The organism is Aquirufa avitistagni, from assembly GCF_042715545.1.
GTDB lineage: Bacteria > Bacteroidota > Bacteroidia > Cytophagales > Spirosomataceae > Aquirufa > Aquirufa avitistagni.
In genome coordinates this window covers 230,686-346,028 of record NZ_JBBKXZ010000002.1, presented here as the reverse complement: position 1 = coordinate 346,028, position 115,343 = coordinate 230,686, and the positions used below count along the sequence as shown (strand labels likewise).

General features: G+C 44.3%; 84 protein-coding genes, 2 tRNA genes and 1 pseudogene (2 of these 87 only partly in view). 54 read left to right on the top strand and 33 right to left on the bottom strand.

Annotated elements, in window-relative coordinates:
* Both U0R10_RS07265 and U0R10_RS07260 read left to right on the top strand, forming a co-directional pair.
* Window positions 1-21,995, top strand: the 3' portion of a protein-coding gene (locus tag U0R10_RS07265) for a tandem-95 repeat protein (RefSeq protein WP_377983296.1). Its footprint begins 2,833 nt before the window's first position; the window shows 21,995 of its 24,828 coding nt (coding positions 2,834-24,828); the start codon falls outside the window, past its left edge; it ends in the stop codon at window positions 21,993-21,995.
* Between the two features lie 125 nt (window positions 21,996-22,120).
* Window positions 22,121-23,113, top strand: coding sequence for a PorP/SprF family type IX secretion system membrane protein (locus U0R10_RS07260; protein ID WP_377983295.1), 993 nt, complete (start codon window positions 22,121-22,123; stop codon window positions 23,111-23,113).
* A gap of 328 nt (window positions 23,114-23,441) precedes the next feature.
* On the opposite strand, the gene U0R10_RS07255 is transcribed toward U0R10_RS07260, so the two are convergent.
* Window positions 23,442-24,401, bottom strand: coding sequence for a zinc-binding alcohol dehydrogenase family protein (locus U0R10_RS07255; RefSeq protein ID WP_377983294.1), 960 nt, complete (start codon window positions 24,399-24,401; stop codon window positions 23,442-23,444).
* A gap of 71 nt (window positions 24,402-24,472) precedes the next feature.
* Here U0R10_RS07255 and U0R10_RS07250 point away from each other — a divergent pair, with 71 nt between their 5' ends.
* Complete coding sequence (locus tag U0R10_RS07250) at window positions 24,473-25,864, top strand: alpha-L-fucosidase (protein WP_377983293.1); 1,392 nt, start codon at window positions 24,473-24,475, stop codon at window positions 25,862-25,864.
* 359 nt (window positions 25,865-26,223) lie between these two features.
* Here U0R10_RS07250 and U0R10_RS07245 read toward each other — a convergent pair whose 3' ends face one another.
* Both U0R10_RS07245 and U0R10_RS07240 read right to left on the bottom strand, forming a co-directional pair.
* Complete coding sequence (locus tag U0R10_RS07245; protein ID WP_377983292.1) at window positions 26,224-27,036, bottom strand: nucleotidyl transferase AbiEii/AbiGii toxin family protein; 813 nt, start codon at window positions 27,034-27,036, stop codon at window positions 26,224-26,226.
* 4 nt (window positions 27,037-27,040) lie between these two features.
* Complete coding sequence (locus U0R10_RS07240) at window positions 27,041-27,640, bottom strand: DUF6088 family protein (RefSeq protein ID WP_377983291.1); 600 nt, start codon at window positions 27,638-27,640, stop codon at window positions 27,041-27,043.
* Between the two features lie 179 nt (window positions 27,641-27,819).
* On the opposite strand from U0R10_RS07240, the gene uxuA reads away from it, so the two are divergent.
* From uxuA to U0R10_RS07195, 9 genes are all read left to right on the top strand, one after another.
* Window positions 27,820-31,086: a mannonate dehydratase gene (gene uxuA, locus U0R10_RS07235; RefSeq protein ID WP_377983290.1), complete on the top strand. Its 3,267-nt coding sequence runs from the start codon at window positions 27,820-27,822 to the stop codon at window positions 31,084-31,086.
* 1 nt (window position 31,087) lies between these two features.
* A complete protein-coding gene (locus tag U0R10_RS07230) occupies window positions 31,088-31,846 on the top strand; it encodes an SDR family NAD(P)-dependent oxidoreductase (protein WP_377983289.1) in 759 nt (252 codons plus the stop codon).
* Entirely contained in the window at window positions 31,846-33,114 is a 1,269-nt protein-coding gene (locus tag U0R10_RS07225; RefSeq protein WP_377983288.1) for an MFS transporter, read from the top strand. Before U0R10_RS07230 ends, U0R10_RS07225 begins: the two co-directional genes overlap by 1 nt.
* A gap of 4 nt (window positions 33,115-33,118) precedes the next feature.
* Window positions 33,119-34,051, top strand: a complete 933-nt coding sequence (locus U0R10_RS07220; protein ID WP_377983287.1) for a 3-keto-disaccharide hydrolase — start codon at window positions 33,119-33,121, stop codon at window positions 34,049-34,051.
* The gene (locus U0R10_RS07215; RefSeq protein WP_377983286.1) at window positions 34,051-35,298 is read left to right on the top strand and encodes a YeiH family protein; all 1,248 of its coding nucleotides are present in this window, start codon (window positions 34,051-34,053) and stop codon (window positions 35,296-35,298) included. The genes U0R10_RS07220 and U0R10_RS07215 overlap by 1 nt, the downstream gene beginning before the upstream one ends.
* A complete protein-coding gene (locus U0R10_RS07210; protein WP_377983285.1) occupies window positions 35,282-36,343 on the top strand; it encodes a formylglycine-generating enzyme family protein in 1,062 nt (353 codons plus the stop codon). Before U0R10_RS07215 ends, U0R10_RS07210 begins: the two co-directional genes overlap by 17 nt.
* A 49-nt stretch (window positions 36,344-36,392) precedes the next feature.
* Window positions 36,393-37,100 (top strand): DUF2490 domain-containing protein, encoded by a 708-nt coding sequence (locus U0R10_RS07205; RefSeq protein ID WP_377983284.1) that lies wholly within the window; start codon window positions 36,393-36,395, stop codon window positions 37,098-37,100.
* 75 nt (window positions 37,101-37,175) lie between these two features.
* A complete protein-coding gene (locus tag U0R10_RS07200) occupies window positions 37,176-37,658 on the top strand; it encodes an asparaginase domain-containing protein (RefSeq protein WP_377983283.1) in 483 nt (160 codons plus the stop codon).
* A gap of 97 nt (window positions 37,659-37,755) precedes the next feature.
* On the top strand, window positions 37,756-40,044 hold the full coding sequence (locus U0R10_RS07195) for an NADP-dependent malic enzyme (protein WP_377983282.1): 2,289 nt from the start codon (window positions 37,756-37,758) through the stop codon (window positions 40,042-40,044).
* Window positions 40,045-40,075: 31 nt separating this feature from the next.
* Here U0R10_RS07195 and U0R10_RS07190 read toward each other — a convergent pair whose 3' ends face one another.
* From U0R10_RS07190 to U0R10_RS07170, 5 genes are all read right to left on the bottom strand, one after another.
* Window positions 40,076-41,566 carry a DUF1593 domain-containing protein gene (locus tag U0R10_RS07190; protein ID WP_377983281.1) on the bottom strand — a complete coding sequence of 497 codons (1,491 nt, stop codon included), beginning with the start codon at window positions 41,564-41,566 and terminating at the stop codon, window positions 40,076-40,078.
* Between the two features lie 188 nt (window positions 41,567-41,754).
* Entirely contained in the window at window positions 41,755-41,985 is a 231-nt protein-coding gene (locus tag U0R10_RS07185) for a hypothetical protein (protein WP_377983280.1), read from the bottom strand.
* 35 nt (window positions 41,986-42,020) lie between these two features.
* Window positions 42,021-42,740: a pirin family protein gene (locus U0R10_RS07180; protein WP_377983279.1), complete on the bottom strand. Its 720-nt coding sequence runs from the start codon at window positions 42,738-42,740 to the stop codon at window positions 42,021-42,023.
* A gap of 1 nt (window position 42,741) precedes the next feature.
* Window positions 42,742-43,227: a DUF4442 domain-containing protein gene (locus tag U0R10_RS07175; RefSeq protein ID WP_377983278.1), complete on the bottom strand. Its 486-nt coding sequence runs from the start codon at window positions 43,225-43,227 to the stop codon at window positions 42,742-42,744.
* A 1-nt stretch (window position 43,228) separates the two neighbouring features.
* On the bottom strand, window positions 43,229-43,798 hold the full coding sequence (locus U0R10_RS07170; protein ID WP_377983277.1) for a methyltransferase family protein: 570 nt from the start codon (window positions 43,796-43,798) through the stop codon (window positions 43,229-43,231).
* Between U0R10_RS07170 and U0R10_RS07165 the strand changes: the two genes are divergently transcribed.
* Window positions 43,797-44,249, top strand: a complete 453-nt coding sequence (locus U0R10_RS07165; RefSeq protein ID WP_377983276.1) for a GNAT family N-acetyltransferase — start codon at window positions 43,797-43,799, stop codon at window positions 44,247-44,249. The two genes, U0R10_RS07170 and U0R10_RS07165, sit on opposite strands and share 2 nt — an antisense overlap.
* Window positions 44,250-44,418: 169 nt before the next feature.
* Here U0R10_RS07165 and U0R10_RS07160 read toward each other — a convergent pair whose 3' ends face one another.
* Window positions 44,419-44,931: a gamma carbonic anhydrase family protein gene (locus tag U0R10_RS07160; protein WP_377983275.1), complete on the bottom strand. Its 513-nt coding sequence runs from the start codon at window positions 44,929-44,931 to the stop codon at window positions 44,419-44,421.
* Window positions 44,922-45,431 (bottom strand): KdsC family phosphatase, encoded by a 510-nt coding sequence (locus U0R10_RS07155; RefSeq protein ID WP_377983274.1) that lies wholly within the window; start codon window positions 45,429-45,431, stop codon window positions 44,922-44,924. The genes U0R10_RS07160 and U0R10_RS07155 overlap by 10 nt, the downstream gene beginning before the upstream one ends.
* Before the next feature lie 96 nt (window positions 45,432-45,527).
* Here U0R10_RS07155 and U0R10_RS07150 point away from each other — a divergent pair, with 96 nt between their 5' ends.
* From U0R10_RS07150 to U0R10_RS07105, 10 genes and pseudogenes are all read left to right on the top strand, one after another.
* A complete protein-coding gene (locus U0R10_RS07150) occupies window positions 45,528-49,955 on the top strand; it encodes a hypothetical protein (RefSeq protein WP_377983273.1) in 4,428 nt (1,475 codons plus the stop codon).
* Between the two features lies 1 nt (window position 49,956).
* Complete coding sequence (locus U0R10_RS07145; RefSeq protein ID WP_377983272.1) at window positions 49,957-50,736, top strand: lysophospholipid acyltransferase family protein; 780 nt, start codon at window positions 49,957-49,959, stop codon at window positions 50,734-50,736.
* Window positions 50,730-51,416 (top strand): DNA repair protein RecO, encoded by a 687-nt coding sequence (gene recO, locus U0R10_RS07140; protein ID WP_377983271.1) that lies wholly within the window; start codon window positions 50,730-50,732, stop codon window positions 51,414-51,416. The genes U0R10_RS07145 and recO overlap by 7 nt, the downstream gene beginning before the upstream one ends.
* Window positions 51,413-52,825 carry a M61 family metallopeptidase gene (locus tag U0R10_RS07135; RefSeq protein ID WP_377983270.1) on the top strand — a complete coding sequence of 471 codons (1,413 nt, stop codon included), beginning with the start codon at window positions 51,413-51,415 and terminating at the stop codon, window positions 52,823-52,825. Before recO ends, U0R10_RS07135 begins: the two co-directional genes overlap by 4 nt.
* Before the next feature lie 31 nt (window positions 52,826-52,856).
* Window positions 52,857-53,228: a helix-turn-helix domain-containing protein gene (locus U0R10_RS07130; RefSeq protein ID WP_377983269.1), complete on the top strand. Its 372-nt coding sequence runs from the start codon at window positions 52,857-52,859 to the stop codon at window positions 53,226-53,228.
* 31 nt (window positions 53,229-53,259) lie between these two features.
* Window positions 53,260-54,231 (top strand): porphobilinogen synthase, encoded by a 972-nt coding sequence (hemB, locus tag U0R10_RS07125; protein ID WP_377983268.1) that lies wholly within the window; start codon window positions 53,260-53,262, stop codon window positions 54,229-54,231.
* Window position 54,232: 1 nt separating this feature from the next.
* Window positions 54,233-55,402, top strand: a complete 1,170-nt coding sequence (locus tag U0R10_RS07120) for an AIR synthase related protein (protein ID WP_377983267.1) — start codon at window positions 54,233-54,235, stop codon at window positions 55,400-55,402.
* A gap of 107 nt (window positions 55,403-55,509) precedes the next feature.
* Window positions 55,510-55,824 carry a 50S ribosomal protein L21 gene (gene rplU / locus U0R10_RS07115; protein WP_377983266.1) on the top strand — a complete coding sequence of 105 codons (315 nt, stop codon included), beginning with the start codon at window positions 55,510-55,512 and terminating at the stop codon, window positions 55,822-55,824.
* 38 nt (window positions 55,825-55,862) lie between these two features.
* Window positions 55,863-56,120 (top strand): annotated as a pseudogene (gene rpmA / locus U0R10_RS07110) (50S ribosomal protein L27); the annotation flags it as partial.
* A 256-nt stretch (window positions 56,121-56,376) separates the two neighbouring features.
* Complete coding sequence (locus tag U0R10_RS07105) at window positions 56,377-56,967, top strand: NifU family protein (protein ID WP_377983265.1); 591 nt, start codon at window positions 56,377-56,379, stop codon at window positions 56,965-56,967.
* A gap of 19 nt (window positions 56,968-56,986) precedes the next feature.
* Here the strand turns inward: U0R10_RS07105 and U0R10_RS07100 are convergent, their stop codons facing one another.
* Both U0R10_RS07100 and tpiA read right to left on the bottom strand, forming a co-directional pair.
* Entirely contained in the window at window positions 56,987-57,664 is a 678-nt protein-coding gene (locus tag U0R10_RS07100) for an HAD family hydrolase (protein WP_377983264.1), read from the bottom strand.
* Window positions 57,665-57,709: 45 nt separating this feature from the next.
* Window positions 57,710-58,471, bottom strand: a complete 762-nt coding sequence (gene tpiA, locus U0R10_RS07095) for a triose-phosphate isomerase (protein ID WP_377983263.1) — start codon at window positions 58,469-58,471, stop codon at window positions 57,710-57,712.
* Between the two features lie 105 nt (window positions 58,472-58,576).
* Between tpiA and U0R10_RS07090 the strand changes: the two genes are divergently transcribed.
* From U0R10_RS07090 to U0R10_RS07075, 4 genes are read left to right on the top strand one after another with little or no spacing between them, the layout of a single operon-like run.
* Window positions 58,577-61,687: a glycoside hydrolase family 3 N-terminal domain-containing protein gene (locus U0R10_RS07090; RefSeq protein ID WP_377983262.1), complete on the top strand. Its 3,111-nt coding sequence runs from the start codon at window positions 58,577-58,579 to the stop codon at window positions 61,685-61,687.
* Window positions 61,687-62,562, top strand: a complete 876-nt coding sequence (locus U0R10_RS07085; protein WP_377983261.1) for a TIGR01777 family oxidoreductase — start codon at window positions 61,687-61,689, stop codon at window positions 62,560-62,562. The genes U0R10_RS07090 and U0R10_RS07085 overlap by 1 nt, the downstream gene beginning before the upstream one ends.
* Window positions 62,555-63,136 carry an LOG family protein gene (locus U0R10_RS07080; protein WP_377983260.1) on the top strand — a complete coding sequence of 194 codons (582 nt, stop codon included), beginning with the start codon at window positions 62,555-62,557 and terminating at the stop codon, window positions 63,134-63,136. Before U0R10_RS07085 ends, U0R10_RS07080 begins: the two co-directional genes overlap by 8 nt.
* The gene (locus tag U0R10_RS07075) at window positions 63,118-64,728 is read left to right on the top strand and encodes an OmpA family protein (RefSeq protein ID WP_377983259.1); all 1,611 of its coding nucleotides are present in this window, start codon (window positions 63,118-63,120) and stop codon (window positions 64,726-64,728) included. Before U0R10_RS07080 ends, U0R10_RS07075 begins: the two co-directional genes overlap by 19 nt.
* Here the strand turns inward: U0R10_RS07075 and U0R10_RS07070 are convergent.
* The 4 genes from U0R10_RS07070 to U0R10_RS07055 all read right to left on the bottom strand — a co-directional run bounded on the left by U0R10_RS07070 (window position 64,723) and on the right by U0R10_RS07055 (window position 67,575).
* Window positions 64,723-65,724 (bottom strand): glycosyl transferase, encoded by a 1,002-nt coding sequence (locus U0R10_RS07070; RefSeq protein ID WP_377983258.1) that lies wholly within the window; start codon window positions 65,722-65,724, stop codon window positions 64,723-64,725. The genes U0R10_RS07075 and U0R10_RS07070 overlap by 6 nt on opposite strands.
* Window positions 65,725-65,858: 134 nt before the next feature.
* Complete coding sequence (locus U0R10_RS07065; RefSeq protein ID WP_377983257.1) at window positions 65,859-67,115, bottom strand: serine hydrolase domain-containing protein; 1,257 nt, start codon at window positions 67,113-67,115, stop codon at window positions 65,859-65,861.
* Between the two features lie 256 nt (window positions 67,116-67,371).
* A tRNA-Leu gene (locus tag U0R10_RS07060) sits at window positions 67,372-67,457 on the bottom strand.
* Window positions 67,458-67,502: 45 nt separating this feature from the next.
* Window positions 67,503-67,575: transfer RNA gene (locus U0R10_RS07055), tRNA-Gly, on the bottom strand.
* A gap of 99 nt (window positions 67,576-67,674) precedes the next feature.
* On the opposite strand from U0R10_RS07055, the gene U0R10_RS07050 reads away from it, so the two are divergent.
* Complete coding sequence (locus U0R10_RS07050; protein ID WP_377983256.1) at window positions 67,675-68,145, top strand: Lrp/AsnC family transcriptional regulator; 471 nt, start codon at window positions 67,675-67,677, stop codon at window positions 68,143-68,145.
* Here U0R10_RS07050 and tgt read toward each other — a convergent pair whose 3' ends face one another.
* Window positions 68,146-69,279, bottom strand: coding sequence for a tRNA guanosine(34) transglycosylase Tgt (gene tgt, locus U0R10_RS07045; RefSeq protein ID WP_377983255.1), 1,134 nt, complete (start codon window positions 69,277-69,279; stop codon window positions 68,146-68,148).
* A 237-nt stretch (window positions 69,280-69,516) separates the two neighbouring features.
* Here tgt and U0R10_RS07040 point away from each other — a divergent pair, with 237 nt between their 5' ends.
* Window positions 69,517-71,202 (top strand): hypothetical protein, encoded by a 1,686-nt coding sequence (locus U0R10_RS07040; RefSeq protein WP_377983254.1) that lies wholly within the window; start codon window positions 69,517-69,519, stop codon window positions 71,200-71,202.
* Between the two features lie 110 nt (window positions 71,203-71,312).
* On the opposite strand, the gene U0R10_RS07035 is transcribed toward U0R10_RS07040, so the two are convergent.
* The 6 genes from U0R10_RS07035 to U0R10_RS07010 all read right to left on the bottom strand — a co-directional run bounded on the left by U0R10_RS07035 (window position 71,313) and on the right by U0R10_RS07010 (window position 79,444).
* A complete protein-coding gene (locus tag U0R10_RS07035) occupies window positions 71,313-74,918 on the bottom strand; it encodes a PVC-type heme-binding CxxCH protein (protein ID WP_377983253.1) in 3,606 nt (1,201 codons plus the stop codon).
* 3 nt (window positions 74,919-74,921) lie between these two features.
* Window positions 74,922-76,034, bottom strand: coding sequence for a Gfo/Idh/MocA family protein (locus U0R10_RS07030; RefSeq protein WP_377983252.1), 1,113 nt, complete (start codon window positions 76,032-76,034; stop codon window positions 74,922-74,924).
* A 157-nt stretch (window positions 76,035-76,191) separates the two neighbouring features.
* The gene (locus U0R10_RS07025; RefSeq protein WP_377983251.1) at window positions 76,192-77,022 is read right to left on the bottom strand and encodes a sugar phosphate isomerase/epimerase family protein; all 831 of its coding nucleotides are present in this window, start codon (window positions 77,020-77,022) and stop codon (window positions 76,192-76,194) included.
* A 98-nt stretch (window positions 77,023-77,120) separates the two neighbouring features.
* A complete protein-coding gene (locus U0R10_RS07020; RefSeq protein WP_377983250.1) occupies window positions 77,121-77,993 on the bottom strand; it encodes a DMT family transporter in 873 nt (290 codons plus the stop codon).
* Window positions 77,994-79,070, bottom strand: coding sequence for an LptF/LptG family permease (locus U0R10_RS07015; RefSeq protein WP_377983249.1), 1,077 nt, complete (start codon window positions 79,068-79,070; stop codon window positions 77,994-77,996).
* A complete protein-coding gene (locus U0R10_RS07010) occupies window positions 79,067-79,444 on the bottom strand; it encodes a DUF983 domain-containing protein (RefSeq protein ID WP_377983248.1) in 378 nt (125 codons plus the stop codon). Before U0R10_RS07010 ends, U0R10_RS07015 begins: the two co-directional genes overlap by 4 nt.
* A gap of 114 nt (window positions 79,445-79,558) precedes the next feature.
* Here U0R10_RS07010 and U0R10_RS07005 point away from each other — a divergent pair, with 114 nt between their 5' ends.
* From U0R10_RS07005 to U0R10_RS06995, 3 genes are read left to right on the top strand one after another with little or no spacing between them, the layout of a single operon-like run.
* Window positions 79,559-79,996: a hypothetical protein gene (locus U0R10_RS07005; RefSeq protein ID WP_377983247.1), complete on the top strand. Its 438-nt coding sequence runs from the start codon at window positions 79,559-79,561 to the stop codon at window positions 79,994-79,996.
* 4 nt (window positions 79,997-80,000) lie between these two features.
* The gene (locus U0R10_RS07000) at window positions 80,001-80,513 is read left to right on the top strand and encodes a D-glycero-alpha-D-manno-heptose-1,7-bisphosphate 7-phosphatase (protein ID WP_377983246.1); all 513 of its coding nucleotides are present in this window, start codon (window positions 80,001-80,003) and stop codon (window positions 80,511-80,513) included.
* Complete coding sequence (locus U0R10_RS06995) at window positions 80,510-81,391, top strand: aldo/keto reductase (RefSeq protein WP_377983245.1); 882 nt, start codon at window positions 80,510-80,512, stop codon at window positions 81,389-81,391. Before U0R10_RS07000 ends, U0R10_RS06995 begins: the two co-directional genes overlap by 4 nt.
* 153 nt (window positions 81,392-81,544) lie before the next feature.
* Here U0R10_RS06995 and U0R10_RS06990 read toward each other — a convergent pair whose 3' ends face one another.
* Complete coding sequence (locus U0R10_RS06990; RefSeq protein WP_377983244.1) at window positions 81,545-82,927, bottom strand: peroxiredoxin family protein; 1,383 nt, start codon at window positions 82,925-82,927, stop codon at window positions 81,545-81,547.
* A 290-nt stretch (window positions 82,928-83,217) separates the two neighbouring features.
* The gene (gene rnr / locus U0R10_RS06985; protein ID WP_377983243.1) at window positions 83,218-85,464 is read right to left on the bottom strand and encodes a ribonuclease R; all 2,247 of its coding nucleotides are present in this window, start codon (window positions 85,462-85,464) and stop codon (window positions 83,218-83,220) included.
* A 79-nt stretch (window positions 85,465-85,543) separates the two neighbouring features.
* On the opposite strand from rnr, the gene U0R10_RS06980 reads away from it, so the two are divergent.
* From U0R10_RS06980 to thrC, 4 genes are read left to right on the top strand one after another with little or no spacing between them, the layout of a single operon-like run.
* A complete protein-coding gene (locus U0R10_RS06980; protein ID WP_377983242.1) occupies window positions 85,544-86,545 on the top strand; it encodes a M28 family peptidase in 1,002 nt (333 codons plus the stop codon).
* Entirely contained in the window at window positions 86,545-87,624 is a 1,080-nt protein-coding gene (gene gcvT / locus U0R10_RS06975; protein WP_377983241.1) for a glycine cleavage system aminomethyltransferase GcvT, read from the top strand. Before U0R10_RS06980 ends, gcvT begins: the two co-directional genes overlap by 1 nt.
* Entirely contained in the window at window positions 87,624-88,337 is a 714-nt protein-coding gene (locus U0R10_RS06970; protein ID WP_377983240.1) for a 2-phosphosulfolactate phosphatase, read from the top strand. Before gcvT ends, U0R10_RS06970 begins: the two co-directional genes overlap by 1 nt.
* Entirely contained in the window at window positions 88,324-89,628 is a 1,305-nt protein-coding gene (gene thrC, locus U0R10_RS06965; protein WP_377983239.1) for a threonine synthase, read from the top strand. Before U0R10_RS06970 ends, thrC begins: the two co-directional genes overlap by 14 nt.
* Before the next feature lie 59 nt (window positions 89,629-89,687).
* Here the strand turns inward: thrC and U0R10_RS06960 are convergent, their stop codons facing one another.
* The 8 genes from U0R10_RS06960 to lptB form a co-directional block, all read right to left on the bottom strand.
* A complete protein-coding gene (locus tag U0R10_RS06960) occupies window positions 89,688-90,050 on the bottom strand; it encodes a hypothetical protein (RefSeq protein WP_377983238.1) in 363 nt (120 codons plus the stop codon).
* Between the two features lie 111 nt (window positions 90,051-90,161).
* Complete coding sequence (locus U0R10_RS06955) at window positions 90,162-90,902, bottom strand: glycosyltransferase family 2 protein (RefSeq protein ID WP_377983237.1); 741 nt, start codon at window positions 90,900-90,902, stop codon at window positions 90,162-90,164.
* Window positions 90,902-91,966 carry an NAD-dependent epimerase/dehydratase family protein gene (locus U0R10_RS06950; protein WP_377983236.1) on the bottom strand — a complete coding sequence of 355 codons (1,065 nt, stop codon included), beginning with the start codon at window positions 91,964-91,966 and terminating at the stop codon, window positions 90,902-90,904. The genes U0R10_RS06955 and U0R10_RS06950 overlap by 1 nt, the downstream gene beginning before the upstream one ends.
* Entirely contained in the window at window positions 91,963-93,015 is a 1,053-nt protein-coding gene (locus tag U0R10_RS06945) for an NAD-dependent epimerase/dehydratase family protein (RefSeq protein ID WP_377983235.1), read from the bottom strand. Before U0R10_RS06945 ends, U0R10_RS06950 begins: the two co-directional genes overlap by 4 nt.
* 54 nt (window positions 93,016-93,069) lie before the next feature.
* On the bottom strand, window positions 93,070-94,785 hold the full coding sequence (gene recJ / locus U0R10_RS06940) for a single-stranded-DNA-specific exonuclease RecJ (RefSeq protein ID WP_377983234.1): 1,716 nt from the start codon (window positions 94,783-94,785) through the stop codon (window positions 93,070-93,072).
* Between the two features lie 221 nt (window positions 94,786-95,006).
* On the bottom strand, window positions 95,007-95,567 hold the full coding sequence (locus U0R10_RS06935) for a sugar transferase (protein ID WP_377983233.1): 561 nt from the start codon (window positions 95,565-95,567) through the stop codon (window positions 95,007-95,009).
* Window positions 95,564-96,709 (bottom strand): trans-sulfuration enzyme family protein, encoded by a 1,146-nt coding sequence (locus U0R10_RS06930; protein ID WP_377983232.1) that lies wholly within the window; start codon window positions 96,707-96,709, stop codon window positions 95,564-95,566. The genes U0R10_RS06935 and U0R10_RS06930 overlap by 4 nt, the downstream gene beginning before the upstream one ends.
* Window positions 96,710-96,850: 141 nt before the next feature.
* Entirely contained in the window at window positions 96,851-97,624 is a 774-nt protein-coding gene (lptB, locus tag U0R10_RS06925) for an LPS export ABC transporter ATP-binding protein (RefSeq protein ID WP_377983231.1), read from the bottom strand.
* A 234-nt stretch (window positions 97,625-97,858) separates the two neighbouring features.
* On the opposite strand from lptB, the gene U0R10_RS06920 reads away from it, so the two are divergent.
* The 18 genes in view from U0R10_RS06920 to U0R10_RS06835 are tightly spaced (at most 39 nt apart) and all read left to right on the top strand, a layout consistent with a single transcriptional unit that may run on beyond the window.
* Window positions 97,859-98,353, top strand: a complete 495-nt coding sequence (locus U0R10_RS06920; protein ID WP_377983230.1) for a hypothetical protein — start codon at window positions 97,859-97,861, stop codon at window positions 98,351-98,353.
* A 13-nt stretch (window positions 98,354-98,366) separates the two neighbouring features.
* Entirely contained in the window at window positions 98,367-99,380 is a 1,014-nt protein-coding gene (locus U0R10_RS06915) for a Gfo/Idh/MocA family protein (RefSeq protein WP_377983229.1), read from the top strand.
* A complete protein-coding gene (locus tag U0R10_RS06910) occupies window positions 99,367-99,834 on the top strand; it encodes an acyltransferase (RefSeq protein ID WP_377983228.1) in 468 nt (155 codons plus the stop codon). Before U0R10_RS06915 ends, U0R10_RS06910 begins: the two co-directional genes overlap by 14 nt.
* A gap of 3 nt (window positions 99,835-99,837) precedes the next feature.
* Window positions 99,838-100,947, top strand: a complete 1,110-nt coding sequence (locus tag U0R10_RS06905) for a DegT/DnrJ/EryC1/StrS family aminotransferase (RefSeq protein ID WP_377983227.1) — start codon at window positions 99,838-99,840, stop codon at window positions 100,945-100,947.
* A 12-nt stretch (window positions 100,948-100,959) separates the two neighbouring features.
* The gene (locus tag U0R10_RS06900) at window positions 100,960-102,717 is read left to right on the top strand and encodes an ABC transporter ATP-binding protein (protein ID WP_377983226.1); all 1,758 of its coding nucleotides are present in this window, start codon (window positions 100,960-100,962) and stop codon (window positions 102,715-102,717) included.
* Window positions 102,718-102,730: 13 nt separating this feature from the next.
* Window positions 102,731-103,438 carry a hypothetical protein gene (locus tag U0R10_RS06895; RefSeq protein ID WP_377983225.1) on the top strand — a complete coding sequence of 236 codons (708 nt, stop codon included), beginning with the start codon at window positions 102,731-102,733 and terminating at the stop codon, window positions 103,436-103,438.
* 39 nt (window positions 103,439-103,477) lie between these two features.
* Window positions 103,478-104,713 (top strand): class I SAM-dependent methyltransferase, encoded by a 1,236-nt coding sequence (locus tag U0R10_RS06890; protein WP_377983224.1) that lies wholly within the window; start codon window positions 103,478-103,480, stop codon window positions 104,711-104,713.
* Complete coding sequence (locus U0R10_RS06885; RefSeq protein ID WP_377983223.1) at window positions 104,706-105,665, top strand: GDP-mannose 4,6-dehydratase; 960 nt, start codon at window positions 104,706-104,708, stop codon at window positions 105,663-105,665. The genes U0R10_RS06890 and U0R10_RS06885 overlap by 8 nt, the downstream gene beginning before the upstream one ends.
* The gene (locus U0R10_RS06880; protein WP_377983222.1) at window positions 105,662-106,672 is read left to right on the top strand and encodes a glycosyltransferase family 2 protein; all 1,011 of its coding nucleotides are present in this window, start codon (window positions 105,662-105,664) and stop codon (window positions 106,670-106,672) included. Before U0R10_RS06885 ends, U0R10_RS06880 begins: the two co-directional genes overlap by 4 nt.
* A gap of 2 nt (window positions 106,673-106,674) precedes the next feature.
* Window positions 106,675-107,901 (top strand): hypothetical protein, encoded by a 1,227-nt coding sequence (locus U0R10_RS06875; protein WP_377983221.1) that lies wholly within the window; start codon window positions 106,675-106,677, stop codon window positions 107,899-107,901.
* A 6-nt stretch (window positions 107,902-107,907) separates the two neighbouring features.
* The gene (locus U0R10_RS06870; RefSeq protein WP_377983220.1) at window positions 107,908-108,921 is read left to right on the top strand and encodes a Gfo/Idh/MocA family protein; all 1,014 of its coding nucleotides are present in this window, start codon (window positions 107,908-107,910) and stop codon (window positions 108,919-108,921) included.
* A gap of 8 nt (window positions 108,922-108,929) precedes the next feature.
* Complete coding sequence (locus U0R10_RS06865) at window positions 108,930-109,883, top strand: Gfo/Idh/MocA family protein (RefSeq protein WP_377983219.1); 954 nt, start codon at window positions 108,930-108,932, stop codon at window positions 109,881-109,883.
* A gap of 1 nt (window position 109,884) precedes the next feature.
* Window positions 109,885-110,874 carry an NAD-dependent 4,6-dehydratase LegB gene (locus U0R10_RS06860; RefSeq protein ID WP_377983218.1) on the top strand — a complete coding sequence of 330 codons (990 nt, stop codon included), beginning with the start codon at window positions 109,885-109,887 and terminating at the stop codon, window positions 110,872-110,874.
* A 2-nt stretch (window positions 110,875-110,876) separates the two neighbouring features.
* On the top strand, window positions 110,877-112,022 hold the full coding sequence (locus tag U0R10_RS06855) for a LegC family aminotransferase (RefSeq protein WP_377983217.1): 1,146 nt from the start codon (window positions 110,877-110,879) through the stop codon (window positions 112,020-112,022).
* Entirely contained in the window at window positions 112,012-112,638 is a 627-nt protein-coding gene (locus U0R10_RS06850) for an acetyltransferase (protein WP_377983216.1), read from the top strand. The genes U0R10_RS06855 and U0R10_RS06850 overlap by 11 nt, the downstream gene beginning before the upstream one ends.
* The gene (neuB, locus tag U0R10_RS06845; protein WP_377983215.1) at window positions 112,635-113,663 is read left to right on the top strand and encodes an N-acetylneuraminate synthase; all 1,029 of its coding nucleotides are present in this window, start codon (window positions 112,635-112,637) and stop codon (window positions 113,661-113,663) included. Before U0R10_RS06850 ends, neuB begins: the two co-directional genes overlap by 4 nt.
* Entirely contained in the window at window positions 113,660-114,766 is a 1,107-nt protein-coding gene (neuC, locus tag U0R10_RS06840; RefSeq protein WP_377983214.1) for a UDP-N-acetylglucosamine 2-epimerase, read from the top strand. The genes neuB and neuC overlap by 4 nt, the downstream gene beginning before the upstream one ends.
* Window positions 114,753-115,343 carry the 5' portion of a nucleotidyltransferase family protein gene (locus U0R10_RS06835; protein ID WP_377983213.1) on the top strand. 459 nt of this gene lie beyond the right edge of the window, so 591 of the gene's 1,050 nt are visible here — the first part of the coding sequence; its start codon is at window positions 114,753-114,755; its stop codon lies off the right edge, out of view. Before neuC ends, U0R10_RS06835 begins: the two co-directional genes overlap by 14 nt.

The following is a 115,343-nucleotide window of genomic DNA, read 5'->3' as shown; positions in this document are numbered from 1 at the left end:
GATTAATTGATTCAAAAGAAGGAGCAACTGCAGGAACAATTAATTATGCGTCAACTTATGGGTCCTTTGCAGTAGATGCGGCGCTTAACGGATGTTTGGATTCGGATAGCGATGGCGTGGGCGATGTTAATGACATGGATGATGATAATGATGGAATATTAGATTCGGCTGAATCTCAGGATTGTGGGAGTTCAGTTTTAATTACACCTGCCTCTGCCACCTCAAGTCCGGTATATGGTGGAAATACAGCAAGTTATACCATTGATGGTTCTGGTTTTTTTGGTTCTGGACTTTCAGCGACAGTTACCGCCCCCTCAACATTAGCTGATTCATGGTTATTGAAGGAGCCGTTGACGTCTGGTTTTATTGAATATACATTGGCTTCCCGTGCCAACTTAGGCGGGGTTGTATTATGGGCGCCAGATGCAAATAACTATGGCGGGGGCGATGCGCCACCTAAAGATTTCACCGTCGAAATAACCTTTAATAATGGTCAAGTATTTACGACAGGAGTTTATACAACTTCGCAACCCAACGGCAGTGGATCACTACCCGGTGCGCAGGTATTTTATTTCCCACGTACCTTTAAAAATGTAACCAAGTTAAAATTAAATATACTTAATGGCTGGTATGATATTAGCGAGAATAGCCTTAACCAAGTTAGCACGGTTGGCCAAACAGTAAATGCGGCCTATAATATGTTCCTGGGAGAATTTAGAGCCTTATGTGGCGCCATAGACATGGATACCGATGGGGACGGAGTTCCGAATCGCCTGGATTTAGACTCGGATGGCGACGGTTGCGCTGATGCATTAGAAGCTGGCATATCTACTGCTTTATTAACCTCAGGGCAGGCCGTAAATTTAGTTGGCGCAACGATCACTTCTGGAACAACCACAACGACCCTTCAGAACGCGGTTATTAATACGATTACTTCTGCCTCGGCCACTTTTGGCCCTAATGGATTTGGTAATTCTGTGGAAACATCATCGGAAAGTGGTGTATACACGGGAAGCTATAACTATATATTTGCTACATCTAAAAACTATGCAGCCTGCGCCGATTTAGACCAGGATAACATCCCAGATGTGGTGGACATAGACGATGACAACGACGGCGTATTAGATGCTTTTGAGTCTCCAAGTTGTTTTTACGAGGCAAGCGAATGGTTATCGGGTGCCCGCAACGACGTTGAGGTTTCCACAGGTCTATCCATGAGTGCGACCTATAAAAGCCCGAATAAATTAGTTGATGGAGACAATGGGACCGGCGGCGGAAGTTATGCCGTAAATTTCAACGCCTCCACTACTGCAGCTAGAACGGTATATGCATTTAAAATGCCAATGCCCGTTGAACTGAAAACCATTTATCTCGGATATGTAAACGCGAATACACATTTTAACACAGGAACGACCATTGAATTGCAAGGGTCGAATGACAATGCGGCGTGGACCAATTTAGGCTCAGGATATGCAGCAGTTACGTCAGTTCCCGGTGTTGCTGGTACGATTAATGCGAATACATTTTCAGTCACGTCAAATAGTGGAAAATACCTGTATTACCGAATTTATTGGGCTTCTGGAGGTGGAGTAAATGCAAATGGATATTCCAATGAAGTGTATTTTGAAACCTTGCCGACCTATCAACCTAGCGCAAATCCCAAATCTGTTTGTACAAATGATACCGATTCAGATGGTAGGCTGAACCACCAAGATTTGGATTCCGACGGAGATGGGTGTAGTGACGCCGCTGAGGCCGGAGCGACGACTAGCACCACAGCGAATTTTCAGTTTCAGTTTGTGAGCCCAACGAATGATGCCAATTCGAATGGACTAAGTGATACGGTGGAAGGAGCATCTGCGGGAACTATCAATTATGCGCTAAAGTATGCTGTTTACGCAGTAGATGGTTTAGTTAATGCGTGTTCGGATTCGGATGGCGATGGTGTAAAAGATGTCATTGATATTGATGACGACAATGACGGAGTTTTAGACGGCCTAGAAATTAATTGCTCTTTGAGCATCATGCCTAAAACAGGTGTCACGGTTTCTTCAACAGTTAGTTGGCTATTTAATGGTGCCGTCACCCTAGCTAATTTATTGGATGATTCGGAAAGCGTAATTGCCTACTCCAATTCTAATGCAAGTGGTGAATTTTTAAATCAAACGATTTTTCAATTTAATCTTCCGGCGCCTAAAATTTTAAGCCTCATTGAGCTTACAGCTCAAGCTAATACAACCCCATTAGGATCAGGCAGATATAGTATTCAAGGTTGGGATGGTTATGCTTGGAACGACCTAGCTACAAATCAAACTTTCGCCACTTCTACTCCTAAAAGTGGATCCACCAATTCATATAAATTTAATTTAGCAAGTAACTTTAACGCGTATTCGCGGTACCGAATTTTTGGCACCACAAATAAAGGCACTGTTTCAGGCTGGATTCAAGAAGCCTATTTTACCGAAAGGAGTTGTATCGATTCAGATACGGATGGAGATGGTATACCTAACAGATTAGATTTAGATAGCGATGGCGACGGATGTACCGATGCCAGAGAATCGGGGGTGGCTGGAACTCTAACGACGGGGGATGTCATCAATCGGGTGAATGGATCGAATGTTACAACTGCCGGAGTCGCTAATGCCATAGCAGCAGGTAATTACGGCACGAATGGTTTTGCCGATAACCTAGAGACTGTTGCCGATAATGGAATTTATGGTACTGCGGTCAATTTTACCAATGCGCGCTTGGCAAGTATCAATGCTTGTGCAGATACCGATGGAGACACTGTTACAGATTTGGTGGATTTAGACGATGACAATGACGGAATTTTAGATACCCAAGAATGTGCGCCATTTGATATCAATAGGTTAATCTATGATGCGCGAAGTTTTACTGTGAGCAATGGGTCATCGGCCCAACAAACATTCCCGGCAGCTCCGGATGGCTTGGTTGTTAATATTTGGTCATTGGACAATTCGTTCAACGTACGTATCAATGGCAATCACATTGTTAATCCATCAGAGTTAGAATTCTTTGCACCCAATTATTCGAATTCGCTCGTTGAGTTTTTGGATGGTACCACCTACGGTGCCGTTTGGGATATTGCAGGAAATCAGGCCTCGCCTTTGGCCAGACTTTATATCGATAGAAATGGCGCGGTGACGCTTTATGGAAAAAGAACGTCTAATGGTGTTCTGGAAGAAATGCGTTTACGCAATGGTTTCTTTAATACGGTTAATTTAAATACAAATTCGACTAATACGTTCCAAATAGGACAGGCGGTAATCGGACAAACCTTTGTTTCGGGCGATTATGGCGTAGTAAATCCTGTTAATTGCGATTTAGATGGAGATGGTATTCCAAACGGGCTAGATTTAGAAAGTGATGGAGATGGATGTCCTGATGCCAGAGAATCGGGCGTAACAGGAACGCTTAATGCCGGGACCATTCGAAATCTAGTTAATGGCACTTTGACAAGCACTCCATCTGTCAATTTTGCCCAAGCGAATGGACCATACGGAGCTAACGGTTTAGCGGATGGATTAGAAGCCACTTCTGAAAGCGGGCTTACTTCTTATACTTCTTCCTATGTAAATTATGCCCTTAATCCAGCGGTTAATGCATGTACCGATTCTGATAGTGACGGCATTACAGATGTATTTGATATAGACGACGATAATGATGGTGTGCTGGATACTGTCGAGCAAGCAGATTGTGTTTACACGGGCAAAAGTATTACCACCATACCATTTTCAGGAACCGCTGTTACTGGGCGTACTGCTACTACCATTACTTCGTCCAATACGAACAGCTGGCTATCCTCCTATTCGAATGAGAATTTTTCTTTACCTATTTCACTAAAGTTCAAACGCCCCGTTTCTGGCAATACTGCCATGATAGGTTTAGTTCCATCAAACGCAACCTTAACTCCGAGTAGTTGGTCTGATACAGGATATAAATTTTACTTTCTGGGCGCAGATGTGAATGGGTACTTTGGTGCCTCTTGGAATTTCACGCAAGCCACTTCGCCAAGTGACGAATACAGCATCGATATTTCGTCAACCGGTTTTGTGACGGTTCGAATTAATGGGATACAAGTTCGTGCTTTTCAAGGTGCTTTTGCCTCATACAAATTTGCAGTTTCGGGATTGACAACCATGCAGTTTACGGATGTCAGATTAACTAACCCGGCCAATCCAGAAATCACGACCTGTCCAGATATGGATAATGATGGCAAACCGAACTATTTAGATTTAGATTCCGATGGTGATGGTTGTAGCGATGCGATAGAAGCTGGAAGTTCAATCACAGCAACGAGTACCTCTATTTTTCCAACAGGAACAGATGCCAATCAAAATGGCTTGTTGAATGACTATGAAAGGTCCTCTACAGGAACAGTAAATTATTCTTCTACTTATTTAAGTTATGCTATAAATAGGAATATCAACGCATGTGCAGACTCAGATGGGGATAGTGTACGCGACATTTTGGATTTAGATGATGATAACGACGGTGTATTAGATGCGATTGAATCTCCAACATGTTTTAGTACCGCGACCGAAGCAAGTTCCGTTACTGTTTTAAGCACTGAAATTGCTATTTACAATGGTAATGTGATCACCAGAGCATCAGATAACGATCTCACCACTTATTCTGCATTTAATCCATCTATAAATTGGGTGAATAAAGAGCTGTTTAGATTTAAACCTAATGTGCTAGGTAATATCGCCATTAGTGGCGTGAAGTTGGATTTATTCAATTGGGCGCTTTCTAGTTCAACAGCCAATACGTTTAAATTACAAGGTAGTGGAGATAATGGGGCGACCTGGACTGATTTATCTGGCGCAGTAGCTTCGACTGGAACGTCTACATTTACCATTACCAATAACCTAAATCCAACGGTAAAATATGGTTTATTCCGTATCATCGGTGTAGCTGGGGTATCCTTTTATGGTGGCGTGCATGAAATGAGTCTAGTGATGCCTGCCAATTACCAAGCGAGTCTTAACCAAAAGGTCAGCTGTACCGTTGATACCGATGGGGACGGAATCCCGAATCACTTAGATCTAGATTCGGATGGCGATGGTTGTCCAGATGCTAATGAAGCCAGCGTTACCGGTACGTTAAATTCAGGAAGCATTATCAATAAAGTAGGTAGTTCAAATACGACAACGACTGGCGTGGCGAATACAATTGCCAATGGCGACTATGGTGCCAATGGTTTTGCAGATGCACTTGAAACTTCAGAAAATGGGCAATATACAGGTGTTTATACATACTATTATGCGAATAACGCTGTATTCAATACCTGTACCGATACGGATACTGACGGCGTAAAAGACATCTTTGATGTGGATGATGATAACGATGGAATTTTGGATGCTATCGAATCGCCTACTTGTTTTACTTCTACCCTTGAGGCTAATATTCCGGCCAGTCTGACTACGGACTTAGATATTTATAATAACAACATACCTAGCCGGGCATTAGATAATAATTCTAGCACCTTTTCAGCATTCAATCCAAGTATCAACTGGGTAAATAAAGACATTTTTAGAATCACCCCAAATGTCGTAGGTCCGATTGCCATTAGCGGCGTGAAAATGGATTTGGAGAACTGGGCCATTTCGAATGGCGCAAGTAATACCTTTAAATTACAAGGAAGCTTAGATAATGGAGCTACTTGGGTGGATTTATCTGGTCCTGTAAGTTCAACTGCGGCAGCAGGATCCTTTACTGTTTCCAATACCCTGAACCCGACCGTTAAGTATGGCCTTTTCCGCATCACCGGAGTCGCGGGTGTTTCCTTTTATGGAGGGGTGACCGAGTTGAGTCTTGTTTTGCCAACAAACTATCAGGCAAGCATGTATCCCAAAGCGACTTGCGTAAGTGATCCCGACACGGATGGCAAACTCAATCACCTGGATTTAGATTCCGATGGGGATGGATGTTCCGATGCCAAAGAAGCAGGAACGTCCTCGAACACCACAACGGCACCAGGAGTTGTGGCAAGTCCATACGGTTTAAATGGATTTGCCGATGCGCTAGAAACGGTTACCGATAATGGTATTTACAACGGAACCTATGTCTATAGATTTGCGATATCGTCTACGCTAAACGCATGTTTAGATTCGGATAATGACGGCTTAGGGGATTTATTGGATATCGATGATGATAACGACGGAATTTTAGACATATCCGAGCAAGCAAATTGCCAAAGTGTCGGAATGGATATTTCCAGAATCACATTTGGTGGCAGCGCAGTTACGGCAAGAACAACGAATTCCTTAACTTCAGCTACTTCGGGATCTTGGATTTCATCGTATTCCGATCAAAATTTCACCTTACCGATTTCGATGTCGTTCAGGCGCCTAAGCCCAACAACCGGTACCGCGATGTTTGGTCTTATTCCTGTTAATGCAGCCAGAACACCAACGAACTGGAATGACGGATCATATAAATTCTACCCAGCCGGGGCAACTGATTACGGATATTTCCCGAGTGCCTGGACATTTAGTAATTCGTCCGCTGCCAATGATGAATACCGTATTGATATCTCCGCGACGGGGTATGTAACGGCAAGCATAAATGGTGCACAAATGGCAGGATTCCAAGGTGTAAACTCAGCCTATAAATTAGTCGTTTCAGCCGTTTCGCCGATTACCTTCACGAATCTAGTGCTATCTGATGGCAATAATACGGCTTCATTAGTTTGTCAAGACCTAGATACTGACGGCGATGGAATTCCGAATCGCTTAGATTTAGATTCGGATGGAGATAATTGCCCTGATGCAAAAGACGCCGGAGTTATCGGCACATTGAACGCTGGCTCGGTGACAAATAAAGTAAATGGTGTAAATGTAACTACCAGTGTTGCCAATGCGGTTGCAGCCGGCCCTTATGGTGATAATGGTTTTGCGAATCCGATTGAAAGCCCTTCTGAAAGCGGTATCTATTCGGGGACCTATTCCTACTCATTTGCGACCGATGCGACCGTAAGTGCTTGTCGAGATACCGATTCAGATGGGGTTCCAGATTTAGTAGACCTAGATGATGATAATGACGGAGTACTCGATTTAGTAGAATGCCCGTCTAACGTTACGAATATTTTAGTAAACGGTACATTCGACACAAATAAAACGGGTTGGACGGGGAGTGCTAACTGGGTGCATTATGCTCCTGGATTTCTATGGAATTCTGCTGAAAATGTATCGAACGATTTGCTTACGCAAACTTTTGGTAGGCCTGTTATCAATGCAGAAGTAAGTACGGTAGATGTAAGTTTTGATTTTAACACCAATGGATATGGTTGGGATATAACAAGTGCAACTACCGCATCCATGGATGTGATTTTAAACAACACGATTTATGCTACCATAAGCAATCCGAGTGGAGGAACGACTGCAAGTGTAGTGGCTAAAAATGGCGCATCAGTCAATGTTTCAAGTGTAAACATTGTGTCCAATAATGTGCCTACCACAAAACTTATTGTTAAGGTTCCAAAATCAGTGCTAAGTAATTCGAATACCTTAAGTTTTGGTTTCTCGGCTACGAGTGATGATTTCGGGGTTGACAATGTATTTATTGGCACGCAATCGTCTACTACGTGTGATACAGATGGAGATGGAATTATAAATAGTCGGGATTTGGATTCAGATGGCGACGGATGTAGTGATGCCGTGGAGGCAGGGACAACGGCGGTTTCTACCTCTGGAGTAGCAAGTGGTGATAAACTGACAGCCACAACTATTCCAGCATCTTGGGGCGCGAATGGCTTTGCGGATGGATTGGAAACCACAGCAGGATCTGGCGTTTACAAAAGTACCTATAGTTACGAATTTGCCTTAAATGCGAACGTAAAAGCATGTATAGATACAGATTCAGACGGCGTTGCTGATGTGTATGATCTAGATGATGATAACGATGGCGTGTTGGATACCGTAGAATGCGCTTCTCCTGCGTATACCTTGTATACCTATAATTACCCTTCCGGGTATATTGCTTCAAATGTTCCTGTGAATATTACTGGCTTAAGCAGTCAAGATGTCCTGTTAGACCAACGAACAAATGGGGTGGCTCCGAATGCCTTTTCGTTCAACTCCATTTCAAATTGGAAATTAGTTGCGACCAACATTCAACCAAGCACAGCAAACACCGTTACTGTTCGAATTGCGCCTACGGCATCAACGTCCGCAACCTATGTATTTGCGGATGCCATGCTACTAACAAATGGGGTCAACACTTATGTGATAGATAATAATTCAACCAATACGGGTGGTTTTATGTTGACTGGCAGATGGGATCAGCAGAACGTTTCCAGTGCGTATAATACGACTAATTCGTATTTAACATCTCCAGCTTATGCGGGAAATACAGCCACGTGGACGTTCTCAAATTTACCTCTTGCTCCCGTATGTGATACCGATGGCGATGGCGTTCCTAACATACGCGATTTAGATTCCGACGGCGATGGCTGTTTCGATGCTGTGGAGGCAAAAACCGTTTCAACACTGACAGAATCGACCGTTTCAGGCTCTTATGGTACGAATGGTTTTGCCGATGCCATTGAAACAACGCCTGGAAGTGGGCTTTATGCGCGAACATACCAATATGCACGGGCAATCGATGCCGCAAGTAAAGCATGTTTAGATTCAGATTTTGATGGTGTGGCAGATGTGGATGACGTAGATGATGATAACGATGGTATTTTAGATACCGCTGAATGCCCTGTAAACCAGTTGAACATCAATGAATCGAATGGTACGTTTGGAACGGCAGCAGCCCCAAGAAACACAGCAAATACCACAGTTACTGGAGGATATGTATACTCGGGGTCTAATTCTGGCGCTGCCCAATATGCGATTGTCAATCAAGGAACGGCATACCATCCGGCTGCAAACTTTTGGAGATATCCTGGCCATACAACTGGAACATCGACGGATGCTTATTTAGCTGTAAATGGAAGTACAACAATTGGTACTTTTTATCGGGAAAACATTGATTTGCTCAGAGGGGCAAAATATAGGATTTCGTTCTGGCATCAAGCGGCTTCCGCAGCCAATGATTATCAATTAGCTGCTGAGGTGGTTTCTTCTGGAAACGTAGTTTTAGCATCGGCCAATACAGGCCCACAAAATTCATTAGGCTGGAAATTGACCACGGTGGATTATACGTCAACAAGCAATCAAACGGTATCATTTATTTTAAAGAATGTTTCCGTTAATGCCAGTGGCAATGATTTCTCCATTGATGATATTTCAATAACGCCGATTGGCTGCCCAGACTTCGATGGCGACGGAATACCAAACAGCCTCGACCTAGACTCCGACGGGGATGGTTGCGCGGATGCCAACGAAGCCTATGCCTCTTCAACTGCATCCGGAACTGACGGAAATGGCTATTTTGGAAACGGCAATCCAGCTACGGTGGATGGCACAGGAAAAGTGACGGGGGCCAACTACACCAGCACAAGTCCAAATGTATTGAGTGCTGGACGCGCAACCGTCATTACCACCCAACCAATCGATATTACGACTAGTCCTAGTGCGGTTAATTTAAGCTATTCGGCTACCGTAACTCCAGGATCCGGAACGACGACATATCAATGGCAACTAAGTACCAATGGTGGTGGAACATGGACCAATATCACCAATAATGCCACGTATTCAGGTGCGACTACCACGACATTGACGCTTAGTGCTGCGACGATTTTGATGCGCGAATATCGGTATCGATTGAATATTATCCAGTCCGACTATGTCTGCGGGAATTTGACCTCAGCCGTGGCGCGATTGATCATGAATAATACGCCAACAGTCGCTGATGACATCGCCTCCACGACCGAAGATACACCGATCAACGGATCCGTGTTGACCAATGACTCCGGCTCTGGCGGATCAGCGATCACGGTGACGAATTTCACCGTGGGCGGCACGCAATATGCGCCAGGCGCAACGGCGACCATTGCCAATGTGGGTACGATTGTGGTTCGGGCCAACGGAACCTATACGTTTACACCGGCGGCCAATTACTTTGGTACAGTTCCTACCATTGCTTACACAGCAACCGATGGAAACGGCGGTACGGATACAGGAGATTTGTTTATTACAGTAACAGGGGTGAACGATGCGCCCGTTGTTGCGAATGAAACCCAAACGGTCAATCAAGGTTCGAACGCCACCGGTAACGTCCTCACAAATGACAGCGATCCCGACGGAAATACACTATCCATTACCCAATTTACCATCGGCGGAGTTAGCTACAACCCAGGCGACCTAGTGACCATTCCAGGCAAAGGAACCATGGTTGTGAATGCGGATGGTACCTACACTTTCACCCCAATCGCCAGCTATTCCGGCGCCGTGCCTGTTGTCACGTATAGCGTGTCTGACGGCAATGGCTCGTCGGTGAGCGGAACGCTAACCGTCACCGTTGCTGATGTCAACGAGGCCCCGCTGGCGACTGATGATATTGCTACGACCCAACAAGACAGCCCGATTTCAGGTAACGTATTAACCAACGACTCAGATCCCGAAAATAATGCCCTCAGCGTTGTAAAATACACCATTTCCGGGGTTGACTACCCTGCCGGAACATCGCACTTGATTCCAAGTGTGGGGACGATCGTGGTGAATGCAGATGGTACGTTCACGTTCACCCCCGTGAGCGGATATTTCGGCGCCGTGCCGGATGTGATCTACACCGTTTCCGATGGAACGCTGACAGATACCGGTTTGATAGACATTAACGTCACCCCAATTCCGAACGAAAATCCAGATGCGGTGGCTGATTTGAAAACGACTAATGAAGATACACCGGCAACCGGAAGTGTATTGACAAACGACACCGATGCAGATACGCCTTTGGCGAATTTAGTCGTGACGCAATTCAGCTTTGTCGTAGGCGGAACCACCTATACCTACCCAGCCGGTGCGACCGCGCAAACGATTCCAGGCGTGGGGACTTTAACCTTGAACGCTGACGGAACCTATACCTTTACGCCACTCGCGAATTACGCAGGTGCCGTTCCAGTCATCACGTATACCATTTCCGATGGCGAAGGAGGAAGTGATACCGGAACATTGACGATTTCAATTACCCCAGTCAACGACGCGCCGGCTGCTGTAAACGATGCCTTCTCCGGTCCAGAAGATGCGGCGATTACTGGTAATGTTTTAACCAACGACAGCGATGTGGAAGGAACTACGTTGACCGTTTCGCAGTTCGTCGTAGCAGGCGTTTCGGGCACATTTACAGCCGGGAGTACCGCCACCATTCCAGGAAAAGGAACGCTACGCATCAATGCGGACGGAACATTTACGTTCACGCCGGATGCCAATTATACCGGTGCCGTTCCAGTTGCCACCTATATCGTTTCGGATGGAACGACGACGGCCACGGCAGATTTGGCCTTGACGATTACGGCGGTGAATGATGCGCCAACAGCCGCAAATGATACCGACACGACACCTGAGTTTACGCCTAAAAACGGAACGGTACTCGGAAATGACACCGATGTGGACGGCGACGCATTAACGGTGACGCAATTCACAGTGAACGGCGTCAGCTATGCGGCAAGCACAACGGCCCAAACCATCCCAGGAGTGGGAACAATTATCCTGCGCGCAGACGGCACCTATACCTTCTCGCCGATCGATAATTATGTAGGCACCGCTCCGCCGATTACCTACACCGCCAAAGACCCAAATGGCCTAACCACCACCGCTACGTTAACGATTTCGGTGACGAATGTCAACGATGCGCCGGAAGCAGCAAATGATGAAATTACAGTTCTTCAAGGGGTAACAGCAACTGGCGGACTCTTACCAAACGACACCGATGTTGACGTTGACGCGCTCACGATTTCAGGCTTTACCATTGCCGGACAAACTGGACCATTTGTGGTGGGCACACCTTTTGTAATCGCCGGAACTGGAACCTATACGATTAATGCCAACGGCACCTATACCTTCGTTCCAGATGCCGCTTTCCGCGGAACAGCACCAGTTGTAACCTATACACTAAGCGACGGAAACGGCGGTACGGATACCGCGACACTTACTATTTATGTGGCACCAGTGGACCAACCGCCTGTTGCGACAGATGATACAGGGACCGCCAATGAGGACAATCCCGTTAACGGAAACGTATTGTCAAATGATAGCGATGTTGATGCAGGCTCTGTGCTATCAGTAACCCAATTTACCGTGGGCGGAGCAACCTATCCAGCCGGAACTACCGCCACCATTCCGAATGTAGGAACAATTATTGTACGTGCGGACGGAACTTATACCTTCACGCCTTTGGCGAATTACAACGGCACGGTGCCAACCATCTCGTATATGGTTACAGATACGGCGGGTTATACGGACACCGGAGATTTAGTGATTACGATTGCCGCAGTAAACGATGCACCTTTGGCCGTGAACGATGTGAAGTCGGGCCCCGAAGATGCCGCGATTTCAGGTAACGTGAAAACCAACGATACCGATCCGGAAGGAACAGCACTTAGCATTTCGCAATTCACGGTTACGGGGGTTAGCGGAACGTTCAATCCAGGCCAAACAGCCACTATTTCAGGGGTGGGTACCCTGGTGATAAATTCTGATGGAACGTATACATTCACGCCTGACGCCAATTATAACGGAACGGTACCAGTCGCGACGTATACCCTGAGCGATGGATCAGCAACCAGCACGGCCACCTTAAGCCTAACGGTGACGCCAGTCAATGACGCGCCAGTAGCCAGCAACGATACCGATACGACGCCACAAGGCAGCGCAAAATCAGGCGATATCCTGACGGGTGCGGATACGGATGCCGACGGGAATACATTGACCTTAACGCAATTCGCCATCAACGGCGTGACCTATCCAGCCGGCACGACGGCCAATCTTCCGGGCATTGGAACCTTGGTGGTCAATGCAGATGGAACGTATACGTTTACGCCGATTGCGAGTTATGTGGGTACGGTCCCAACGGTCACGTATACGCTTTCGGATGGCAACGGGGCAACCGCCACCGGAACATTCATCATGACGGTGACGGATGTGAACGAAGCGCCTGTGGCGACGGATGATTTGAATACCATTTCGAAAAATGCGATTGCGTCTGGCAACCTAATTTCAAACGATTCCGACCCAGACAGTAATACGACGCTAAGCATTACCAACTTCACGGTTAATGGAACCACCTATTCAGCAGGGTCGACCGTACAAACGATTACGGGCGTAGGAACTATCGTTATCAATACCAACGGAACCTATACCTTCACGCCATTGTCTACCTATTCCGGTTCAGTCCCAGCGATTGATTATACCCTGAGCGATGGAACATTGACCGATGTAGGTCAGCTCCTGATCACTGTGGAACCAGGTAATGCGAATCCAGTAGCTACTGACGATTCGGTGACCTTGAACGAAGACACCCCGTCGACCGGCTCTGTTTTAACGAATGATTCAGATGTCAACCAAGCCGATATCATCACGGTCGTTTCATTTAAAATTGGCACCACCTCATACCCAGCAGGAAGCACAGCGACTATCCCGAATGTGGGAACACTCCGATTAAATGCTGATGGAACGTATACGTTTACGCCGTTTGCCAACTATAACGGAACGGTTCCTTCGATCGAATATACCATCACCGACGGTGCCGGAGGAACGGATGTAGGCGCCTTGAACTTTACGGTAACTGCCGTCAATGATGGCCCGATTGCCGTGAACGACGACAACATCAGCACACCTGAAGACACCCCAATTACAGGCAACGTCTTGAGTAATGACTCCGATCCAGACGGCAATCCGATCACCGTGACGCAGTTTAGCGTTGCAGGAGTGACCGGTCCATTTACGCTGGGTCAAGCGAATGAGATTCCAGGAAAGGGAAGTTTACTCATGAATGCCGACGGAACATTTACGTTCACGCCAGCCTTGAATTACAACGGTCCTGTTCCTACGATAACCTACACCGCAGCAGATGCGAGCGGAGCAACGGATACGGCTGAATTGAATTTGGCCGTAACACCAGTCAATGACCCGCCGATCTTAGTAGCCGATACGAAAACGGTTGCGGAATCTACGACTGAAACGGGTAACGTATTGACCAATGATTCCGACCCAGAAGCAGGCACATTAACGGTGACGCAATTCACGATTAGTGGAACCACATATACGCCAGGATCGATTGTGATTATTCCAGGTAAAGGAACCATTGTCTTAAACGCGGACGGTTCATATTCATTTACAGGTGCAACAGGTTACAGTGGCTCAATTCCAGTGATTACTTATACGGCGACGGATGGGACGGGTGGTACGTCCACAAGTACCTTGACCATCACGATGCAAAGTACGAACGACGCTCCAGTCGTGGTGAACGAAACCGTGACAACGCCGGAAGACACGCCGATAAGTGGAAATGTATTGGCGAATGACTCAGATCCGGAAAGTGATCCGATCAGCATCACGAGCTTTAAGGTGGGTGGTGTCAGCTACAATGCGGGCCAAACAGCGACAATGTCAGGGGTAGGGACTATCCGTGTGAATGACAACGGAACCTTTACATTTACTCCTGCGGCAAATTACAATGGCATCGTTCCGCCTATTTTCTATACCGTTTCGGATGGCACAGTTACGACCGATGGATCAATTGATTTGGTTGTTACAGCAGTTAACGATGCGCCGGTGGCAACTGATGATACCGTTACCTCTGAGGTGAATGAAACCAAAACGGGATCCGTCATTTTGAATGATACCGATGTCGAAAATGCCACGTTAAGCATCACGAATTTTACCATTAGTGGAACCGTGTATCCAGCCGGAACCACCGCTACCTTAGCGAATATCGGTACGGTTGTGATCAATGCAGATGGTACCTATTCGTTTACTCCGGTACTCGATTACGCAGGAACCTTACCTGCAATCGATTATACTGTAAGTGATGGGGTTGGCGGCACGGATGTTGGCCGACTAACCTTAACCGTAACCTTCGATACAGACGTCGACGGCATTCCAGACGCGATTGAAAAAGGTAGTGGCGCAGCCCCAGATACGGATGTCGATGGTATTCCAGATTACAAAGATCTGGATTCTGATAATGACGGAATTTTAGACTCCGTAGAAAATGCGGTTTGTGGCGGATCTACCACCTTGTGTGATACAGATGGTGACGGAACAGCAAACTACCTAGATTTGGATTCCGATGGCGACGGAATTTTTGATGCTGAGGAAGCTGGAGGAACACATACTAGTGGAAAAATTACGGGTGGCGTGAATGCCCAAGGTATTCCAGTGGCAGCAAATGGCGGACTAACCCCACCTAATACCGATGGAACCGGTGCATCGAATCCATATGATACGGATTCAGATGGTGACGGTATTGCTGATTCTGTAGAAGGAACTTCGGACATCGACGGGGATGGCATTCCAAATTACCGCGATTTAGATTCAGACGGTGATGGGATTCTAGATGCTACTGAAGGGACTGTGGATACCGATGGGGACGGAACGCCAAACTACCGAGATTTAGATTCAGATGGAGACGGCATTGATGACGCGACCGAAGGTACCCGTAATACGGATAGCGATATCATTCCTGATTATTTAGATTTGGATTCCGATGCCGATGGTATTTCTGATGCCATTGAAGGGGCAGCTAATCCTGATGGCGATGGCTTGCCAAATTACCGTGATTTAGATTCAGATGGCGATGGCATTTCAGACGCAATCGAAGGAACCATAGATACGGATGGCGATGGCACGCCAAACTACCTAGATTTGGACTCCGATGGCGACGGTATTTCTGACGCAATCGAAGGAACCGTTGACACAGATCGCGATGGCACACCTGATTACAAGGATTTAGACTCGGACGGCGACGGACTTCCTGATAGCGTGGAAGGAAACATCGACACAGACGGCGACACGATTCCAAATTTCCGTGACCTCGATTCCGACGCTGACGGCATTCCGGATGCGACAGAAAAAGGTATTGACCCAAGCCGCCCACTAGATTCCGATGGCGATGGCACCCCGGATTACAGAGATACAGATTCCGACAATGATGGTATTTCCGACGTAATCGAAGGTACCGTGGATACGGATGGCGATGGCGTGCCAGATTACCGCGATTTAGACTCGGATAATGATGGCATTCCAGATATCACGGAAGGAAATATCGACACGGATGGCGATACGATTCCAAACTTCCGCGACCTCGATTCCGACGGCGACGGGAAACCAGATGCTGCAGAAGGTACGGCAGATACCGATGGCGATGGATCGGCAAATTATTTAGACTTAGACAGCGATGGCGACGGCGTTCTCGACGCCACCGATCAATGTCCGCTGGTGGTGGGAGCTAGCCCGACGGGTTGTCCGGCCGACTTTGATGCGGATAGCTACGATGACGTAAATGACTTGGATGACGATAATGACGGTATTTTAGATAGCATTGAAAATGCGGCTTGTAATCCGGTATCTACCACGTGTGATACCGATGGCGATGGCATTCCAAATCGACTTGACCGCGACTCAGATAACGATGGTATTTCAGACGTGATTGAAGCTGGAGGAACGGATGCAAATTCGGATGGAGAAGCAGATGGAGCGGTGGATACCAGTGGTATTCCAGCAACTGCAGGTACCGGATTAACACCACCTAATACAGATAATACCGGCGGATCAAATCCTTACGATACGGACTCAGACGGCGACGGAATTTCTGATCGTATCGAAGGCTTGACCGACAGCGATGGCGACGGAACGCCGAACTACTTAGATCTGGATTCAGACGGCGATGGCTTACCTGATTCCGTAGAAGGAACCCGCGATTCGGATGGAGACGGAACGGCAGATTACCTTGATTTGGATTCAGACGGCGACGGTATAAAAGATGTCATTGAAGCCAATGGTACCGATGCAAATGACGACGGCAAAGTAGATTCCGCAACCGTGCTCAGCGCAGTGGATACGGATGGAGATACCATCCCAGATTACCGCGATGTAGATTCCGATAACGATGGAATTTTAGATCGGATTGAAGGGACAACGAACTCAGATGCTGATGCGTTGCCAAACTACCGCGATCCAGATTCCGACGGTGACGGCATCTCCGATTTAATCGAAGGAACGCGCGATACAGATGGTGATGCGGTTCCGGATTACTTAGATCTTGATTCCGACGCAGACGGCATTCCAGATGCGACGGAAGGTAGTGCCGATGCAGATGGCGATGGGATTGCAAATTTCCGCGACCTTGATTCGGATGGCGACGGCATTACTGACGCGATTGAAGGGACCGTAAATACGGATAATGACGCATTACCAGATTACCTAGATCCAGATTCGGATGGCGACGGTATTCCAGACCGTACCGAGGGAACCATTGATACCGATAATGACAACACGCCAGATTATAAAGATCTAGATTCCGACGGTGATGGTATTACAGATGCGATTGAAGGAACGGTAGATACCGATGGCGATGGCATTCCAAACTTCCGTGATCTCGATTCTGACGCAGACGGTATACCTGACGCAACCGAATTGCGCGGTGATCCAGACGGAGACACCATTCCAAATTACCTGGATCCAGATTCCGATGGGGATGGCATTTCCGATTTGATCGAAGGGGTAACGAATACAGACGGCGACGCGAATCCAGACTACCTTGATGTAGATTCCGATGGGGATGGCGTGACGGATGCCAATGAAAAAGGATCGGGCGCAACGCCAGTAGATACAGACGGTGATGGAAATGCAGATTTCCGTGATACGGATTCGGATGAGGATAGCGTATTGGATGGCGCCGATGTTTGTCGACTAACGCCTGGTTCTGTCACCCTAGCTGGTTGTCCGTTAGACTTTGATATCGATGGTGTTATAGACAGTTCAGACTTAGATGTAGATAATGATGGTATTTTAGATAGCGTTGAAAATGCAGCTTGTTCACCTTCTTCGGTTAGTTGCGATACCGACGGCGATGGGACACCGAACCGCTATGACTTAGACTCTGATGGCGACGGCATCAAAGATGTCCGGGAAGCAAATGGACTAGATTTCAATGGCGACGGGATCGTCGATGGAGCTGTAGATGCTAACGGGGTGCCTGTTGATGCAAACGGCGGATATACCGCACCGAACACCGACGGCACCGGCGGCCTAGATCCATACGATACAGATTCCGATGGTGATGGTCTTTTGGATAGCGTTGAAAGAGGACCAAACGGCAATGTACCGCGCGACACGGATGGAGATAACATCCCAGATTACCGCGAAACAGATTCTGACAACGACGGCATTCCAGATAGTGTGGAAGGGGTTATTGATACAGATGGCGATGGTACTCCAAATTACCGCGATACGGATTCTGACGGCGATGGTATTCCAGATTCCGTGGAAGGTACGCGCGATACGGATGGCGATAGCACACCGGATTATAGAGATCTTGATTCCGATAATGACGGATTGCGTGACGCGATCGAAGGAACCGCAGATACGGACCGCGATGGCCTACCAGATTACCGCGATGTAGATTCAGATGGGGATGGAATTTTGGATGCCAACGAACAGGGTGCCGGATCAACTGTGACCGATGCGGATGGAGACGGAATTCCTGATTTCCGTGATTTAGATTCCGATGGAGATGGCGTATCCGATGCGATGGAACGTGCAGATGGGACAAGCCCAACGGATCCTTGTGCGTTTGTGATCGCCCATCAGACATTGACACCTTCCGCAGCGTGGCTCGCCGCAGACTGTGACGGAGACGGTAATCCAAATGCGACCGACCCAAATAAATTAACGCCTGTCGCGACAAATGACATGTTGCAGTCGGGCCCGACCGGAATCATCTCAGGCAACATCCTGACCAACGATGATTTCCTACCTGGTGCATCGATTAGCATCACGCGCGCAGCAGGTGGAACGGCAACCGGTACCGCCACGTTTAATGCACTCACAGGTGTGATGACCTATGTGCCAGCAGCCAATGAAGGCGGACGGGTAACCTTGATCTATCAAGTGTGTAACACGGCGACCAACGTATGTGCGACGGCGACTGTGACCATTGAGGTTTGCGATCCATCAAACCCTGCAGCCGATTGCGATGGCGACGGCGTGAGCAATGGCCAAGAAGCAATTGATGGCACCGATCCTGCAGATGCATGTAGCTTGAATGCAGCGAATCAAAGACTCGTTCCTTCTGCAGCGTGGTTGGCAAATGATTGCGACGGCGACGGCGTGACCAATGCCGTAGAGCGCACGGATGGCACGGATCCAACGAGCGGATGTAGTTATAATCCGGCCAGTCAAGTGATCGCGAACGCAACGTCTGTTTGGACTACATACGATTGCGATGGCGATGGCAATCCAAATGGAACGGATCCAAGTCCATTGGATTTCTGCGTGGGTGGTATCGTCGGAGCGGTGCCAGCTATAGGAACCCCGCAATACAAATTCTTCCAAAATGCGGATTGCGACTCCGATGGTATCTCGAATAGCTTCGAGTGTTTCGGTGGTGGTCCGACATGTCAAGATTTTGATGGGGATGGTATTCCAAACTACTTGGATGAAGATTCAGATGGCGACGGTATTAATGATAGCTACGAGAAAAATCGCGATTCAGATGGCGATGGCGATGCGGATTATTTAGACTTAGATTCCGATAATGACGGTATACCAGATAAAATCGAGTACATCGGCGATATGGATGGCGATGGTATTCCAAACTACCTCGATAAAGATTCCGACGGCGACGGTATTTTAGATAGCGCCGAAGGAAATGCCAAATTCCGCGCCGCTACCGATGCGAATGCAGACGGAATTGTGGATTGTGCAATGATCGATACGAATGGAAACGGAATCGGCGATTGTGTTGAGGGAACAGGTGCGTTGGAAATACCTGATACAGATAAAGATGGCACCCCAGACTTCCTAGATTTAGATGCAGACGGCGACGGCATTCCAGATTCAGTTGAATTGACCAATGATCCCGATGGAGATAAGTTGCCAAATTACCGCGATCTAGATTCGGACGGCGACTGGTTAGCTGACGGCATCGAAGGGTTGGCAGATAAGGATAAAGATGGCACACCAAACTACCTAGATCTTGACTCCGACGGTGATACAATTCCGGATAGTTGGGAAGGTGCGGATCGCTGCCCAAGCTGCACCAACTTGCAAGATGATCAAGGAGATGGTTTCGATGACCGTAAGCAATTTGCAAATCCATTACCGATCGATACAGACGCTGACGGCACCCCAGATTACTTGGATTTAGATTCAGATAATGACGGCATTCCAGATCGCGTTGAATTAGGCGCTGATCCAGATAGCGATGGCCGACCAAACTTCCGGGATATTGACTCAGATAATGACGGCATTCCAGATAGCGTGGAGGCAGGCAAAGACCCAAGTAATCCAGTGGATACTGATGGGGATGGCAAGCCGGATTACCAAGACACGGATTCAGATAATGACGGATTGCCAGATAGCTTAGAGGCGGGCAAAGATCCATCGAAACCAGTGGATACGGACGGCGATGGCAAACCGGATTACTTGGATACAGACTCCGATAATGACGGTATTCCAGATGCGGTGGAAGCAGGTAAAGATCCGTTGAAACCAGTGGACACAGATGGCGATGGCAAACCAGATTATTTGGATACAGACTCCGATAATGATGGTATTCCAGACAGCGTGGAAGCGGGTAAAGATCCGTCGAAACCAGTGGACACAGACGGGGATGGCAAGCCGGATTACCAAGATAGCGACTCGGATAATGATGGTCTTCCAGATTTTGTGGAGGCAGGGAAGGACCCAACGAAACCCGTTGACACAGACGGTGACGGCAAGCCAGATTACCTAGATACCGACTCGGATAATGATGGCATCCCGGATACCCTCGAGGCTGGAAGCGATCCGTTAAAGCCTGTGGACACCGACGGCGACGGCAAGCCAGATTATCAAGATACCGATTCCGACAATGATGGAATTCCAGATGCTGTGGAGGCGGGTAAAGATCCGCTAAATCCGGTTGATACCGACAAAGATGGCAAGCCAGATTACTTGGATACCGACTCGGATAATGATGGCATTCCAGATGCGGTAGAAGCGGGTAAAGATCCAGCGATTCCGGTGGATACGGATGGCGATGGCAAGCCGGATTATTTGGATACCGACTCGGATAATGATGGTATTTCAGATACGGTTGAGGCAGGCAAAGACCCAACCAAACCAGTGGACACGGATGGTGATGGCAAGCCGGATTATATCGATTTGGATTCCGATAATGACGGCATTCCAGATGCGGTGGAGGCAGGACCAAATCCAAACAAACCGATTGATACCGATGGTGATGGAAAGCCGGATTACCAAGATACGGACTCCGATAATGATGGCATTCCAGACGCTGTGGAGGCGGGTATAGATCCGTCGAAACCAGTGGACACCGACGGCGATGGCCTACCGGATTACCGTGATTTGGATTCCGATAATGATGGATATAGTGATGCGTACGAGGCGGGTCCGGACAAGACGAATCCGGTGGATACTGATAAAGATGGCAAGCCAGATTATCAAGATATTGATTCAGATGGTGATGGCATTGAGGATAAGTTGGAGGATGACGTGAATTACGGCGCGCTACCTGATTGCGATAAAGATGGTATTGAAAACCGCTTGGATACGGATGATTGCGCGGATTTCGCACCGCAAGGTATTTCGCCAAACGGGGATGGGCTGAACGACGTCTTAATCATTCCGGGAATCCTGCGGCGTCAGCCAAACAGGTTGACCATCTTTAACCGCTGGGGCAATGTGGTTTATGAAACCGAGAACTATAAAAATGACTGGGGCGGTAAAACGGACCGTGCATTTAGCCTCTTGGAAGATGACCAATTATTGCCTGATGGAACGTATTACTATGTGATTGATTACCGCGGAAAATGGCCGGATATCGGGCAGTATGTGTATATCAATCGGTTAGCAAAATAGTTAGTCACTAGTCGCTAGTCGTCAGTCGCAAATTGGACGATAGGCGCTAGACGTTAGACGGAAGTTCAAGAATTCTCCGTGCTAGTGACTAGCGACTGATGACTAGCGACTTTAAATTTATTTAAATGAAAAACATTACCCAACTCGCCTTAGGCATCCTATTTTTGCTGATTTGTTCAGTGGAAATTGCGCATGCCCAAATAGAGCCGCAGTACAATTTGTATCGCTTAAATCCGCAGGTCTATAATCCGATGACGGCGGGAAGTCGGGGCGATACCAGTGAGGTTTTTGTCATGTATCGCCAGCAGTGGTTGGGGATTCAGGGCGCGCCCCAAACCTTCTTTTTTAATGGAAATTTTAAGTGGAAGGAGCGTCGCGGGATTGGAGTCAATGCAATGTTGGACCAGTTGGGCCCTGTCAAAATGACGACCTTTTCTGGCGATTTTGCGTACCATACGCGCCTATCCGAGAAGTGGATTTTGTCTGGGGGTATCCGTTTGGGTTTGGCTAATGTGGCATTGAATTTTACCGGTTTGGCATTAACTAATCAAGGGGATCCGCTCTTTAATGCGGATCGGTCAACGGGCCTGAAATTCAATACGGGCTGGGGTGTTAAGATCAGTAAGCAGGATGGATTTTTTGTGAGTTTTGCGATGCCAAGGATTATTAAATATGATTTTGGTGAGCTTTCGGGAGGTTATAAGGATGCGACTTACATGTATACGATGGTTGGCACAAAGCTTGAACTTAGCGATGATCTTACCTTATATCCGAATGCCATGGCGCGCCTTGCGACCGACGTTCCATTGAGCTGGGATGTTCAATTAATGGCAAATCTTCGCGGAAAGTTAGATGCGGGATTAAACTACCGTCACCAGGAAAGTATCGGTATTCGGTTGGGCATTCAGGCGAGCAAGAAGTTTTATTTGGGCTATGTGTATGAAATGCCAACGGGCGTAGTGTCCAAAATTAGTAACCAAACGCACGAATTTGCCTTGCGCTTTTTCATCTTGAAAGACAAATCGCAGCGCACGACACAGCGCGATATCGACCCACAACGCGGTCCGCGCCAAGCACCTAAAGTTCAGTCGACGCTACAAGAAATTCAACCGAGGTAGGGGGCAGTGGTTAGTTGTCAGTAGTCAGTGGTCAGTCCGAAGGGAATTAGTCCGTAGTCCGGAGAAATTGATAGCCCCATGCTTTAGCGTGGGGTTTTTAGTTCGGAGGGAAATAGTCCGTATTCCAAAATGAAGAGACGCAATACTTCGCGTCTTTTTTCTTTGGCAAACCTTTCAGGATTGCCAAAGTTTGAGGCGTTTTCACGCCGATTCTTGCGTCTTGTCTAACGTTCAAAATCTAATAGATGCGAGGCATCGCGTCTCAACAAAGTCCTTCGGACTCTTTCCCTCCGGACTAATTCCCTTCGGACTGACCACTGACCACTGACTACTGACTACTGACGACTGCTTTTATCACCCCCATCTCCGGCAAGTGAATCTTCGGAAATACCTCAGCGATTGCCGACCAAGCCACGTGGTGGCTGATGAAATCATGAGCATTTATCTGCTGAGTTCGAAGTAAATCCATGACATAAAGGAAGTCTTCAGTGGTAGCGTTACGGCTACTCATGAGCGTCGCTTCGCGTTTATGGAATTCGGGGTGGATGAAGGAAATAGCCTCTTTTTGAAGCCCAATGAGGATATATTGGCCGCCGTGGGCGATTTTGGCAAAACCAGATTCGATGGCGTTGCGGTTTCCGGTGGCGTCGATGACCGTTTGATAACTTGTTTGAGAAGCCGCTCGTACGCCTAATTTTTCCGTACAAAATGTCAAACGCGCCGCATTCGGTTCAGCCACTTCGACCTGTGCTCCTTGAATTTTTGCCAGTAATATGGTAAACAATCCGATGGGCCCGGCACCCATGACAAGCACCTTTTCGCCCGCCTGAATTTTTCCGCGACGCAGTCCATGGGCGGCGATGGATAAGGGTTCTACCAGGGCTAGTTCGTCTGCCGAAAGCCCGTTCCCGGCTAAGATAAATCGGTCCTCCACGGCGATGTATTCGCGCATGCCGCCATCGGTGTGCACACCAAAAACCTGGATATTTTCACAACAATTCGGTTTGGCTTGTTGGCACGTGGAGCAAGTCTCACAATTAAAATAAGGGATAATCGTCACCAATTCACCAGTTGAAAATTGCTCGGATTCTACGACTTCGGCCGCCAATTCATGCCCTAAAATTCGGGGATATTGAAAGAAGGGTTGGTTTCCAGCAAACGCGTGTATGTCGGTGCCACAAATGCCTATCGCGCGGACACGCAACAGCGAATATCCGGCTGGACGATGAGGTATTTCTGTTTCTTGTAATTCAAAAGTTCCCGGTTGGGCGCACGACCAAGTTTGCATTCGGATTAAATCGGTTTAGGTTTCTGAAATTAGCAATTTTAATTAAATTAGTCTCCATAATTCTAAACCGCATGAAAATCAAGTACTTATTTCTAGGCTTATGCCTGATCTCTAGCGGCCTTTTTGGCCAAAAAACCTATCAAAATAATTGGGAGTCTATTGACAGTCGGCCTGTGCCAACCTGGTTTGAAGATGCCAAATTTGGCATATTTATTCACTGGGGTTTGTATTCGGTTCCGGCCTATAGCCCAACCGGCCGTGATAAGGTAGGTGTGTATGATCGCTATGCGGAATGGTACTGGCGTCGCTGGCAAGAGCCAAATAAAACGCAATCGTTTTTTACAAATTTTCACAATAAGGCGTTCGGCCCGAATGTCAAATACCCAGATTTTGTCAATTACTTCAAGGCCGAAATGTTTCAGCCCGATGAGTGGGCGCAGCTATTCGAAAATGCCGGTGCGAAGTATGTGGTCTTGACGTCGAAACACCACGAAGGATTTACGCTTTGGCCATCGAAACAATCATGGAATTGGAATGCGATGGATGTAGGTCCCCACCGTGATTTGTTGGGCGATCTAACCAAGTCAGTAAAGAATAAAAATATCAAAATGGGCTATTATTATTCCTTATTGGAATGGTATAATCCGTTGTACAAGAAAGAAACGTTGAACGAATACATCGACCAACACATGTTCCCGCAGATGAAGGATTTAGTGAATACCTACCATCCGGATTTGGTTTGGACGGATGGCGAGTGGGATTATACGTCGGACAAATTACGTAGCACCGAATTTTTATCGTGGTTGTACAACGATTCGCCCGTAAAAAATTCCGTGGTGGTTAATGACCGTTGGGGCAAAGAAACCCGCAGTAAGCACGGTGGATTTTATACCACGGAATACGATTTAGTACATGATGGCGATGCGAATGGCTTGGATTTTGGTAAACCATGGGAAGAGTGCCGCGGGATTGCGGGATCGTTTGGCTATAACCGAAATGAGAATTTGGAAGACTATTCGAGCTCGGAGCAACTGGTGCACATGTTGATCAATAAGGTGGCTCGTGGCGGGAATTTATTGTTGAACATTGGGCCAACGGCCGATGGTCGGATTCCGGTGATCATGCAGCAACGCCTAACGGATATTGGAACGTGGTTGAAGGTCAATGGCGAAGGAATTTATGGCACGCGCAAGTGGGCGAAAGCACCTAAAGTTCTGCCTACGACCAAACAATATTTCACGCAAAAGGGTAATGATTTGTATTTGATTACGACGGAATTTCCCACGGCCGCGCTTCAGGTAGCTGGGGTGAAAAAACCAGTTTCGGTGACGCTAGTAGGGTCGAATGTGGCCGTTAAGTCGACCTTTAAAAACGGAGTCTTAAGCATTGCTCCACCGGCTGTTACACCGGGGAATAGTCCGTGCCAATATGCGTGGGTGGTTAAGTTGGCAGGCGTTTTATAAATTGTAGAGACGCGAAACTTCGCGTCTTATTTTATCGATCATAAAAATTGTCGATATCGATCATTATTTAGCTTTTTATGATCGATAAATATGTTTTTTGTGATCGATAAAGTAGCCAATTCCTAAAAAACATGTAGATAGAGAATCTTTCGTTGGATTAGGGAGAGTTTGTCGTGATTCTAATTTTGTCTTGTAGCGCTCGTAATTTTTCAATTAAATCAATAAAAGCGGGCGCCTTACCATAAATCATATTCAGTTTCATTTTCTCATAGTCTTCCTCGTATCTTTCCAAAATAGTATTAGGAGGAAGAAATGAAATGCTTTGCATCCCATGATTTTCATAATTAATTCCCGTTTGTCTAATGTAGTGCTGTCTGTGTGCAATGGATTCGATGGTATAGCGGAGTGTCATCTAGAGCGATGTTAGCGTAATTTGATTCACTTAAGAGGAATAAGTCATATAAATGTCTCGACATTCTTACATGGCGCATTTCTAAAGTGTCTTTTGTAAATTCTTCGTGCAATAGAAATACTTTTTCTAATAACGTAATTTGAGGCTCGATACATCGTACTTGAAATGGTTCACTTAGCTCTAATTGAGTCAGTAAGCCTCCTATCAGAGAAGTTAATTGCCTCATTTGGGTACTTTCATTAATGGACCTAGCACTCACTTCTACTTTTATCGTATCGGGCAAGTAGTCGACGTTATCTAAGATCGAAACATATTCAATTATAATTTCCTGTGGGTCCGCTGTGTCTCTCCTTGTTTTGGGGATGGGTGTTGCCTTGCAACTAAATAGTTGAGCAGGCACTCCCATTTCGACAAGAGCCTTTTCAAGCTCTTTTCTAAAGTTGCTGCTGACGAATTCGCTGGATATTCTTTTAAGTTTTTTGATTTGGGAATAGGACAAGTCTTCTCCAAATCCGTAAAACGATCTATCAATTGACAAATCAATATCCTCCGAAAACCTTTCAATAATCTGCCACGCCTTACTTAAAGAAGTCCCGCCTTTGAAATGCAGATGATGGGCATATGGCGTTTTAAATACAGCATCTAACACCATTGTGACCCAAAGGTCCTTTTCTAGCGCCTTTTCATTTATCCCACTTTGAGCACTTGCTTGCTGTAAGATTATCTTGCGATCTTCAATCGCTAGCTTAAACCATTTCATGGGCTTATGATTTTGAAATGATCGATAAAAGTTCTTTAGCAATCCAAGATGGGGCTAACATCATGTCATTTTCTAACAGCGTGGGATCTTCGTTTTGAAGTAAAACCTTTATTTTATTTGCCAAGGTTTCATCAAATTCACTTTGTCCCATCTCATCCATGGCAAGAATGATAAGAGAACTTATGGGGCCCTTTAAGGCTAATTTTTTAGGACTTGCACTTTTAAAATGTATCTCATTTTCCGCTACATGGTATGTTCTGGGTTGGCCATTGGTAATGTATACATGCCTAGTTGGCACTTGTTCAGACAAGCCTAATTTATTCAGGGCACTAATTCCGGTTGACTTAATTTGTATGTGATCTCTCGATGCAATGGCATTTGCAATCATTTCAAGTGATGGCTTGACGGCGCCAATTAGATCGTGGAATTTGGGAATATAATAGATTCCATGAGCCAGTCTTTCAATTTTATTTTCTTTAACTAAACGGGAGAGTGCCATTTTAATGGCATCGTCTGTTCCGAGCATGCGAAATTCCGTAGGGAAAAAAATGTCTCCAGGGGCCTTTAAATTAATCTTGTCTAGAATTGTTTGGTGTACGCTCATAAATCAAAGGTAAGATTATTGTTACTAATTTATATAAAAAAGTAACAAAATGGTTGCATTTCTCTAATCGACTCAAAATGATTTTGCATGCATTTGATATCCAGGTCATCTCTTATGCATATTCAGTAAATTTTATGCATTTTGCGCTTTACAACGCGTAAGCCTCTAAACAAATTTACATGATACACACGATGCGCTGGTTCGGACCGAACGACCCAGTTTCGCTGATGGATATTCGTCAAGCTGGTTGTACCGGCGTTGTCACCGCATTACACCAAATTCCCGTGGGGGAGGTTTGGCCGATAGAAGCCATCCAAGAACGCATTTCCATCATCGAGGCAGGCAATCAAGATTGGACGCCTCTTCATTGGTCGGTGGTAGAATCTTTGCCAGTTCATGAAGGGATTAAGAAAGCTTTGCCTTCGCGCGCGCAGCTCATTGAAAATTATAAGACATCCTTACGAAATCTAGCAGCTTGTGGCATCAAAACCGTTTGCTATAATTTTATGCCCGTGCTCGATTGGTCTAGGACCAAATTAAACTTCGAGATGCCAGACGGCGCACGCGCCTTACGTTTTGTGTGGACGGATTTCGCGGTCTTTGATTTGCATATTTTACAGCGGCCGGGAGCAGCTGCGGATTACACGCCAGCAGTACAGGCTGCGGCTGCTCAGCGTTTCGCTACCATGACTGCTGAAGAAAAAGCGGAGTTGAAAAACACCGCACTATTAGGTCTTCCCGGCTCCGAGGAGGCCTTCCATTTAGAAAATTTCCAGAGTCTTTTAGACGAATACAAAGATATTTCGGCCGACCAATTGCGCGAAAATCTGCACTTTTTTGTGCGATCCATCGCGCCTTTGGCACAAGAATTAGGGATTAATTTATGTATCCATCCGGATGATCCTCCATTTCCTTTATTAGGCCTACCGCGCGTGGTGAGTACGGAATCTGATTTGGCGGCATTGATGGCTGCTTCTCCAGAACGCGCGAACGGCATTACGTTTTGCACCGGTTCGTTAGGGGTGCGGGCAGATAATGATTTGCCTGGGATGCTTCGCCGCTTTGCCGATCGCATTCATTTCTTGCATTTGCGCGCAACTTTTCGGGAACAAAATGATCCTTTGATTTTCCACGAGGCGCCGCATTTAACGGGCGACGTTGATATGTTCGAGGTTGTCAAAGCGGTCGTTGCAGAAGAAAAACGAAGAGGAGGCGCGGAGATTCCGATGCGCCCCGACCACGGTCACCAAATGCTCGATGATCTGAAAAAGAAAACCTATCCAGGCTATTCGGCCATCGGACGTTTACGCGGACTGGCTGAAATACGCGGACTCGAATTAGCGATTCGCTCGTTTTTAGCGGCGTTTTTTGTCGTGTGTAGTTTTGCCCTGAAGGCAGATGACGGCTACCGCTTGTGGTTGAAATTCGACAAAGTGGCGTCCGCTTCTCGCTATGCTCCGTATGCGGCATCGATATCTTCCGAATTTTCATCTACGCCGATTTTAGAGACGGCACGCAAAGAATTAACTCATGGATTGAAAGGTTTGACAGGAGTTGCGCCTGCCAACTTACCGAAGAATGGAAGCATTCAATTCGTGCTAGATGCGAAAATTCCAGCGGAAGGATTTGAGATTCAAGTAGACCAAAAAGCAAAGATCAGCGTCGAAGGCGCCAGTATCGTTGGCCGTAAGTATATCCGAATCAAAGCCAGCACCGACCGCGGAATTCTGTACGGGGTGTTTGAATTATTACGGACGATCCAACAAGAAAAGCCGTTGGCAGATATCAGCTCTTCGCCCAAAGTTAAATTCCGCATGCTGAACCACTGGGACAACGTGATGGGAACGATCGAGCGCGGTTACGCAGGGCAATCGCTCTGGAAATGGTATGAATTACCCGAAACGGTCGACCCGCGTTACACGGATTATGCGCGCGCGAATGCGTCCATCGGGATCAACGCGGTTTCCGTGAATAATGTGAACGCCTCCGCGCGGTTCATGACACCGGAATACTTAACCAAAGTCAAAGCCCTCGCAGATGTCTTTCGTCCGTATGGGATCAAATTATTCTTATCGGTGAATTTTGCGTCTCCTAAAATCCTAGGCCGACTGAAAACATCGGATCCCTTAGACCCTGAGGTTCGCGCCTGGTGGCAAGCGAAAGCCAAAGAGGTCTATCGCCACATCCCGGATTTTGGTGGTTTTATCGTGAAGGCCAATTCAGAAGGTGAACCAGGGCCACAGGAATTCGGTCGCACACACGCGGATGGTGCGAATATGTTGGCGGAGGCGGTGCAACCATTCAATGGAATCGTCATTTGGCGTGCCTTCGTTTACGCGCCTAATCCGAAGGGTGATCGTTTCAAAGAAGCCTACACCGACTTCAAGCCATTAGACGGAACCTTCGCGAAAAACGTGATCGTTCAAGTAAAAAATGGCCCCATCGACTTCCAACCGCGGGAACCTTTTCACCCCTTATTTGGCGCGATGCCAAAAACACCTTTGGCCTTAGAATTTCAAATCACCCAAGAATACACGGGTTTTAGCACGAATATTTTCTATCAATCCATCCTGTTTAAAGAGTGCTTGGATTCAGATACCTACCAAAACGGCAAAGGTTCCACAGTCGCGAAAGTCATCGATGGAAGTTTAGGAAATGATCAAATCACGATGATGGCCGGTGTGGCGAATACGGGGTCGGATCGGAATTGGACGGGGCATTTGATGTCGCAGGCCAACTGGTATGCGTTCGGGCGTTTGGCATGGAATCAAACCTTGAGCTCCGAGCAGATTGCCGATGAATGGGTGAAGCAGACCTTGACGCGCGATTCAACAGCAGCGAAAACGGCGGCTGATATTCTGATGAAATCGCGCGATACCTATGTGAAATTCACGACCCCTTTAGGATTACACCACGTGATGGGTCAAGGAATTCACTGGGGACCGGAGCCCTGGCTGGAGCGTAGCCAGCGCCCCGATTGGACCTCGATTTATTACCACCGGGCGGATACGTTGGGCTTGGGTTTTGATCGAAAAGCGACGGGAAGTAATGCCTTAAGTTTATATCATCCAGAGGTGGCGAAGCAATGGAATGATCCAGCAAAAACGGATTTGAATTATTTATTGTGGTTTCACCACGTAGGCTGGAAAGAGAAATTGTCTACAGGCCAAACGCTTTGGGACGAATTCTGCTTCCGCTATAATACCGGTTTGAAAGAAGTGGAGGCGCTGCAACGCGATTGGGATTCGTTGCAAGGCAAGGTAGATCCGGAGATTTTCGCGGATGTGAAAGGGCGGCTAGCAGCCCAACAACGCGAGTCAGTTTTATGGCGCGATGCGAATTTATTGTACTTCCAAACCTATTCGAAAATGCCAATTAGCTATGGAACGCCGACGCGGACTTTGGCAGAGATAAAAGAAATTGTACGTATATACCAACTGAAATAAGATGCAACAACCATTCTCATTGCATGGGCGCGTGGCGCTCATCACGGGCGGCGGAACCGGAATCGGGTTCGATATCGCGAAATGTTTTTTAGCGTCTGGCGCGACGGTCGTGATTACCGGTAGGCGCGAAGATGTATTGAAAGAGGCGGTTGCCAACTTAGGTTCAGGAGCGCATTATGCGGTGAATGATGTGGCAGATTTGAGTTTGACCACACAGCTGGTCACGGGTCTCGTCGCGAAACATGGCGCCATCGATATCCTAGTAAACAACGCGGGCATCAACATGAAGCGCCCGGCAATCGAAGTTTCGGATGATGATTTTGCGCATATTATTAACGTGAATTTAAATGCTGTTTTCTCCTTAACACGGGAAGTAGGAAAACATATGTTAGCGCGAGGCAAAGGCTCCATCATCATGATCTCCTCCATGGCAGCTTACTACGGAATCGATCGTGTGGCGGCATATGCGTCGTCAAAAACCGGTATATATGGACTAGTGCGCGTGCTCGCTTCGGAGTGGTCGGGCAAAGGCGTTCGCGTGAATGCGATTGCACCTGGATTTATCGAAACGGCGATGAGTCGGACGGCGATGAATTCGGATCCGGATCGCAAATACAAGGCAATGGATCGCACGCCGATGGGCCATTTCGGGAAACCGGAGGATATCGGCTGGGCCGCGGTGTACTTAGCTTCGGATGCATCCAATTACGTAACAGGCGTCTCAATCCCGGTTGACGGCGGGAATTCAATCGGATTTTAATGAAAGGAAATTACCGCTGGGTGGTAGTCGCCCTCTTGTTTTTTGCCACGACGATTAACTATTTGGATCGCCAGGTGATCGGCTTATTGAAGCCCACGTTGGAGAAAGAATTAAACTGGTCGGAGACGGATTACAGTTTTATCGTGATGTGTTTCACGGCGTCGTATGCAATCGGATTGTTGGCTTTTGGGAAGGTGATCGATAAGATCGGTTCCAAAATGGGCTATGCTATTTCGATTGTCATCTGGTCGATTGCGGCGATGGCGCACGCCTTGGCGAAAACTACGTTCGGTTTCGGTGCGGCGCGGGCGGCGTTGGGAGCTGGTGAAGCAGGAAATTTCCCGGCGGCGATTAAGACGGTGGCGGAGTGGTTTCCGAAACGGGAGCGTGCTTTGGCAACAGGTATTTTTAATTCCGGAGCAAACATCGGAGCGATGGTCGCGCCCATTATGGTGCCTTGGATTTTAGGCGCGTATGGTTGGGAAGAAGCCTTCCTCATAACAGGGGCAATCGGATTTATCTGGTTGGCCTTGTGGTGGGTATTTTATGAGATTCCCGCGAAACACAAATCCGTGACACCAGAGGAATTAGCGCACATTCAAAACGAAGAGGAAGAAAATACGCAGGTGGCACCTATCGCCTGGTCTAAACTTTTTGGGTATCGCCAAACTTGGGTCTTCATCGTGGGCAAGTTCTTCACGGATCCAATCTGGTGGTTTTTCTTGTTTTGGTTGCCCTCTTATTTCTCGACGACTTTTGCGTTAGACTTGAAAAAGCCGAGTTTGCATTTGGCGATATTGTTTACCTGTACGTCGATCGGTAGTATTGGCGGAGGCTATATTTCTGGTTGGCTAATGAAGAAAGGTTGGCCGGTGTATAAGGCGCGGAAATATTCGATGTTCTTTTTTGCTTTGTGTGCCGTGCCGATTATCGGGGCACGCTGGGCGACGGATATTTGGCAGGCTGTTTTCTTAATTAGCATTGCAGCATCTGCGCATCAGGCATGGTCGGCAAATATTTTTACCACCGTTTCAGACATGTTCCCAAAGCATGCGGTTTCTTCGGTGGTGGGAATTGGCGGTTTGGCGGGCTCGTTGGGCGGCGTGATTTTCCCTTATATTATTGGCGTAATTTTAGATTCCTACAAGGCAGACCAGGCTTTGTCGGCCGGATATAATGTTATATTTGTGGCTTGTGGCTGCGCGTATTTGTTTGCGTGGCTGTTAATTCATTTTATTTCGCCTAAAATGGAGGCGGTTAAATCGTAGAACTATGAAAAAATTATTGATTGCTTTGTTGGCATTTTCTTCCAGTGCATTTGCACAAGAACACCATCCATTAGAGGGTGCGTGGGACTTAACGGTGGCGATGGAAAATCGCAATGGTGGAGTTTCTTCGGCTCCTTCGTGGTTGGAGGTTCGTCACTCAGGACACAAGACCTTGTTTGGTCATTTTGTGGGTGATGGCGGTTCTTCGCGTCCGATTGCTGAGGTGTTTTTTAAGGATGGCCACGTGTCGTTTAAGATTCCACCACAGTGGGAAAAGGAAGAGGCGTATTTGAGTTTTGAAGGAGATTTGAAGGACGGTAAATTATCGGGAACTATTGTTAAGCCAAACGGGAAAGCGATGGCATTTACGGGCGTTCGCGCACCGTCGTTGTTGCGAACTCAGGCACCTGTTTGGGGCAAGCCAATTAGCCTATTGAATGGAAAAGATCTAACGGGTTGGAAGGCTTTGGGCCCGAAAAACCAATGGGTTGTGGAGAACGGCGTGATGAAAAGTCCAGCGTCTGGGGCCAATATTTGCACGGAGCAGAAGTTCACAGATTTTAAATTACACATCGAGTTTCGGTTGCCACCGGCAAGTAATAGCGGGGTGTATTTGCGCGGTCGCTACGAGGTGCAGGTGGAAGACAGTTACGGAAAAGAGCCATATAGCATTTATTTAGGCGGAATTTATGGGTTTATTGACCCTTTGTTCCAAGCTGCTAAGCCGTCGGGCGAGTGGCAAACCTACGACATCACCTTAGTGGGACGTAAAGTTTCGGTTACGTTAAATGGTCAAAAAGTTATCGTTGAATCGAATATTCCGGGTATTACAGGAGGTGCGATGGATAGTGACGAAGCAGCACCAGGTCCGATTATGATTCAAGGGGATCATGGTCCGGTAGAATATAGAAACATTATCATTACCCCAGCAAAATAATGAAAAAGAGCCTTTTGACAGAAGATTGGACCGTAGTCCTTTTTGGATTTATCATCATTGGAGTTGCCCTAGTAGGGGTGAAAATTCCATCCCCATCTTTTGGCTGGGAAACCACGAGTGACTTGACGGAAAAAGTGCTCACGACGGGCAACTTGATTAAGCTCGGTCAGATTTTTGTTTTCACTTTTGTAATTGCCTTGCTCGCGGCTAGCGTATTAGGCAAGAGTGTCGCGGGAACGGCCAAAGGTTTCCCTATTGTCTTTGTACTTACCTCGCTTGCCTTAGTGCTAGCGGGTAATGCTTTCTTGAAAAATTGGAATCTGGAAGCGGTGATTTTCAGTTTGACCATTGGGCTCTTGTTGAGTAATTTTTTCACGCTGCCTGCTTGGTTGACCGAAACACTTTCGACGGAATTGTTCGTTAAAATCGGCTTGATCCTATTGGGGACGAGCGTGATTTTTGGGGACATATTGAAAGCAGGATCGCTCGGTTTAATTCAGGCTTTAGTGGTGGTGATTTCGGTGTGGTACTTTGCTTTTTGGGTTTCCAAAAAAATGGGCATTGATGAAGAGTTCGCCATTATGATTTCGAGTGCGGTGTCTATCTGTGGCGTTTCAGCTGCGATTGCCACCTCCGGAGCGATTAAAGGGGATTCGAAAAAGTTGTCGTATGTGATTTCGATCGTCTTGATTACGGCGATTCCGATGATCATCTTTTTGCCATTTATTGCGCAGGCCTTAGGTCTTTCGCAGGCCGTTACGGGGGCTTGGTTGGGCGGTACGATTGATACGACAGGTGCCGTCATTGCATCGGGAACTATGGTGGGTGAGGAGGCTTTGAAGATTTCTACGATTGTGAAATTTTCTCAAAATGTTCTTTTGGGATTTGCTGCATTTGCTATTTCGATTTATTGGACGATGACCAATAACCAGTCGGCAACGGTGAAGGAATCTAAGCCAACTGCCGCAGTTATTTGGGAGCGCTTTCCTAAGTTCGTTATCGGCTTCATCGCCGCATCTTTGCTTTTCTCGTTCGTGATTTCTCCGGAGACAATCGAAGAGGTTAAGGGAGGTTTCAAATCTTTGCAGGGACTTTGGTTTGCGTTGGCATTCACGAGCATCGGACTAGAAACCAAGTTTTCAGACTTGTTTTCGAAGGAGGGCAAAAAGCCTTTATATGCCTTTTTAATCGCGCAATTGTTTAATGTATTTGTGACACTTACGGTCGCTTATGTACTATTTAACTAGTTTATTTTTGGTGATTAGCCTGACTTTATTCGGTCAGGCTAACATACCTATTTGTCACGTTCCTACCCCCACGCGGTTAAAGCAGATTCGTACGGCTAAGCCGAAAGCAACACTTAAATCGGTCGTGGGCATGAAGCGAATTCCTGCTGGAGTTTTTTCCATGGGTTCGCACGATGCGCAAGGACGCGCGGATGAATATCCCCTACATCATGTTCATGTCAATGCTTTTTGGATGGATGAAACGGAGGTGACGAATGCCGCGTTTGCTGCTTTTGTCAAAGCCACAGGCTACCTCACGACCGCAGAAAAAGCGATTAATTGGGCTGAACTGGCGAAGCAAGTTCCCAAAGGAACTCCCAAACCCGCAGACTCCCTGCTGGCACCTAGCTCACTCGTTTTTGTTCCTAGCGCCGGCCCTGTAGATTTATATGATTATTCCCAATGGTGGGCGTTTAAAAGAGGGGCGGATTGGAGACACCCCGAAGGTCCGGGTTCTAGCATTAAGGGGCGGGAAAATCATCCTGTTGTTCATGTTTCGTGGGACGATGCGGCCGCGTATGCCCGATGGGCCGGCAAAAGATTGCCTACCGAAGCTGAGTGGGAATGGGCTACCCGAGGCGGGTTGAAAGACAAGGTTTACCCGTGGGGGAATGAATCTGTAAATAATGCACCCTACAAAGCCAATAGTTTTCAAGGGCATTTCCCCTATGAAGATCAGGCTTTGGATGGGTATAAGTCGACGACCGCGCCTGTGAAATCTTTTGCTCCCAATGGATTTGGGCTGTATGATATGGCGGGAAATGTGTGGGAGTGGTGTTCAGACTGGTACCGTTCTGATTATTACAAAAAGAGCCCGGTCATTAATCCCAAAGGACCATCGTCAAGTTATGATCCGGATGAGCCGGGAGTCCCTAAGCGCGTTATGCGGGGTGGCTCTTTTCTATGCCATGATGGCTACTGTTCCAGCTACCGCAGCGCTGCGCGGATGAAGTCGAGTCCTGATTCGGGCTTGCAACATACAGGTTTTCGCTGTGTGAAAAACTAATAGAATATTTAGTCTATGGTTTTTATAGAATAAATAATATCTTTGCAAAATGAAATTTGTATTTTTCTTTTTGGCGCCAATGTTTGGTCTATTTGCTCAACACAAAATTGAGCATCAATCCCAAGTTTGGTACGGGTATTATGTAGCTTACCCCATCAATAAAACATGGTTTGTGCAAGGGGAAGTACATACACGGCATTTTGTTGACCCGCTTGTACATCATCAGAACGCATTTCGTGCGCACATACATCGGACATTTGGGGAGACTTGGGAAGTTTCTGCCGGAGCAGCTATATTTTTAAATACGCCAAACGATCCGCGTACATCTATACGCCTAGCCATCCCAGAATATCGACCACATGTAGATATTGTCTACCGACACCGTTTGTCGGCATTTCGCTTAGACCATCGTTTTCGTTCCGAAATGCGGTTTAATCGGGGAACAGATGTATCCCGTACGCAGTTGACCGATGCCGTTAATTTTAACAACTACCGATTTCGCTACCGCATTCAGGCTTTATTCCCATTAGTGAAAACGATTCAGGGCAAAATTAATACCGAGATTCTATTGAATGCGGGTCAAGAAAATCCGGCGAATGTATTAGATCAACACCGGATGTTTGCCGGATTGAGCATTCCTGTTCTTGATAATTTGACGGTGGATGTCGGGTATTTGCATGCGTTTCAGCAAAGACCTAATTTGAATTATTATGATCGGAGTATCCTCAGTTTAATGGTGTATCACCAGATTAAATAGAGTAGACAGTTGATTGATATTCCTCGTCAAAACAAGGTTTTTCCGTAAATTTGGCGAACGTACATCAACAAACTTATGATTCAAGTATTCATCACCGGCGGAACCTTTGACAAGGAGTACAACGAACTCAACGGGGCACTCTACTTCAAAGAAACCCACTTACAAGAAATGCTCGAGAAAGGGCGCAGCAGACTGGAACTGCAAACCGAAACGCTATTCATGAAAGATTCCCTTGAATTCACAGATCTCGACAGAGAAAAAATTCAAGCAGCTTGCGCTGCCGCAACGAGCAACCGCATCCTCATTACCCACGGCACAGACACCATGACGCAAACTGCAGAGTATTTGGCAAACCGCATCCAAGACAAAACCATCGTTCTTACTGGCGCCATGATTCCGTATAAATTTGGGTCTTCAGATGGGATGTTTAATTTAGGAAGCGCTTTGGCATTTGTCCAACTCCTTCCTCCAGGCGTTTATATCTCCATGAACGGTAAAATTTTCCCAGCCGGACACGTGCGTAAAAATCTCGCTCGCGGCGAATTTGAAGCTATTTAAACATGTGATCGCGCGGAACTTGACTGAAATATGTCAAGTTTTTGTATCATCCTAAGTGAATTTTCGCAACTTTGTAGCTTGAATTCATCAGCATATTATGTCATCAACCAACTCGCTTAAAGAAGAAGCCCTCCATTACCACGCCAAAGGCAGACCCGGTAAAATTGAGGTGATTCCATCCAAAGAGACCGCGTCCCAAAAAGACTTAACGCTCGCCTATTCGCCTGGCGTGGCTGATCCCTGCCTCGAAATCGCAGCTAATCCGGAAGACATTTATAAATACACGGCCAAAGGAAACTTAGTTGCCGTAATCTCAAACGGTACTGCCGTGCTTGGACTCGGTGACATCGGTCCCGGCGCCAGCAAACCCGTTATGGAAGGCAAGGGGCTCTTGTTTAAAATCTATGCCGATATCGATGTTTTTGACTTAGAATTAAACACCAAAGACGTCGACGAATTCGTTCGTACGGTGAAAATATTAGAGCCTACGTTCGGTGGGGTCAATTTAGAAGATATCTCCGCTCCCGAATGTTTCGAGATCGAAGAACGATTAAAAGCGGAATTGAATATTCCCGTCATGCATGACGATCAGCACGGTACCGCGATTATTTCCGCAGCCGCGTTGTTAAATGCGCTCGAAATTGTGGGCAAGGATATCGCCCACATTAAAATCATCATCAACGGGGCCGGCGCTTCAGCGACTTCTTGTACCCGTTTATATTGTTCATTGGGCGCTAAAAAAGAGAACATTTTGATGTTCGATTCTAAAGGACTGATTCACCCGAGTCGCACCAACTTAGATGGTCGCAAATCCGAATTTGCGAATGGACATTATCCGGCAGAAACGACTTTAACCGAAGCGCTTGTAGGTGCTGATGTATTTGTGGGCCTTTCCAAAGGAAATATCCTTACCGAAGAAATGATTACCCCGATGGCCAAAGACCTAATCGTTTTTGCCATGGCAAATCCTACGCCTGAAATCGCCTACGAAAAGGCCATGAGCGCGCGTAAAGACATTATTTTTGCGACCGGTCGTAGTGATTATCCGAACCAAGTGAATAATGTGTTGGGCTTTCCCTACATTTTCCGCGGGGCACTTGATGTGCGCTCGAAGGTCATCAACGAAGAAATGAAATTAGCCGCGGTGTATGCCTTGGCTGATTTGGCCAAAAAGCCAGTTCCTGATATCGTTAACCTAGCGTATGATCATGACAACCTTGTTTTTGGTCGTGAATATATTATCCCTAAACCGGTAGATCCTCGTTTGTTGACCACCGTCGCTCCGGCCGTTGCCCGCGCCGCCATGGAAACGGGTGTGGCTAAATTCCCGATCCAAGATTGGGATGCCTACGAGTTGCAATTGTCCAAACGTTTGGGACTTGATAATACGTTGATGAAGGTGATCATCAACAAAGCTAAATCGAAACCGAAACGTGTCGTTCTAGCCGATGCGGAGAACCTTTCTGTGTTGAAAGCGGCCAAAGAAGTCCGCGAGGAAGGCATCGCAACCCCAATCTTGTTGGGTAATCGCGAGGTGATCGAACAGATGTTGACCGATAATAAAATTGACCTGCCCAATGTCGAAATTATTGATCCGTATGTTCCGGCAACGAAGGAAGATAAGGCTCGTTCAGCGCGTTACAGCGAGGAGTTTTTCTTGCGTCGCCAGCGTCAAGGATACAACAAAGCGGAGGCTCAAAAAATCATTCGTCGGCGAAATTATTTCGGCAGCATGATGGTGGATATGGGTGACGCGGATGCCATGATTGGGGGTATGAGTCGGAATTATCCGGACACCGTTCGCCCAGCGTTGCAGACGATCGGTCGGAAAGAAGGCGTACAAAAAGTGTCGGGTATGTACATTTTGATGACGCGTTTTGGCCCGTTATTTTTAGCGGATACGACGGTGAATTTCAACCCAACCGCAGAAGAAATTGTAGAGATTGCGGAGCTTTCAGCGAAGCAAGTAGAGAAGTTTAACATCAAACCTCGGATTGCGCTGATTACGTATTCCAACTTTGGAAGTGCGGATGGGGATGATGCGAAGAAGATGAAGAAGGCGGTTCAAATGCTGAAACAACGGAATCCAAAAATGATTGTGGATGGCGAAATGCAAGCACATTTACCGTTCAATTTGGACTTGATGAAAGAGAATCATCCGTTCAGCGATTTGGCGGAACAAGGCGCGAATGTCTTGATTTTCCCGAATTTATCGTCGTCGAATATTGCTTATAACTTGGTGAAAGAAATTGCGGATATCGAAAAAATCGGGCCTATTCTTTTAGGTTTGAAGAAACCGGTGCACGTCGTGCAGCTCGGTTCCACGACCCGAGAAATTGTCAACATGATTGCCATCGCGGTGGTGGATGCGCAAATGAACAAATAAGAAAAAGGGGGCTAGTCGAAAGCCCCCTTTTTTATTGAATATGTATCACCACGCGGCGATAGCGGGTTAATGCGGGTGAACCGCTATCCGTTCCTTCCACCACCACGTGGTAGTTATCTCCTTCTTTAGCGGTCGCAGGAATGGTCACTTCGATATTATTTTCCAGCATGTTAACATCTGCTTTCCCACTTCCAGTTTCCGGATACGGCCAAACACTTAATTTCACCACTTGCCCATCGGGATCTTTCGTAATCACATGTAGGGTTAATTTTTGCCCAGCTTTTCCGTGGATATTCATTCCTTCTGTGACGGTGATTTGTGGCGGATGATTCGCATCTCGGAATGCCTTGACGGACCAGTCGGCGCGCGCCGCGAAATCTTCTTGTGCGGCAATAAGCCAACGGGTCTGTGCATAATTAACATCCATTTTCCCTGTTTCTGGATTGAAATCAGCGGCTTGTTCGTTGTCCTCGTAGCGGTATGGATTGTCTTTGGCTTGAACGAAACGGCCGCCCCAGCCGCCAAAAGAGGGATTATTTAAGTTGTTCAATCCCACGTCCACTAAGTGTAAAAAGGCTGGAGAATCGCCTTCGGAGATGAAATCGTAAGGAACGAATGAGCCCCATTGGGCGTTCGTTAATTTGGTCGGATCGCCATGAATGTGCTCGTCATCGCCGGGCTGTTTTTGACCATCGCCATAGGAATAATACATTTTTAGGAGCGGCCCGTGGTCCAAGATAATTTTGTTGGCCATATACGGCCCCTCGAAATACGGCTGCGTGGCTTTGGGCATGAGACGTTTCCAGGGATAGGCAAAGCTGCCAAATTGGTGTGCGTTGTAAAACACGCGTATTTCAGGCCAATGCCCCCCAATGTAATTTTTGTACGTCGCGTCTTGATCCATCACCGTATAGATGATGGCCTTTTTTGAAATTTTTGCTTTAATCGCCGGCCAGTTTTTGTCGGCCGAAAATTGTTCTTCAATCGATTTCAACGCGCGGGCAATCGTGTTCGTGCCACCCCAAGCTTGCAGGTAAATGGGTTCCGGATCTTTGTCGAGAAGCTTCGCTTTGATCCATTCAGATCCTTCGGTGACTTGTTCCATTTCGCCTTCGAAGTCGATGTTCCCTACTTTGACTAGGCTGTTTAAATAGGCTGGACTTGGGTAGTTTTTGTCATGTAAAATTAAGTTGGGATGCACCTGCGCATACGCCTTCAGCAGGTCCTGAATCCAGTTGACCCCTGGCCAGCGCAAATCCGTTTTTGACCCGTACATGTTGCGGGTCATCTCCATCTCGGAGGTAAATTTGGTTCCTTTTCCGTCGCCTTTGTAGTGCCACATGGAGCTGGAATAAATGAGTCCTTCGACGTGGTATTCATTGGAATAATAAAGCATGCGAATAAACGTGTCCACATCGTCGATTTCCCCATCGGTCGTCACGATGGTCCGGGGGAGATTGCCCTTCGCCAATCCCATCAGCGAAACGCACAGGAGGAGTGCTCCTAAAAGTAATTTTTTCATAGTTGGTTTGATACACTGCCGGTGGTCAACGACCCCGTCAGTGTATCGCGAAGTTAGCGGAATTCGAGGATAATGTCTGTCCAGGTAATTGATAAATTACCTTTGGGCTGTCCAAAAAGTTCTAATTTTCGCTAGCTTTGGCATAGCTTGGAGCTATGCCAAAGCTAAGGCTGAAACGCCTTTTTGCCTTAAATATACGGGTGTAATTCCGCGCGCAACAAACCACTTCCGCCACCAAAGTGTTGGATAATGGGAACCGAAATCGCGTCGCGAACCAGTTCTTCATCCGCTGGCGAAACGCCGCTACTCAACAGCAATACATCCATCGGAATCCCAGGAGCTAACACCTCCTGGGCATCCTGAAATCCGCTGGCCGTGAACTCGGGGTAGTTGCCTATTAAGCGCACCAGCAATTCCACGATGTCTTTATTGCCGCCAAAAATCACGACATGTTTCATAATTGCATGGGAACTTCCATGAGTAAAATTTCAGCGTCTTGACTCATTTCGCTGAATGAAACGGAAGCCGCATCGCGAATACCGAGGCCATCACGCGAAGCTAAGGCCTGCCCGTCTACGGTCACTTCGCCGCTTAAAACGAACACATAAAGGCCATTTCCAGCCTTTTTGATGCTATATTCAGCCGACACCCCCGCATCGAATTTCCCGATATGAAACCAAGCATCTTGGTGAATCCACACTCCCGCATCATCCGCTGATGGCGATAAAATCTGATCAAACTTATTGGCACGATTTGCTGGATTCAACTCGATTTGATCATACCGTGGCGTTACATTTTTCTTATTTGGGAAAATCCAAATCTGCAAAAACTTCACCGCCGCGTCTTTATTTCGATTGTATTCGCTGTGGTAAATCCCCGTCCCCGCACTCATCACCTGAATTTCTCCATGGCGAATCACGGTTGTATTCCCCATGCTATCCTTGTGCTCCAGATCCCCTTCCAGCGGAATACTGATAATCTCCATATTATCGTGTGGATGTTGGCCAAAGCCCATCCCACCCGAAACGGTGTCATCATTTAATACGCGAAGTGCACCAAAATGGATGCGTTTCGGATCGTAGTAATTCGCAAAACTGAAGGTGTGAAAACTTTTCAACCAGCCATGATCTGCGGCTCCGCGGGTTCCCGCTATATGTAAGTCATAAGATGTCATTTCAATTCTTCGCTTTAAAGGTCCATGAGATGGTAAATTCAGCGACTTGTTGGCCAGCTGAATTTGTTCCCACCGACTTTGAAACCAATTTACTTCCTGAATTGTTCACGAGTGCTTCTTCGACTGCGGCTTTAAATGCGAGGCCATCTTCGCAGGTGAAGTGTACAACGCCAGTCGCTTTTTTGGTGAACGTGGCCTCTACTTTTTCTACTAGCATGCTGACGGCGGGATCGCGTTTGTAGACTTGACCGAAGGCCAACATCCCCGCGCTCATTTCCGCGGCCATAGCCTCAACGGCAAAGTAGATGGAACGAAAGGGATTTTGGCTAAACCAGGAATATTTCACCCGAACGACGCATGTTTTTTCGTCAAAATGCGCGATCGAAAGTCCAGCCCAAAATGCTGCGGAAAGCTTTTGAAAGATAAATATCTTGAATAAAATGGGGTTTGTGATGAGCCGTTTGAAGGCTGGAAAGTTTGGATTCATCTTATAAAATAAATGGAATGAGGGCCTTAACTCGTTGTTGGTACGCTTGATATTCTGCACCGAAAATGGCAATTAATTTCCGTTCTTCCAAGCGGTAACCGATGCCGATATAGATGTAGGATATGACTAATGTCAATCCCATTTTCTGGGTAGGCAGACATAAAAACAGGCCAAAAATGAGCACAATGGTCGCGAAGTAAAGGGGATGGCGCACATATTGATACATTCCTTTTTGGACTAACAGGGGGGATGCTTCTTTTTTAATGCCTAGAAATTCGGCACCATCAAATGCCTGAAAGGCGCGAACGAGCAAAACCAATCCTGAAGCCAGGCAAATTATGCCGAGGTACCAGGTCCATGCGGGAAGAGGTAGCGCCTGATTGGGCGCTGAGATGCTACCATATAAGAGCGGTAATAAGCTCGAAAATGCGATGATATTGTAGCCAATTCGATAAAAAGGAAAGACGGTTGGGAGCGTTTTTTCTACCCAATTTTTCACTTGTGTAGCTGCCAAAAAACTATGGACAAAAAAGTATGCCGCCCATGCGCTTGCGAGTAAATAGATTTCCATGGATGCTAGTTGGCAATTTTCTTCCTCATTTACACCTTTTTCTTATAATTTTACGGACATGACGATTCAAGAAATTCCCCTCGAAACGGTTTGGCAAATTCGCCATCAGGTCATGTGGCCGGAGCGCGACCCAAGCTTTGTGCGCATTCCTGAAGATGCGGAAGCGAAACACTTCGGGGTCGTTATGGCCGATCAAGTTGTCTCGATTATTTCACTTTTTGAAACACCCGAAGGCCTTCAATTTCGAAAATTTGCGACGCTTACATCGGAGCAGGGAAAGGGGTATGGATCTTATTTATTGCAACATGTGATGGATACGCATCCAGGTCAAAAAATTTGGTGTCATGCCCGGGTCGAAAAACAGGCTTTTTACGAGAAATTCGGCCTATTTGCACGTTCGACTACCTTTGAGAAGTCTGGGAAAAGTTATGTGCGTATGGAGCGCGATTAACGTCCAGCGTCTCGGGACGTAAGTTCAAAATAGAAGTAAGTCCGGAGTCAACAGTCCGAAGGGAAAATTGAACATTGGGCCATCTTTTATAAAATTGATTTCAAATCAGGTAACGAAGAAAAAAATCCTCCGGACTAACGTCTAACGTCTAAAGTCCAACGTCTAGCGTCTACTTGTGAAACCATTTCGCATACTCCACATAATTCATCGCCGTCCGCATAAAAACAGCTGCCGCATCGTCACTTACCGGCTTCAAAAATTTTGCCGGGTTCCCCGCATAAATACTACCTGCCGGAACGCGCGTATTCGATGTCACCACGGCACCCGCGGCAATAATGGAACCTGTCTCAATCACCGCCCCATCCATCACGATAGCGCCCATGCCGATCAGCACGTGGTCCTCAATCGTGCAGCCATGCACAATGGCGTTATGCGCCACCGACACGTAATTTCCGATGGTCGTTTCGGTATTTTGGTACGTACAATGAATCACGGCACCATCCTGAATATTCGTATAATTTCCAATGCGAATCCGATTCACATCCCCTCGAACCACCGCATTAAACCAAACCGTGCAATGCTCCCCAAAGGTCACATCACCCACAATCGTGGCATTCGGCGCTTGCCAATTTTCCGCGCCAAACACAGGCGAAACGCCCTTTACTGGTAAGATTAATGCCATTTTCCTTGTAGTTTCATTACCTTTTCAATCACATCCCGCACGGCTCCCTTTCCCCCTCCAAACGGCGAAACATATTTTACCGCTTGTTGGATCTCCGGAATCGCATCCGCCGGACACGTACTCAACAGCTCCGGTCGCGACAAGATTTTTAAGTCGGGAACATCGTCGCCCATGTATAATACTTCGGATTCTTGTAAGCCGGTTTGGGCCAACCACTCCAAATAGGTTTCCAATTTGTCCTTGCCCCCCAAACCAAAATAAATATCTTGAAATTTTAGATTTTCTAAGCGCTTTTTCACGCCCGCATGGCCCCCGCCCGTAATCACACACATCCGATATTCCGCCATCCGCGCCCGCTCAATCGCATACCCATCCCGAATAAAAAACGTGCGGTAATGTTCCCCACTTTCGAGCACATGCACGGAACCATCCGTCATCACACCATCTACATCAAAAACAAATGCTTTAATGGAGGAAAATAAGGAAAGGACGTTCGACATGTTTGGGGGATTTGTGCCAACAAATATCTGCAATTTTTACGTATTTTTACCCCCATGTGGAATCGAATTATTTGGTGTTTATGCATTTGCCTGGTTATGCCAAAGGCACTGCATGCCCAGCAATTTACAGGTAATCCGGATCGCTTTGCCAGCGAGGTTGCCAGCTGGATGCTTCAAAGCAAATACCAAGATGCACCACAAATTGCCGCCAAATGGAGCACATTTTGGCAGTCCACCCCGCAAGAAAATCTACGCACGCAAATCACCCAAACTGCCACAAAAGGCATGCGTTCGCCTCAAATTGCCTACTTATTCGTGCGCGTCTACCTACAGTCTTCATCCGAATTGCAATCGGAATTGCTGCAGATTTGGCCAAAAATACTCGAAGCAAAAGACCCCAAAATTGCCATCGCTTTACTCGAACAAATCGATTCCTGGCAGTATAATCAAACGCTGAGCGGAACAGGGAACTATCAAATTCGAATCCAAGGAAACCTACATCTCGCGTGGCACCAAACCCAAGCCGTCGTTTCCGAAGCGGATAGTTGGGATTCCGAATCTCCCCTCAGTGACGCCACGCCTACCTTTACTTTTTCAAACGGACCTACGCTGACATGGAATAAGGCCGTTTTACAATCCAAAATTTCACGCGATAGCCTTGAAATCGCGCCTGATTATTTTCAATGGTCAATCAAAGATCGGCTCGGAATCGGGACGTTAGCACGCCTGAAAGGTGGCGCTTACGGCGTTTGGGAGATAAAAACGTTTCAATTAATCCCACGAAAAGGGGTGTTGGTCAGCCAAGAAGGAACGCTGAAATTAGGTGAACGCCTGCTCGAAGGGTCAGGTAAATTATCCCTCAAACGCAAAGCAGGAACGCCATTTTTCTCCTTTGATTTCCAGTCAAAAACAGAATTAAAAGAACCGTTGCAAGGCTTGTATTGGAAGGCGTTTGGTCGTCTAAACATCCAAGATAATAAGCAAGGAATTTCCGCTTATGGATCTTCGCCGGCGCGGATTGAAGTCTATACACAAAAACAGAAGTTAGCTGAGTTTAAGACGCCATTGGCATACATTAGTGCCGACGAGAAAATTCAGATGCCACAGGGAGAATTCACTGCGTTTGTTGGCCCTAAAGATTCCCTTTATCACGCCAATGTGCGCGCGAATTGGGTTCCTGGAGAGGAAGCCTGGCACATAAATCTGAACGAAAGCAAGCAAATGTTTGAAGAAAGTTTTCATCAAATGCGTATTGCCGGGGATTTGGCCATTCTAAAAGTGGCTGCCCGCATGATCGATTTTTACCGTGTTTCGGGACGGGCTCAAGTACCTGCTTGGGTTGAGTCATTCGATTTTTTTGACGCTGAACGCATCGACTCCGAACAAGGAATTTTGACGTATGACCCGCTTCGCGTACTGTATAATTATTTGAATGAAACGAAACAAAACGAGGCCTATTTGGGGGATATCGCCACCCGGTATCAGCGGGATCCTAAAACGCTACAAGGCGGCTTCGAACAATTTAAACGTGCAGGTTTATTGAATTATCATGCGTCCACCGATCGGGTTTCTTGGACACGCCTCGGGAAACATTATGCCCAAGTTAAGTTTGCCAAAAAAGACTTTGATCGGTTTTATGTTCCTTCCTATGGCAACCTAGTACCTCGGGATTCGGCTAATATTTCCCTGGATTTGGCACAAAAAAAACTGATGGTGCGCGGGATCAAAGAAGTCATGGTTTCCGATTCGCTGAAGGCCAATTTCCTTCCTTCCGATTCCCAAATTTCCTTCAGCCAAGGACGTGATTTTGACTTTAAAGGGGAAATTAAAATAGGCAATTACCGCTTTCGTGGCCCCGCATTTTATTTCAATTTCACCAATTTTGCGGTCCAATTTGCCAAGATTGATTCCATTACTTTCCTGCCAAAAAACAGCTCACATGAAGTGGGCGGCCAATTTAAATACGAAGCTGGGACCATTTTACTAAGCCCACCATCCAACAAATCAGGCCGGAATGGCATCGCGGCTTATCCCAAATTACTTATTCCGAATGGCGTCGTTTCTTATTTCGATGAAGACTGGCGCGCGCAAGGCGTGTATACCAAAAAGCATTATTTCAAAGTTCCGCGTATCGAATTAGATAGCCTCACCCAAAAGGAAATAACGTTTCAGGGGAACTTTTATTCGGAGGGGCTGCTGCCCCCCTTGAAGGCCTCTTTGGTGTTAATGCCCGACCAATCTTTTGGTTTTCAATATACCAGCAAATCGCCGCTTGAGATTTATAAAGGACAAGCCAAATACACACTTAGCGCTCCACTAACCATGAATCGTGCGGGTCTGCAAAGCCAAGGTAGTTTGCAATATCTCGGTCTACTAGCCCAAGAAAAAGCAACCCATTTTTACCCCGATTCTTTGATTTCATCGGGAACAGAAGCTAAAATAACATCCGTTTTTGGGGGCAAATCTATTTTCCCGGAAGCTAAAATTCCTGCCCATAGTTTGCGCTGGATTCCATCGCAAGACAGCTTGTGGATCCAACCTGAAAAAACGTCAATTTCGCTTTTCCAAAATCAGGTGCAAGTAGAAGGCCGACTCGGCATGCATCAGAAACAAGTATTCGCCCAAGGGAAAATGACGTTTAGTGATGGGGTTTTCGTGGGGAATAATTTCCGATTGAATGCAAACTCGTGGCATGGAGATCAAGTGGAGATGAAGATAGGCCGACAAATGGCTTTGTTCAAACCTGCGGTTCAAGCGCAGTCAGTAACCATTGACGCGACAGTGGGTACAGGAAAAATGACAATCAAGCCGATGAAAGGCGAGGAAAGCCCTATTGTTTTTCCGTTTATTGCCTACCAAAGTACACTCAAAGATGCTGTTTGGGATACGCAAAATCAGACGTTTAAAATGACAGGAAAGTCCGGGTTTGAACTGCAGCGTTGGGCAGAAAATGACAGCTTAATCCCAGATCAATCTCAAGGGCTCATTCGTGCAAATACAGCAGAATATGACTTGAAAGGCCAAATTTTATCCCTCGGAGGCGTCAAAGAGGTAGGCTCCGGACCAAGTCAAATTTATCCTGCAAAGGGCCTATTTGGTCTACAAAAAGATGGGGCCTTTAAACCATTTACCGGCGCTAGAGCCTTGTTAAACGGAACACATATGTTGGCCGACCTAAAAGTAACCGAAGGCAATTCGACATCCTGGAAGGGCGAGGCGAATTATTTATATCCGCGGAGTGATGGGGATACAGTGAAGGTGACCTTGCGCAATTTTGCCTTTGTGGAGTCGGTTTTGGCGAATAAAAAAACAGAAACGGTCATCACGGCGGAGGGTTTAATTTCCGAGAAAACGCCTATGAATTTTAGTAAACATCAACAATTTAAGGGAGAGGTTGCACTGAATTCCGGAAAGGCAAATTTACAGTTTAAGGGATTTTTGCGTCCGGTTCTAGGCTTACCCAATTTCAAAGCGGCATGGATTCCTTTTGAGAATGCAAAGGGCGAAACGCCTACACTTAAGCTAGATCCAAGTGTTCGCGATGAGGCCGGTCGGCCAGTCACCGCCGGAATTTTTATCAATGCGGATAATAAATTATACCCGACATTTTTGGGTCCTGTTTCAGACGATTTAGATCCCGTTTTGTTTCAAGCGGAGGGGGAAGTTGTGGAGGAAAAGGATCGTTATGAGGTGAAGGGGAAAGATTCAGAAATTCGTTTGTTTGTAGAAAAGCGGCGTATGGAGGCGGAAGGAGCGGTGCAATTATTTACAGGGAATAAGCCGATCAAGGCATTTGGGAAAATTGATATGTCCACGGATTCCTTGGTGCCACGATTGGAAACTTGGTTAAGTCTGCAATTTGTTTTCCCGCCAAATCTACTCAAAGTGATGGGTGATCGCATCGTCAAGTTTGGGTTAGATGAAGGAATACCGGGAGAGTCTGCGGATGAACCTGAAAATCGAGATGCCTATTTAAAACGAGCAGCTCAGGTGTTGGGGCGTCCAATTCCGGAGGCGATTCGCACCAAAATGGATCAAGTTCATTTGGGCTTAGACAAGGTAGCTCCGGAATTTGCGGGCAGTATTAATCTTTCGGCGGTTCGTTGGGTTTGGTCACCAAACACGTCTTCGTTTTATTCGGTGGGAGGTTTGCCGGTAGTGAACGTGGGTCCGGTGGATGTGAATAGTACGTTGAAAGGATATATGGAGGTGATTAAAAAGCCGAGCAAAGAAGAGTTCTATGGCTATTGGGAATTGTCGGAGGACCTTTGGTATTATTTTGCCTATTTTAATGGCGAATTAGGTGTTTATTCGTCGGATAATGCGTTTCTTGCGGCGATTCGCGAGGCGGTGAAGGGAGATAAAAAGGGAAAATTGGCCGTTGTGGAGGCCGCAGCGGATGAAAAGGATGCATTTTTAAAGCGGTTTTTAAGTTATTATCGTGGGGTGTCACCAGCTAAAAAAGCAGCACCTGTGAAGAAGTCGGCACCAGCTAAGCCGGCGGTAAAAAAGGGAGGATTTTAATATGGAAACGAAATTAGGTAAGCTTTTTCGGTTTATGGATACGTTGGGTTTGGGGGAAAGGGATCCCTTTGGTAATCCAATCTTATTCAAGCGAATTATCGTGATGATTCTTGGTTTTATTTCATACAATCGATTGAATGTTTACAACAAAACAAAGGTTACGGGGACAGAGTATTTAGACGATTTGCCTACGCAAGGCGTCTTGTTTTTACCCAATCACCAAACGTATTTTATGGATGTGGTTTGCTTATATCACATCTTTTTTTCGGTCAAATGGGGCTTTCGGAATTCCTTGAATTACCCGATTTATTTGTTGGCCCCGCGTTCTAATCTATTTTATGTGGCGGCGTCTGAGACCATGAAAAATGATGGTTTATTACCTCGGGTTTTGGCCTTTGCCGGGGCGATTTTAGTGAATCGTTCGTGGCGTGCGGAGGGGAAAGATGTGAAGCGCGAAGTCGATTTAGCGGCGGTGGAGAAGATTGGGAAAGGTTTGAAGTTTGGCTGGGTCGTGAGTTTTCCACAAGGTACAACGCGTGCGCTTGCCCCGTTGCGGAAGGGAACGGCTCACTTGATTAAAGGAGAAAATCCGATTGTAGTGCCTGTGCGCATCAATGGCTTTCGGCGCGCATTTGATAAAAAAGGCTTGTTGATGCGGAAGCGAAATACCACCTTAACGGTTGAATTCCGTGAACCCATTCGCTTTGATGAGTCGGCAACGCCGGAAGAAATTTTGGAGCGTTTGCGTGTTGAAATTGGATTGGAAGCGGAGGCATGTTAACGAAGACCAAAGGCTTGGTGATTTCTAATATGCGGTACCGCGAATCATCGTTGCTGGTCACGATTTATACGGCTGAATGTGGGATTACCACCTACATTGAAAATGGGGTTCGTTCCGTGAAGGCCAAACATAAAATGGCTCTTTTTCAGCCATTGACCTTATTGGACCTCGAGGTTTTTCACAAACCGGGCAAGGGAATTCATCGTATTTCTTCTGCCAAATGCTATTTCCCCTACCGAAAAATTCCCTTTGACATTGCCTATTCAAGCATTGCCTTGTTTTTGAGTGAGGTCTTGTCGAAAGTGTTGAAGGAGGAGGAGGCGAATCCGGTGTTATTTGAATTTCTGGAATCGTCGTTTCAGTTTTTGGATCAGGCCCCTGGGCATACGGAAAATTTTCACTTGCAATTCTTGTGGAATTTGACGGAGTTTCTGGGTTTTTACCCGGGCTTGGTGTCGGAATTTTTGGAGCAATTACGTGCCGCGGGAGTTCCGGGTTTGGCGGGGATTGATGCGGAGGCGTTAAGTGCACTATTTGGTGCAGTTTATGGGCAAGAGGTGGTGATGAAGCGGGGCCAACGGCAAGCTGTGTTGGCAGCATTAATTTATTATTATCAATTGCACATGGAGTCGTTTGGCGACTTACGTTCGTTGCAAATTTTACAGGAGGTATTAGCATGAGTCGTTTGTTGCGCTATCAGATTGAGGGGGAGGATCGTTTTTTGTCGATCTCACTTGAGTTTACGCCGCAGCGTGTGGGGCCACAGGAAATTCATTTGCCTATTTGGCGGCCGGGTCGGTATCAGGCACAATATTTTGCTAAAAATATAGCTACGATTCAGACATCAAAAGGTTCGATTGTTAAGTCGAGTTTATCTACGTGGACGTTGGATGTGGATTCGCTCGATCCTGTTGTTTTGTCATACAAGTATTTTGCGGATCAGCCGGACGCGGGGGGCTGCGTTTCGCAGTCGGATCTATTATACATCAATTTTATTGCCTGTTTAATTTTCCCGCATCGGGGTGAAAACAGGCCTTGTGAGGTAAAAATCACGCTGCCAGGGAATCGCGAAACTGCCTGTTCTTTACCTACTTATGGGTCTGGATTTCGCGCGAAATCGTATCGTGAATTGGTAGATTCGCCTTTTATTGCCGCTCCAGAAGTTTTCTCGCATCGTTGGCAATCCCATGGCGTCACATTTTATGTACAGGGCGTCGGGCCGAAGCACCATTTTTCGCCACGTTTATTGCAAGCCTACGCGCGTTTTGTGGATTACCAGATTGCGTACATGGAAGGATTTCCGGGTAAGAAATATCATTTTTTACATTGGATTTGCCCGAAGCCATTTTACCATGGGGTGGAGCATACGGCATCTACGATGATGGTGATGGGGCCGGAGGATCGGGATTCGTATGATGATTTTATTGGTTTGGCATCGCATGAATTATTTCATGTGTGGAATGTAGCGACGATCCGTCCGAAGGAATTATTGCCATATGACTACACGAGGCAAGTGATTTTCGATACGGGCTGGGTGGTGGAAGGGATTACCACGTATTTAGGAGATTGGTTTTTGTGGGCATCTGGCGTGGTAACTGCCGATGAATATGTGGGCATGTTGCTCGGGAATTTGAAATTACATTTTGAACGGGATGGCGCGTCCAAACAATCTTTGGTTGAAAGTTCGATTGACCTATGGCTGGATGGTTATGGCCAGGCCTTGCCGGGGAAACGGGTATCCATTTATTTCAAGGGTGCGCTGGTGGCGTTGGCCTTAGATTTGATGATTCGCCAAAAATTTAGTCATCAGCGATCCCTACGCGATGTGCTGTTGGCCATGAAGTCGGAATTCAAAAAAGGATATACACGGGCCGATTTCTATACTTTGGTAGAAAAAGTATACGAAGCACCGTTAAGTGATTTTTGGCGAATTTGGGTGGAGGGCAATGAGCCATTGGCTAAACGAATAGGCGACTTGATGGCATTTGTTGGCTTAGAATTTAAGGAATCTCCGTTGCGTTTAGAGATCCAAAATTCGGCTTCATTAGCTGCATTCCAGCTGGCAAACAGTCCAAATCGGCATATTTAGGGCGAACTAGGAACTAATTTGGCTAAATTGCATGAACGGTATAGCCTATATGTTTTTGATATTTACCCCCATGAAAGAATATTCGATGCGGATTCGCAAATTTCGCCAGTTACAAGATCTTAGTCAAGAATTTATGGCGATGCAGATGGGCATTACGATGTCCGCTTATTCCAAAATCGAACGTGGTAAAACGGAGTTAACGCTCTATCGTTTGGGGCAAATTGCCACGGTGCTCCAAGTGGATCTGATTGATTTTCTGAGGGATGAAAAAGTCGCGCACGTGGCGGAGGCAGCCATCCCGGATTATGGTTTTGTGACGCGAGGGGAATTTGCGGAACAGGCGGCGGCGCTCCATCAAGTACAGCTGAAATTAAGCGAAATCCTGTCCAAACTGCCGCAATAAATTCCTACCTTTGTCGCTTAAATTCATCGTTATGCTACAAAGGCCCCGTAGAAATCGTCAAAGTGCTGTCATTCGTGATATGGTCGAGGAGACTCGCCTGTCGGTGAAGGACATGTTATTCCCACTATTTGTTCAGGCTGGTTCGGGAATCCAAACGGAAATTTCCTCCATGCCGGGCATTTTTCGTTATTCAACGGACTTATTGTTAAAAGAAATTGAATCGTGTGTCTCCTTAGGCATTCGTTCATTCGCCTTATTTCCACAGGTGGAGGAGTCGTTAAAAGACTCAATTGCCTCGGAGAGTCACCGAAAAGGCTCTTTGTATTTAGACGCGATTCATGCGGTTTCGAGCCGTTTCCCAGAAATATCTTTATTGACCGATGTGGCCATGGATCCATACAGTTCGGATGGACATGATGGTATCGTCAAAGATGGTCAAATCTTAAACGATGAAACCTTGCCAGTTCTTGCCAAAATGGCTATTGCGCAAGCGCAAGCGGGCTCTCGATTAATCGGCCCATCTGACATGATGGATGGTCGGGTCGGTTATTTGCGCGAAGCATTGGATGGCGCAGGATTCTCGCAAGTAGGAATTATGGCCTATACCGCCAAATATGCGTCTGCTTTTTATGGCCCGTTCCGGGATGCATTGGAGTCGGCACCTAAATTTGGCGATAAAAAATCCTATCAAATGAACCCTGCGAATCGTCGGGAAGCATTAATTGAATTGGAATTAGATGAGGCAGAAGGCGCGGATTTTCTCATGGTAAAGCCCGCTTTGGCCTATTTAGATATCATTGCTTTGTTGCGCGAAAATTCGAATTTACCAATAGCCGCGTACAATGTTTCTGGCGAATATGCCATGATCAAAGCGGCCGCTCAAAATGGCTGGTTGGACGGCGAAAAGGCGATGTTGGAAAGTTTATTATCAATTAAACGGGCAGGCGCTCAGGTCATCCTGACGTATTTTGCCAAAGAATTTGCTCAATTAACCAAAGCATAATATGTCAACCGATCGCTACATGCAACGGGGAGTTTCGGCTTCTAAAGAAGATGTTCATAAGGCCATTGCCAAGCTAGATAAGGGCTTATTTCCGCAGGCTTTCTGCAAAATATCTCCGGATGTTTTGGGTGGAGATGCGGATTTTTGCAACATCATGCATGCAGATGGAGCGGGGACGAAGTCGTCTTTGGCCTACTTATATTGGAAAGAAACAGGGGACATTTCCGTGTGGAGAGGGATTGCACAAGATGCGGTCGTGATGAATACGGATGATTTGATTTGTGTGGGGGCGACGGATCAAATGTTGCTTTCGAGCACGATCGGTCGGAATAAAAATTTGATTCCAGGTGAAGTGATTGCGGAGATTATCAATGGGACCGAAGAGGTGTTGGAGATGTTGCGGGAGAATGGTTTAGGAATTTATAGCACAGGAGGCGAAACGGCCGACGTAGGGGATTTGGTCCGAACGATTATTGTAGATAGTACGGTGATTGGTCGGATGAAGCGTTCGGATGTCATTTCGAATGGCAACATTCAGGCGGGCGATGTGATTATCGGCCTAGCATCAGATGGCCAAGCGACCTATGAAAAAACCTATAATGGTGGCATGGGCAGCAATGGCTTGACTTCAGCGCGTCATGACGTGCTGGGCAATTACCTCGCTGGAAAATATCCGGAGAGTTTTGATCCATCGGTTCCAGCTGATTTAGTGTATTCGGGATCCCGTTCTTTGACGGAAGCGGTACCGGGCACGCCTTTAAATGTAGGCCAATTAATTTTGTCGCCCACGCGCACCTATGCGCCGGTTATTAAGGCCATTTTAGGCGCTATGCGGGCACAGATTCATGGCATGGTGCATTGTTCGGGTGGTGCGCAGACGAAGGTGATGCACTTTGTGGAGGGCGTTCATGTGATTAAGGATAATTTATTTCCGATTCCACCGCTGTTTGATTTGATTCAAAAAGAGAGTGGCACGAGTTTCCAGGAAATGTATCAGGTGTTTAATATGGGTCACCGGATGGAGATTTATGTGGCGCCTGAATTTGCGGAGGAGATCATGCAGATTTCGGAGTCATTTGGCATTCCGGCTCGGGTTGTTGGCCGCGTGGAAGCGGCTCCAGTCAAGAAATTGACAATAAAAAGTACTTACGGAGAATTTATTTACGACTAGGGTTTGCCTTTGTTCTAAATACTTTTTATATTTGCGACCCCATTTAAAAGGCTTTGTAAAGGTAACGACCTGGCCTCGTGGGATTGTTTCACTTAAATACATCTAAAATGTACGCAATCGTAGAAATTGCCGGGCAGCAATTTAAAGTAGAAAAAGACCGTACCGTTTACACCCACCGTTTGGCGGGAGCGGAAGGCGCTGCACTGGTTATCGACAAGGTATTACTTGTTGACAATGACGGAAAGATTTCCGTAGGAGCACCCACAGTAGCTGGTGCGACTGTTCAAGCTAAAATCTTAGCACACGTTCGTGGCGAGAAGGTTTTGGTCTTCAAAAAGAAACGTAGAAAATCATACCAAAAAATGAATGGACACCGTCAAGATTTGACACAGGTGTTAATCGAAGGTATTTCTGTTAAATAATTGAACATTAGCGTTTTATACGCATAAAATAAAAAAACATGGCACATAAGAAAGGCGCCGGATCGTCGAAAAACGGGCGCGAATCACATAGTAAACGTCTTGGCGTTAAGTTATTTGGAGGCCAAGCAGTTATCGCTGGTAACATTATCGTACGTCAAAGAGGAACAGCGCACAACCCAGGTGAAAATGTAGGTCTTGGAAAAGATCATACATTATTTGCTTTAGCGGATGGTGTAGTTGCTTTCAAAAAAGGATTTAAAGGTCGTTCATTCGTGCACGTTTTGCCATCTGTGGCAGCGGCGGCACCTGTGGCACCGGTAGCGAAAAAAGCTCCAGCGAAAAAAGCGGCTCCGGCTGTTGAAGCAGCTGTTGCTGAAGTAGCCGTTGAAGCTGCGCCAAAAGCGAAGAAAGCTCCAGCGAAGAAAAAAGAAGCTGCTGCTGAGTAGTTTTTTCTAGATTTTTTAAAAAACCTGGTATTTTCATGCCAGGTTTTTTTATTTTTCGGAAACTTTGTGCCTAAATTAGTGGTTTAGTTTCCATAACTTACCCGTAATGCTTACTCCCCAAATCCATATTTACACTGAGTCTACGCCAAATCCGCATTCCATGAAATTCGTTTTCAATGTGGAATTGTTGCCTGAGGGTATGTCGTTCGACTATACGCAACCTGCTGATGGATTAACTAAAGAGAAAAATTCGCCGCTTGCTGTCGCATTATTTGGATTTGAATTTGTGAGTCGCGTTTTCATTACAACTAATTTCATCACCTTAACCAAAACTGAAAATGCGGCATGGGAAGATGAATTATTTGGTATTAAGCAGTATTTGAAGCAGTATTTTGCCGAAAAACGTCCCGTTTTTGTCTTGCCAGATGCAGTCATCAATGAGGAGGGCGTTTCGGATACCGAGATTATCGGTAAAATCAAGCAAGTGTTAGAAGAATATGTACGTCCGGCTGTTGAATCTGACGGCGGAGCCATTTCATTTCATTCATTCGACGAGGCTTCTGGCCAAGTGAAAGTATTATTACAGGGCTCTTGTTCAGGATGCCCATCTTCTCAAATGACATTAAAGGCAGGGATCGAAACCTTAATGACGCGCATGATTCCTGAAGTAAAGGAAGTTGTCGCAGAAGGCGTTTAATTTTACCAATCAGAATTTCTTACAAGAATTCTAGAATATCAGCCAATTGGCCTACCTCCCGAAACTGCGGATGTACCACCGGATGACTCACCACTTCGTGTGCCCAGGTCGTATGAAATGGCACATGAACGCCGTGTCCACCTATTTCCAGGACAGGAATAATATCCGATTTTAAGGAGTTCCCCACCATCATAAACTGATCAGGGGCAATGTCTAAGTGCTTGATTAATTTTAAGTAATCTGCCGTCCGCTTGTCCGACATGATTTCAATATGGTGAAAGTATTTTTCTAAACCCGATTGACGGAGTTTTCGCTCCTGATCTAGCAAATCACCTTTCGTCGCAACGACTAAACGATATTTGGAAGACAGGGTAGATAAAACTTCTTCTACACCTTCTAGGAGCTCATTTTCGCGGGCCAACAAGCGTTTGCCGATGTCCAAAATTCGAGCAGTTCCTTCAGCAGATAGCGTTCCTCCCGTAATCCGAACCGCCGTTTCCACCATTGAAAGCATAAATCCCTTCACGCCATAGCCATAGAGGGCTAGGTTATCCATCTCCGTTTTAAAGAGTTCCAGTTGCGTCTGATGCATGGGCAAAAAGTCCTCAAACAACGCAGCAAATTCCTCCTCACTTTCGCGAAAATAAGGTTCATTGACCCATAGGGTATCGTCGGCATCAAATGCGATTACTAACATAGAAATTCAAAAACGCTGCCGGCGGATAAAGCCGGCAGCATCTAGTTAAAACGATTTGGCGATTGTAATGAAATCCGCCGCGATCAAGGAAGCACCACCGATCAAGCCGCCATCCACATCTGGACCCGCAAAGATCTCTTGCGCATTCTTCGCATTACAAGATCCACCATATAAAATGGAACAATCATCCGCGACAGTAGCGCCGTATTTGGCAGCAATATGTACACGTAAATGTGCATGCATCTCTTGTGCCTGCCCAGCCGAAGCCGTTAAGCCAGTTCCAATCGCCCAAATAGGCTCGTAAGCAATGACTACTTTTCCGAATTCCTCTGCCGACAAATGAAATAAACTTGCCGTTAATTGATCCGCTACAAACGCTAAGAAATCACCACCCTCACGCAATGATAAACTCTCGCCGCAGCAGAAAATAGGTGTGATGCCGTTGGCTAAAGCAGCATCTACTTTAGCAGCCAACTGCTCATTCGATTCCGCAAAATATTCACGACGCTCCGAGTGACCAATTAATACATAAGGAATCGCAGCGGATGCTAATTGCACCGCTGAAATCTCACCTGTGTAGGCTCCAGAAGCTTTTTCGTGACAGTTTTGTGCCGCAACGTCTAAATTTGACATGCCCTCAACGACTTGAGAAACACCTGTTAAGTACAAGGCCGGCGTCGCCATAATCACTTGTACGTCCGCCGGAACGTCCGACTTCACTAATTGAGCTACCTCAGTAGCCAAAACGAACGCCTCAGCAGCCGTTTTATTCATTTTCCAGTTTCCAGCAACAATTTTTTTTCTCATACGTTCATCAGATTAAGCGTCAAAAATACAATTCCTTTCTCGCTTGCGAAAATTCGGCGAAAAAAATCCCAAACATTCCGTATTTTCACAGACTAATCAACACCTATGAGACGATTTTTTGCCGCATTAGCCTGCCTTTCCCTGCTATTTTCAATTCCCGCCTTCAGCCAAAAAGACCTCTTCCCCCATACGAAATCAAAATGGGTAGACTCCGTCATGGCCTCATTAAGCGTTGACCAGAAAATCGGACAAGTGCTCATGCCCCGCGGAAATTCCAATCCCATTTACGATACTACGCGACTTTTTGACATCGTTCGCAATTACCATGTGGGCGGATTCGTACTTTTTGCAGGATACCCAACGACTCAAGCCAGACTTGTCAATAAACTTCAGGCCATGTCCAAAGTGCCCCTTTTCATCGGGATGGACCTTGAATGGGGTTTAAATATGCGCCTCGATTCGACGGTTCGCTATCCCTATCAAATGACACTTGGCGCGATGCAAGGCAATGATGCGTTGATCGAGAAAATGGGTTTTCAGATAGCCCAACAGTGTAAACGGATGGGTGTGCATATCAATTATGCGCCCGTGGTGGATGTGAATAATAATCCGAATAATCCGGTCATCAACTTCCGGTCTTTTGGTGAAAATAGAAATCAAGTCACTCAGAAATCATTAGCCTACATGCGGGGCCTTCAAAAGGGCGGTATAATTACGTCGGCAAAACACTTTCCTGGACACGGCGATACCGGCGTTGATTCCCATTACGACATTCCGGTTTTGACGCATAACCGCGCACGCCTAGATAGCTTGGAATTATTTCCTTATGCAGAGCTTATCGACAAAGGTTTGCAAGGGGTGATGGTAGGCCATTTAAGCATTCCATCCCTCGATACGACGGCGAATTTGGCATCTACGATGTCTAAACCGATTGTCACCGGATTGCTCAGAGATCAATTGAAATTCCAAGGACTAGTCTTCACAGACGCCATGGACATGAAAGGTGCTACTAAAATGTTCCCCGAAGGACAAGCAAACGTGAAAGCTTTTCTAGCCGGGAACGACATCCTCGAAACATTTGTGGATGTTCCTGCCGCGTTTAACGCGATTAAAAAAGCACTCACCGACGGCGAAATTACGGAAGCGGAATTAGACGTGCGTGTCCGTAGAATATTAAATGCCAAAGCGTGGGCTGGACTTGATCAATATCAGCCTACCCAAATCAAGCAGTTGATTGAAGACCTGAATCCAATCAATTCGGAGATTTTGAAGCGAACCCTAGCTGAAAAAACAGTGACGGTGCTAAAAAATCCGAAGGGGCTGATCCCATTGAGAGCACTAGACAGTCTTAAAATCGCCACACTAGCGATAGGTAAAGCAAATTATGGATCCGTTTTCCCAACTGAATTCCAGAAGATGGCCCAAAACTACATGGAAATGGACCACTATTACCTCGATGAAAACTCGGCAGATAGTACCATTACGCGTGTTGAAAACGCACTCAAAAATGTGGACGTAGTACTTGTTGGCCTACATGGAATCTCTTACCGGCCGGTCAATAATTACGCGATCAAACCAAAGATTCAAGCATTGGTCAGTCGGTTTGCTACTGAAAAAGCCATTTATACCCATTTTGCGAATCCCTTTACCTTCAAGTCATTTGAGAATTTGAACAAGACAGCTGGTCTTGTTTTAACGTATCAGGATGGAATTGCCCAACAAGAAGCTGCGGCGATGGCGATTTTTGGTGGGATTGCGGCAGAGGGCAAATTGCCGGTAAGCGCATCTTCCGAGTATCCAGCGGGGATGGGCGTGATGACGCCGTCATTAGGCAGATTACAGTATCAAGTTATTCCGGAAGCGGTGGGTCTTTCGAGCCAGTTTCTGAATCGGAAAGTAGACTCGTTGGCACAAAAAGCCATCGATATCAAAGGTGCTCCAGGCGCCGTTGTACTGATTGCCAAAGAAGGGAAAGTGATTTACCACAAGGCTTTTGGTACCCAAACGTATGAATCGAAAGAGCCGATGAAGACCAGCGACATTTTCGATTTGGCATCGATTACGAAAATTTCAACTTCTGTGCCGGCTTTAATGAAGTGGCAAGATGAAGGGAAATTCTCTGTGCAAACTACGATGGGAAGTTTAATTCCAGGGTTCGATTCGAGCAATAAAAGTGACTTAAAATACCTGGATATTTTGACGCACCAAGCACGTTTGCGGGCATGGATTCCGTTTTGGCAAGATTACGTGGATAGCACGAACATGATTTTGCATAGTAAAAAATACCGCAAGCAGTTCGATGCAGATGCTTTTGTGAATAAATATGTGTTGAAATCGAATGCTGCGGAACGCTTAAAGCGCATCAAACAAAATCAAAAAGTGATGTGGGATACGTGCGTCGACCTGAAAAATGAGGTGACGCGCTGGAAACCACGCACACTTTCCTATGCCGTTTCGGAAGAATATCCGACGCAAGTGGCACCTAATTTATGGGCGCACCGCAGCATGGGCGCCATGATTACGGAGGCGATAAAAGGCTCTGCGCTACGCGACAAAAAGGAATATGTGTATTCAGATTTATCGTATTATTTATTGCCGCAAATCTCCACCCGCATGACCGGAAAGACGTGGACGAATTATTTGTCGGATACTTTTTATAAGCCTTTGGGGGCAAAGACATTGGTTTATCAGGCTGAAAAGCATTTTCCGTTAGCACGTATTGTGCCAACTGAATATGATTCGCTGTTCCGCAAAACCTTGATCCATGGCAAAGTTCACGATGAAGGTGCTGCGCTTTTAGACGGGATTAGTGGCCACGCAGGTTTGTTTGGTAATGCAAATGACCTCGCGAAATTGATGCAAATGTATTTGCAAAAAGGCTATTATGGCGGCAAGCAATTCATTGATGAAAAGACAGTTAAACAGTGGACTTCCTATCCATTCTCGATGGAAGAAAACGCACGCCGCGGTATTGGTTTTGATAAGCCAGATCGTAAAAAGCCAGGAATTTCTGCTGCGGAATCTGCTAGCCAAGAGAGCTTTGGTCACTCTGGATTTACAGGAACGTATACGTGGGTAGATCCCGTGCATGATATTGTCTATGTATTCTTGTCGAATCGCGTGTACCCAACTCGGAATAATAGTCGTATTTCGGATGCGAATATTCGGACGGGCATTAATGAAGTCATTTATCAGGCAATCAAAAAAGGAAATTAATGCACGTTCTCATCACGGGAGGAACCGGGTTTATCGGACAGGCACTGCAATCATACTTGCAAGCTGCTGGTCACGAAGTGCGCATTTTGTCGCGTAAATCCGGTTGGGATGTGGTGAACCAAACCATGGATCCAAGTGTCTTGGACGGGATTGATGCGATTATTCATTTGGCGGGTGCGGGCATTGCCGATAAACGTTGGACCACTGCGCGTAAAAAAGAATTAATTGCTTCGCGCGTGGATTCTACCCGACTTTTAGCGCGTGTCTTGCGAACAGAAAAGCATCAGGTGCATACCTTAATTTCAGCTTCGGCAATCGGGTATTACGGTGCGGATTCAGGCCAAAAAACATGCGTGGAAACCACCGAATCGGGCGCAGATTTTTTGGCGGATTGTACGCGTGCCTGGGAAGATGCGGTAGATGAAATAACAGGATTACGTGTGGTAAAATTACGAATTGGGTTGGTGATAGAGCGAGATGGGGGCATATTCCCGGTATTAGCCTTACCGATTCGTTTGTTTGCAGGTTTTATATTAGGCGATGGAAACCAAGGGCAATCGTGGATTCATCGGGATGATTTAGTCCGGATGTTTGCGCAGGCGCTAACGGACGAACGCGCAGTTGGTGTTTATAATGCGGTCGCACCAGAACCATTGACGCATGCGGCGATGACCCAGGAGATTGCAGGAGCGTTACACCGACCGGTCTGGTGGCCGCATGTTCCGGCCTTCATGTTACGCCTGATATTAGGTGAGATGGCTTGTTTGGTGACGGGCGGAAATTTTGTTTCGTCTCAAAAAATACAAAACGAGCTTGGTTTTACGTTTACATACAAGCGCTTCTCGGAAGCGATTAAACAATTAGTACATGTCTAAGAAAATTTTAGTGTATTGTGGGTCGTCTAAGGGGCATAATGAGATTTATGAACAGGAAGCAAAGCGCCTCGTACATGCGTTGAAACGCTATGATTGCGAATTGATTTTTGGTGCAGGAAGTGTGGGAATTATGGGAGTCCTGGCGGATGAATATTTAAAAATTGGCGGTCATTGTGTGGGTGTAATTCCCTCGTTTATGGAACCTTGGGAAGTCAAGCATACGGGAATTCAGGAGTGCTTTATCACGGAATCCATGCATGCGCGCAAGCAATTGATGGCGAATCGCGCGGATGGGGTAATCGCCTTGCCAGGTGGATTTGGGACGTTGGATGAACTCTTTGAGATGTTGACCTGGAAGCAATTAGATTTACACCAAATGCCGATTTCCATCCTGAATACCAATGGCTATTACGACCATTTATTAGCTCAAATGCAGCACATGGTGGATGAGGGATTTTTGAAAGTGCCTAATTTAGAAGCCTTGCAGGTGGAACAAGATCCAGATGTATTAATCGACTGGATGATGGCTTATGAGCCAGAAAAAATGGAAAAGAAATGGATTTATCGCGGATAATTTGTGTGATTTTAGTGAGTGCGAGCACGATTTTCGCGCAGCAAAAACCGGAGAATCTGGGTTCTGCGATCAATAGTGATTTCTCGGAATTAAACCCGGTGATGGCTCCTGATGGGAATACTTTGTTTTTTGGCAGGAAGAATCATCCAGCCAATAAGTATGGAACGCAGGGTTCGGAGACGGTGGCGGGATCACAGGATATCTGGTATAGCGAACGTGTAGGTGAGGCGTGGTCCACGGCGCGACGTATGCCGGATGTGCTGAATCGCGATCAATACAATACTATTTTATCTATTTCGCCCGATGGCCAAACCATCTTGTTGAAAGGTTCCTATGTCAATGGCAACTATGAAACGCGTGGATTTTCTTTAGCTAAGAAACAGATTAGCGGTTGGTCCATTCCCGAGAAAATCAACATTCCCAATTACGAGCGGATGAGTAAAGGGCTCAATGAGTACGCCTATTTGTCGATGGACGGGAAGACGCTTTTGCTCGCTTTTTCGGAGAAGAAGAAAAGTGACCGCGATGATATTTATGTGAGTTTTTTGCAGGGGGGTGGTTGGACCAAACCTGAAAAATTGTCGGATGCCATTAACTCGGAATACTCCGAAACAACACCCTTTTTAGCGGCGGATGGGATGACGATGTATTTCTCTTCGGACCGACCGGGTGGCCAGGGTAGTCAAGATATTTACATGACGAAGCGCTTGGGTCAGGGCTGGACATCGTGGAGAAAGCCGGTGAATATTGGACCGCCGGTGAATACGCCAGCGTACGATGCTTACTATACGTTATCTGCGAAAGGTGATTTTGCGTATTTTTTGTCATCTACTGAAACGGGAAAGAAGGATATTTTTCGGATTGCGGTGGAGCCGGAGCCGGTCGTTGCTGCGGTGGCGAAAGAGGAGCCGATCATCCAACAGGATGTGAAGTCGAGCCCACGCATTGCGTCATCGGAGACATCGTCGGCCGTAGTATTACTTTCCGGTAAAATTTTGAATTCCACAGGCATGGTGCCTGGTGGAGCATCTGTCGCGTATGAGGATTTAAAAACGGGAAAGATTATTGGCCAAGCCACGCCTGATCCTTCTACGGGGCAGTATAAATTGGTCTTGCCTTACGGGATCAACTATGGCATTACGGCGAAGGCGGATGGATTTTTGCCGAGTTCCTTGCACTTGGATTTAAGCCAAATGCGGGGACGTTATTTGGAATTAGATGACCGTGATTTAACGATGGTGCCGATTGCTAAAGGGTCAACCATGACGGTAAACAACTTATTTTTCGAGTTGAACAAGGCGACCTTGACACCGGAATCTGACCCAGAGTTGAAACGGATGGTGCAGGTGATGCAAGACAATCCGAGTCTTCGCATTGAGATTAGTGGGCACACGGATAATACGGGTACGGATTTAATTAATGATCGATTATCGCAAGCACGTGCGGATGCAGTTCAAGCGTATTTATTGGCCGCCGGCGTTGCACAAACGCGTATTCAATCAAAGGGATATGGGTCTAAGAAGCCGAAGGTTTCCAATGAAACGGAAGAGGGTAGAAGTCAAAATCGCCGGGTGGAATTTGCGATCTTATAGTTTCACGTGATCAATGAAATTTACAACCCAGCGGAATGGCATGCTCGCATATTTGCGCACGCGCAGAAAGCGTTTTCGCGGAGCCACGACTTCGGGTTTGATGTAATAGCACGGGAATTTTTTGTATTCATGGTGCCCATTTTTTATCAGGGCTTGTGCGTAAAAATCGAATAAGGAGGCCACATCGCCTTTTTCTTGGAAGGTATAGCGGTTTTGGTACTTCGAAATTTCACTTGGTTTTTCAGGGGAGTAGCCTGAGAAATGGAAAAAGATTAGCGGCGTATTTCCGTTAATCTCGTAGGGTTCTTCGTCGTTTGTAATGCTACGTTCATGTAAATTCCAATAAGCCATGTTTAGGCCAAGGTGTCTACTCACATGCACATCATCGTAAAATACCGGGGCAAAATTGGCCCAAATTTGATCTACGAACATGCCGTTCGCTAGGTCAATATAACAATGGTCGCGCAGTCGATCTTTCCACCAGGTCAAAAATTTTGCTGTATTTTCCGTGCGGCGTGTACCTAAATAACCTAGGTTAAAAATACCCGTGTTCAAGTGATCGCGTTCCTGCGGTCTATTTTCGTCCGGATATGGACTCGTGATGTGTGGGGTTAGGAATAAACTATTTGTTGACAGTGCATCCTCAATCACCGTTAATGGTTGGTAAATAATGATGTCTGGATCAAAATAATGCACTATTTCCGCGTCCGCGTACGTCGCATAAACATATTCAAGGAAGAATGGCTTGACCGCGGTATTCAGTTCGGTGATGTTGTATTTGGCACACATCTGGTCCAAATCCTCAATTCCGATGGTGTGTAATTCGATTAATGGGTAGTTGGGCAACTGGCTTTTTTCGATGGCCGACTGGTCTAATCGGTCCACTAGGCCGATCAAAAACTGATAATCTGGATTGTGCTTGAGGAGGGAATCACCAAGTGTTTTCGCCTGTGCGAGGTAGTTAATGGAACAAATGGTGATGACTATTTTTTGCATGTGTCAAATTATCAGTTGCAAAAATACGAAATGTAAGTTGGAAATCGGTAGGGCTTTGGCGCTGCGACTACGCTGCCGGGTTCTTCAGCCCCGGCAAAACGTTTCCCCGCGCGCAGTCTGGCAGTCGCCAAGCCTTATTTTTTTAAACTACCGTAAATGATATTTTCGATTTTCTGTGACAAGTCACCATGAGAATTTGGGCTATGCTGCGTCATGATGAGTACGATCAATTTCTCTTTGGGATCTGCCCAATAGGTCGTGCCATAATAGCCGCCCCAACTAAACGATCCTTCGGAACGCATGCCTAAATAAGATGATTTTTTCGAGGTTAAGGAGAAACCTAAGCTGAACAAATCTTTCTCTGTGTTTGTGATGTCGTATTGTGGGCTGAGCATGACTTCAACTGTTCTGCGCCCTAGTAATTGTTTACCATTGTAAACGCCACCATTCAACAACATTTGAAGGAATATAGCATAATCAAACGCGGTTGATGATAAACCTGCTCCGCCTGAAAAATATTCTTTCGGGAATAATGGATAGTTTGGATCTAAGTTCCGGAAAGTAGGCGCCCATGGAATAATTTGCTTGTTGGCATCTTCCGTATACACCTTCGGCATACGCGCTGCTTTTTCCAATGGAACCGTAAAATACGTATCCTTCATGCCCAGTGGCTCAAAGATCTGCGTGTTGAAATATACTTCCAATGTTTTCCCAGAGATAACCTCAATAAGGCAACCCAGTAAATCGGTATTTAGTCCATACGTGAATTTTTCACCCGGTTGGTGCACCAGCGGCAAACGCCCTAAGGCCTTCATTTTATCGAGCAATTGCGAGTTGAAATTTCCTAAACCGGAAGGAATGCCGGCTTTGGCATAAATGGCTTTCATTTTATCGGAACCGATTGCGGCGTAGTCGATGCCTGAGCGGTGTGTGAGCAGGTCGCGGATGGTGATTTTACGTTTGGCGGGCTCGGTGGTGTAGCTGGAATCTGCGGGATTGAAATCTTTTAAGACCGTTTGATTTTCGTATTCGGGGATAAAATCGGCAACGGGTTGATCTAAACGCAATAAACCTTGTTCGAATAATTGCATGATGCCAAAGCTCGTGATGGCTTTTGTTTGGCTCATAATGCGGTAAATCGCATCGGCAGGCATCGGTTTTTTATTCGCCAAATCTGAATAGCCATGTCCTTTGTAGTAAACGACTGCATTGTCTTTTACGATGAGTGTTCCGGCGCCGGCCAACCACCCTTTGGCTACGTATTCGTTCATCGTTGAATCGATTAAGGCCAAACGCTTATCATCCATTTGTGGATGAGACTTCTGAATAGGAGAGAGGATTTGGGCTGATGCACTGGCAATGCTCAGTAGGAAAAATAAGAGAATTCGCATGGGTGGTTGTTAAATATACCGCAAACTAACAATTGTGTGGGGGACTTGCAAATAAACATTGGATGCTGGAGATTAGACGTTAGACGTTAGACGTTGGACTTTAGACGTTTGATGGTTTGGTTTTTCGCGCTGATTCGTTAAACTTCTGATCTCGGCATTTTGCCAGTGTCCAGTTTCCAACGTCTAACGTCTAAAGTCTAGCGTCCATAAACAAAAAACCTACTCAGTTTCCTAAGTAGGTTTTCGTCGATTTATGTACCTGGGATGGGAATCGAACCCATACGAGCGTTTCGGCTCACAGGATTTTAAGTCCTGCGTGTCTACCAGTTCCACCACCCAGGCAGCCCTGTAAAACTTGAAAGCACCTAGAGGTGCCTTCTCGTTTTGAGCGAAAGACGGGGTTCGAACCCGCGACCTCGACCTTGGCAAGGTCGCGCTCTACCAGCTGAGCTACTTTCGCGTTTTGTGGGTACAAAAGTAGAACCTTAAAGTTATTTATGCAAGAGAGAAGCGAAAAAATCCTTAAAAAATCTTTAGTTTTGTCTTTTAAAACCAACAAATGAGCATCAACAAACTAGACCAAATCGACCATAAATTATTGGAGATTTTACAGCAAAATGCGAAAATTACGAATGCCCAATTATCCAAGGAAGTAGGCCTTTCACCGGCACCAACCCTGGAGCGTGTGAAGAAATTGGAGTCGCTCGGAATCATTCAAAGTTATCATGCTCAAGTAGATAGAGATAAAGTTGGCCTAGGCGTAAGCACCTTCGTAACAGTAACCCTAACAGGACATAAAAAGCAAGTGACGGAGTCATTTGTCCAACAAATCAACCTGATTCCGGAAGTGATTGAATGTCACCATGTGACCGGTTCTGGGGACTTTATGTTGAAGATTATTTCAAAGGATATATCGACGTACCAAAAATTGATGTTGGAGAAAATCAACGAAATCGAGGAGGTTGCGGCAACATCCACGATGGTCATTTTGTCTAGCTTTAAAGAAAGTAAAGTATTGCCTATTCCGTGATTATAGGCGCTGACTGAATTGCGGAACCATGCGGTTTTTCCACGCCGTAAACGTGCCTGCCTGAATCTCCTTGCGGGCTTCACCCACCATCCAAAGGTAGAATCTGAGGTTGCAAACACTCGCAATCATCGATCCAAGCATCTCTTCGCAGCGAATCAAATGCCGCAAGTAAGCTTTCGTGTATTGCCCATGTAGTCCATCGGCAAATTGCGGATCAATCACCGAAAAGTCATTTTTCCACTTTTCATTGCGAATATTAATCGTCCCTTGACTCGTGAATATCATGCCGTTGCGTGCATTGCGCGTAGGCATCACGCAGTCAAACATGTCAATGCCCAACGCAATTCCTTCCAAGATATTCGCTGGCGTACCCACACCCATCAAATAGCGGGGTTTGTCTTTAGGTAAAATATCCGTAACCTCATCGGCCATTTGGTACATATCTTCAATGGGTTCTCCTACCGATAATCCGCCAATAGCATTGCCAAAAGCTCCTTTTGATGCGATATATTCTGCTGAAATTTTTCGTAAATCCGAGTATACGCTACCTTGAACAATCGGGAAAAGCGTTTGCTCGTAGCCGTACTTTGGCTCGGTCTCATTGAAACGTGTGATGCAACGATCCAACCACCTATGGGTCATGTTCATCGAATTGCGCGCGTATTCGTAGGTGCACGGATAAGGGGTGCATTCGTCAAACGCCATGATGATATCTGCGCCAATAGTCCGCTGGATATCCATCACACCTTCCGGGCTGAAAAAGTGTGAGCTTCCGTCTACATGCGACTTGAATTTGACCCCTTCTTCTTGGATTTTACGACCGGTTCCGGCTAATGAATAGACTTGATATCCCCCCGAATCGGTTAATATAGGCTTATTCCACCCGTTAAATTTATGTAAACCACCTGCTTGTTCAATGATATCTAATCCTGGACGCAGGTATAAATGGTAGGTATTTCCCAAAATGATTTGGGCATTAATTGGGTCACTTAATTCTGAAATATGTACTGCTTTGACAGTCCCCGCAGTTCCCACCGGCATAAAAATAGGTGTTTCAATCACCCCGTGATCCGTGTGTAATTTACCAGCACGCGCCTTCGAGTTTGGGTCAAATGTCTCAATGTCAAATTTCATGCGGCAAAGGTACGAAAGATAGTCGCAAGTCGCTAGTCACTAGTTGTCAGTCCGAAGGGAAATAGTCCGAAGGTGCGGTAGTCAGTAACTAGTCGCCAGTGGTCAGTAGCCAGTCATCAGTCCCGCTAACCTCTTACTTCTCACTTCTTACCTCTTACCTCTTACCTCTCACCTCTAGATAATTATATTTTCATATCTAGCCGTTATAACGTAATTTTATCATTCCATAAAAACTGCATGTCACTCACTCGTTCTAAAGCTTTTCCATATGCAGTTGCCCTACTTCCAATCGGATTGTTTTTTGGCATGTTATATGGATTTACCCCCAATATTTTTTGGCTAGACGATATCGAAGCGGTACTCCTTTTACACAATTGGAATTTATCGCCGGACTGGCAGCAACGCTTTCAGATGGTGTGGTTTCCAAATAACGAACACCGGATTGTCATACTGAAAATTTGTGTGTTGTTACTTTCACTTTTTGGGGGAGTGATTAATTTTAAGTGGCTCTCTATTCTTACATATCTGTACCTAATCCCACTTTTCCACCTCTTTTGGAAGGTTATTCCTGCCCCAACTGCCAAAAAGATTTATTTCTTTTTACCAATTCCTTTCTTGTTTTTGAACCTGCAATGTTCAACCGCCATCTTTTGGTTTATCCTGACTTTTCAGCGCAATTTGGTGATTGGTTTTGGACTTATCGGAATCTATTATTTGGTGAAAGGAAAGCGATCAGGGACGCTCATGGGGATTTTAGCCATTTTTCTGGCATGCTTATCCAATTCCGACGGCCTACTCTTTATGTTAATCGCATCTTTCGTTTTTGTATTGAAACGTGATTGGAAAGCACTAGGTTTTTGGGTCTTAGGAAGTGGTATTTTTATGAGCCTGTTTTTTATCAAAAATCCAGCCTCCAATTTGATTGCTCAAGGGCTCACGTATTTTTTTGCACATCCCCTAGAGTCACCCCAGGCGTTCTTTATTTTACTAGGAAGCTTCATTGATTTTTGGGAGGGGGATAGTTACCCATTCCGACTTGTCATTACGTTTTGGGCTGGAGTATTGGTTTTTATCGGCATCCTGACGGGACTTTGGTACGGTTTTCAGCGCTACATGATTCCATTTTACAAACAACCAATTCATGCGCTAGATAAACCAACGCGCCGTGCGGCTGATATCTACTTATTTTTAATTTTGGCATTCATTTATTGCCTATGCAATGTGGCTATGCTGAGCATCTTGCGTACCCAAAATGGCTTGTTTTCTTTTCTGATAGGTAATCATAAAATATTTTCGCTCCTCGCGATTACCTTGCTTTATTTGCTTTGGCTTTTGTTGAAACCAACCAAAGTATACGTATATAGTTCGTTGGCTTTTGCCATTGTTTTTTGGGCCGTATCAATCATTTCCTACCAGCCACGCGTTAAGGCTTGGTATGAACAACGTGTTGCGGGATTATACAATTTGACAACCAATCATTACGGACTCGGATTTGGCATTAAAGAAGATAAGCAATTTGGGATAACCGCTAAAATCAATGCCTTAATCAAGGAATCGTCGTATTTTCCGCCCAATTACCTTGAAAAATTACTCGCCTTAAGCACGTGGCCTACCCAAAAAGAAGGAGAAAAATTTGATATTACCGGACAAAAAAATGGTGTTTTTCATCTTCAAATTGACGAATCTCCCTTGTTACGTCATGAATATTATGGCGTACTTGTCAATGAAAAAGGGGTTGCCCATCCTACGGAAGGGCAGTATCGTGTTTTCACCAACTACCCACACCTGGCCTGGTTTAGTGAGGTAGTCGTGAGTTATAAATTTCAGGTGGCCAATATGCCTCCAGGAAAATACCGTTTCTACCTAGCAGATGCCAATGCCCAAAAAATGTGGCAATCGAATTACTACCTAGTTATTCAGTAGTTAAAGATTAGTCCGCAGGGAAATAGTCCGAAGTCCGGAGTGAGAAGTGCTTGGCACACCTCTCCCCTCTTACCTCTTAGTTCTTACCTCTTAGTTCTTAGTTCTTACCTCTACTCCACTTTCATCACCCCATTCATAATCCGCCAGTGTCCAGGGAACGTACACAAGAATGGATAATTACCCGGCACAGTAGGTGCTTTGAAAACGATTTTCGCACGTCCATCTGAATCAACTAATGGAGTATAGGCTAAAATTTCCGGCATCGACGGGATGTAGTTTTTCGCTACGCCATCTGCTGCAGTGATCATTTTGTCTGCCGCTAAACCAATCTTTTCTTGACTGCCTAACGCGCCCAACACCCAGTTGTGCTGCATCGCATCCACATTTTCAAAAATCAATTCGACCGTCGCACCCGCTGGAACCGTAAATTCAGCCGGGCTATATTTCATGGCCTCTTTGATCGTTTGAATAGTCCGACGAATCACCACGCCTTTCGTTGCCAGCGTCGGAATTTCTACTTTCCAAACACCTGCCAAACGCTCCCAGGCATCGATTTGCTGCGGTTGTAAGTTGGCTCCTAATTTTATAAACGTTGCTTTGGCATTGTCGCTCAAATCTGCTGCCCGCTTGGCATTCCAAGTTCCCGCTGCACCTTTAATTGCCGCACCCATCGCTAAGCCAGACTTGTTTTGAATCAATGAAAGGTGATCCACGATCTCGTTGGCAGTCCAACTAACCGCCCCGGCACGGAAGATTTTCTCCATCATATAGGCATTCAATGACGTATTGCTATTAACCGTAATGGCTTGTCGGTACGTATTATTTGTCCGATTTGATTCACCCAAAACCGCTTTGGTGTCCAGGTTAATCTCCATCACATAATTACCAGCGGATTCCGCGGTCCAACCTAAATTGCCGGTCCACGGACCGTTGTTGTTTTTCACAATCGAAACGGTCTCGCCCGGAGCAACACCATCCACAAACGTATAGGATTCCAAATCTACACGTGTTCCCATTCCCTCAATTTTGACAGTTAATGGAACCGGTGTGCCTTTTGCAATGGCCTTGTCTCCGCGGTTTTTAACTCGAATCACAAAGGAAGATCCCTCACGTAAACGGAAGGTTCCACTTTTGACCTGAACTTCTTCCACGACCAAATCAACGCCAGCTTGCGTGCCTTCTACCGAAGGATTTTTCAAGTCTTTCGCTAATTTTTCAGCAACAACTGCGGATGCTTTCGCACCTTCAGAGGTAATGAAAGTTTTGACGCGCGACTGATCTGCCGACATCATCCAGGCGGTTAAGGCGTCCGGAATCCAACGATCCGTCGATGTTTGAGATTGTGCAATTTTTTGTGCCATCGCTTTTTCCACGGCCGGATTTACTGGCATTTCGATCAATGCCAAAATACTGTTCAATACCACCAATGAATCTTTGTCATTCAACAATCCATTTGCCAAAATCGCTTTTGCACCAGCTTCAGTCCGAGGCAATACCTGAACCGCTTGTTTACGTACGGCCGCACTTGGGTGTTTGAATGCGTTTGTGATTACTGAAAGTGGCAATGCACCCAAACCTTCTAAGGTTCTTAGCGCATGAATCGCACCTGGCGCAAGGCCAATCTCGTCTGTTTTGGCTGTTTGGACTAATTTAATTAAAGCAGGAACCACGTCTTTATTTCCGCGCTCCACCAATAATCGTTGAGCCGTTAAGCGCCAAAATAAATTCGAATTTGACAGCGCATTGATGCAATTTTCTGGCGTTCTTAAGTCCAAAGGCACATAAGCAGGCGCTTGGTTATAGCCCACGCGGTAGATCCGACCATGCGTGAAATCACGTAAATCTGTATCGTATGCATTTCCCGTACCATTCTTAAATCCTTGTGGAACCGGGTTGTGCTGAATGATGTAGGAATACCAGTCGGCCACCCAAACGGCGCCGTCTGGGCCAACTTGTGCAAATACCGGCGAGACCCATTCATCTGCTCCTGCCAAGAAATTAAATGCTTCTTTATCGTTGAAATCTGAACCGGTTTTGACTTGATTGTTTTGATGAATCACGTGTCCCGTAGGCTCAGAAACGAAGGCGATTTGATTCCAATATTTCTTCGGAAATGAACGCGCTGTGTAAAAATTATGACCCGCTGCGGCTGTATATCCACCAAATACGTCCACCTGGCGTACTTTTTTGGTAATCGTCCGCATGTCTTTGTGCGTATCCGTATTTTTAGAACCATTCAAGGACATCGGCGCATGCCAAATATTCCGATGCGGAATCGCCATGTACCAGCCATGGGCATTGTTGGCCGTCGACCCAAATACATCTCCCGCCTCATTGAAATCAAAACCCCAGGTATTGTTCGACGTCGTAGTCATGTGCTCCATTTTCGAACCATCGGGTTTAAAGCGGAAGAAGGCCTGTGCGAATTGCAAGGAGTCAGCGCCCACTTTTCCTTTGTAGCCCGAGTAGCCTACGCAACCCCAGATCCAGTTGTCGAAACCGTAGTGTAAATTCGACGGGCCAGCATGCGTATCACCTGTACCAAATCCTGTGAACAAGATTTTTTGCTCATCCGCTTTGTCGTCGCCATCCGTATCTTTTAAGAAAATCATGTGTGGTGCCTGCGAAATAATCAAGCCACCATTGGCGAATACCATGCCCGTTGGGATACTCAAACCATCTGCCCATTTGGTAAATTTATCTGCTTTCCCGTCATTATTTGTGTCTTCGCAAAGGAGGATATAATCACTTCCGCCGGACTCTTTACGCTCGTTCGGGTAGTCTTTGGTGATCAAAACGTATAGTCGGCCTTTCGCATCCCACGCCATGGCAATCGGGTGCATGACGTTCGGTTCTGATGCGAAAACTTGCAAATTAAAGTCGACAGGAACCTGAATAAACTTCACAGATTCCTCGGGTGTCAAAGGCAATTGTTGCAATTGTGGGCCCTCGCGTTTTTCGTAATTGGGTAAACGAGCTTCGCGATATTTCAATTCAGGAAGCTTCAATGCGGCCAAAATTGCCCGTTTTTCAGCGCCCACCGCATGTAAAATTCCTTGCGTAACGAGGTCTTGGAAATCTGCATTGTCCCAAGTCCGCTCATCGTGGCCATAAGCCGTGTAAAAAACATTCCCTTTTCCGTACGTGCGTGTCCATGTATAAGGTTCAGTGGAGGCACCCGGTTTGTCTTTGGCTTGCTCCGGTCCTAAAATTCTGTTTTGCCAAATAACATTGTCGGCCTGCAATTGACTATGTAAATACGTTTCGTCAACCGTTTTGATATTCACTTGCGTATTCGCCACATTTTTCACGCGAATTGAATCCATGCCGTGGCGCCAAAACTGCCCGCCCACCATCTTCACAAACTCTTTCGAATTCCGGAAGTTGAACGATGCACAATGGATTGCGACAAGTCCGTGGCCGCTGGCTACGTAGGCTAGCAATGCCTTTTCTTGTGGCGCGGCGATCGAATCGTGGTTTGCGTAAATCACCAAGGCGTCAAATTTGTTTAAATACGCCGAATTCAAGTCCTTGATGGACTCGGTGTAGGTGATGTTCATGCCTTTGATGCCTATTGCCGACTGCAATGCCGGGTAGCGATCGAAGGGTTTGTGGTGTCCTTTGTCTCCTAAAAATAGGAGTTCGAGGCGGCGTCCAGTTTGGGCTTGCAGCGTGAATTGGGACAAAAACAGACAAGCAATTAGCAAATAGCGCATGGCTTAGAATTTAGGGATTTCAATAATTTTTCCACCTTGTAGGGCAGATTCGTGAGCTAAAATACCCACAGATGTCCAGTTGGCCGACTGCGGAGCGTTCGGGAACGGATCGCGATCAGCAGCTAGGGCTTGTAAAAATTCATTCACTAGGTGTGGGTGAGAACCACCGTGGCCACCACCTTGCGTGAAGGAAAGGTGCGTATTTTCATCTTCGTCGTAAACACCTTTGGTGGTGAATCGTTGGATTTCTTCCGGCAAGTAATGTGCGAAATCGGGCGTAGGTACCTTGCTAGGGATTTCGGGCTCTGGCTTTTTGGCCGTATGTACCACTAATTCTTCACCTTCGATTAAAGGCCATTCAACTGATTTTTTGGATCCGTATACCTCGAAACTTTCGCGGTATTGACGCGCTACATCGAAAAGAGAACGGTAAACCATCGCGCTTAGGTCAGAATCGCGGAATTTAATGTGCGCGGATTCAACGGCGAATGGCGAATTGTAATGTTGGATTAATTCCTCGCGGATCGTTCCGGAACCAAAACAAGAAACGTATTCCGCTTCGAGTTTTAATAGACCGGCAACTGGGCCTACGCAGTGTGTTGCGTAGTGCATCGGCGGGAGACCTGGCCAGTAATCCGGCCAACCGTCCATGTCTTGCTGGTGCGAAGCCTTCAAGAATTGAACTTTCCCTAACTCGCCTTTTTCGTATAGTTCTTTGATGTATAAAAATTCACGTGCGTAGACCACGGTCTCCATCATCATGTATTTTTTACCCATACGCTTGCTTGCTTCGACGATTGCTTTGCATTCCTCGACCGAGGTGGCCATCGGAACGGTGCAGGCTACATGTTTTCCAGCGTTTAGCGCTTTGAGTGTTTGTTCCGCATGTAGGTGAATGGGGGAGTTGATGTGGACCACGTCAACATTCGGGTCTTGGATTAATTTTTCAAAATCCGTGTAGCGCGTCGCGATGCCATACGCGTCGCCGATGGAGTTAAGTTTTTCCTCATTTCGCTGACAGATGGCATACATATTTGCCAACGGATGTTTCAAATAAATTGGGATGAATTCTGCTCCAAATCCCAGGCCGACGATGGCTACGTTGTATTTTTTCATTCGTTTTAGGTTATTTTCCCCAGACTAAAGTCTGGGGTTATAAAGTTTCTTTTATGTTTTTGCCTTTGGCTTTCGTGTTAAAGTCCCCAGACTAAAGTCTGTGGTTATAAAGTTTCTTTTGTTTTATAACCCTAGGCTTTAGCCTAGGGTAACTGCGCTAGCTGAGCGACATTAAATGTCGGTATGATTTCTCAATCAACTCACGCTCATTAGTAAACATTTTTCGCCAAATATGCGCTGCCGACAATTTCGTCCCAAAGGACTCCACCACGATCCAGCCTGCATAATTTAGGTCGCTTAAGGTATTCAAAAATTCGGGAATATTTACCTGCCCTTCACCTAATATGCCGCGTGTGCTTTCAGAAATTTGTACGTGTGGAGTTAAATCGGCGATTTGTTTCATGGCTTCCGAGGTATTTTTTTCCTCGATATTGGCATGAAATGTGTCAAACATGATCCGCACATTCGGGTGGTCGATGCGTTTCACAAGGGTATAAAGTTCTTCCGCGCATGACACCAAATAACTCTCAAATCGGTTTAAATATTCCAGGCAAATAGTAATGTTTTTGCTCGCTGCGTAGTCTGCAGCTTCGCGCATTCCTTCTACGGCCCACGTGATTTCTTGTTCCGTGGCAGCTTGTCCCGTAAAAACACCTAAGGCGGAATGAATGGGGCCAGATAAATATGGCGATCCGAGTAGGGCTGCGATATCTGTTGCTGCTTTGATATAGGCCAAACCTGCTGCTCGGACTTTCGGATCCGGTGAAATTAGATTTTGCTCAGGACCTGCGATGCCGCATGCGAAAAGCGTTAGGCCTAGTCGGTCAGCTTCTTCCTTCCAAACCGGCCACTTGTTTACATCCGTATCAAAAATGGGAATTTCAACGCCTTGGTACCCGGTCTGCGCGATGAACGATAATTCCGACAATACATGTTGATTCATTTCCGGCCCATAAACGAGCAGGTTCAATGCGACTGGGTGTTTCATAGGTTTAGTCCCTCAGCTAGCTTTGCCAATCCTCCAAGGTTTGGCAAAGCTAAGGGGTAGGGAGGATTTTTCCTATGGGTTATTGACCAGGAAACTGATTATTTTTTCTTCAGAAAAGGGTGGGCCATGACCGTTAAAACCAACAAACCGGTACCCCAATAGAAGCCGGGTTGCATGATTTCTTTTTGGCCGAAAATGAAGACAGCAAGTAAAATACCGTAAACAGGCTCCAAGGTAATCACTAAATTGATCGAGAAAACACTGAAAACCTTATACAAATGTATTGTTTCTGTGTACGCATACACCGTACAAACGACCGCTAAAATGCCTATCCAGAGCCAATCAAACCCCAAAGGCACAAAGCCTGCCGCGTTCGACCCCAGACCATAAGCCCAGATTAGTCCAGTGATTAAGCCCGCCGCAGCCATCTCATATACGGTAATTAATTTGGGATCATGTGAATGTGTATAATTCCCGTTAATTACTGAAAATAACGCCCCGAAAAACCCGGAACCAATTCCCATCACCAATCCGAGCCATTGGCCGGGCTGTACAGAAAAAATGATGCCTAAGGCCACTACGACAACCAGACCTAAAAATACCTCGATCCAGGCGATCTTTTGTTTTTTGGCGATAGGCTCCATAATGGAGGTCCAAAATGTCTGCGTCGACAGGCCTGCGAGGCACATCGCGACTGTGGACACTTTGGCAGCACCGAAAAACAAGAGCCAGTGTAGGGCAATAAACACCCCATTTAGTAGCCACACCCCCCAGACATCCCGCGAAACGCGAAAGGAGGTTTTGGAGAAATATAAAATACCCGCTAAGCCCACCGCCGCAATCACACAACGAAAAAACACGATCGTCAGCGCATTTGCATGCGTCGCATTGCCTAATATCGCCGTAAACGCGTACAGGATAACGATAAAGTGAATTTTGAAATAGTCGAGAAGTCGGGGCGCCTGTGTCATTTACCTCGGAATCGTATAGTACAAACCCACTCCCACCGCGGAAAAAACCAGATTCGGGAGCCATACAGCAAGCATCGGTGGCATGCCGCCCCCTTCCGCAATCCCTTTACTCATCATGAAAAACAGGATATAAACGAAGGCCAAAGAGAAACCCAGCGCAATCTGAAATCCCACGCCACCACGGGCCTTCCGCGCAGAAACCAAGAACCCGATAATCGTCAAAATAATCACCGAAAATGGATTCGCAAAACGTAAGTATTTCTCGATCAAAAACACCTCAATTCCATCCGCACCCCGCGACCGTACCAAATCGATATGTCGGTTCAACTCCGGCAACGTAAAAGTCTCGTGCAATAAGTGTTTATTCTGAAAATCTTTGGGTAATAAGTTGAGTGTGGTGTCGATTTTGGTACCATAAACCAGCGCGTTCCCACTACCCGAAAGGGTACGAATGCGGTAATCGTGAATGGTCCATTTTTTGGCGACGGAATCCCAGGTGATGCGGTCCGACATTAATTTTTGCTTGATCTCATTGTCGGCAATGCGCTCCAAACTAAACCGATAGCCTGTATTTGAATTATTGTCGTAACTCTCAATGTAAGCGTATACATCGGGGGCGATTTTGATGTGCACATCGCGTTTGTCAAAATAATACGTCCCGTTAATGTACTCGTGTTCGAAGGGAACGCGGATTTTATTAGCATTTGGGACGATCCAACCGATCATTATGAAGGTACCTATGGCGATGATGGAAGAGCCAATAATGTACGGACGCATCAAGCGCGGAAAGCTAATTCCAGAGCTTAAAATTGCGATAATTTCGGTTTTTGAGGCCATCCCCGCCGTGAAAAAAACGGTCGCAATAAACACCATGAGCGGACTGATGTAATTCGCCCAGTATGGGATAAAGTTCAAATAGTAATCAAATATAATGGCTCGAAACGGAGCTTCTTTTCGAATGAAATCATCGATTTTTTCGGTGTAATCGATCACCATAACGATTAATACAATAAGAAAAACCGCGAAGACATAGGTCTTCAAGAATTTTTTCAAAATGTACCAATCGAGTATTTTCATTTATTAGGACGGTAGCTGACGCCTGAAAACAAATGTATAAAAATCACTCGGGAAATACGGAAATTCGCAGGGACTAAAGCCAGCGAAATCAGGGTAATCGGTATCACGTAACCCATCGCATCTGGGTCGTTAAAAAAGTTATAAATAACTAGGCCGCCTACCAGCATGATGCCCACGGTAAACGCATAGGAAATGTACATGGCGCCGTAAAAAAATCCGGGTTCTACCTCATAACGCATTCCACATGCTGAACAATTATCCTCCATTTGGGCAAAATTGAAGATATTCCACCATTTGAATTTGAACAAACGGCCTTCGCGACATTGGGGGCAACGGGCATTAATGGCAGCCTTTAAACCGGATGAATTTGGCATAATTTAGGGGTAAAATATGGGCCAAAGGTAAAGAAAAATAGAGGATTATTCGTAACAAAGGTCACGGTCCGCGGGCTTTTTGTATCTTTGCGACAAACTAAAACTTATTATCTCATGTATTCAATTGTTACAAACGTTCACATCGCACTATTCGTAGTCGTGTTCATTTTGGGTATCAATGTGATTGTGCGCGCGTTGCGTGGCCAATCAAATAATTCATTATTTACGGATTCAGATCGCAAAGCGGGATTGTTTTTCATGATCTCGTTGCACACGCAATTGTTGATCGGTTTAGCCCTTTATTTCTTCTTAAGTCCAGTTACGACAGCGGCGTTCGCTGATTTTGGTGCGGCGATGAAGGATCCGGCAACGCGTTTATTGGCCGTTGAGCACATTTCAGTGAACATCATTGCGGTGGTTTTAGCGACAGTAAATAATGCCAAAAACAAAAAGGCAATCGCAGATGCTGCGAAGCATAAAAATGCGTTAATTTTCACATTGGCTGCATTAGTATTGATTTTGAGCCGTATCCCTTGGAGTCGTTTATTCTAGTTTAATGAAGCAAAAGTGTATTTTTTTAGACCGGGACGGCGTCTTGAACGTTGACCGTGTGGATTACGTCTACCGCATGGAGGAATTCATCATTCCTCCCGGGGTAGGTGAGGCGCTGAAAGCATTGAAAGAGGCGGGTTATTTATTGATTATTATTACGAATCAAAGTGGCATCGCCAAAGGTATTTACCAGCGGGAAGATGTCATGATGATTCACCAGGCGATTCAGGATGGTACGGGAGTGGCATTAGACGACATTTATTTTTGCCCTTACCACGAGAAATTTGATAGTCATTCATTGACTAGAAAGCCGGGTTCCTTGATGATTGAAAAGGCCGCGGCCAAATATAAAGTTGACATGGACGCCTCCTGGATGGTGGGTGATCATGAACGTGATATTACCGCTGGAACGCGCGCTGGATTGCGTACGATTCGAATCGCTCCACCAGCAACCGAAACAAAAGCGACTCATTTGGTCGATGATTTATTAGCAGCTTCAAAAGTTATACTCACATGAACAAGGTCTATTTAAGTGATGCCGGTCCCAAAGTTTCACCTGCCATTTATGGTTTTTGGCGCTGGACTTCTGATCAGGGCAACATGGAGCAGATTGTCAATTTATGTCTTGAATTGGGCATAAATACCTTTGATCATGCGGATCGATATGGCGATTATACCTGTGAAAAGCGTTTTGGCGAGGTGCTTGCGAAGCAGTCATTCAAGCGTCAGGATATCGTTCTTTTCTCTAAATGTGGCGTTAATCCAACGCCCCAATTTCGCGTAAATCACGTCAATACGTCTGCGGAACACATCACGAAATCGGTTGAAAATTCGTTACGTAATCTGCATACAGATTATTTGGACGTGTTTTTATTAGACCAATTAGATCCTCTTTCTGACCTGGAAGCTACGGCGCATGCCTTGGAAAAATTGAAGTCGGCAGGTAAAGTGAAAAACATCGGGGTGTCGGATTTCTCCGTGCACCAGCATCAGTTATTGGTTTCTTATTTGAACATTCCAGTTGTATCCAATCACATCGATTTGAATTTGTTGAATACGTCTGCACTCGATAATGGTGCGATCGATTACATCAAACAAAAATACATGCGCCCCTTGGCGACGTCGCCTTTGGCGGGTGGCCGGATTGAGCATGGCACCGACGAGCGTGCGTTGAAATTGCGTAAAAAACTCAATGAAATTGCCACGAAATATCATGCTAACATCGAGTCCATCGCCGTGGCGTGGTTGGTGAAATTAGGCGCCTTGCCGCTCATCGGGACGTTAGAAGAAAACCGCATTCGCAACATTGTGAATTCATTCCAAATCAACTTGGATCACGAGGATTGGTATGATTTATTGCAGGCTAGTCGAGCTAACTTAGACGTTGGACTTTAGACATTAGTCCGAAGGAAAAGAGTCCGAAGTCCGGAGGGAAAGTTATATACTTTACGTTAGCGTGAAGTATTCTTTTAGTTCATAGACGAAGAGTCCGGTGGTAAATTAGACAAAGGATATAACCTATTTCCCTTCGGACTCATTTACTTCGGACTATCGACTGGCTTGCTGCTTTGCTCCAAAAAACTTCCTAATCGTCACCGCGCCCAATTTTTTCCCGACGATATTTCCTTGCTTGTCTAATAAATAAAACACAGGATTGGAAAGCGCATCGTAGATTAAACGCTCCTTCGTGATGCCAGGCATGGTCACGTGAGCGTAGTTTTCTTTGAGGTTGTATTTGGCAATAAATTCTTTCCAAGTGGCATCAGGAACACCGGGCTCATTACAAATCGCATAGCGACCAATCTTTAATTGAAGCACTGATTCAGCCATTTTGAGCACTTTTTCAACCTCGGGTACCTCCTTTTGGCAATGCTCGCAGGTGGGTGCGTAAAACACCAAAAGCGTGTAATCGTAGTCTTTGGCAAAGCTGTGTAAATCCACCGACTTACCCGTGGTATCCGCTAAATTCAACGCAGGGCTCAACTGGTTTAGTGGCAAACCACTCAAACCATCTAGCTCCTGCAGCAATTCCATTTTGCGTTTTTCAGGTAAGAATTTACAGCCAGACTGTTTGACATAACGCGTTAAAAAGTAGACATATCCCTCCGTATTGTTCTGGATATTCCGATTTTTCATTAATCGGGCGAAGAAATCAAACGCATACGGATAGGCCTTCGCATCGCAGTTGAATTTTCCCAATACCAAATCCATGCCCACCTGCATCGAGTCCGCCTGCAAGGGATAATAGCTCATGTACTCCGTGAGCGTCGCTTTAAAATTAGGTGTAAACAGATATTTAGGGTTGTTGAACTGGATTTCATTTAGAAAAGCGGCTCGTTTGGCATAATTTTTTCGATCTGGAATGGAGCGGTCTAATGCGTTCAAGGATTTAAAATGAATCGCCAAAGCATCCGTTGGCTTCAAGCGTTTTATCGCCTGGGTGCGGAATTTGGTCAGACTGTCCGACTTCATTTTGAAAAATGCTGCGCGTTCCGAATAGGAGAATTTTCTTCCGTTCGCCTGTTCCTTTTTGTATAAGGTATCGATAAATGCCAATGATTTCTCCAACCGTTGGTATTCAAAAAACAACTTATTTTTCTTGTCTTTCGTCTGAATCGACGCTAGATAATCGGGGCCTGAAAGACTCACTGAAAGCGAATCATTGTTGTCCAAACAGATCCAAATTTTTGCTTTTGTTTTGGGGAAATACAGAAAACCAATGCCCCCAATGATGGCTTTTTTGCTGATTTTCCATCCTGATTTTCTCAGGGAGATGGTGTCTTTAGGCACATAATTTTGATCGTCATAAACGCTTGTGCGCACATAGACAATCGAGTCGGCCGTATTTTTTGCCGTGACTTTAATTCGAAATTGAGCCTGGGATGTTAGCGAAATGAAAGAGGCCAACAAGAGTAGGAGGAAGTATTTCATTTAGCAAAGGTAAAAAAAAGTCCGAAGTCAATAAGTCCGGAGTCCGAAGGAAAAAAGTCCGAAGTCCGGAGGCAATGGGTCCGTAGGCAAATTAGACAAAGGATACTACCTATTTTTCTTCGGACTAAAAGAAAACCCCACGCTAAAGCATGGGGCAATAAATTCCTTCGGACTCCGGACCAAGACGCGAAGTTTCGCGTCAAAAAGAAAACCCCACGCTAAAGCATGGGGCTATAAATTTCCTTTGACTCCGGACTAGCGACTAGTGACTGACGACTAGCGACTGTCCCTTACCTCCTTCGCTTCCCTCTCGGAATCACCTTCGAGCTCCGCGCGCTGCCGCGCGGCATATCGCGTCTGCGTTCGCGATTATTCGCATAGCCATTCGAATTCCGCATCCCAATCATCTCTAAATCAATCGTCCGCTTCGCTAAATTCGTACTGCGAACCTTCACTTTGACCTTGTCGCCGAACGTGAATACGCGCCCATTTGACTTGCCAACGATCCGGTAATTCTCTTTATCTAAATCGTAAAAATCATCATTCAAATCCACCATGCGAACTAATCCTTCGCACGAGGTATCCCCAATCTCCACAAATAAACCAAACTCGGTCACGCCCGTAATGATACCATCAAATACCTGCGGCTCATGCAAACTCATATACTCGACCTGCTTGTACTTGATCGACGCACGCTCCGCCTCCGCCGCTAATTTCTCGCGATCCGAGCTGTGCTTGCATTGAATTTCCAACGGCGCACGCTGTGGCGATTCGCCACCATCCAAATAATGCTGCAACAAACGATGCGTCATCACATCCGGGTACCGACGAATCGGACTCGTAAAGTGTGAATAAAACGGAAACGCCAGGCCAAAGTGCCCAACTGCATCTGTGCTATATCGCGCTTTGGACATCGTCCGCACTGCCAAACTCTGTAACACATGCTCCTCGCCTTTACCCTCAATCGCCTCCATCAAGGCATTAAATGAATGACTCACCTGCTTCGGCTCCGTCGTCACTTGATACCCAAATTTCTTCGCAAATGTTGAGAATACACGCAATTTCTCCGGATCCGGCGCCTCATGCACGCGATATACCATCGTATTTCGAGGGTCTGTTTGACGCATCTCGTGGACAAACGTGGCCACTTTTTTATTCGCCAAAAGCATAAATTCCTCAATCAATTTATGTGCATCTTTTCGAATTCGAGGGTGCACGGCTATTGGCTTGCCAGCTTCGTCCAACTCAAACCGAACCTCCGCCGTTTCAAAATTCACCGAGCCCGTTTTAAAACGCGCCTCGCGTAAGATATGTGCAAACTGATTTAAATGCTTGATAATTGGTTCATACGAATCAGTGACTTCGCCGGTATGTTCAATCAATTCTTGGGCTTGTTCATAGGCAAACCGACGGTCCGAATGGATGACGGTCCGACCGAACCACTCTTTGACAACCGCTCCTTTTTCGTTGAATTCGAAAATGGCGGAGAAGGTTAATTTGTCCTCATTTGGCCGTAATGAACATAAACCATTCGATAATTTCTCGGGTAACATCGGTACCACGCGATCCACTAAATACACGGACGTCGCACGTTTGTAAGCTTCTTGATCCAAAATACTGCCCGGCTTCACGTAATGTGATACGTCGGCAATGTGAACGCCAATCTCCGTATTCCCATTTTTCAACACCTGATAACTGATGGCATCATCGAAATCTTTGGCATCAATCGGGTCAATGGTAAAGGTCAATATCTTGCGCAAATCCTTACGCTTCTTAATCTCATCTTTTGGAATCGTTACCGAAATCGCATCTGCCGCATCTTCTACCGCCTCCGGAAACTCATAGGGCAAGCCATATTCTGCTAAAATTGAGTGCATTTCTGTCTCATTTTCTCCCGCCTTACCCAATACTTTGACGACACGACCTTCGGCTTTTTTGCCGGGCGTGGCCCAACGTAACACTTCCACAATCACTTTATCCAAGTGATTCGCGCCCATCGTTTCATAGCGATTGACATAAATATCTTCGTAAATTTTCTTCGAATCGGGTATCAAAAACGAATAGCCAGGCGTCACTTGAAGGACACCCACGAGCTCCGCAGAACGGCGTTCCAAAATCTCCACGACCTCGCCTTCTGGGCGATCCTGCTTCTTATTCGATGATTTACGCGCTTGAACGCGCACACGATCACCGTCTTTGGCATCGTATAAATCTTGAGTCGAAACCCAAATGTCCTTCTCGGCATCATCGCGGATGATAAATGCAAAACGCGCATTGACATGATCCACGCGTCCTTCGACCATAAATGAATCGGTATCCACGCGCACATTGCCATCGGCCTGTTTGATCAAACGACCCTCACGCACCAAGCGCGCGACAACATCCGAATAAATTTCCTTGGTCTTGCGATCGCGAATCGCGAACGCCTTATGTAATTGATTGACGGAAAACGAACGGTCATCGTTCAATTCCAAATAATCCAATATTTCTTGCTGAAGGTTGTTGATGAACTTCTCCTCTTTTGGGCTAATTCCCATAATTTTTTTCTATTAAAGCGCAAGGTACATAACCTTGGCAGCGTTTCAAATCTTAAATCCTTATTTGTATCTTTGCCGGATGAATCGCTCCCGCATCGCGTTATTTTTATTGGTCATCTTCGTACTCACCGGTGGTTATTACGGATACCAATCTCTCCAAACAGGCACCCAAGAAACCGTTTCCACGGCCACTTTAGTTCCAACACCCGATTTTGTAGCAGATTCTGCGTATGCATTTATTGCCAAACAAGTTGCTTTTGGGCCACGCATTCCCAATTCGCCCGCTCAAAAAGCCTGTGGAAATTGGCTCGTGACCAAAATGAAATCCTACGGATTAACCGTGACAACCCAAGAGTTTTCAGCCAATCGCTACGATGGCAAAGCTCTTCAAGGGACCAATATTTTTGCTTCTTTTAATCCTTCCGCGGCGAAACGTATTTTACTCGCGGCGCATTGGGATTCGAGGACCATTGCTGATAAAGATCAAGTCCGCAAGGATGAACCCATCGATGCAGCGAATGACGGCGCGTCTGGTGTGGGTGTTATGATTGAAATTGCCCGCGTACTAGCCGAGACAAAAAACAAGCCTAATGTAGGTGTGGACTTTGTGTTTTTTGACCTAGAAGATCATGGTGAACCGCACGATTCTCCGGCTGGAAATCCGGCGAGTTGGGCATTAGGGTCACAATATTGGGCTTCAAATATTATCCCCGCTGGTTACCGTCCATACTACGGAATTTTATTGGATATGGTAGGCGCCAAAGGGGCCAAATTCCCGCATGAAGGCACGTCAATGCAATATGCACCTGGATTGGTTCGGTCGATTTGGTCGACGGCCTCGGACTTAGGCTATGGTGAATTCTTTTTGGACGCGGATGCCTTTGGCATATCTGACGACCATACGGCGGTAAATGAAGTGGCGAAAATTCAAATGATTGATATCATTGATTTACGACCTGTGAATGGCGGATTCGACTTTGGATCTTACCACCACACACATCAAGATAATTTAGCGAACATCGATAAATCCACGTTGAAAGCCGTGGGCCAAACCCTTTTACAAGTTTTATACCGCGAATAATGGAAGAATTGTTGCAAGTACATTTGAATGATACGCATGTGGCGTTGGGCGCGAAAATGGTGCCTTTTGCGGGATTTAACATGCCTGTTTTATATACGAATTTGATCGAAGAGCATCACTGCGTACGTAATAACGTGGGAGTTTTCGACGTTAGCCACATGGGTGAATTTTTCCTAAGCGGCGAAAAAGCCTTGGATTTGATTCAATTTGTGACCTCAAATGATGCCTCGAAATTAGTCGACGGCAAGGTGCAATATTCCTGTCTGCCAAATGCAACGGGCGGCATCGTGGATGATTTATTGGTCTATAAAATTCGCGATAACGAATATTTATTGGTCGTGAATGCGTCCAACATAGAGAAGGATTGGAACTGGATTTCATCGCACAATACGTTTGGGGTGAACATGGTGAATGCGAGCGCCGACTACAGTTTGTTTGCGGTTCAAGGACCGAAAGCAGCAGGTGTTTTACAGCAATTGACTTCCGTTGATTTAGCTTCCATGCCCTACTATACCTTCAAGATAGGCCAAATGGCTGGTTTTGACGATGTGATTATCTCCAATACCGGATACACTGGTGCAGGTGGTTTTGAAATTTATGTCAAAAACGAAAATGCCTTAGCCATGTGGAACGCTATTTTTGCGGCGGGTGCTTCTGAAGGAATTTTGCCTGTGGGCCTAGGCGCACGCGATACCTTGCGTACGGAAAAAGGCTATTGCTTATATGGCCACGACATAGACGATACTACCTCGCCGATTGAGGCGGGATTGGGTTGGATCACGTCGTTCAACAAAGATTTTATCATGAAGGATCACCACGCAGCGATTAAAGCGGCAGGTCCTTCGAAGAAATTGGTGGGTTTTGAAATGATTGAACGTGGGATTCCCCGCCAGCATTACCCTATCTTGAACGCAGCGGGTGACGTGATCGGAGAAGTGACTTCGGGTACGCAATCGCCGACGCTCGCAAAGGGAATTGGGATGGGTTACGTGTCAACAGCCCACACAGATTCCGAGATTTTTATTTCGATTCGCGACAAAGCAGTACAAGCATCTATCGTGAAAATGCCCTTTTTATAATGAAGAAAATTGACGTCTGCTTATCGCCGGATTTGATCCATTTGTATGACCTGATTGGTCAGGCAGTGGTAGTCGTAGATATTTTTCGAGCTACGTCTTGTATGGTGACTGCATTTGCGCATGGGGCCGCTGAGATTTTACCGGTAGAAGATGTGGCGCTTTGTGCTTCGTATGGCGAGCAAGGTTATTTGACCGCAGCGGAGCGTAATGGCATTACTCCGGAAGGATTTGATTTTGATAATTCGCCCTTCTCGTACCAGGTCGAACGTGTAAAAGGTGCCAAAATCTGTGTGACAACGACCAATGGAACCGTGGCGCTTCGTCGATCGGCTTCCGCAGCTCGGGTGTATGCAGGGGCATTTTTAAACATTACACGGGTGACTGATGCGCTTCGTGCATGGGAAGGAGACGCCTTAATCGTCTGTGCAGGCTGGAAGGGTAAACCGAATTTAGAAGATACCTTATTCGCCGGCGCGGTGATTGATGCCTTGCATGGTGATTTCACTGTGGCGGATGATGCGGCCTTGATGGCCTGGAAACAATATAATGTAGCCTCCAATGACTTGTTGACTGCCGTGAAAAACTCTTCACATGTCAACCGCCTATTGGGCCTAGGAATAGAAAAAGACATCGCATTTTGCTTGGAAATGGACCGCTATAACGTCCTTCCATACTTGAAAAACGATGCATTGAGCATAGATGAAACTATATAGTACACAACACGAAAGTCCGGATGTCAGCTTAGAGGAGGCGATTTTTCGAGGTCTTCCGCCTGATAATGGCTTATATATGCCGCAGGAGATTGCACCGATGCCAGCCGTTTTTTTCGAGACGATTCATACCTTGACCTTGCCTCAAATTGCGGTGGCGGTTTGCAAGCATCTGCTCGGAGATGAATTGACCGACGCGGAGATTGAGGGAATCATTGCACGTTCGATGACTTTCGAAGCGCCGGTGGTTGATTTGGAACCGAATGTGGGTGTACTTGAATTATTTCATGGTCCGTCGATGGCCTTTAAGGATTTTGGTGCGCGGTTTATGGCGGCGATCATGTCGCATTATTTAGTGAAATCCGCGCGTGAAATTCGCATTTTGGTGGCGACCTCGGGTGATACGGGTGGTGCGGTGGCGCAGGGATTTTTCAATACGCCGGGGATATCGGTGACGATTTTATATCCGAGTGGGAAGGTTTCCGACATTCAGGAAAAGCAATTGACAACCTTGGGGGGCAATGTGACCGCCTTAGAAATTGACGGCACATTCGATGATTGCCAAAGACTCGTAAAACAGGCATTTTTGGACGCCGAGCTCCGGGCTGCGTTTGAATTAGCCTCTGCGAATTCAATTAATATTGCGCGCCTGATTCCCCAATCCTTTTATTATTTTGCGGCTTACGCGGAGGCGCGCCGCAAGGGTGTTACCAAGCCGATTGTCTTTTGTGTGCCTTCGGGGAATTTTGGGAATATTTCGGCTGGCTTGATGGCCTATAGCATGGGCTTGCCGGTGCATGATTTTATTGCGGCGTGTAATGAGAATCACCCGGTGCCGGATTATTTGGCCACAGGCAATTACACTCCTTCGCCATCGGTGGAGACCTTGTCGAACGCGATGGATGTGGGGACGCCGTCCAACTTTATTCGGATGAAGATTTTGGCGGGGGATGAATGGAAAGCGGTGCGTGATCGCATGAAAGGATATTTCACTTCGGACGAAAAGACGCAGGCTACGATGCTGGATGTGTTTGAACGTAACAGTTATATTATGTGTCCGCATACCGCGGTAGGCTATGATGGGCTGTCGCAATACATGGATGAATATGGCGATGATGTCTTTGGCATTATTTTAGCCACGGCTCATTATGCTAAATTTTTGCCAACCGTAGAATCGACCCTTGGCTGCACCGTGGATGTCCCGGAACGACTAGCTTCCTTATTGCATCTGCAAAAAAAATCCATCCCCATGGGGACGGATTTTGAAGGATTTAAGAAATATTTATTGGGGTAGTTTTTTCGCTATGCCAAAGCTTCTAGCATTGGCATAGCTGCCCCCCACAGTGATTTGGTTTACACCAACACCCGAAACTTCGCCTTATCAATATACGCCTGCACACCCACAAGCGCCACTAATAAAATACCGATTCCCGGTGCGCCTTGGATAAAGATTTCAAAAAACAGGATATTCACGGCGATTGGTCCTAAAATCAAAAGCGCTTTTGCCCGGTGAGCAGGCAAAATGATCAAGACACCACCTAAAATCTCAAGTACTTTGATGGCAGTCATGTAGCCGGTTCCACCGAAAAGCTCCATGAATTTGGCTGGATTTCCAGTCATAGCTGGCATAGGTGACATCGGGAAGAAATAGTTGATTCCGCCAAAAAGGAACAGGAACGCTAATACCGCTCCAGGTACGTGTGTTAATACTTTCATCTTGTTTTATATTTTGGTTAACGTTGCAAGTAAAGATTATCAGCCAACTTATACAAAACTTCCCCTCGAAAATCACGGCATAGTCAACCTTAAAACCGGAATGATACGTTTTTAATTACCTTTTTTCTTGTAATCGCTCCGTGATAAGTACTTCTCGATCAGAATGTACAAAAGGATAAACAAGTAGCGGGACCCCATTTCTTTTATTTTAAGGTTGGATTCACCCGCTTTGCGGTTGCGCCAGGAATTTGGCAAAACAGCCCACGAGTAGCCACGCGTAATGGCTTTTAACGGCAACTCGATGGTTAGGTTAAAATGGGCAGACAAAAAGGGTTTTAGCCCATCGATTGTATGTTTACGATACATTTTGAAGGCATTGGTCGAGTCGTTGTAGGGGATGCCCACCAACAACCGAATCAGGGTATTTGCCAAGCGGTTGATAATGTACTTGTGCTTAGGGTAATCATATGTTGCGCCACCGCGAATAAATCGCGAACCAAAAACACAGTCCAAATTCTCTGCCACCATCTTGCGGTAAAACGCAACGAGATCTGCAGGGTCGTCCGACAAATCAGACATCATCACAGCTACGCAGTCACCTGAAAAACGCTCCAACCCATAACGAATCGCATAGCCAAATCCATTCGGTCCGTGGTTGGTATGTACCACCAACGACGGAATTTCGGCTTGCAATTGCGTTAATAAGTCCAAGGTATTGTCCTTGGAATTATCGTTTACCACGACGATTTCATGGTCGATTTGTTCTGCTTGTAGTTTGGCATATAAAGTCTGAAGGGTTTCCTCAATGGAACCCTCTTCGTTATAGGCAGGAAGCACGACGCTTAATTTCATCAGGCCAAAATCGGTTTTAATGACGCTTCATCCGCGATGAACCAGTCATGTACTTCGCGGAGGAGTTGAGGCACGGAGATTTCCGGTTGCCAACCGCTAAATTCGGTAATTTTGGAGTTGTCTGTTATATAAATCGGTAAGTCACCCGGACGATTCTCCAGCGAAGAACCTATTTCAATGGTATTTCCCGTAATTTCCGAACAAAGATCAGTCAATTCGGCCAACGAAACCGTGTTGGCCAAACCGCCACCCACGTTGAATATCTGGCCTTTTTGTATGCCTAAATTCGCAATCTGCCATTGCACCAACCGGAACAAATCCCGCACATGCAACACATCGCGGGCTTGTTGGCCTAAACCTCCATACCCAATATAGCCCAAACGTCCTTTCCAGAAATGTTTGGCCATCCAAAGCACGATCACACCTTGGTCGATTTTTCCCATTTGGTAAGGACCACTTAGCACCCCGCAGCGATTTATCACGGCTGGTATGCTAAAATTGTGGGCAAATTCTTGAATGATGTATTCCGAAGATAGCTTGGTCGCCCCGTACAGGGAGCGTAGGCCTGCCAACGGATAATCTTCTGCCACCCCGCGTGAGGAAAGTCCTGGGCGAGATTGGGTATCAGATAAGTTGAAGCGTTTGGGTGAGGCAACTAATTGCGCTTCCGCCAGCGTATCGTAAGGATAAACGCGGGAAGTGGACAAAAAGATGAATGCGGCGTCGTGTTTTTTGGCAAAATAGAGCGTATTGATGGTTCCATTTAAATTCGTATCCATCAAATTTTCCAATTCTCCCGGAACGGTACCCGCCAAAACAGATGGTTCTGCCGCGGCGTCGATGACGATGTCTACTTTGGGAACGCGGTCGAAATCATTGCGGTTACGCACGTCGCCGTGAATGAAAGTAGCTCCTGCAGCAAGCACTTTGCGCAAATTCACCTCCGATCCTCGGCGGGATAAATTGTCCAAACAAAACACCTCAGCTTCCGCATAATGCTGCTTGAAAAGGACCGCTAAATTTGAGCCTACGAACCCGCAGCCCCCTGTGATGAGTAATTTCATGCCTCCATGTAGCGGTTATAAATGTCATGGAAAACATCCTCCAGGGATTTTGTGATGTCCCAATTTGGATAGTGTTCCTTCATTTTGCGCAAATCGCTGTAATAACAAATATGGTCACCAATGCGGTTTTCAGCCACATATTTGTACTTCATCGGCTTGCCTGAAATCTTCGCAATCAGGTCAAAAGCCTCTAAAATCGATACGGAATTTTCTTTTCCTCCACCTATGTTATACACCTCAGCCACGCGTGGGGCTTGAATGAATTCCTCGATGAAGCGCGCCACGTCATACGAGTGGATGTTGTCGCGCACCTGTTTTCCTTTATAGCCAAAAACGGAGTATTCCCGTTCCTCAATATTACACTTGATCAAATAACTTAAAAAGCCGTGTAATTCCACACCCGCGTGGTTTGGTCCGGTTAAACATCCCCCGCGTAAACAGGCCGTGGGCATGTTGAAATACCGACCATATTCCTGAACGGAAATATCTGCTGAGACTTTCGAAGCGCCAAAAAGCGAGTGCTTGGATTGGTCGATACTGAATGATTCCGCAATTCCATGTTCGTAATTTGCATCATCGTAATCAAAGCGCGTTTCCAACTCTTTCATTTTAATGTTGTTGGGGGCATCGCCGTATACTTTATTGGTCGATAAATGCACGAAAGGAATGCCGGTGCTGTAGCGACGAAGCGACTCGAGTAGGTTGAATGTGCCTACTGCGTTTGTGTCAAAATCTTCGAATGGAATGGATGCCGCACGATCATGACTTGGTTGCGCGGCCGTGTGCACAATGGCGTCGGGTTGAATCTGTGGGATGATGTCTAAAATTGCTTGGCGATCCCGAATGTCGATGTGGGTGTACAGTTTATATGCACTCCCGTATTTTGCTAAACGGTCTTTATTGGACGAATTATCGCCTTGTAAGCCAAAAAAAATGGCGCGTTGGTTATTGTCAATTCCATGAACCTCCCAACCTTTTTCTAAGAAATACTCGGCAACTTCAGAACCTATGAGGCCCATGGAGCCGGTGACAATTAATTTTTTAGCCATGTTTTTGACAACCGATAGGCGACAAAGATACAGATTTTCGTTTTTATTCGATGCTTAAATCCCCAAGTCCAACAAGCGCAGTTGCAATTTTCGTTGTCCCATAAATTCGTTGATGTCCAAATGGTAAACGATTTGAATCGCTTGGCCTTGTTCGTAAGCTTCCACTAAACCTTCGTAGAAATCTTTGCGCATGCCAAAACCCACGGCTTCATAATCGCCCATATAAAGCTTCAGGTGCTCTTCTTTCATGATGACGGGCGGCCGACTGAGCATTGCGCTGCTCACAAAATTGGGCAACATATTGCCGGGTCCGTAGGGGGAAAGTCGGATTAATAAATTATCATAAAACGAGAGACTGAGGTCTGCCAAAGGCAAGGTTAAATCCACAGGCAATTCTGCCTTGATTTCACCGGCTGGCGTTCCGGCTTGTACCAATGATTCAAATCGCGTGATAAAGGCCTCGAGATTTTCGGGTAATAAATGCAATCCTGCAGCATGCGTATGTCCGCCAAATTGCGTCAATAAATCCACGCATTGCTCGAGTGCCGCGTGAATGTCGAAGCCTTTGACCGAGCGGGCAGAACCTACAACTTGGCCGTGTGATTCGGTTAGAATGATGGTGGGCCGAAAGTAATGATCTTGAATTTTACTGGCCACAATTCCTACAACACCTTTGTGCCACGAGGGGTGAAAGAGGACAGTACTTTTGGCGGATTGTAGAAATGAATTTTCATGAAACATGCTCAAGGCGTGTTGGGTAATATCTTTTTCCACCGCGCGCCGCTCAATGTTTTGTTGGATCACCGCCTCCGCCATCTGTCCGGCTTCGGTCGCATCACTCGATAAAAGCAATTTGACCGCCCCATGCGCGTGGTCCATGCGACCGGCGGCGTTAATGATGGGGGAGATGGAAAAAACGATGTCAGATATCTGAATGGGGGCTTTTTTGTTCGCTTTATGAAGCAGATAACCTAATCCGGGACTTGGGTTTTGGCCGAGTAATTGAAGGCCAAAATACGCCAAAATCCGATTCTCTCCGGTGATCGGAACCATGTCGGCTGCGATCGAAGCCGCCAGTAAATCCAAGCGCGCATACAGCGGATCGAGCTCCAGGTCATTCGCTTGAATGAACGCTTGCAGAAGTTTAAATCCGACGCCGCAACCCGTGAGTTCTTTGAATGGGTACCGACAATCCTTGCGTTTGGGATCGAGAACCGCGTAGGCTTCGGGTAGGGTTTCTTCGGGCAAGTGGTGGTCACAGACGATGAAATCGATGCCCTGTTCGTTGCACCAACGAACCCGTTCGTGGGCCTTGATGCCGCAGTCGAGCGATATGATCAGGCTGTAGTGATTGTCGGCCGCGTACTGCACCCCCGCCTGCGACACCCCATATCCTTCCGCATATCGATCGGGAATGTAGTAGTCCGCTTCTGCACCTAGTTCTTCAGTCAAATATCCATAGACTAAGGCTACGGAAGTGGTTCCATCCACATCATAATCGCCGTAAATGAGTATTTTTTCGCCATCCTCTAGGGCCCGACTGAGTCGTTCAACGGCCTTGTCCATGTCTTGCATGGCAAAGGGATCGTGGAGCTGCTCGAGGCTAGGAACCATGAAATCTTTGGCTTGTGCGAGGCTTTTGATGCCGCGGGAAACAACCAATTTCAGGAAATGCCGATTTTTCGTCACGGGCATTTCGAGGGCTAATTGGTCGACTTCGGTGGCATCCGGTTCCGGGACAAATTTCCAGATTTTTTTGGCTTGGAGCATGTTAATGTGGCGGGCCAAATTCGTTGGCAACGATTGTGTTTAATTGAAGGGCTAATTTAGGAAGGATTTTTAATTCCCCAGGTTAAAACCTGGGGTTAATAAGTCGGCATTTAACTTTTTTGCAAAATGATCAAGAACTTGATATTATAGACCTAGGCTTTAGTTGAGAATTGCACCAATTTTATATAACCCTAGGCTTCAGCCTAGGGTTAGCACATGCCTTAATGCGCTATATCTTTCACCATCATCACCTTCCACAAAGTCAGAAACAGAATCTTCACATCCAGCTGCAAAGACCTCCGCTGCAAATATTCCACATCATACGCGACCTTGACCTCGAGCGGCACTTCGTCCCGACCGTTCACTTGGGCCCAACCGGTCAGCCCGGGAACCAAGGCATGGACACCTGCCGCCGTGCGTGCCTCCAATAAATCGTGTTGGTTATGCAAAGCAGGTCGCGGACCCACCAGCGACATGTCGCCATTCAAAATGCACCACAATTGCGGCAATTCATCCAAACTACTTTTGCGTAAAAAAGAACCGATAGGCGTTAAATAGGAGGAGGCGTCTGCCAACAAATGCGTAGGCAACACGGGGGTGTCTACCCGCATGGTGCGGAACTTGGGCATGGCAAAAATGACGTTGTTGCGCCCCACGCGATCCGACCAATATAAAATAGGGCCGCGTGACGTAAACCGGACCGCCAACCCCACCAAAATCATCGGAATCGCAAATATAACCAGAGCCACCAGCGTGACCAATAAATCTAACACGCGTTTCATAAAGCCTGCTCAAAATCTGCCCAAAGGTCATCCACGTGCTCCAAACCCACCGATATTCGTAATAAATTTCCAGGTGTCGTACTCTCCGGGCCCTCTATGGACCGTCGGTGCTCTACCAAAGATTCTACCCCACCCAGACTGGTGGCTTGTTGGAACAGGCGCAAACGTCCGGCTACCAACCGTGCATTCGCTTCATCCCCTTTTATCTGGATTGAAATCATGCCCGAAAAACCACGAGGCATTTGGCGTAAAGCTAAGGCATGCTGGGGATGCGATGCCAAACCCGGGTAATGCACCTGCTCAATCGCTGGGTGTTTTTCCAAACGGGAAGCGAGTTCCAATGCGGAGGCGGAATGTTCGCGCATACGGAGTGGAAGGGTTTTTAGGCCACGGGCCAACAAATAACAATCTAATGGATTTTGGGTAGCACCCATCAGGATTTGGACACGCTTTAATCGTGCCGACCACGCATCCGATTCCCGTACAATGATGGCACCTCCCAATATGTCCGAATGTCCACCAATATATTTCGTGGTGGCATGCATGACAATGTCGGCACCCAATAAAATAGGATTTTGAAGGATAGGCGTAGCAATGGTATTGTCAACGGCCACGCGAATGCCACGGGCATGAGCTAAATCACATATAGCAGATATATCAGTTAAACTTAATAGTGGATTCGCCGGAGTTTCAATCCAAATCAGTTTGGTGTTAGGTAAAATCGCAGCTTCTACGGCCAACAAATCTTCCATGTCCACCTGTGTCATCTGCAGTCCCCAAGGCCCCATGATTTCTTCGGCTAATTTGACCGAAGCATAATAACCCACAGCTGGCATGAGGACGTGATCTCCTGATGATAAACATTGCAAAACAGCTGAAACCGCCGCTAAACCTGATGCAAATGCAAAGGCTTCCGCACCACCCTCGAGAGCAGCAAGACCCTTCTCTAAAGCATCGCGGTTGGGATTCGAATTCCGGGAGTACATGTGCCCTTTGGGATAGGATCCATCCACATCCCGCGTAAACGTCGTCGTTAAAAAGATGGGCGTCGCGATCGCCCCGGCGGTTTCATCCACCAGGTTAGTCGCATGTATAGCTTGGGTTTCTTTATGCATAGACTCTAGACCTAAGACGCTGGACATTAGACCAGGTTAATTTTAAATGCCAAATTTAGGCGAATAATCTTAAAATAATAGGGTTGTTTTATTCTATGGTCAAAGGTCTCAAGAACTGCATTTAATCTGACTTCAGACTTCAGATTTTTATCTAGTATCAAACGCCTATTACTGCTCTGTACTTTTTCCTTCGGACTCCGGACTCCGGACTTCGGACTTTTTTCTTAAAGAAAAATTAGAACCAAGATATAATCGTCTCACTTGCTCATCATCCGCCAATTCCTGCGGCGTACCAGCCTTCAAAATCTTTCCTTCAAACAATAAATAAGCCCGATCCGTAATGGAAAGCGTCTCATCTACATTATGATCAGTAATTAAGATGCCAATGTTCCGGTATTTCAACTTGGCCACGATACTTTGAATTTCTTCAACGGCAATAGGGTCAACCCCCGCAAAAGGTTCGTCAAGTAAAATAAATTTAGGGTCTACAGCCAATGCGCGGGCTATTTCGGTACGGCGGCGTTCACCACCGGAAAGCACTTGGCCTAAGCTTTTGCGTACATGAGTTAAGGAGAATTCCTCAAGAAGGCTCTCTGTTTTTTCTTTTTGTTCGGTTTTGGACAGGCTAGTCATTTCGAGTACTGCGAGGATATTTTCCTCCACTGACAAGGTTCTAAACACAGATGCCTCTTGCGCTAAATACCCAATGCCCAAACGTGCCCGCTTATACATCGGTAAATCTGTGACATCCAAATCATCCAAATACACCTTGCCCTCATTCGGCTTCACCAAACCTGTAGCGATATAAAAGGAAGTAGTTTTCCCGGCGCCATTGGGGCCTAGTAGGCCAACAATCTCACCCTGAGCCACCTGATACGAAATATGGTCATTCACCAAACGCTGCCCGTATTTCTTAACTAAATTTTCTGTCCGAAGAATCATGGGGGTAAAAATAGGAAAATATAGTAAGGGGGCAATTATGAGAAGAGTTGTTTTTGATCAGCGAACCACCACTTAATAATTTTCCTCAGTTTTATTCTTTGATTTTCTTAACTTTGCTACTCATTTTTGTATCAGTCAAGCCCTGCCACGTTGTGGCTCAGGATGGCGAAGCCGTTCAACATATTCAATTTGGTTTTAGACAATTTATTTTCAGGTAAAATTCGAATTCAGCTTTTGACAAAGTTATTTTTGAATCCTGCAGCAAAAGTATATTTGCGTGGACTTGAACGTGACTTGGGAGTTAGTAGTAATACAGTTCGATTGGAACTTAATAAGTTGTACGAACTGAGGTTAATTCAGTTACATGACGCAAAGACCGACATTTCAAAAATCAAACATTATTCAGTTAATGCAAATCATCCATTATACGATTCAATGCGAGGAGTTATCTTAAACTTTGTGGGATTGGATAAAATAATGGAGCAGGTAATTGCAAATTTAGGGAACTTACAGAAAGTATACTTAACCGGGGACTTAGCAAAGGGTAAAAACTGTAAATTTGTAGATTTGGTACTTGTAGGAAATGTTGATAAACATTACCTTAATCAATTAATTGAAAAAGTAGAGCCTTTGATTGCTAAGAAAATTAGAGTAGGTATATTTAATCCAACAGAGTTTTCTGAAGATATTATGTCAGACATAGAATATAAATTGGAGTTGTTAGGTTAAGAAATTCATTCATATGAAACTAAATATATTGTTATTAGGGTGTGGTAGAATAGGAGAAAGGCATGCTGAACACATTTCAAATTATGGTAATTTAATAGCAGTTTGTGACACTGAAGAGTCTAAGGCGTCTTCCTTTGCGAAAAAATATAGCTGTAATTATTATATCACCATCGAAGAGATGTTTGCCTCAGAAAAATCTGCTGATGTCATTGCAATATGTACTCCGAATGGATTACATGCTGAACATTCTATTTATGCACTTAATCATGGGGTAAATGTGTTGTGTGAAAAGCCAATAGCTTTATCAACTTCTGATTGCGGTAGAATGATATCCATTGCAGAAAAAAACAACAAAAGAATATTTGCCATAAAACAGAATAGGTTTAATCCCCCAGTTGAAGTTGTTAAAAAGTTAATTGACGATGGGAAGTTGGGTGAAATATTTAGTGTCCAATTAAGTTGTTTTTGGAATCGCAATCCAGACTATTATTTAAATTCCTGGAAGGGAACAAAGAAATTGGATGGGGGGACTTTATTTACTCAATTTAGCCATTTTGTAGATCTGTTATATTGGTTAGTGGGTGACGTTAAACAGGTTAAGGCTTTCGGCAAAAATTTTAACCATGAGCATATAATCGAATTTGAGGACACTGGTGTTGTAATTTTGGAATTTATTGGAGGACAATTAGGAACCATAAATTATACAGTAAACTCATATAAGAAAAATATGGAGGGATCTTTAACTATTTTTGGAAGTAAGGGGACCGTTAAAATTGGTGGTCAATATTTAAATGAATTAGAATATTATTCATTAGAAAGTGACGAGAAAATTTCCATTGCCGAAGGAAATAAGCCTAACAATTATGGGAATTATGTAGGGTCAATGTCGAATCATAATCTGGTTTATGAAAACTTAATCGATGTGATGCAGAACAATGCACCGATTAGCACGAATGTGTTTGAAGCATTCAAAACTGTAGAAATAATCGAAAAAATCTATACTTCAATTGCTAATGGGGGGAATTAATTTCATACTTCATGAGTCAAAAATCATAGATACAAGTTTTGGCGAAAATGTTAAAATTGTAGGACCTGTTAATATATACGGTTCAGTTATAGCAGATAATTGTTTTGTAGGCCCATTTGTAGAAATTCAATCAAATACGAGAATAGGGAGCTATACGAAGATTCAATCGCACTCTTTTATATGTGAATTAGTTTCTATTGGATCTCATTGTTTTATTGGCCATGGTGTCATGTTTATAAATGATAAATTTTCAGATGGGGGACCTGCAAATGGAAATAAATTACTCTGGGGTCAAACTAATATCGGAGACCATGTGTCAATTGGAAGTAATTCAACAATTCTACCAGTTAATATTTGTAATCATGTAGTAATTGGTGCTGGAAGTGTTGTCACGAAGGATATCATTGAGCCGGGTATTTATATTGGAAATCCTGCCGTAAAATTAAATAAATAGAAAATGCGAGTACCTTTTGCCGATTTAAAAGCACAGTATTTAACTCATAAAAATGAAATAGATTCGGCGATTTTCAATGTTATTGAAGACGGATCTTTTATAGGAGGAAAGTATGTTGACCAATTTGAACAAGAATTTGGGAAAGCATATGGTGTCAAAAATGTTGTTTCCTGTGCAAATGGTACGGATTCCCTATATATAATTATGAAAATGTTAGGTATAGGCCCTGGGGATGAGGTAATAACAGTATCAAATAGTTGGATTTCAAGTTCCGAAACAATTACACAGACTGGAGCAAAGGTTAGATTTGTGGATATTGATCCAGATTATTTTACTATGGATGAAACTAGTATTGCTTCGTCAATTACTAAGGAAACTAAAGCAATATTGGTTGTTCATTTATATGGGCAAATGTGCAATATGAATGCAATTAAGGAAATTTGCGATAAGCATAAATTATATCTTATTGAAGATTGCGCTCAATCGCATTTTTCAAGTCTAGGAAATACGCGTGCGGGCTTATTTGGAATTGCAGCTTCATTTAGTTTCTACCCTGGGAAAAATTTAGGGGCATATGGTGATGCAGGATGTATAATTTCTAACGATGATGATTTTGCACTAAAATGTAGGAAATATTCCAAACATGGAGCATTAAAAAAGCACTTTCATGAGATAGAAGGAATTAATAGCCGAATGGATGGTATTCAAGCGTCTATATTGTTAGCGAAGCTTCCTTATATATTGGACTGGACTAGTAAGCGGATTCAAGTAGCAGAGTGGTATAATGACTATTTAGGAGATATTCCTCAGATAATTATTCCTAAAAAAAGGGAAAATACACTTCATTCATATCATCTATATGTCATTAAAGCAGAAAATAGAACTCAATTAATGAGTCATTTAAAGGCCTTAGAAATTGATACGTTAATACATTATCCTACTCCACTTCCATTTATGGAAGCATATGGATATTTGAAACATCAAATTAAAGATTTTCCCAATTTGGCTACTACAAGAGATCATATTTTATCGCTGCCAATTTTCCCAGAAATGACTCAAGATATGGTCAAATTTGTTGCTGATTCAATTCGTGCATTTTATCATGCGAATTAATTTATAGCATTTATGTTAGAATTATTTAAAAGACTATTAAAACACATCTCACCAAGGAGAAGATGGCAATTTGGGATATTGGCCATTTTAATCGTTATAGCTTCGATTTCAGAAGTAATTGGCTTAGGAGCCATATTGCCCTTTTTAACTGTATTGTTATCGCCTAATGTTGTATACCAGCACCCCAAAGCAGCATATTTATTAGAATTATTAGAGATAAAATCTTCTAATGATCTTTTAATACCAATTACTCTTCTATTTAGTAGTGCAATACTTTTTTCAGGCTTTATGAGGTTATTGCTTTTATGGGCGCAAACAAAAATTTGTTTTGCATTAGGGGGTGATTTTTCATACAAAACTTATAAAAATGTATTATATCAACCATATAAGATTCAAATTTCTAGAAATAGTAGTGAGGTAATTTCCGGTTTAGTTAAGGCCAGTGGACTAGTTAATTCAATAGTTTTACCGATCGTAAATATAATAAGTGCCACCTGTATGTTATTAATGATATTAATTACTTTATTATATATTGATGTGAAAATCGCCCTTACATCCATACTTGGTTTCGGGCTTATTTATTTTATAATTATTAGAATCACAAAACGAAAATTACAATTAGATAGTCAAAGAATTAGTAGAGAATCTACAAATATTATAAAGGCACTAAACGAAGGTTTGGGAGGAATAAGGGATATTCTAATTGATAATACACAGCAAACTTATTGTGATATATATCGAAATGCAGATTTGCCATCTAGGAAAGCACAATCAAATATTGCAATTATCTCGGCAAGTCCAAGATTCATATTAGAGGCTTTAGGAATGGTCTTAATCGCTTTTTTGGCTTTATTTTTGGTATTAAAAAGTAATTCAATTCTTAATGTTTTTCCCACTTTAGGGGCATTGGCGATGGGGGCACAAAGAATGCTTCCAATTTTACAAACTCTATATGTTAATATAATTACAATTAAGGGGAGTCAGGCATCGTTATCTGATGCACTTGAGTTAATGGATTACAAAATCCCTTATTATTCAAACATAGAAAGTGGCTTGAACTTCAAATATGAAAATTCACTTAAATTTCAAAATGTAAATTTTTCATATAATTCAGATGGCCCGATAATTTTAAAGGACATCAACTTGTTAATAAATAAAGGAGAAAGAGTAGGTTTTATAGGAGAAACAGGAAGCGGGAAAAGCACCTTAATTGACATTTTAATGGGCTTGACATTTCCTGATAATGGAGAATTCTTAATTGATGACGTTAAGTTAACGTTGGAAAATCAAAAATATTGGCAAAAGCAAATAGCACATGTCCCTCAGAATATTTTTTTAACGGATTCTACTATTTTAGAAAATATTGCTTTCGGAGTTCCAAGGAATGAAATTATATTAGAAAAAGTGGTTGAAGCAGCAAGAAAAGCGCAATTGCATGATACCATAGATTCGTGGGAATTGAAATTTGATACTTTGGTAGGGGAACGTGGTGTTAGGTTATCAGGAGGGCAAAAGCAGAGAATTGGTATTGCTAGAGCACTTTATAAGGATGCCAATGTAATTATTTTCGATGAAGCGACTAGTGCCTTAGATTCTGCTACAGAAACGGAAGTTATGAATTCAATTAATTCATTGAGTCCTGATTTGACAATATTAATTATTGCGCATAGAATTTCAACATTACAATTATGTAATAAAATTATTGAATTAAACTCTGGTAGAATAATTAATGTAGGCAAATACAATCAGATAATAGGCTTAAAAAAATAAACCCCCAAATATAATGATGGCAACAATTTTAATTAAAGTTCAAAACAAATTTTTTACATATTTAACGATAATAAAAAAATTATTAGTGCCAATAATTGTCCCTAAGAAATTTAGATTTAAAAGATTTATTAATGGTATTGAATCCTACTCTCAGTCATCCCAAGATATTTTTGTTCGGAGTATACTTCAAAATAAGAAAGGAGGAATATATGTTGAAATTGGGGCTTTCGATGAAATTGAGGATAGCAACACATTTATTTTAGAAAATAAATTGAATTGGAGGGGTGTTTCTTTTGAAATAGTTGAAGATGCGTGCCAAGATTTCAATAAAATAAGAAAAAATCCATGTATATGTGGAGACGCAACGACTATGGATTACAATGGAATTTTTCTTAATATGAATTTGCCTAAGCAAATTGATTATCTTCAATTAGATATTGAACCCGCTGAACAAACTTTAAAAGCATTATTGGCATTGCCATTAAATGAGTATCGATTTTCTGTAATTACTTATGAACATGATCGATATAAAAGTGGGGATGATTGTATGCGTCAATCTAGAGAAATTTTAGAAAATTTAGGGTACAAACTAGTTGTTCAAAATGTAAGAGTTAATGGATTAGATTTTGAAGATTGGTATGTAGATCCTTTAGTCATTAAGCCTGAAGCATATTCCAAATATCTTTTAAAAGATATAGAACATATAGATATTTTTAAATAGGCTAAACGAAATTATTTTAACAAGTAATAAAATAAATTTATGAATAGAATTACGAAATGTAGAGTTAGTGGAGATAAAAACTTACTTAGTGTATTGAGCTTAGGTGAGCAGTCATTAACTGGAGTATTTCCTGCTTCTAAACAGGAAGAGATTACAAAAGGGATGCTCGAACTTGTTTGGTCTCCAGAAAGTCAATTGTTACAATTAGCGCATTCTTTTGATTTAGAGGAAATGTATGGAGACAATTATGGTTATCGCTCAGGATTAAACCAGTCTATGGTTATTCACTTGACTAATAAAATCAACACCCTTGAAAAGTATGGTAATTTATTAAGTGGTGATTTAGTGATTGATATTGGTAGTAATGATGCTACTTCTTTGAAGGCTTATCAAACAAAAGGGATTGATCGAGTTGGCGTAGATCCCACAGGCAAGAAATTTAGTTCATATTATACGGACGGGATAAAATTGGTCCCAGATTTTTTCCCTTCGCCGGAGTTGATGAAAGAAACTAAAGGGAAAAAAGCTAAAATAATTACTTCTATTGCCATGTTTTATGACTTGGAAGATCCAATAGCTTTCGCTCAATCTATTCATGACTTTTTAACGGATGACGGCATTTGGCATTTCGAGCAAAGTTATATGCCCTCAATGATCCGAATGAATGCGTATGATACTATTTGTCATGAACATTTAGAATTTTACTCCTTATTTAATATCAAATATATTTTGGAGCGAGCAGATTTGAAGATCTTGGATGTTCAAATGAATAGTATTAATGGAGGGAGCTTTGCTGTTACTGCTTGTAAAAAAGTTAATAAAAGGAAAGCAAATGATGTAATTATAAATTGGTTGCTAGAAGAGGAAATTAAAATGGGTTTTGATTCTCCTAAACCTTTTAGAGAATTTGAGAATCGAGTTTTTCAACACCGTAAATCATTAAAGTCTCTAATAGATGGTTTAAATTCTGACGGGAAACGTATAATGGGGTATGGTGCTTCCACAAAGGGAAATGTATTATTGCAGTTTTGTGATTTTACAGAGAAAGATATTTCAGGAATTGCAGAAGTAAACCCGGATAAATATGGTTGTTTTACGCCCGGCTCTAATATCCCGATTTATTCCGAAGCAGATGCAAAGCGTATGAAACCAGATTATTATTTAGTATTACCATGGCACTTTAAGGACGGTATTATCCGGAGAGAACAAGAGTTTTTAGCTAATGGAGGAAAATTAATTTTTCCATTACCTGAAATTGAGATTGTAGGTGGTTGATTTAGATAAAAATTTAAAAAAAGCTTTTATTCTGGGGTGTGATGGCCAGGATGGGAGACTTTTAAGCAAGCTACTTCGCCAAAAGTCTTATGAAGTCATAGGCCTTTCGAGGGCTAAGGAATCAATCAATTTGGAGTTAAGTAGGTATATTAGCTTTGATTTACTTGAGGATAGTTTTCATTTGATTGAAGACTTTATTCGACTGGAGAAGCCTGATGAAATATATTATTTTGCAGCCTATCATAAATCTGCCCAGGAGTCTGATATATCTAGCTGGGAGGAGGCAGAGAATTCAGCTAGAATTAATTATTTAGCATTTATAAAAATATTAGGTATTTGTGAGCATTATTCTCCCTTATCTAGAATTCTTTATACCAGCTCTTCATTAATTTATTCAAATCTGGGAATAGAAATTCAAGATGAAAATTCAAATTTTGCACCTAATTGTCTTTATTCTTTGAACAAGGTTGCTTCAATGGAGGCCGCCAATTGGTTTAAGAGAACAAAAAATCTCTTTATTTCGGTAGCTATCATGTATAATCATGAATCAGCTTTGCGGTCGGATAAGTTTTTATCTAAAAAAATAATTAATCAAGTAAAGCAATACCTTTCTGGCGACCTTTCTGAAATTCAAGTAGGGGACTTAAATGCCATTACGGATTGGGGATACGCCTTAGATTACGTGGAGGCTTGTTGGCACATTCTTCAGCAAGAAAATTCAGGTAGTTATATCGTTTCTTCCGGAGTTTCAAGGACTGTAAGAGATTGGTTCACATGTTTAGAAGAAATTGTAGGCCAGACATTGCTTAATCGTGTTAAAGAAGATAAGTCACTTTTATTGCGTTCAAAGCCAGCACTTATAGGTGATAATCGGAAATTGTTAGATTCAGGATGGGATCCCGCTCATTCGTTTTTTGATATGGTTAGAAAAATTTATTTTGAGGAGATATGAGTCATTCATCAATATTTGAGGCATACTATGCTAATCCTGAATTTGTTGATAAATATGAAGAATTTAATGATTCTGGAATAGATGTTATTATTCCTGTTTTTCATACGAATGAACTTTGGGAAGTAAATTTAAAGTCTATATATCGAGAGATACCGGTTAAGAGGCTAATAATAAGTGATGGTGGAGTAATTGATAACAGCATTGAAATAGTTTCAAAATTTCCTCGTGTCGAAATATTGGATCATCGACATTTTAAGTCTCTAGGTAAATGTATTGCCGAACTTATAGCGAGTGTTCAAACGGAGTATTTTATTTATTTACATTCAGATGTTTACCTGCCCCCAGACTGGTATATCCATATGATAAAATATAAAGATACGTATGATTGGTACGGTTGTCCGATGAATATTACCTATATGTATAGTTTATTACATAATGATGAAAATCGTCCTTATGCAGGCTCACAAATGGGTCGCAAGGATGCTTTTACAGGCGTAGAAAAGTTTGTTGGCGATGATTATGTATACCGATTTGAGGATTTTGTATTTGACGAATATGTAAAATCGAAAGGATATAAAACGGGTAAAATCAGTGACACCTTTCACTATCACCAATCGATGTATCGTCAGACTTCTGGGCTAGATTTAAAGGTTAAATCGGTACAATTAAATGTTAACAAATCACCTGAAGAATTAATTAGAGAAGTTGAGTCATCAATTTTAACATTTATCAAGTATTTAGATAAACCAGAATATTTTGAACTATATAAATCAACATTGAATGGAGTCATCCAAAGTTCTGATAATCAGAACATTCAAAGGTTGGTTAAATTAATTATTTTAGATAAACATCAAGTTGAAACCTCACAATTAAATTTGCTTATATATTTAAGTTTTAGGGCATCTTCGTGGGAGGTAAAGCAGGAATTAATTAACATCTTTGGATTAAAAAAGATTGCAAAAATATTGTTAAAAAGAATATTTTCTAAAAATAGTTTGTTGAAGTAAAATTGAAAACTAAAGTTTTAGTATGTTATAATTATTTAGCGACTGAAAAGCAGTTCTTAGAGCAACTTTCGGTTGAATTAAATAAAGATATTTTTGAAATTCAATTATTAGATCTTTCAAACTTCAAGAATAGTAAACCTTTTTCAGAGGTTATTAACACTGAAAAGAACGGTATAAATCAAATATTAAGGAAAATTTTAAAGCTAGTTGGCGGTAGATTCGTATCTGATTTTATTTCGACAAGGACATATTTAAACAAATTATATTTAGAAATAAGTATGCTTGCCCCCGATTTGATTTTACTCGGGTGTGATAATACTTATAAATCTAATTTTGTCGTTTCGATAAGTTCAAAATTGAAGATCAAAACTATTGTCTTCCCTTTTTCAATGTGTAATCAAGAGGAAGTGCTTTATGCGGTTTCAGAATTAGGTTATAATTTGGAATTGAAGAATAAATTGCCCCTTTTTTTTAGAAATTTATTCTTCAATAAATGGATTAGAAATAAAGGGAACCGTTCTTATCTTTTCCCTAGTAGTCCACATTTTTTAATACAAACATTATTACGAATTTCACCACGAGATCCTTGGGTAATTTGTGGCGGAAATTCTGATTTTGTATTTGTGAATAGTGAATTTGAACGTGATTATTATGTAAAATCGGGTGTACCTAGTAGTAAGATTCGAATTTATGCATTAGACGAATCAGAGAATGCAAGTGTCATTCCAAATTTGTTTGTTTGGTCAGTACCTCCTGACCATATTAATTCTGGCATGTTTGATTCGTATGATCAAATGATCGAATTTCATTTAGATCTTTTTTCATTATTGGAAATAGACGTACAAATTTCTTTGCATCCGCGAATTCCAACTGACTATTTTTTGAGATTTAAGTTGTCTAAACGAATTCACGTTTCTAATGAGCCAATTCATACGTTATTAAAAAGGTGTGAATATTTTATTGCGAGCCAATCGGCTACAATTCGATTTGCACTCAGGGAGAATAAACATGTAATAAACTTTTGTATTTATGGTCTCCCTTATACAGAATATTCAGGGCTTTCTATGGTTAGTGAAGTTAATACCATAGATCAATTCAGTGAAATTATGACCTTGGCAAAAGGAAAGCGTTTATCGCAAAATGATCAGAATTTAGAGAATCATAGTTATTATAAATCGTCAGGTAAAAATTTGAATGAGATGCTATTATCAGTAGTAGATAAAAAATAAGAAGTCATGAAATGTATAATTGTTGGTTCAGGAAGAATGGGAAGAAGGCATATTCAAGTTGTAAAAAATTTGGGATATGAATTGGTTGGATTGCATGATATAAGTCGTGAGTCGTTAGAGATTGCAAAAGATGAATATCAACTCTCAGATGAAATATTAACAACTAATTTGGAAGACCTCTTTGTTTATGGTGTTCCTGATTGTGCAATTATTTCAACCACTGCAGATTCACATGAATCGATTACATGTTTATTTGCTTCAAAAGGAGTAAGCTATATTTTAGTCGAAAAGCCTATGGCAACTTCAGTTGCCAAATGTCTACATATGATAAATGTCTGTGCTAGTCATGGAACAAAATTGGCTATCAATCATCAGATGAGATTTCTTGATCAATATCGGATACCTAAATCTATGTTAACTTCTGAAGCTTTTGGAGGTATGAAAAGTATGACTGTAATTGCGGGAAATTTCGGATTTTCTATGAATGCAATCCATTATTTTGAAGCTTTCCGTTATATGACAGATGAAATTCCTTATGAGGTTACTGCTTGGTTCTCTGAGGGAAAAGTGAGTAATCCGCGTGGGGAGAGATTTGAGGATCGGGCTGGTTCTATTCGCGTTACGACACGTAGTGGGAAAGTTTTATATATGGAAATTGGTGATGAACAGGGCCATGGTATTATTGTCAATTATTTTGGAAGAAACGGTTTCATATTAGTAAATGAATTAACAGGAGAACTAAAATCAGAAGTACGAAAATCTGAATATTGGGACTTACCAACTACTAGATACGGAATGCCTGCAGACGCATTAACTGATAAAATAAAAGCGGTAGAGGTGATTGATTCAACAGCGGCTGTACTTAAGGCATTAATTTCAGATGAAGATTCAGTAACTGGCGAGGATGGGTTATTGGCGGTAAAAGTACTCGTTGCAGCTTACGAGTCAGTTTCAAAGGGTGGTTTACCTGTAAAGATTGATCAATGTAATAATTTAGACCAGGAGTATCCTTGGGCATAAAAAGTAATATGGGGAAAAAATGTAGAGTAGCATTTGTTGGGGCTGGTTATATGACCACAGAACATTTAAAATCTTTTAAGGATATAATTGATGTTGATTTAGTAGGGATATATAGCCGAACAAAATCAAAGTCAATTGGATTAGCGAATACATATGGAATCATGCATGTATATGATTCCATCACAGAAATGTTTCTGAATAGTAAGCCTGATTTGGTTGTTATTTCTGTTCCAGAGCTCGCATTGAATGGAGTTGTTCAGGAAGCATTCCAGTTTTCTTGGACGTGCTTAATTGAAAAACCTGCAGGTTATAATTTAGCTGATGCCAAGGAGATTCTTGAATTAGCCCATAAAAACGCCTCTAAAGTATTTGTTGCTTTAAATCGTAGACATTATAGCAGCACTTTGGAGGTGCAGAAATTAATTAGTGAATCGAATGAGCCAAGAATTATTTTGATTCAGGACCAAGAAGATCCTAATTCTGCATTGGCGGCAGGTCAACCTGAACTAGTTACAAAAAATTGGATGTATGCTAATTCAATTCATATAATTGATTATTTTCAACTTTTTGCGCGAGGAGAACTTGTGAAGACTGAAATTATAGAACCATATGATGCAAATTCTCCCTTTTTCGTACACGCTAAACTTACATTTAAATCGGGTGATATCGGAATTTATCAGGCTTTTTGGAATGCTCCAGGTCCATGGTCTGTTGTTGTCAATACCCAATCCAAGCGCTACGAAATGAAACCCCTTGAAAAATCACATGTTCAAGAGTATAGAAATCGGAATTCAATAGAATTGCCAGTTAATCCTTGGGATTTAGAGTTTAAACCAGGCTTACGACTTCAGGCTCAGAAGGTTGTAGATTCGATATTGAAGAGCGATTATATTTCTGATTTGCCTACCTTGGAAGATGCGTATGAGGCAATGAAGATTACGCATAGTATATATAATTATTAAGATGAATAAAAAAGTTTTAGTTACAGGTGCAGATGGTTTCATTGGAAGCCATTTGGTTGAATTGTTGGTTCAAAGTGGTTTTCAGGTAAAGGCATTTTGTTGTTATAATTCATTCAATTCTTGGGGATGGTTGGATACATTTTCAAAAGAATTATTAGAACAAATAGAGATTTTTACTGGAGATATTCGAGATCCTAATGGAGTTAGGACAGCTATGGAAGGTATTGATATTGTTTTTCACTTAGCAGCCCTCATTGCAATTCCTTTTAGCTATCATTCACCTGATAGTTATATTGATACGAATGTTAAAGGGACCTTAAATATCTTACAAGCTGCAAGAGATTGTCAAGTTGAAAGAATATTGATTACGTCGACCTCTGAGGTCTATGGAACTGCTCAATTTGTGCCAATAACTGAACTTCATCCAAAGCAAGGCCAATCACCCTACTCAGCTTCTAAGATAGGGGCTGATGCAATTGCTGATTCATTTTTTAGAAGTTTCAATTTGCCCATTACCATAGTTCGGCCATTTAATACATATGGACCAAGACAATCTGCAAGAGCTGTAATTCCTACCATAATTTCGCAATTATTGGCCGGTTTCGAGGAAATTAAATTGGGAGATCTTACTCCTACCAGAGATTTGGTATTTGTTAAAGATACTGCGAAAGGATTTATTGAAATTGCTAATTGCGATGATTTGATTGGTCATGAGATAAATATTGCTACGCAAAATGAAATTTCAATAGGTAATCTAGCCCAGGAGATTATCAATCAAATAAATCCTCAAGCACGTTTAGTTTCCGACGAAAATAGAATTAGGCCTCAAAATAGTGAAGTATTTCGTTTATTCGGCTCAAATGAAAAGTTAAAGCAATTTACTAATTGGTCTCCTGGAATAAGCTTAAGCTCAGGAATCGAAGAAACAATCGCTTGGTTCTCCTTATCTGAGAATCTGCAAAAGTATAAGCCTGAAATATATAATTTGTAAATATGAAATTCAGTAATGTAGAAACATTTGAATTCATTCGTAATATTTACGGAGGTAGTGATGTAATTCCCTTACACGAACCGAGGTTTAGAGGAAATGAAAAATTATTTGTTAACAATGCTATTGATTCGACTTTTGTGTCTTCCGTAGGGGCTTATGTAGATAAATTTGAGACAATGATTGCCTCAATTTCTGAAACTGAAAGAGGAGTTGCTGTTGTAAATGGAACAGCAGCTTTGCAAGTTGCTTTAAAAATTGCCGGCGTTAATCAGGGGGATGAAGTTATTACACAAGCATTAACTTTTGTTGCTACAACAAATGCAATTAGTTATAATGGAGCAACACCTGTTTTCATTGACGTTGATTTAGATACAATGGGTTTATCTCCTAATTCTGTTAATAATTTTTTATTAGAGTTTGGTGAATTAAGAGATGGAAAGTGTTTTAATAAAAAAACAGGACGTAAAATTTCTGCTTGTTTGCCCATGCACACTTTTGGTTTTCCGGTACATTTAAATGAATTGATTCAAATCTGTAATCAATGGAATATACCACTTGTTGAAGATGCGGCGGAATCACTTGGATCACTCTATGATGGTAAACCAACTGGAAGTTTTGGTGAATTAGGTGTATTTTCTTTTAATGGTAATAAAATTGTCACTGCTGGTGGTGGTGGTGCGATTGTTTCTAAAAATGTTGAATATGGTGCTTATGCAAAACATTTAACTACCACTGCAAAAATTCCACATCCTTTTGAATATGCTCATGATGAGGTTGGCTATAATTTTCGGATGCCTAATCTGAATGCGGCGCTTGCTTGTGCTCAATTGGAACAATTGAAAGGATTTATCGAAAGTAAGCGCAAATTAGCGGAACAGTATGATTCTTTTTTTAATAAACAAGGAATTAAATTCAGAAAAGAGTCTGAGAATGCCAGAGCAAATTATTGGTTAATGTGCATAGAATTAGAAAATAAGAATGATCGAGATTTATTCCTGAAAGAATCAAATTCATTAGGGATAATGACTAGGCCAATTTGGCAATTAATGTATAGATTACCTATGTACTCAGATAATTACCGAGATAGTCAAAAAAATGCAGAATTTTTGGAAAGTAGAATTGTAAATATTCCTAGTAGTGTTATATAAAAAGGGAAAAATTTTAGTAGGGTATTCTGGACATGGATTTGTTGTGGCTGAAGCTTCGCAAGATTCAGGTGAAAAACTGTTAGGATATTGTGATGTTGCAGAGAAGAATTTTAATCCATTTAATTTGGATTTCCTAGGTAACGAAAAGGATGAAAAATTAAATACGTATTTTAATTCGTGCGAATTTATAATGGGCGTTGGGGATAACCGAATAAGAGAAAACATTTATAGTACATTAAAAAATAATGGGGCTAAAATATCTACAATAATTGATCCAAAGGCGGAGGTTTCATCTTATGCTCAAATCGGAAACGGAAGTGTAATTTTAAAAAGGGCAATTGTTGGCACACTTTCAACGCTTGGCAAAGGTGTAATTGTTAACTCGTCGTCTATTATTGAGCATGAATGTGTGATTGGTAATTTTGTGCACGTTGGACCAGGAGCTGTACTTGCGGGAAATGTTTCAATTGGGGATCGGAGTTTTATTGGAGCTAACGCGACAATTATTCAAGGAGTTTCCATAGGGAAAGATGTGATAGTTGGTGCCGGATGTGTTGTTATTAAAAATATTTCAGATGGCCAGAAGGTCGTTGGAAATCCTGCAAGAGAGTTATGAACAAACATGTAATTATTATCGCGGAAGCTGGTGTTAATCACAATGGGGACATTGAATTAGCTAAAGAATTAGTAAAACAAGCCGCATTAGCGGGAGCTGATTATGTAAAATTTCAAACATTTAAAGCTGACAAATTAGTAAGTAAATCAGCTCAAAAGGCTGAATATCAATTACAAAATTCAGCTAATGGAGAAAGTACTTCTCAATTTGAAATGCTGAAGGCATTAGAGTTATCTGTTGAAGATCATTATATTTTAATTGATGAATGTAAAAAATATAATATTAAGTTTTTGTCAACGGCTTTTGATCTTGAAGGATTAGAATTTTTGAATACATTAGGAATCGATTTTTTCAAATCGCCGTCCGGGGAATTAACGAATCTGCCATATTTGATTAAAATGGCAAAAATGGGAAAGCCAATAGTAATTTCTACTGGTATGGCAAATTTAGACGAGATTAGTGCCGCGATTGGAGTGTTTGAAAAATACGGTATTTCGAAGTCACTAATTACTGTTTTACATTGTAATACAGAATATCCTACACCCATGAATCATGTAAATCTGAAGGCAATGAATCAGATTAAAGATATATTTAAAATTTCAATTGGGTATTCTGATCATACGCTAGGGATAGAGGTTCCAATTGCAGCGGTTGCCTTAGGAGCAAAGATTATTGAAAAGCATTTTACCTTGAATAGATTACTACCTGGGCCTGATCATAAAGCATCACTTGAACCGTCAGAATTAAAGAAGATGGTTCAATCAATTAGGAATATAGAACTTGCAATTTCTGGAAGTGGGATTAAAGAGATAAGTCCTAGTGAGGAAAAAAATATTACCATAGCGCGTAAAAGTTTACATTTAAAACACGATTTGCCTAAGGGGCATATAATAAGCGAAAATGATTTAATTTCACTTCGTCCAGGAAATGGTATTTCACCAATGGATATTGAGCGGGTGATAGGGAAAGAATTACTCATTGGCAAAATAGCAAATGAGATTTTAAATTTAGAGGATATAAAGTGAGAATAGGTGTATTAACTAGCTCTCGTGCAGACTTTGGTATTTATCAATCTTTGTTAGATCAGATTATTGAAGATTCATTTTTTGATTTAACAATTATTGCTTTTGGTATGCATTGTTCCCCAATTTACGGAGATACAATACGTGAAATCAAGGCAAAATACACATGTAAAATTGATACCATTCCCTGTCTATTGGGGTCGGATGATATTCCGTCTATTACCACTTCTTTTGGTATTACCGTATTAAAATTTGCTGATTATTGGGCAGTAAATTCTTACGATATTGTAATATGTTTAGGAGATAGGTTTGAAATGACCGCCGCTGTTCAAGCAGGATTATTAGCAAATATTAAATTTGCTCACATTCATGGTGGTGAAACTACTTTAGGTGCTTTAGATAATATTTTTAGACATCAAATTACGCTTGCTTCAAAATATCATTTTGTTTCTACTTCTATTTTTGCAGAAAAGGTTGAGGAATTAATAGGTAAAAAAGATGGAATATTTTGTGTAGGATCAATCAGTTTAGATGGTATAGAAGAATTTGAATTTACCCCGGAGAAAGAATTGAGAGATAGTTATAAATTCCCCAATGGGGAATATATATTAGTCACCTTTCATCCAGAGACAGTAAATAATTTGGACTTAGAGATACAACTCAAAGCGTTAATTGATGCGTTTGAAGTAGTTATAAAAAAATATAATATAATAATTACTATGCCCAACGCAGATGCTGCGGGCTCTCGCATAAGGTCTTCATTTATAGAGTTTAATCAAATTTTTGATGGCAAAGTTCTTTTGGTAGAAAGCTTTGGGAAAAAGAATTATTTTTCAGCCATGAAATATGCCAAGCTGTTGGTTGGTAACACCTCAAGCGGTATAATTGAAGCAGCATCATTGGGTAAATTTGTATTAAATATCGGGGATCGTCAAAAAGGGAGGGCTCAGAGTGGTAACGTTATTAATGTTGGTTTTGAAAACATTTTAGAAGGGTTTCAACAAGCTTTGATTGAAGATTCTTATTTGGGAGAAAATATTTATAAAAAGAGTAATGCAGTCGAAAAAATAGTTTTAGAACTAAAAAAAATTAATGAGGCACTATAAGGAACATTTGGTTGCTGAAGGCACATCTATTTTAGAAGCTTTGAGAATAATGGATAAGTTAGCCGAAGATGCTTTTATTTTCATAGTTGACAAAGATGATAGATTATTAGGGTCTCTAACTGATGGTGATGTAAGAAGAGCATTAATAAAAGGTTTGGATGTAAATAGATCTGTAAATGAAATTTTACAAACAAAGCCAAGGTTTATTAGGAAAACAGATTTTGATGTAAATCAAGTTATATACCTCAGGAATAATTTATTTAAAATTATTCCGATTCTTGATGAAAATGATGTTGTAATAAATGTTATCAATTTTAGTCAAGTAAAATCTTACTTACCTCTTGATGTTGTAATCATGGCGGGAGGAAGAGGTGCGAGGCTTAAACCATTGACAGATATAACACCTAAACCCCTTTTAAAAGTCGGAGAAAAGGCTATAATTTCTCACAATTTGGATAGATTACTTTATTATGGTATTGACGATTTTTGGATTAGCGTCAATTATCTAGGCGATCAAATTGTCAGTGCAATTGGGAAAGGGGAGGATAAAAATTTTAATGTTGATTATATCTGGGAA

Bases quoted from the DNA above. Each gene is read 5' to 3' on its own strand.
- U0R10_RS07215 (WP_377983286.1), top strand. From the start codon at position 34,051: ATGAAAAAGAGCCTTTTGACAGAAGATTGGACCGTAGTCCTTTTTGGA.
- U0R10_RS06865 (WP_377983219.1), top strand. From the start codon at position 108,930: ATGGGGAAAAAATGTAGAGTAGCATTTGTTGGGGCTGGTTATATGACC.
- U0R10_RS07160 (WP_377983275.1), bottom strand. From the start codon at position 44,931: ATGGCATTAATCTTACCAGTAAAGGGCGTTTCGCCTGTGTTTGGCGCG.
- U0R10_RS07010 (WP_377983248.1), bottom strand. From the start codon at position 79,444: ATGCCAAATTCATCCGGTTTAAAGGCTGCCATTAATGCCCGTTGCCCC.
- U0R10_RS06970 (WP_377983240.1), top strand. From the start codon at position 87,624: ATGAAGAAAATTGACGTCTGCTTATCGCCGGATTTGATCCATTTGTAT.
- recJ (WP_377983234.1), bottom strand. From the start codon at position 94,785: ATGCTCCAAGCCAAAAAAATCTGGAAATTTGTCCCGGAACCGGATGCC.
- U0R10_RS07080 (WP_377983260.1), top strand. From the start codon at position 62,555: ATGTCTAAGAAAATTTTAGTGTATTGTGGGTCGTCTAAGGGGCATAAT.
- U0R10_RS07230 (WP_377983289.1), top strand. From the start codon at position 31,088: ATGCAACAACCATTCTCATTGCATGGGCGCGTGGCGCTCATCACGGGC.
- U0R10_RS06870 (WP_377983220.1), top strand. From the start codon at position 107,908: ATGAAATGTATAATTGTTGGTTCAGGAAGAATGGGAAGAAGGCATATT.
- U0R10_RS06855 (WP_377983217.1), top strand. From the start codon at position 110,877: ATGAAATTCAGTAATGTAGAAACATTTGAATTCATTCGTAATATTTAC.
- U0R10_RS07090 (WP_377983262.1), top strand. From the start codon at position 58,577: ATGAGACGATTTTTTGCCGCATTAGCCTGCCTTTCCCTGCTATTTTCA.
- U0R10_RS07240 (WP_377983291.1), bottom strand. From the start codon at position 27,640: ATGAGCGTACACCAAACAATTCTAGACAAGATTAATTTAAAGGCCCCT.
- tgt (WP_377983255.1), bottom strand. From the start codon at position 69,279: ATGAAATTTGACATTGAGACATTTGACCCAAACTCGAAGGCGCGTGCT.
- U0R10_RS07145 (WP_377983272.1), top strand. From the start codon at position 49,957: ATGGAAACGAAATTAGGTAAGCTTTTTCGGTTTATGGATACGTTGGGT.
- rplU (WP_377983266.1), top strand. From the start codon at position 55,510: ATGTACGCAATCGTAGAAATTGCCGGGCAGCAATTTAAAGTAGAAAAA.
- U0R10_RS07135 (WP_377983270.1), top strand. From the start codon at position 51,413: ATGAGTCGTTTGTTGCGCTATCAGATTGAGGGGGAGGATCGTTTTTTG.
- U0R10_RS07120 (WP_377983267.1), top strand. From the start codon at position 54,233: ATGTCAACCGATCGCTACATGCAACGGGGAGTTTCGGCTTCTAAAGAA.
- U0R10_RS07040 (WP_377983254.1), top strand. From the start codon at position 69,517: ATGTCACTCACTCGTTCTAAAGCTTTTCCATATGCAGTTGCCCTACTT.
- U0R10_RS07245 (WP_377983292.1), bottom strand. From the start codon at position 27,036: ATGAAATGGTTTAAGCTAGCGATTGAAGATCGCAAGATAATCTTACAG.
- U0R10_RS06990 (WP_377983244.1), bottom strand. From the start codon at position 82,927: ATGAAATACTTCCTCCTACTCTTGTTGGCCTCTTTCATTTCGCTAACA.
- U0R10_RS07030 (WP_377983252.1), bottom strand. From the start codon at position 76,034: ATGAAAAAATACAACGTAGCCATCGTCGGCCTGGGATTTGGAGCAGAA.
- U0R10_RS07205 (WP_377983284.1), top strand. From the start codon at position 36,393: ATGAAATTTGTATTTTTCTTTTTGGCGCCAATGTTTGGTCTATTTGCT.
- U0R10_RS06860 (WP_377983218.1), top strand. From the start codon at position 109,885: ATGAATAAAAAAGTTTTAGTTACAGGTGCAGATGGTTTCATTGGAAGC.
- U0R10_RS06930 (WP_377983232.1), bottom strand. From the start codon at position 96,709: ATGTCCAGCGTCTTAGGTCTAGAGTCTATGCATAAAGAAACCCAAGCT.
- U0R10_RS06900 (WP_377983226.1), top strand. From the start codon at position 100,960: ATGTTAGAATTATTTAAAAGACTATTAAAACACATCTCACCAAGGAGA.
- U0R10_RS06935 (WP_377983233.1), bottom strand. From the start codon at position 95,567: ATGAAACGCGTGTTAGATTTATTGGTCACGCTGGTGGCTCTGGTTATA.
- U0R10_RS07065 (WP_377983257.1), bottom strand. From the start codon at position 67,115: ATGCGAATTCTCTTATTTTTCCTACTGAGCATTGCCAGTGCATCAGCC.
- U0R10_RS06955 (WP_377983237.1), bottom strand. From the start codon at position 90,902: ATGAAATTAAGCGTCGTGCTTCCTGCCTATAACGAAGAGGGTTCCATT.
- U0R10_RS07070 (WP_377983258.1), bottom strand. From the start codon at position 65,724: ATGCAAAAAATAGTCATCACCATTTGTTCCATTAACTACCTCGCACAG.
- U0R10_RS06995 (WP_377983245.1), top strand. From the start codon at position 80,510: ATGAACAAGGTCTATTTAAGTGATGCCGGTCCCAAAGTTTCACCTGCC.
- U0R10_RS07100 (WP_377983264.1), bottom strand. From the start codon at position 57,664: ATGTTAGTAATCGCATTTGATGCCGACGATACCCTATGGGTCAATGAA.
- rnr (WP_377983243.1), bottom strand. From the start codon at position 85,464: ATGGGAATTAGCCCAAAAGAGGAGAAGTTCATCAACAACCTTCAGCAA.
- U0R10_RS07005 (WP_377983247.1), top strand. From the start codon at position 79,559: ATGTATTCAATTGTTACAAACGTTCACATCGCACTATTCGTAGTCGTG.
- U0R10_RS06945 (WP_377983235.1), bottom strand. From the start codon at position 93,015: ATGGCTAAAAAATTAATTGTCACCGGCTCCATGGGCCTCATAGGTTCT.
- U0R10_RS06960 (WP_377983238.1), bottom strand. From the start codon at position 90,050: ATGAAAGTATTAACACACGTACCTGGAGCGGTATTAGCGTTCCTGTTC.
- U0R10_RS07130 (WP_377983269.1), top strand. From the start codon at position 52,857: ATGAACGGTATAGCCTATATGTTTTTGATATTTACCCCCATGAAAGAA.
- U0R10_RS07175 (WP_377983278.1), bottom strand. From the start codon at position 43,227: ATGAATCCAAACTTTCCAGCCTTCAAACGGCTCATCACAAACCCCATT.
- U0R10_RS07180 (WP_377983279.1), bottom strand. From the start codon at position 42,740: ATGACATCTTATGACTTACATATAGCGGGAACCCGCGGAGCCGCAGAT.
- U0R10_RS07195 (WP_377983282.1), top strand. From the start codon at position 37,756: ATGTCATCAACCAACTCGCTTAAAGAAGAAGCCCTCCATTACCACGCC.
- U0R10_RS07255 (WP_377983294.1), bottom strand. From the start codon at position 24,401: ATGCAAACTTGGTCGTGCGCCCAACCGGGAACTTTTGAATTACAAGAA.
- thrC (WP_377983239.1), top strand. From the start codon at position 88,324: ATGAAACTATATAGTACACAACACGAAAGTCCGGATGTCAGCTTAGAG.
- U0R10_RS07225 (WP_377983288.1), top strand. From the start codon at position 31,846: ATGAAAGGAAATTACCGCTGGGTGGTAGTCGCCCTCTTGTTTTTTGCC.
- U0R10_RS07220 (WP_377983287.1), top strand. From the start codon at position 33,119: ATGAAAAAATTATTGATTGCTTTGTTGGCATTTTCTTCCAGTGCATTT.
- U0R10_RS07150 (WP_377983273.1), top strand. From the start codon at position 45,528: ATGCCAAAGGCACTGCATGCCCAGCAATTTACAGGTAATCCGGATCGC.
- U0R10_RS07085 (WP_377983261.1), top strand. From the start codon at position 61,687: ATGCACGTTCTCATCACGGGAGGAACCGGGTTTATCGGACAGGCACTG.
- U0R10_RS06890 (WP_377983224.1), top strand. From the start codon at position 103,478: ATGAATAGAATTACGAAATGTAGAGTTAGTGGAGATAAAAACTTACTT.
- U0R10_RS07105 (WP_377983265.1), top strand. From the start codon at position 56,377: ATGCTTACTCCCCAAATCCATATTTACACTGAGTCTACGCCAAATCCG.
- recO (WP_377983271.1), top strand. From the start codon at position 50,730: ATGTTAACGAAGACCAAAGGCTTGGTGATTTCTAATATGCGGTACCGC.
- uxuA (WP_377983290.1), top strand. From the start codon at position 27,820: ATGATACACACGATGCGCTGGTTCGGACCGAACGACCCAGTTTCGCTG.
- gcvT (WP_377983241.1), top strand. From the start codon at position 86,545: ATGGAAGAATTGTTGCAAGTACATTTGAATGATACGCATGTGGCGTTG.
- U0R10_RS06895 (WP_377983225.1), top strand. From the start codon at position 102,731: ATGATGGCAACAATTTTAATTAAAGTTCAAAACAAATTTTTTACATAT.
- tpiA (WP_377983263.1), bottom strand. From the start codon at position 58,471: ATGAGAAAAAAAATTGTTGCTGGAAACTGGAAAATGAATAAAACGGCT.
- U0R10_RS06915 (WP_377983229.1), top strand. From the start codon at position 98,367: ATGAAACTAAATATATTGTTATTAGGGTGTGGTAGAATAGGAGAAAGG.
- U0R10_RS07170 (WP_377983277.1), bottom strand. From the start codon at position 43,798: ATGGAAATCTATTTACTCGCAAGCGCATGGGCGGCATACTTTTTTGTC.
- U0R10_RS07200 (WP_377983283.1), top strand. From the start codon at position 37,176: ATGATTCAAGTATTCATCACCGGCGGAACCTTTGACAAGGAGTACAAC.
- U0R10_RS07165 (WP_377983276.1), top strand. From the start codon at position 43,797: ATGGATGCTAGTTGGCAATTTTCTTCCTCATTTACACCTTTTTCTTAT.
- U0R10_RS07260 (WP_377983295.1), top strand. From the start codon at position 22,121: ATGAAAAACATTACCCAACTCGCCTTAGGCATCCTATTTTTGCTGATT.
- U0R10_RS07020 (WP_377983250.1), bottom strand. From the start codon at position 77,993: ATGACACAGGCGCCCCGACTTCTCGACTATTTCAAAATTCACTTTATC.
- U0R10_RS07000 (WP_377983246.1), top strand. From the start codon at position 80,001: ATGAAGCAAAAGTGTATTTTTTTAGACCGGGACGGCGTCTTGAACGTT.
- U0R10_RS07025 (WP_377983251.1), bottom strand. From the start codon at position 77,022: ATGAAACACCCAGTCGCATTGAACCTGCTCGTTTATGGGCCGGAAATG.
- U0R10_RS07050 (WP_377983256.1), top strand. From the start codon at position 67,675: ATGAGCATCAACAAACTAGACCAAATCGACCATAAATTATTGGAGATT.
- U0R10_RS06910 (WP_377983228.1), top strand. From the start codon at position 99,367: ATGGGGGGAATTAATTTCATACTTCATGAGTCAAAAATCATAGATACA.
- U0R10_RS07190 (WP_377983281.1), bottom strand. From the start codon at position 41,566: ATGAAAAAATTACTTTTAGGAGCACTCCTCCTGTGCGTTTCGCTGATG.
- lptB (WP_377983231.1), bottom strand. From the start codon at position 97,624: ATGATTCTTCGGACAGAAAATTTAGTTAAGAAATACGGGCAGCGTTTG.
- U0R10_RS07155 (WP_377983274.1), bottom strand. From the start codon at position 45,431: ATGTCGAACGTCCTTTCCTTATTTTCCTCCATTAAAGCATTTGTTTTT.
- U0R10_RS07075 (WP_377983259.1), top strand. From the start codon at position 63,118: ATGGATTTATCGCGGATAATTTGTGTGATTTTAGTGAGTGCGAGCACG.
- neuB (WP_377983215.1), top strand. From the start codon at position 112,635: ATGAACAAACATGTAATTATTATCGCGGAAGCTGGTGTTAATCACAAT.
- U0R10_RS07250 (WP_377983293.1), top strand. From the start codon at position 24,473: ATGAAAATCAAGTACTTATTTCTAGGCTTATGCCTGATCTCTAGCGGC.
- U0R10_RS06880 (WP_377983222.1), top strand. From the start codon at position 105,662: ATGAGTCATTCATCAATATTTGAGGCATACTATGCTAATCCTGAATTT.
- U0R10_RS07035 (WP_377983253.1), bottom strand. From the start codon at position 74,918: ATGCGCTATTTGCTAATTGCTTGTCTGTTTTTGTCCCAATTCACGCTG.
- U0R10_RS07015 (WP_377983249.1), bottom strand. From the start codon at position 79,070: ATGAAAATACTCGATTGGTACATTTTGAAAAAATTCTTGAAGACCTAT.
- hemB (WP_377983268.1), top strand. From the start codon at position 53,260: ATGCTACAAAGGCCCCGTAGAAATCGTCAAAGTGCTGTCATTCGTGAT.
- U0R10_RS06950 (WP_377983236.1), bottom strand. From the start codon at position 91,966: ATGAAATTACTCATCACAGGGGGCTGCGGGTTCGTAGGCTCAAATTTA.
- U0R10_RS06905 (WP_377983227.1), top strand. From the start codon at position 99,838: ATGCGAGTACCTTTTGCCGATTTAAAAGCACAGTATTTAACTCATAAA.
- U0R10_RS07210 (WP_377983285.1), top strand. From the start codon at position 35,282: ATGTACTATTTAACTAGTTTATTTTTGGTGATTAGCCTGACTTTATTC.
- U0R10_RS06980 (WP_377983242.1), top strand. From the start codon at position 85,544: ATGAATCGCTCCCGCATCGCGTTATTTTTATTGGTCATCTTCGTACTC.